We start from the raw sequence: 115343 nt of genomic DNA, 5'->3' as shown, positions 1-115343 counted from the left end.
TGACCAGTTCCGGGTGAAAAACGCTGAATAGTAAAAAAGGGATTACCCATGCATGATGAATTGTGACTCGTAAGATGAACCTTTGAAAAAGCGTTTCTTTTACGGGTCATTTGCGTTTTCAACAGATGAATACAAGATGTGTCTGGAGCGGATCAGTGGCAGATGATCTATGCGTGCGTGTCGACTAAGAGGCACTTCTTTTCTTTACATACTAAACATGCATCTGTGCTGATTGCCCATGATTGGCTATTTGCGGCTTCAGTTCATCCATGATGCATTCAGCCGCTTCCTCGCCAGCCTCGACGCATTCAGGCCATTTTGTAAAATCAAACGCCGCAATATGTCCGACTTCAGGGCGAATAACAACGTCTGCTAGCCGGAGACTATTATGCTTTCGTTCGGCGGTCATCAAGCTGTAAGAGCGGTATACAACTTCCACCATATTTCGCGGCGGCTTCTTTTCATGTCCCCGTGCCACATCAACAGCAATTACTAAACAATCTGCTTCCCGACTCATCTCTTCTACAGGCAAATTGTTTAATACCCCTCCGTCGACCAGCATCTTGCCTTCATGCATCACAGGAGCGAATAAGCCAGGAAACGCCATCGTAGCCCGCAGTGCTGTCACCAAATCACCTTGTTCAAAAATGAATTGCTTGCCTTCCAGTAAATCGACAGAAACAGCTTCAAAACGGATAAGAAGATCCTCAATCTTCTGCGTATGCTGTCCATACTGCTGCAGTAGCTCATTCACCACCGTATTCATGCTGTTACCGCCAATTAAACCACGATGGCGTATGCCGATATCCAACAGGCGGTATTTAGGTGTCTTTTTAATACAATCCAATAGAGCATCCGTAGGAACACCCGCCGCATAAAGTCCGCCAACAATGCCGCCCATACTCGTACCGATGATACAATCGACCTGAATCCCGTGTCTTTCGAACGCTCTCAGTACCCCCAAATGAGCAAGTCCTCTGACTGCTCCCCCACCCAAAACCAATCCTACCTTCGGCATATACGCAACCCCTTTACATGTATTTACTGCATGCGTCCAAACACACAAAAGACCCAAAAACTAAACGTAAGGAGGCCAGCTTCCTCTCCTCACAAATGACTCATTCCTGTTATATTCAAAAATGAAAAGCCTCGCTTAGAAAATCGGAAAGCAACCCTTTTTCCTCGTCAGAAAGATCCGAAATGGATTGCAGAAAACGGGAAACCAGCTCCGTAATTTCAAGGCCTAGTTCATCGTTCATCGTTTGTAAGGCCATACCCAACACAGTGCCAACAAACATGGTCATGCCCATTTCCTTGCTTGGCGCTGTAAGGACAATCCGCTGAATCCAGGGACCTCTTTTACCTCCCAGCTTCTTCAAGTACATCAAAAGCAGCCCTATAATATAGGCGCAAAAATTGATTCTGACACTGGCTTCAGGAATTTCAGCCCAAATTTTTCGGACCGCCTCATTGGGACCTGTATTGTTCAAATCCTTGAGCAATCCCGAGATATTCTCGACGGTTTTTTTCCAATCCACCAGATCCACTAATTCATTCCGGGACTGGTTGAACAAATCCGAAGCTTTATCTGTAGGTACAAATACAACCTGTGAACGTCCGGTTACCTTGGTATTCACCTCATAGCTGCGCGTAATAAACCCGAGCTTTTCAATTTCTTTCAGCATGTCATAGGCCGTCCACTTACTAACCCCTAATGATTTAGCCAAGGCCTCATAATGAATAGGTAGTTTTGTTTTTTGGTACAGTTCCACTAATGTATGCAAAAATTGCAGTCGGCGTTTAGTAAGTGACACGATAGCGTTGTAACCTCCCTGTGTAATTCTCTATGAATTCGTTTTTGGGTTTTTTGTGTCTAAATATTAGCACTGAATACCCATATAAGCAAGCCTCATAATGATTATTGATTCTCACACAGCGGGCTGCTCTTTTACATATTTCCTTTTTAATTGGCTTGTGTTATATTTTTATCCATATCGTTTTTTGGTTTTTTTGGTCTTTACGGTCTTTTGTGTGATTATTTTATTGGAGGGAAACGTTCATGCAATCAGCTCTCAAGCCCAACGGCATTACTATTACGGGTGCAGGGTTCTATGTACCGGCATCACTATTCACCAATTTGGAATTAGCCGCATCTCTGGATACATCCGATGAATGGATCACTCAGCGAACAGGTATCCGTCAGCGATATATCGCAGAAGCATCCGCAGAAACCTCTGATCTTGCCGTCCTGGCTGCAACTCATGCTTTACACCGTGCTCAATTATCATCGGAAGATGTGGATCTTATTGTAGTGGCAACGTCCACCCCTGACTATGCTTTCCCTTCCACGGCCATGTTGGTCAAGCAAAAGCTAGGAAGCCGCGCACCTGCATTCGACTTATCGGCAGCCTGCTCCGGTTTTGTATATGCCCTCTCGATCAGCAGTGACATGATGAAGGCAGGTGCATACCACAACGTCCTGGTGATTGGAGCAGACAAGTTCTCCAAAATCGTAGATTGGCAGGACCGTAATACCTCCGTTTTATTTGGAGATGGAGCAGGTGCTGTTGTCCTTCAATCTCATCCCGGTGCTTTCTCGTCTTTTTCCTTGCTTGGCTCGGAAGAACGTGGAGCAGACATGCTGATCTCCCCCGTCACAGGGCCTATTACAATGCATGGACGAGAGGTTTTCAAGTTTGGGGTGCGCATTCTGGAATCTATGCTGACTAAAGTTATGGAGGAATTAAGATTAAGCATAGATGATATTGCTTTGATCATTCCGCATCAGGCCAATATCCGAATCATTGAACATGCGGCAGTTAAGTTGAAAATTCCACTGGATAAGTTCTTTATAAATATCGAAAAATACGGAAATACGTCAGCTGCTTCTATTCCCATTGCGCTCGCGGAAGCTATGGAACAGCAGCGAATTCAAGCTGGTGATATTGTCGTCCTGGCTGGCTTCGGCGCAGGATTAGCCTGGGGTGTTCAAGTTATTCAGATCGCATAAATTCTTCAGTTCAACAGACAAAAAGGAGTAAACTAAAATGGAGCATTCGCAAACGTAGCGAGTGCTCCATTTTTATGTTTTGAAGCCAAGCAGAGTTCACCTTTATCCGAGTAGGTGCATACATATAACCTAGAAGTGTGTATTCAAGCACTCCAGACTCATACCTGTTCTTATGATGGAGGTAGCGCGGCTGTTTTCACCTGTTTCGTATAAGAAGGATAGCCTCCCGTATGCTGGAGCATTTCGATTTCACGCAAAATACGCGGCAAGTCAGCGACCGAGTTCATCACGATGTGGGCTCCTGCCCTTTTCAAACCATATACACTCTGTCTGCGCCGTTCCTCAGCCACTCTGTCATCCGCTTCATGGCTGGTCGTTTGAGCTGCGGTCGTCACGCTTTCGTTATGGTTCAACACACCAATCGTCCATACACCGGCGTTCCGTCCCTCTTGCATATCGGCTACTGTATCTCCTACTTTCACAATATCGCTAAGTGGGAATACCTGCAAGCGATGTGCAATTTCATAGATCATCCACGGATAAGGCCTCCCCTGCGAAACTTCACAAGGGGCTACCATACAATCCAACGTATAGGGTGACTGTGCAGGCGTAAACTTGTGACTGAGCATTTCCATCGGACAGGATGCAGTGGCGCCTGACTGAATGCGACGATCCTGCAACTCCTGCAGCGCCCTGTCTATACCGATAGCAGGCTCAGCCCCTTGGATCAAGGAGCGGAGAACAGGGACAAGCTCAAGATAAATATGCTCAATATCCGCTCTGCCAGGATGCGCACCAAAGCACTCCAGCCATTTTTTCCGAACCTCTGAAAGTCCCAGCACATTCGCAATATGATCCCGGATCGGCATTCCTCGCCCATGAGATACCTGTTCTTCAGTTACCTGTATACCTTTCCATCTGAAAATGTCACGCATTCCCTGGGTTAAGCCTCGTCCTCCGGGGTCTAACAATGTACTTTCGAGATTAAAAATAACCGCCTGTATCATGCAATCCCCGCCTTTCCGTACCGCGGCTATCCGCAATCTTTATTTTGCTTAGGAACATGATACACAGCTAACGTAAACTGAAGTGTCGTAAACGGTAAGCGGATTGTAATTGAAAATAAATTCCTTGATTGGTTATGAATACCGAGTGTGATAAGAGGAGGAGTCGCAACATGAGACAGCCTTGGAATGAATTTAATTCCAAAATGCCTTGGCGGATGGAGCTTGGTTGTTATGCGCTGAATAAACTGGCCTGTGGAGGATTGGTTTTTGGTCTCTTATGGGTCTACTGCTATCTGACAGAGGAAATAACAGGAATTCCTCTGACTATAGCAGGCAATAGTGGTGAACTGACCGCGCAGCTGTGGGCCTATGGTTTTGCCCTTCCTGCCGCTCTTGCCGCTGATGCGCTACGCGATCTTTTACCCTGGCTTCGTAAGCCCGAGCAACTCACCCTATACCTCGCTGCAGGATTCAGCGTCTTTCTCCTGCTAGGTTCTTTGATGTCGCCTGCCGGTACGGGCATTTCATGGAGCAACGGCATAGCAGGTGCAGGAATTACACTGCTGTATTATGGAGGAAGGTACTGGCTGAACCGTGAATATGGATTACAGATCATGCTGGCCTTCCTCCTGCCACTGCTGCTATGGCCTATAGGGCTTCAATAATGTCGCCAGCTATCACAGAGGCAGGATGCTGGCGATGACGTGCGGCTGTTTCTCCAGCCGCACCATGCAGATACACGCCAAAGGCTGCTGCCTGCGAAGCATTCAAGCCCTGGGCCAGCAAACCTGCGATGATGCCTGTCAGCACATCGCCCGCACCGCCTGTCGCCATCCCAGCATGGCCTGTGGTATTGACGTAGGCTGTTCCGTCAGGACAAGCGATGACGGTACGCGCTCCTTTGAGCGCCAGCGTGACCCCACGTGTTCGGGCGTACTCCCGGGCATGGGTGATGCGGTCACGCTGCACCTCTGCTGTCGGTATGCCCAGCAGACGAGCCATTTCACCGGGGTGCGGCGTTAGTACGACCGCCGCACTTCTCGGCTTCCAAGCCTCCAGCTCAGGCCCCGCCGAGGCGAGGATGTTCAAGGCGTCCGCATCAAGCACGAGCGGACCGCCGTATTCTTCCCACAGGCGGCGCAGCCAGCCGGTGTCCCCTGCAAAGCGGCCGAGTCCGGGGCCGACGGCCAGCACATCACGTGCCTGCGCGAGCTGTAGCAGCTCGTCTGCGGAGTCGGCATTCCATTCGCCGTCTCCGCCTACTGCTGCGGCAGCGAGCATCAGTTCCGGCGCGGCGCCAATGACGCGCGGCAACAACGCCTCGGGCACCGCCCACGTGACAAGGCCGCTGCCGATGCGCAGAGCGGCACGTGCGGCCAGCAAGCCCGCGCCGCTCATGCGCAGGCTTCCGGCCGCGACGAGAACATGGCCGTAGGTGCCCTTGTGCCCGTCCGGCACGCGGCTGCGGCTTACATCCACATCCAGTGCAGCGCGCAGCGTGTCACGGGTCAAGAGCCGCAGCTGCACGCCACACTCACGTGCAAGGCCGGGTGGAATACCGATGTAGCGTACCACCACATCGCCTGCAGTCCCGGCGCCCGGATATTGGACGAGCCCACGCTTCAAGTAGGCGAGGCATACGGTGACGCGCGCACGAATGCACGGCTCGTGCAGCGTACCTGTGTCGGCGTCGAGGCCGCTAGGCACGTCTACCGACACGAGCGGCACGCCGCTGGCATTGGCCTCGCGGATCAGCGAGGCGTAGGGTTCGCGCGGCGGGCCTTGCGTGCCCGTGCCCAGCAGGGCATCGACGATGCCGGAGGCGCCGCGCAGGTCGAGGGTATCCCGGCCATAGAGGATCACCGGGATACCCAGAGCCGCGATGATGTCGCGCTGCGCAGCCGCTTCACCACGCAGCGTTTCTGGCGGCTCGACGTACACAACGGTGACGCGCAGCCCTGCATCCGTTAGATGGCGGGCTACTACCAGTCCGTCACCACCGTTGTTGCCTTTACCTACGAGGATATACCAGTGTTCTCGTTCCCGTAAGTCATGTCCTCCTTGACTCCACGACTCTGTCCGTATAACACCGCCATGTCCCGGTATATCCCCCGGCCCTGTGTGTGTAACCTCTTCTGCCCACTGCGGCCCTAACACTTCAGCACGCTCAATCCCACGTGTTAGATCAGAAGTGCCTACTGAGAAGCCGCCATTGCTCTTCCCACTTCTCTCGGCACGTAGCTTCAATACCTCGTCAGCTACCGCGCACCCGGCATTTTCCATCAACGTAAGGGCCGGGATACCCAGCCTGTCAATTGTGTACGGATCCAATTGCCGCATTTCTTCGGCGGTCACCATATACATGCTTTTCGCCTCCCATATGGCTATCCCTGCTTATTAATACCCGACTGTAAAACGGGAATTGACAAATTCCCCTTCTACTAACTCATCAATCAGGGCTACCGCATAATCTTCGACCGAGATACGGCTATGGCCTAATTCGTCAACCACCAAATGATCCAAACCAATACGGAACTGTCCTGTACGTTTTCCCGATTCAATCATCCCGGCAGGACTACAATAGGTCCAATCTACATCCGCAGCGCGGTACAGCTCCAGTGCATCTGCATGGGCAGCCGCCAGCGGCTTCACTTCCTCCGGAAACTCGGCGGTATCCATGAGGCGTTCACCGTTTTCTGTTTTCAGACTTCCCGCTCCACCAACGACAAGTATGCGTTCCGCGCCGGAACGCCGGGTTCCTTCCAGCAAAGAACGAGTCGCTTCGAGCAGTTCTTCCTCTTCTCCAAACTTGGGACCGTACGCGCTAATGATAGCATCGTGCCCTTTGGCCACTTCCGTAACAGAATTCGGATTTAGAATATCTGCTTGAACCACCGTCAAGTATTCACTTCGCTCCGTCACACGTTGGGGGTCGCGGACCGCTGCTGTCACTTCATACTTGCGCTTGATTGCTTCCTTTACTAACGCTTGACCAATGGTTCCAGTTGCTCCAAAAATAATAACTTTCATATAAATATGCCTTCTTCCTGTCTATAATTTACTTACTGTTATTTATCCGTTTTATCTCCAGCTTAAACCCGTGCAAGATATCGATTCGATGTCTTATGATGTTCTGTTGCAATTTTTATATTTTTATCCATACCGAATCTACCCTCCTGCTTGTATCTTGTCTATTTTACCAAAAAATACTTCATATATCCTGGTCAAAGGTATACAAGCCCTTGAAATGCCTGTGTAGTCTGTGCAATAGTGTAGAAAGAACAATGGAAGGAGGGATTGCGGGTGTCCCCGACGGACTTCGCGGCGTTAGTCGCATATATCTCACCCGGTCTGATTGCCTTCCTGCTGGCGTTATCTTTGCTGGTATGGCTGTATGTTCACAGTGCAGCCCAGCTTCGAAATTCGCGTCAGCAGCGGCTGGAAGAATTACAGGAATCGCTGCGTATCTATGGACGATTAGCTGGTTGTCTCCAAACCGCTACCCAGAATGGGTTCAATAACAGCGAAAAGCAGTACCAGAACGGACTCATCCACGCTCTTCAGGAAACCAAAGCTGCTCCCTATTTGACCCCTCACCTTCAAGAGCAGGTTCAAGCATCCCTTCGGGAATGTGATACGTTCCGCAGAGAATTGCTTCTCAAATCACTGGAGCGTGAAATGAACAAACTCATCGAGGAACGGCGTCTGGTTCTGCTGGAATCTCATGCTCCAGGCTGGGGAACAGCATTGTGGAAGCTATTACGTCCAGCAGCTGGTCCGTTGGCGCTGGCAGGAATCGTCTGGTTGGTCTCAAGGCTGGTTGTGGAACTGATAGCCTCCAGCCATGTCGATGTTAGTCTGCCCGACACTGTACAATCTGCCTCATGGCTCATAGGGTGTGCATGGATGAGGTTCGTTTCCGGCTTGATCGCCCTACTGTATGTATACCGGCTGATGACCCTGCGCAGGCAAAATGATCTGGACGTGACGGCATCCCATTTTCCAACAAGCCTGTTGTGCATGGTGATCGCCGCTGTCGCTCTGTTTCAATGGATCGGACCGGAAGCGTCTCCCTACATACTGGCTGTGCAGCTTGTGCTGTTCTTGATTGGCTTCCGACTTACCCGAGGCCGCTCGCGCAGTGATCGTCCTTATGTTGGTCACCCCGGCTTGATCAAGGCAGATGCTTCTCAGCATCAGGATTTACACACAGCAGATAAAGATAAAACGGCTGACTCTTCTTTGGCAGAAGAACATATCCGGTCCTAACACCAATGGCACATGACTATATCCCGTATCCACCCTGCAAATCACATACCATCACAGGACATCCCAACAACAAAGAAAGAGTTCATGGGGTGTCCTGTTTTTTGAACAATTTCCGGCTTTTTGAGGGGTTAGGCTTGTGCCAGTGATCAAGGAAAGGGTATATTGTTTATATAAATGTAAATCATATCGTTTTTTATGTATGATTATTGAAAAAAATCCATATATGTTAAACTACCATCAATTTATGATGTGCGTTAGAATTGGAGGAACTATGCAACTGGACATTTCTGAAAAATCACTTCCCGTTTATGAAGCGCTGGCCAGTGAGGTTCGGCTAAACATGATTGTTCTGCTTGCGGAGAAGCCTATGAATATACGTGAGCTGGCGGAAGCGTTGGGGCTCAGCAGTGCGATTATGACGATGCATGTCAAGAAACTGGAGAGAGCGTCCATTATTTCGACCAAAATGCTGCCTGGACGAGGCGGGGTACAGAAAGTGTGCTCACTGGCTACAGACAAAATTGAAATCGCCATGCCACGCTACCAGCAGGATGTACGACAATTCCATCAGACGGAAATTTCTGTCGGACACTTTACAGATTTTGAAATACAGGCGACCTGCGGACTGGCTACCGTCGAAAAGATCATTGGTGAATTCGATGAGCCTCGTTCATTCTTGGACCCTGAGCGCTTCAATTCCAAAATTCTGTGGTTTAGCCAGGGATATATGGATTATAAGGTGCCAAATTTCCTACTGTCCAGCCAAAAAGCTGAGGAACTGGAAATTTCGATGGAACTATCATCCGAGGCCCCTTTTACCAATGATAATTGGCCTTCAGATATCACTTTTTTCCTAAATGATGTGAATTTGGGTACATGGACCAGTCCAGGGGATTTCGGGGATAACCGTGGTAAATACACACCTGCATGGTGGCCTGATTTTATCAATCAATATGGTCTCCTTAAAAGACTTCGCGTTACCTCCGAAGGTACCTTTATGGATGGCAAGCAGATATCCGACGTGACTTTAAGCCAAGTGCTAATTGATCAGAAGCAATGGAAATTCCGCATTGCCATATTGGATGATGCCCAGCATGTTGGAGGGGTTACCCTGTTCGGTACCGGATTCGGTAACTACAATCAGGATATCCTGTTCCGTTTGTACTACAAACATACAGAAAATCATGCCAAAACAGTAGCGGTAGAAGCTGGCGATAGCAGCAAATAGCTTTTAGACCACTTCAAGACCTGAACACGGCGTTTGGCCCATGCCTTTCATGGGAAACAAAGCGCCGTGTTTTATTTTTCATCCACTTATATCGTACTCTTTTGCCACGTGCTATCCGATTAGCGAACAGGTTCAATACATACAGGTGAAGGAACCTCCAGCACATATCCCGTTCGGGTCAGCCGTCCATCCTCACTATGGATGGCAAAGGATACGATGTTGTTTCCATCCTGATTCGCTACTACCAGATAACCGGACAGGATGTTGCAGTTACGGGGTGTGCTGCCGAAGGTTTCCACCCATTCAACCACCTTCAGCTTGCCGCTGTCCAGATCGACATGGTATAGCACGATGCTATCATGGCCGCGGTTTGACACATACAAAAAGCGTCCACAGGGCGTAATCCGAATATCGGCTGCTGTATTTTCTACATCTATAATGCCTTCTGGCAGTGTGGACAGGCTTTGCAGCAATGTAAGCTCACCATTACGTTCGTTATAACTAAACACAGCGACTGTATTGTTCAACTCATTGGCTACAAAAGCATATGGACGCGAAGGATGAAAAACCAGATGACGCGGTCCAGAACCGGGTGGCAAATCTGTCTCACGATGGGTCACCAGTTTTCCATCCTCTGTCAAACGGTATACCACAATCTGGTCCAGTCCCAGATCACATACCATGGCATACTGTCCTGAAGGATCTGGAATAATCGAATGCGGATGTGCCGCATCCTGGTGGTCCTGGCGAATACCTGAGCCGGTATGCTGAACTTGCCCCGACATGTCTCCTAATCCTCCTGCTTCCGTCGCAGGGAACACAACGGCATTGCCGCCTGAATAGTTAGAAGCCAGCACATATCGTCCATCGGTTGTTACGGAAACATAGCAAGTATGCGCTCCCTCCGTCCCTTTTCGATCCAAAGGATGTAATTCCCCCGTCTGGGTATTCACCTGATACGCATACAGCTCGCCTCCTTCTGTTTCACTGGCAGCATACAGCTTCGTCCCATCCGGGTGTAGAGCGAGAAAAGAAGGCCTCTCCATTCCTTCCACACCTCCAACAATGCGCAGATCACCATTGGTCACACGCAAAGCACATACATATATTCCTCTTTCCTGACGAGACGCATAAGTTCCTGTATAAAATAACTGCTCATTCCGCTCTTCCATCGGCTCTCATCTCCTTCTAGCTGTTTTTTTACATATTATCTGGCTTTTAGCTCTACTTTTTGTCTTGTTGTAAACTCATCATGCATTATTACCCAAGATTCTGTCGTTTCATTAACGTTTCGCGATGTATGCAAAAAAAATAGCCTCCTTCGGCGCCATCTGCGGTTCACAAGAACGTCACAGTTCACACCAAAAGAGACTAATTTCACGAAAAGAACAACATTAAACCGCTGTGGTTTGCGTATCTCTGCTTTTCCATTTTACAGCCAGACCCAAACTAAAAATGAGAATGGCTGCCCCAAAAATGTATGGCAAATTGATATGCACCTCGAACAATGTACCCGCAAGCGCAGGTCCTAGAATATTACCAATACTCATATAAGCATTGTTCATGCCAGCTGCAACTCCCTGCTCATCCCCCGCCATTTTGGATAAAGCAGTATTAATGGCTGGCCGAAGCAACGACGTAGCGGTAAAGAAGATGAGCGATACCCCGAGTACATAATAAAAGTTGCCAGAGAGCAGCATAAGCACAAGGGAAATCGCCGAAAACAGAAAGGAACCGATGATGACACCTTTTTCGCCAAAACGGTTTAACATCGGACTGATTACCACAGCTTGAATCACGGTTCCGACCAGTGCACCTACGGTAATAATGATAGCAATATCACGCTCATTATAATGAAACTTCCCCGTCACAAAGAAAGGAAACATCGTTTCAAAATGTGTCAGTCCAAAGGTTAAGGTGAATATCATAATCAGCAGCATAAAGTAAGGCTTGCGGAAAGAAAGGGCAAACTGTTTAATCACATTGTCCCGTTTGGCCTTGACATTCCGAAACTTCAACTGTTTTTCCAGTGATAAGGTTTCGGGTAGCATAATCAAGGAAATCAGTGCAGCTACGCCCGATACGGCCGCCGAAACATACAAGGGCGTACGAATCGAGATATCTGCCAGCAAACCGCCCACACCAGGACCGATCACAAAGCCAAGAGACATGGCGGCACCCAACAGCCCCATTCCTCTACCGCGATTGTGGACCGTTGTAATGTCAGCAATATAGGCCATCATCGGAGGAATCATAAAGGCTGCCCCTGCACCACCCAGTAAACGGGAGATATACAATGTGGTCAACGATTCCCCAATAGCAAACAATACAGAAGAAGCCGTCATGATTACCAAACCGATAATAATCATTTTTTTACGTCCGTATTTATCGGACCATTCTCCCGCTAGCGGCGAAAACAGGAATTGGGTTAAGCCAAACACAGCAACCAAATAACCACCCGTTTCACCACTGCCTCCCAAGGAGCTCATAAACTTAGGGAGGATCGGAATAATGAGGCCAATTCCCAGCATGGCAATAAACATATTAATCATCAAAATGACCAGCGGTCCCATTTTCAACTGTTGTGAATCTGACATGTTGCGTTTTGTCCTCCTCAGGTTCTTTATTTCGTATACGAAAATCTTATTTTGCAACCATTTCAGCAAAACTCTTCATTATATTAATAGAGCGAGAGACAAATAACAATCATAAAATACTTCCGATAACCCTGAATCTTTCCTTTGACAGGACAGCAAAAAGGAACAACCTGAAATGGCGATGTTGTCCCTCTCATACGAACGACCAGGGTGAATTTCTGGAACGGTCTGGCGGTCCCTACGATCCCTATTGTGGATCTTCGAATAGCTCCTGTATCATCTTTTCCTTGTTATTCAGAAATTGCTTGGTGATGATAAAATGATCGGTTTCCTCCAGTGTCCGGATGTCGATCCCTTCATGTGTCAGATGATACAAGATGGAATCTGGATACGCCATCAAAATGGGGGAATGAGTAGAAATGATAAACTGTGAGCCCTGCTGCACCAGCTCGTGAATCCGTGCAAGCATGGCCATCTGGCGCAAAGGCGATAACGCAGCCTCCGGTTCATCCAAAATATACAATCCTTGTCCTCCAAACCGATGCACAAAGGCAGCAAAAAAAGACTCGCCATGCGACTGCTCATGCAGCGATTTGCCTCCGTAGGAGTTTCGAATAGGTGGGCCTCCACCTTCGCGATCCAGCTCGTCGATATGAGTCGCCACATTATAGTAGCTTTCCGCCCGGAAAAAGAAGCCATCCCTCGGCTTTTCTATCCCTCTCACCAGCCGGATATGCTCATGCAGTGAGGAATGCGTGGCTTGTGTAGAAAAATTAAAATTTTTAGTACCGCCCTCTGGATTAAATCCCCACGCGACCGCGATTGCCTCCATAAGCGTCGATTTACCTACACCGTTTTCTCCAATAATATAGGTAACGGAAGGATGGAATTTAAGTTCATTCCACTGGTGTAAGGCTTTTAAGTTAAACGGATATTGGCTCTTGTCAGCATCTGGAGGCCATATCAGCTCCAGGCGACGTATAAAAAGATTACGATCCCATATACTCATGTCCAGTTCAGCTCCATTGCCAAGCAATTCACTAGGTTTTCCATTATTATATTGGAATTATTTACAGCAATCAAACTGAAATCCCATTTCGTAACCCTTCTGTTGTTATTCAAACGATTATTACAGGTATAATATATAGTAATGTTCATCGGGCATGAAATCTAAGCACTTCATTCCGTGTACATCTCATTCTTTTCCAAGCAGGTGAATCTATGAAATCTAATCACAAACCGATTCAATCCTTTAAAATCGTACAGTTCGTGATGACCGTCTACAGGCAACGATTGACACGTATTCTGCTACCACTGGCTGTACTGGCTTTTATTATATGGGAGGCCGGACGAGAACTAAAAGACTTTAATCTGGCGCGTATGCTTCATGAGCTGCGGCGAATGGATGCCACCTTTCTGATCGAGATTGGCTTGTTCTCACTAGCTGCCGTGGCGGCTATGAGCGCATACGATTACGTAATCAGGCATCATTTCAAGCTTCAGGTCAAGCCTGGAACGACATTTCGCTATGCCTGGATCTCCAATACCTTCAATAATGTCTTTGGTTTTGCAGGCTTTACAGGAGCGGGACTTCGCACAGTGCTGTATAAAAAAAGCGGGGTGCCGTTGGGTGTCATCACCTCTGCGGTCGTGTTTCTTTCGCCAGTCGTCATTACCGGACTATCTTTGCTGGCTTGGGGAGCCATTGTCCATCTGTATCCGGTACAGCCTGTACTGGATGCTCATCCGTGGCTTCATTGGGCGCTGTGGGGAATGGCATTGTACCTGCCGCTATTTCTGATCATGCAGCGCTCCAAACGGTACTCCACATGGTTCAACAAGGGAGAAGGACAGCTTTCCTGGTCCACCATCTCCGCTTCCATCAGTGCTTCCCTGCTGGAATGGCTGCTAGCTGGCCTTACCTTTGCATGGATCGGCTCGCACTTGCTCCATGAACTGCCGATGCATGCTGTGTTCGGCATTTATGTAATAGCCGCGATTGCCGGGTTGATCAGTCTTGCACCCGGAGGGGTCGGTGCATTCGACATCATTGCCCTGCTCGGGCTGCAAATGGCGGGAGCCAACTCAGATCGGGCACTGGCTGTGCTGCTGGTCTTTCGTGTCTTTTATTACATCATCCCGTGGCTCATCGGCTTGGTATTAGCCGCGCTGGAAATGATTCCGCGTAACGAGCGCCTGAATCAGCTAGCTGAGACGGGCTGGGACTACTCCCTTAATGCGTGGCAGAAGGTATGGGGCTGGCCTGGTCAATTCCGGTTTTTGGCAGATCTAGGAGTATGGGCGCTTGGTAAGCTGGTACTCATCTCCGGCGTGGTGCTTCTTTTGTCGGCAGCTACGCCAGGTCTGTTATATCGGCTCCGTTTTGCTGAGCATTTGCTCAGCCTGCCCGTCATGCGCTTGTCGCATGAAATCTCAGTCATCATCGGGATTATGCTTGTCGTCCTGTCCCACGGAATCTCTCTGCGTATTCGCAGAGCATTACGACTGACATTGATATTGCTGCTGGCCGGCGCCATTTTCACCTTCATTAAAGGTCTGGATTTTGAAGAAGCCTTATTCCTACTGTTCGTGGCGTTAATGCTATGGATCTCGCGCTCGCGGTTTTATCGGGTCAGTGCACCACTGAATCGGCACAATATTTTAATATGGGGCGGATTATCTCTACTCGTAACCGGGGCTTATTTTATCATTGGGGCAGGCTCCAATACTCCGTTTATGCGCCATTTGCACGCCAAGGTCCATCTGGACTTTTTTATGAACCGCAGCGATTACGGAGTTACTGCCGTGTTTAGTCTGATTTTGGCATGGGTTTTCCTGACGGTGTATTTCTTTCTTCGACCTCAGCGTGGTATCAGCAATCTACCCGACGCACAGGAGCTGGATAAGCTAAAAGAATTTTTGGAACGACAGGGTGGTAATCTCGTTTCCCACATGCTTTTTCTGGGCGATAAATATCTGTATTGGACCAAAAATGAACAGGTCGTCATTCCCTATGCCCGCAGTCGGGACAAACTGATTGTATTAGGTGACCCACTCGGTCCAAAAGAACGCGTGAGTGAAGCGATTCAGGAATTTCAGCGGTTCGCAGATCGGTATGCGTTAACGGCTGTATTTTATCAGGCATCACCGGAGTATTTGTCCATCTATCACGAGAACGGCTATCGCTTTTTCAAACTGGGCGAGGAAGCACTGGTGCCGCTGGAATCCTTTACACTGACGGGCAAAAGCAATCAAGCGCTACGCAGCGCCAAAAACCGCTTTGACCGCGATGGCTACTCATTCGAAATCATCCAACCGCCTCTAGAGGCGTCACTGATTGAGGAGATGCGACATGTTTCGAATATTTGGCTGGACGGGCGCAAGGAGAAGGGATATTCACTCGGTTGGTTCAAAGAGCCCTATCTTCAGTTGGCGCCGATTGCATTGCTAAAGGACTCTGAAGGAAAAGTTATCGCTTTCGCTACGATGGCCCCTGCCTATGATCATGGACGGACGGTCTCCATTGACCTGATGCGCCACTTGCCTGACACGCCAAATGGCACGATGGATTATTTATTCACACGGGTCATTGAGTGGGCCAAGGAGAGTGGATATACGACATTTAATCTGGGAATGGCACCGCTGTCCCAGGTAGGGCAAAGCGAAAAGGCATTGCGCGAGGAAAAGCTGGCTCGACTTGTTTTTCAATACGGGGGACATTTTTACGGCTTTCAGGGGCTTCGGCGCTTTAAGGATAAGTTCAAGCCGCAATGGGAGCCGCGTTATCTGGCCTATCCGGCTTCTGTCTTTCTACCGATCCTGACGCTGGAGCTGGTATATCTCGTGTCCAAACGCTCGGACTAAACAAAGGGCTAACCAAAAGGCTTTTGACAGCCTAACACGACGTAAAAAAGGGTGTTCCCCAACCACGAACGGTTGCAGGAACACCCTTTTACATTCACAAATCTTCTTAGAAGCTACCTTTTACAACAACTTCAGACAGTGGGAAACGTCCTGATGGACGTGCTGGTACTTGTGCCTTACCTACGCTAATAAGCAGGGTTGGCAGGTAACGTGCCGGAATATTGAATTGCTCGATCAATTGTGCTGGAATGAAACCGCCCATTGCGCAAGTGTCGTAGCCCAGAGATTTAGCAGCCAGCATAATGTTTTGTGCTGCAAAAGCAGAGTTCAGGATGGCGGCATCGCGAGCTACTTGCGGGTTTTGGTACGCGCCGTTGATTTGACCTACCAATGCGTCACGGATTTCCGCTGGCAGTGCGCCTGCTTCTACCGCTTGATCATAAATGACGGTGTTACGGTTTGCTTCCAAATCACCCAATACAGCAATCGTAACGGAACTTTCCACTACTTGACCCTGATTGTAGGCGATAGGTAGCAATTTTTGCTTGTCCGCTTCGCTTTCGATGACAAGGAATTTCCAATGTTGAAGGTTCCAAGCGGAAGGAGCTTCTATCGCGGCAGTCAAAATAGCCTCCAAATCTTCCTCTGGCAATTTAAAATCCTTAACATAGCTCTTTACCGCGTGTCTTTCACTAATAGTAGATAGAGTTTCATTTTTTGGACTGCTCGACATTCTAGGCACTCTCCTAATTTCTTAATATATATCTAACTTGAATCCTCATTAACTTCCCAAACTACTGCAATTATAAAAATGATAGTGAATGATGTCAATATGTTTAAGTATGACCCTGCACTCAAAATACAGTACAATACGGATAAAGACATGCATATCGGCATATGCCTGCCGATGGGACAAGACACGGGTGAGTTCATTTTGTTCTCATTTGAATTAAAAAAGGAGCGTTACTATGATTGGATCGTTTAAAAAAACGGATATTGCTTTGTTTGCCGCCTGGGTTGTAGCTTGTGTGGCAACTTTGGGCAGTCTGTATCTCAGCGAGATTTTGGGGTATGAGCCTTGTAAGCTGTGCTGGTTTCAGCGCATTCTGATGTATCCCCTGACCCTTCTGCTCGGAATTGCATATTTTCGAGGAGATTCGGGGATACGTCGTTACGTCATGCCGTTGGCTATCATTGGAGGCGCGATTTCGGCCTATCATTTTATCATTCAGCGCATCCATGCAGCCGCCAAAGCAGCTGCGCAAACTTCAACTTCCTGCGGCAGAGTATCCTGTGAACAGGATTACCTGAACTGGTTCGATTTTATCACCATTCCTTTTCTCGCACTGATCGCCTTTATCCTTATTATTGCAGCCATGGGTTATATCATGCGTCAGGAGAAAAAATCAGCTCAAGGAGAGGTACAAGCAAAGGAACTCGCATAAGTATGAAAGAGACCTAATTATAGGACCCGTTACCACCAAGAGGCGTATAATCCGCTTGCCCAAGGAAAGACTGTAACTAAATATATCCATTGCATATGTGCTATAATGTAAAAGGTTTGCAGTCTGTCCAATAACGCTTATATTCCTTATAGAGGGGGCCAGTCCATGTTTCATATTAGCACCCCATTGCTGCAATATGGCGCAACCTTCGGTATGATCTTAATCGCTATATCGGCTATTTTCATCCGTATGAAGACAGGTCATCGCCCGATTAATGCCAAAAAAATCATCATCCCACCGCTCGGCATGAGCACCGGTTTTATGATGTTTGTGGTGCCGGAAGTACGGGTTCCCTGGCTTTGGGCGCTAGGCGCTTTTCTGGTCGGCTGGTTTATTTTTTCTTACCCGTTGATCCGCAGCACCAAATTTGAATTGCAAGAAGGGCTGGTTTTCGTGCAACGCTCACGTACCTTCTTTTTTATCCTGATCAGCCTGCTGATCATCCGATTGCTGTTGCATGAATTTATTCAGCATTACATTACCATTCCGCAGACAGCAGGGCTATTTTTCATCCTAGCCTTCGGGACCTTGTTACACTGGCGGCTTCGTATGTATTTCCAATATCGTCAGTTCGTTCCGAACGAGGCGGAAGTTCGCATCTGACAAACAGGTTTTTAACATGCATGCTCGCATGTTGCTGTATAGACCAAAAAGACACGTTCTCCTAACAGGAGCCGTGTCTTTTTGGTCTTTTAGTCTATCAGGTCTACATTATGCATTCCGGGAAAAAGGAGCTACTCGATTGCGTCCCTCTGTCTTCGCAGTGTACAGCATTCGATCTGCCTGAACATGCCTGGGACTGGAACGGACATGCAGCGGATGCTTATAGAAAAAGAGACCGTCCTCTGGACAGCCCCTTTTTCTGTAACATGTCTAGCTCATTCAACCCGTTAGTCTGTATGCTACCGATGGATGCCTGCTTTATTGCTGGGTCAAAATAATCGGACCCTCTGCTGTAATGGCCAGCGTATGCTCGTATTGCGCAGACAAGCCGCCGTCCAACGTGCGTGCGGTCCAGCCGTCCGCGTCAATTTTACTGCGGTATGTGCCTGTGTTGAGCATCGGCTCAATTGTAATGACCATGCCCTCTTTTAAGCGTGGTCCACGGTGCGGCGGTCCGTAATGTGGAACCTGCGGTTGCTCATGCATCTCTTCCCCGATGCCGTGCCCAATAAATTCGCGTACGACCGAGAAGCCTTCCGCTTCCGCGTAGGTTTGTATCGCATGGGAAATATCTCCGATCCGGTTACCGATAACAGCTTGCTCAATCCCTTTATACAGTGATTCCTTGGTAACGTCCAGCAGCTTTTGCGCCTGCTCAGACACATTACCTACCGCATACGACCAAGCGGAATCTGCCAGCCAGCCATTCAGATTCACAACCATGTCGATCGTCACGATGTCCCCGTCCTTCAACGGTGTCTTATTCGGAAAGCCGTGGCAAATCACATCGTTAGGTGAGCCACATGTTGCAAACTGGTAGCCGTTATAGCCCTTTTGCTCCGGTGTTGCGCCATGCTTCTTCATAAAGGATTCTGCGAAAGCGTCGATTTCCAGTGTCGTAATGCCTGGCTTGATCATTTTGGCAATTTCCCGGTGGCAAGCAGCCAAAATGTCTCCAGCTTTTTTCATATTTTCAATTTGTTCTTTGGTTTTAATGATAATCATTAAACGGTCTCCTTCTTTTCCGTGTTCGTTCCACTTTTCACTGCTTCTTTTTTCTGCTTCTATTGTAACGCTAAAAGCAGCGAAATGGAACCGATGTCAACTGACACCGTTTACAAGGATCTTAAACGGGGTATATAATACTCCATAACTTGTATACCAGTATGCAAAATTATTTCCAAGATAGGAGTATCCTATGAAATATCCAACAACCTGGTTACAGGGCGCATCGCTTGGGGAAAGGATTGCTTGTGAACTCCGGCTTCAGATTATACGGGGCATTCAGACGCCAGGTACTGTGCTATCTGAGAATCAGATTGCTGCCGATTTTGGTACCAGTCGTTCTCCGGTGCGTGAAGCCTTGAAGGCACTCTCGGGCGAAGGACTGATCCGTTTGGAGCGCATGGGGGCGGTTGTCGTCGGCATGACACCCGGTGATATGGAGGAGCTATTCGATGTGCGAATGCTGATTGAGCATTTTGTTGTACAAAGGTATGTACATAGTGATAATGCCACATTGGTGACTGTTCTGAATCAGATGATTGACAAAATGGAAGTCGCTCTCAAGTACAGAGATGTTGTTGAATTTTCTCTTCAGGATTTTAATTTTCATGAGGCTCTGGTTCTGGAAGCAGGCCATACCCGTATTCTTCATACCTGGAACGGTATGAGACAGTTAATCCTGACGGTCATGTTAGCTGCGACAGAACAACGATTTGCGTCCAACATCGAAGAATCACAAGTCACGATTCACAAACATCGAACCTTTGCAAACGCTTTAAATCAAGGGAATGCTCAGGAGTTGTCGGGATTTATTGAGGATCATTACCGAGATACCCGCAACGCGGTTAACGACAGCGTCCTGTCTCCCTACAGAAAGACATCGTCCTAGCCGCAACATGCGTGACAAAGAGCCGATGTACCGCGCTTCATGCGTTTCTTGCTGGCGCGGTTCTCTTTTACATTAAAGTTGTCGACAAGTATACATTTAACTACACATATAAGAATAAGGAGGCATACCTTCATGAACACATTATTCGGCTTAAGCCATAACGCGTCCCTGCTCATATGGGCGCTAGTTACCGTCATTCTTTTGATTTTGCTGATTGCCAAATTCAAATGGAATCCCTTCGTTTCACTGCTGCTTTCGTCGGTATTTCTCGGACTGGTTAACGGGATGCCGGGACATGAAGTTATTGCCTCCATTACCAAGGGGCTCGGCAGTACACTCGGCTCCATCGCCATCGTGATCGGTTTAGGCACCATGCTCGGTAAAATGATGGCAGAATCCGGCGGTGCCGAACGCATCGCGACCACACTTATGGATCGTTTTGGTGAAAAACGCGTTCATTGGGCGATGATGATCGTAGGCTTTATCGTGGGTATTCCAGTATTTTTTGAGGTTGGTATTATTTTATTAATTCCCATCCTGTTCACGGTTGCCCGTAAAATGAATATGTCTCTGCTGAAAATCGGTATTCCAATGCTGGCAGGACTATCGACGGTACACGGCCTTTTACCGCCCCACCCGGCTCCGATGATCGCGATTGAAGCCTTTAACGCCAATATTGGACGCACGATAGGATATGCACTCATCGTGGGCATTCCATCCGCCATTATTGCAGGCCCGGTCTTCGGCGCTTGGATTGGCAAAAGAATCATGGTCAGACCTTCCGAGAGGCTGGACGAGCAGTTCAGAAATACGACGGGACGGTCGTTGCTCCTTTTTGGATTACTTTGTTCACCATTTTGTTGCCTGTTATTCTAATGCTTAGCGGATCAGTCGCTGAAATCGTAGACCCGGCCAATACACATCCACTCACTGTATTTTTCAAATTCATTGGTGATGAGGTTATGGCATTACTGATTGCGGCTGTGTTCTCTTTTTTCTCGCTAGGCTATGCACGTGGTCTAAAGAAAGAGGACTTGTCCCGTTTTACCAGTGAATGTCTGGCGCCAACAGCATCTATCATCTTAATTATCGGGAGCGGCGGTGCATTTAAAACGGTATTGATCGACAGCGGTGTAGGTCAGGCCATTGCAGCGGTCGCTACAGGAGCCCATATGAATGTGATTGTATTTGCTTTTCTGGTCGCTGCGCTCATTCGTGTAGCCACTGGATCAGCGACAGTCGCGATGACGACAGGCTCCGGTATTGTCGCACCTGTGCTGGCGCTTACTCCCGGCGCGAATGTCGAACTGGTCGTCCTTGCTACAGGGGCAGGGTCGCTGATCTTGTCTCATGTGAATGACGCCGGTTTTTGGATGATTAAAGAGTTTTTCAATATGACGGTTCCGCAGACTCTAAAATCATGGACCGTTATGGAAACCATCCTCTCCCTGGTCGCTTTCGGTTTGATTATGCTGCTGAGTGTGTTAATTTAACGATAATGAGCTAATAACGGTAAGTGAAGGGGAGATTGAATATGACAGACACCCGATATATGATCGGCGTCGATATCGGCACAACCAGTACCAAAGCGGTGCTTTTCGAAGAAAACGGCAATATTGCCGCCCAGCACCATGTGGGCTATCCGCTCCATACACCTGAGCCGGATGCGGCAGAACAGGACCCGGAAGATATTTTCAAAGCTGTCGTGACGACGGTGCAAGAGGTCATGAAACAAAGCGGAGTGTCAGCCGAGCATGTGCTGTTCGTCTCCTTTAGTTCGGCCATGCACAGTGTACTGGCGGTGGATAAGAACGGCAAACCGCTGACCGCCTCCATCACTTGGGCAGATAACCGTAGCGCCAAATGGGCCGAAGCGCTCAAACATGAATACAACGGACACGACATTTACTTACGTACCGGAACGCCCATCCATCCCATGTCACCGCTAACGAAACTGATGTGGATTACGCGGGATTTACCGGATGTTGCGGCCCAGACGTATAAATTCATTTCCATTAAGGAGTACGTCTTTGCCCGATTATTCCACCAATATGTCGTGGATCACTCGATCGCCTCCGCAACCGGACTTATGAATTTGCAGCAGCTGGACTGGGACGAGGAAGCACTGCACATTGCAGGTGTGACGAAGGAGCAGCTATCCGAGCTGGTGCCGACAACTCATGTGCTCAAAGGGCTGGATGAGACCTATGCGCATGACATGGGTCTACTGAAGACGACTCCTTTTGTGATCGGGGCCAGCGATGGTGTCTTGTCCAACCTCGGTGTGAATGCGATCAAACCTGGAGTTGTCGCGGTTACCATCGGCACCAGCGGAGCCATCCGTACCGTAGTTGATAAGCCGCTCACGGATGCCAAAGGGCGCTTTTTCTGTTACGCCTTAACCGAAAAGCTGTGGGTCATCGGCGGCCCGGTGAACAATGGAGGTATAGTCTTCCGCTGGATCCGGGATGAATTTGCAGCCTCCGAGGTGGAAACGGCCAAACGACTGGGACTTGATCCATATCATGTGCTGACCCAAATTGCGGAACAGGTACGTCCTGGCTCCGACGGTCTGCTCTTTCTTCCATACTTATCCGGTGAACGTGCGCCCCTGTGGGACCCAAATGCTCGCGGCTCCTTCTTCGGTCTGTCCCTGCGTCACAAAAAAGAGCATATGATTCGCGCCGCTCTGGAGGGTGTGCTGTTCAATTTGTATACCGTCATGCTCGCCATGGAAGAAGTCATCGACAGACCGTCAGTCATTCACGCCACTGGTGGATTTGCACGCTCGGAGCTATGGAGACAGCTCATGGCGGATATTTTCGATCAGGAAGTCATTATCCCCGAAAGTCTGGAAAGCTCATGTCTGGGCGCAGCTATTCTGGGCTTGTACGCGCTGGGACGGATTGATTCGCTGGATGCTGTGTCCGGTATGATCGGTACCACTCACCAGCACAAACCTGTAGCAGAACACGTGGAGATTTATCGCGATTTACTACCGATTTATATCCGCATTTCACGTAAATTCGAAGAAGAGTTCAAGGATATTGCGGAATTTCAGGCCAAGTCCCTACAATCTTAAATTAGTGGAACCTGTTCTAACGCTGCTGCGTATTACCTTTTTATAAAAACCTGTCTATGTCAGTTGGGCAGGGTAAGAAGGAGGATTAGACGATGCTTAAACAATTACTGCACCGCCTGCTACATTCCACCTCTCATTCTCATAAGCGGCGATACAGCAGCTCAGACCGTTATTACGAACGTGAACGTAAACACCATTCTTCTTCAGACGGTTACAAGAATAGCCACAATGGGCACCGATATTACAAAGATAAACGCCGTCATTACTCCAGTTCTTAGCCAAACAACAAGAAGTAGCGACGGAATAGAGCGTACCACAAGAAGCATGCCACAGGCTCCTTCAAACCCTATAAAGCGAAGACCCTTCTTATCTCAAGGGCCTTCGCTTTATTGTTGTGCGCCCTTCGTTATGCAGGGCAACATCTGTGCATTTTACAGGAAATCGGTTATGACCGAAATTACAGAAACAGGGTTTTAGAGATGATCACCAGCAAAATAAACAGAACAAGAATCGCTCCTACAGAGGTCCATGCTCCTACGCCGCAACCCATACCGCCTACTCCACACATATGACTCATTTACAACACTCCCTTCGCTCATTTACAGAATCATTGTATGTAGACCTGGTCAAATGCGTAAGGGGGGCATTCCCCCATTTTTGCGGCGAATGCCTGTTTATTTTTAGGGACTATCTATGGGTTAATCTCAAGCAGCAACAATGCTTCCTCCAGCTCTTGCATAAACTGTCGGCTATTCTCATAACGTGGCCGAATCTGAAAAAGACGCTCCAGCATATGACGCACAGGTGAACTCAGTTTCAATTCTTCCTGCCAGCTTGCTGGCGGTTGATCCGGCTGAGGCTCGTAACTGCTATACAGCATAAAAAGCATTAAATGTCCGACATCGTACAAATCGCTGTAGACGGCGACATCCTGTCGCTCGGGTGCGCGCTTTTCCAGCATGGATTCGGTAAATACATCCTCCTGTCGCTCTCCCACCGCCAGAGCAAGACCAAAGTCGATCAGGTAAGGCTTCCCCTCGCGGTGAATCACATTGGGAATGCGGATATCCCGATGGATATAGCCCCGTTCATGCACATACAGAACTCGCTCCATTAACTCCAAAATGTAGACAACGCATTCCTGTTCTGTAAAGGAACGCTCCTGTTCAAATATAAGCTCCTCTAGCGTCATGCCAGAGATGTATTCCATGACCACAACTATTCCGTTCGAATGCTCGACACTTTCGAGTAGCTTCGGAATATTGGGGTGTTCCATCTGCCGCATAATATGAGCCTCTCGCTGCAATAGCTGAACTGCCTTTGCCCGTTTGCTCGGTCTGGGCAATTTCACCGCCACCTCTTGTCCGCTGTGCCGATCCAAACAGAGATAGGTCAGACCATAGCTCCCCATGCCTAAAAGCGAACAAACATCATAACGTCCGCTCAGCAAGTCACCAGGCTGTTTCGGATAATCCATCCATGATTCAAATGCGTTCCGCAACCAAGCAAACATACTTATATCCTTTCCTCTACATGCCGCAGCAACGTTTCTTATGCGGCTTGTTCGTATTCTTGTATTCCGTTATTATACCATCCACGATAAAAGACCATCAGAACCGGGAAGGTCTGATGGTCTTTATCAGAAAAGATGCTGGTTATGCCTCTCTGCGTCTGCGCGGTGTCAGACCAAGCCAGGACAACAACGAACTGCGCGATTTTCGTTGCCTGCCCTGGTAGGTACGCAAATTCGTAATTAACTGCCGGTCCCGTTCTTCGTCGATCCTTTCTTTCATCCAGCGTTTTTGATCCTCCAGTTGGTTAGACAGATTGATATTCTTTTCCACCAAACGGCTGTGCTCTGCTTCCAGCTCCTCCAAACGGCTCCGCATTTCCAACAAAGCGTTTTGCACCATGTCCTGCATCTGCGCCAGTTCCTGTGGCTCTACGGACTCCTGCGTTTGTACGGACACAGGTGCTTGCTCCAATCTATACTCAATGGTAGATGCCAAAGTCTGGAACTCCTCCTGCGACTGTAGCTGCATCATGGGTTCCTCTGACAGTTCCTGAGCATTCATTTCATCCTGTAACTCTGTCAGTTCAACCGTAGCAGCAGCTTGCGCCTGCATGACCGTCTCTTCCCTGCCCTCAGCCGCCGCCATTATTTCTTCCCAGGTTGCGGTCAGTGACTCAGCATCCGAGATGGGTGGCAAGCGGAATTCCTCATCCTCCATTTGAAAGGGAGCGGTCACTCTCTCAAGCACCACCTGAACCGCCTGCTCCATCGTCATATGCTGTTCACGCAATGCCCACCGCATCACCTTCAAGCACTCAACATCCTCAGCACTGAACATTCTCGATTGATTCGCGGAACGCTGAAACACATACCCTTGCTCCTCCAGCGCCGCTGCATATTTACGAAGGGTACTCGCCCCGATTCCCAACTGCTTTGCTGCTTCCGTCGTCGATTTGCTTTCTTCCATTTAATCATTACCTCCCCGGATGGTATGGAAAGAAATTAGCTTGTATATGTAGAATTCGCGAAATCCATTGGAAACCCTTTGGCAAAAATGTTCTAATATTGCAGACTGCTAAGAACCTTTGTCATAACGGAATATTTGTAGAAATACAAGAAACGACATTGTAAGAGAATACTTTCGTTTTATGTACCCTTCAGACTCTTTAAAGAGCGTCACATAAATGTCACACTTTCATGATTTCTATGGCACCATTCCTTCCATCAACATGGTCCATGTTATAATTTATACAGCGGTCACCTTAAATATAAATTGAAACGTCCTCTCCTACCTTCCAGTAAAAGTATTGATAATTTACGTTCATTCTACAATTAATCCTAGAAAGACACCTCTATTTACAGTTCATTTTTAATTTTCCAGAATGGAGACAAAAAAATGGATATTTTCAAAAGATCAGCAATATGTTATGTTATGTAACGTAAAATGGATTTCAGGCATAATTTGTAGCATATTAACGTTCGCTGGAACGAGGAGGCAACATAGATGAAGGGGAAGGCAAGGAAAGTAGCTATTGTCGGCGCGGGAATGGTCGGTTCGAGCTGTGCCTACTCAATGGTTAATCAGTCCATTTGTGATGAGATCATGATGATTGACCGCACGTATGATCGGGCTTTGGCCCATGCACTGGATCTGTCCCATTGTATGGATTTTACGTCCACACGTACCAAGGTACGTGCAGGCACGTATGCAGACTGCACGGATATGGACGTTGTGATTATAACGGCTGGAGCCAACCCTAAACCGGGTCAAGACCGCCTATCTGTGCTGGATGACGCAGTGCTTATTACCAGAGAGATTGTAACAGCGATTATGGAGGGTGGTTTCGACGGTATATTCGTCATTGCCGCTAATCCTGTCGACATTGTAACGTATATGGTACAAAGTATATCCGGTCTGCCGCGCAACAAGGTGATCGGCACGGGCACCTCCATTGACTCATCCCGACTCAAGACGTTGCTTTCTGAGGTGTTTTCCATAGATCCGCGCAGCGTACAAGGATATGCGCTTGGCGAGCATGGCGAATCCCAATTCGTTGCCTGGTCACACGTCACGATTGGTGGTAAGCCACTCTTGCACATTTTGCGTCAGCATAAGGAACGATTCAGCCACGTCGATCTGGACGACATTGCCCGTAAAACTCGGGATGCAGGCTGGGAGATCTTCACCCGCAAAGGGGCCACTTATTTTGGTATTGCCAATGCGCTGGCGTACATTACTCGTTCCATTTTAAATGATGATGGTAAAATTATAGCGGTCTCTGCTGTATTGGACGGCGAGTACGGACACACCGATGTCTGCACGGGCGTTCCGGCGATTATCGGCAGCAGAGGAATTCAAGAGGTCATCGAGCTGGAGCTAAGTCCGGAGGAACAAGCGAAGTTCGACGCCTCTTGCCACCTTATCAGCAATAATATTCGTGCCATTTCAGGCCTAGTGTAAACCAATAGAGTAAGCATCTTATTCAGAACACGAACCTGTAGCACAGCAAAAAAAGCTCCTTACCCTAATTTAGGATAAGGAGCTTTTTGCAGTCCTCGTATTCCGCACTATATCTCTTTATAACGAAATACTGTCAGTCCCGCCAACGTAAATACGACAAAGCTACCCATTATAACCATCAACAGTGTGTCAGTTGGCACCATGAACGCCCCAAAGTTGTCTCTTCCACTCGGCATCATCGCCAATAAAGGCTGTGTCCATGGATAGTACGGACCGTAGGTTTGAGAATTGGCGACCAGAATATTTGGCACGGTGAAGACGAAATTCAACGCAAGCGGTGCAGCAAAGCTGGACCACAGGAAGGACACCATCAACTGCAACGCAGCCAGCGGCAGGCAGGCTACCCAGCCGGCGAGCAAACTTTGAGCGATCACGGCCCATGGAATCGGTCCGTTCATACCCTGCACAGCTCCAACACCCAGCAACGCTCCTCCGAACAGTAGCTGGGTCAATCCGACCATAGCCATAATGATGGTCAGCTTGGCCGCATACAGACTCGTGCGGGACAATGGCAATGACATCAGCTGCTTCCAACCGCCGCCCCCATGCTCGAATCGGCAGACCAGAGATGCAAATACGGCGGTCAGCATCGGCATGAACAGCAGCGCATGAACTGTAAGCATGGCAGACAACAACACCTGCCAATTCCCTCCCGGGTTTGCCAGCAAACCAATCAGGACGGCAATCGCCGGGCTGACGAGCGCAAGGAGCCAGACGGGCGATTTCGCCATTTTCATACGTTCAACAGAAAGCAGCCGTACATATCCTCCGAACATTACGCCACATCCTTTCGGCTAAAATGGGCCGCTGTCAGCAGGCTCAGAAGCACACCCGTTCCGCACCCGACGGACGCAAACATCCACGCTTGAGGTGCAACCCATGCGAATTGAGGCCAGGCCAACGGAAACCATTCGGACAGCTGTGAAGCAAACAAGCTGCCGATGCCTAACGTAATGCCCAGTGTTACAGGCAGAGCCTGATTATGGAACGTGACCGTTAACCACAACAATAATACGAGCATAGGCAGCGTGCCGCCTAAAGGCCAAAATCCAAGCCGCAGTAATTCTCCAATCGGCGCCGGCTCTCCTCCGAAGCCGAGTAGCATGCCCAACACCCACGTCCCTACCGTCAGGAGTACACAGGACACACACAGCATCCCGATCGCCAGCGTCAGCTTGGCCATATAGACGCTGAATTTGGAAATCGGCAAGGCCAGTAGCTGCTTCCAGGAATTAGACATATGCTCCACATTCGCCAACATGGAAGCGACCATAGTGGCTCCTAACACCAGCGCAAGGGGGACAAACATAGCGATGTTATCCATCAAGGATTCCCACAAATGGCCCTTGTATCGCGGAATCAGATAGTCATAGCGGAGTCCAAAGTTCAGCGCCTGCATCGCCACCAGCCCAAGGGGACCGAGAAACACCAGGAACCAGATTCCCTTTCTGCGTGCTTTGAGCAGATCCGCCGTGAGCGCCCGCAGCATCATAAGGAAGTTCCTCCTTTGCCCACCACTTGCATGAACATATCCTCCAGCGATTTGCGGCGTTCCTCCACACGGTATACGGCATGCGTATTTTCGACCAATCTTCTGACCAGCAGCGCAACAGCCGCATCATTCATGTTCTCGAAATCCAGCGCCGAGCCGTCCTTCACCGAATGATACCCCTGCTCACGCGCAATCAACTGGGCTGCTTCCGGTTCCGACACTACGATCCGAATTCCTCCCGCAGATTCCTGACGGAGATTATGAATCGTATTTTGAAAGACCAGCTCTCCTTCACGGATAATACCCACAGTATTCGCCATATGCTCTACCTCGCTCAACAGATGGCTGGATACCAGCACGGTGATCCCCCGTTGCTTGGGCATCGCCTGAATCAATGTGCGCATTTCCTGAATACCCTCCGGGTCCAAACCATTCGTAGGCTCATCCAAAATGAGCACTTCGGGATTCCCAAGCAGGGCTGCTGCAATACCCAGTCTCTGCTTCATGCCCAGGGAGTAGCCTTTGACTGGACGTTTGGCATGCTTGGTCAGTCGGACGACCTCCAACACTTCCGCAATGTTTTGCTTGGGTACATTCAAAATACGGCGAATGGCCTCCAGATTTTCAATTGCGTTCAAATGACCATAATACGAAGGATACTCCACCAACGAGCCGACTTTACGCAAGATATCAAGCTTATGTCTGCGAATATCTTTGCCGAATATACGGATCGTTCCTCGAGTTGGGCGAATAAGTCCAAGCAGCATGCGGATCGTTGTCGTTTTCCCCGCTCCATTGGGACCCAGAAATCCGTAAATATCTCCTCGAGCTATTTTCAGGTCCAGCTGATTAACCGCCGCGCGGCCTTTGTATATTTTGCTGAGACTGTTCGTTTCAATAATGTATTCGTTCAAGTTCCTCACCTCGACACCTATCGTAACGTGCCAAGTTTAAAGCCAAGGGAACTCTGAGTTTAAGTTTTGTTTAAAAAACGAATTCTTGTCCCGGCTGATGAACTGAAAATCTCCCTCTCCAAATTCATTTCGCGAGCCAGCAGTTCTGTAATCGCCAAACCAATCCCTGCCCCTTTTTCACTGGACTGTTGCTCCATACCGGGCCCTTTATCTGTGATAACCAATGCCTCTGTCCCATTATCTTTCTGTACTTGAACACCGATAAATCGGCCTGAGGCAGCATGGCGAACTACATTTTGAAAGAGATTGTCCAGCAGACGACGGAAGCCTTGCTCATCGACATTCCACACCATACTATGCTCGGGCAAGTCGATATCCACTTCAAAGCCCTCCTTTTCCCACACCGGATACCAGCTGGCTACACACTCCCGCACTAGCCGCAGGATATCACGTGGTGTGTTATTCATAGTGTATTTTCCACTAGCTAGCAGATTATAGGTGAGCAGATTGTCGATCAGACTCCCAAGGTCTTTTAGCTTGTTTTCCATCAGTGTAATCGACTGTTTCCCTCTGCTGCTCAGATTTTCACCATCTAGTGTATACAGATGGCTACGCACGACCGTAAGCGGCGTTCGAATATCGTGTGACAGATCCGCGACCAGTCTCTTCCGCAGCTCTTCCTCCTGACGCTCACGTCCCCGACTCTCGGCCAACTGCTCAACCATCTGATTAAATGCTTCCTCCAGCTTGCCGATTTCATCCGGGCGTCCAGTGGTAACAAGAATAGGCAAGCCATCCTCTCCTCGCTGCGACATGGCGGCCTGAAGCTGCAACAGTCTTCGCCGAATGCCTCCAAAAAACAGAAGAGATACGAATATAAAAGTGCCCAGAATCAATACGATAAAAAAGAGATAGTACATCAACATGCTACTATCTGTAGGTGGCTGTTCAAAGAACGAACGAGGCACTTTTAACACCATATAGCCCTGATTCACATCATTCTTGCCCCCGCCAATAAAGGCTACTACCGTAAACGGCCCCTCATAGCTTGCTTGCTTCATAAAAGCTATAGCCTGCGCAGCGTTCCATTGTTTTGGCATGTTAGGTTGTGTCGGTAACTCCAACCTTGTTCTACCTGCGGTATCCACCCAAAATATTTGTGATTTAGGGAACATATCTTGTTGTATTTTGCGCAGATGGGCTGAGATTTGCTCTGGTGTGGCTCCCTTCAAAGCTACAGCTTCGTGATGCCAGCTATTTTCGGTATGGGTAGTAGAGGGATAGTAAGCGTTTTTAGGCTTGAGCTCCGCCCCCCAATTCAATAACACGCTATATATCAAGGCTGTAGCAGGCAACACAATGGGCAACAGCATCATAGCAACCACAATAATGACCAGATAACGGAACAACAGTGAACTGCGAAACCGACCTCCCTGACCTGGCCTAGAGCTGGGGTACAGCCTCCTCCAATCCTTGCGCGTCCTGCTCATTATGCTTTCACCCGATATCCTACACCACGGATCGTCTCAATGATGCGGGGTGTCGCAGGATCAATCTCCAGCTTTTCGCGAAGGTGTCGGATGTGGACCATTAAAGTTTTGTCTCCGTCAATATATGGGTCCCCCCACACTGCTTCATACATTTGCTCTTTCGTCATAATCTGGCCCAAATGCCGCAGCAAATAAGCAAAAATGTGATATTGCTTACCTGTCAGAGTAATTTCCTCCCCGGTATCACGGTTCACAATACGGTTATCAGGAGAGAAGACAGAGAGATGCCCCAGTTGTAAGGATTCTTCGGGCACGGTTCCCGATCGGCGCAGCAAAATCTCCATACGTGCTATGAGCTCGTCCGGGTGAAAGGGCTTGGTTACATAATCGTCGGCGAAATCCAGTCCTTGCAGCTTATCGTCAATGGATGTACGGGCAGACAACATGAGAATGGGAAGCTCCGGGTACTCTTTCTTGAGCCGCTTCCCCATGGTGAATCCATCCAGACCGGGTAACATCACATCCAAAATCACGAGTTGGCACGTACGGGCTGCTTCCACAGCCCCCTCCCCGCTGCGAAGCCATACTACAGCGTAATTCCGCTCTTCCAAATACTGATGCGTCCAAGCACCAATATCCTGGTCATCTTCGATGTATAACACATTTGTTTTCATCATGGGCACCTACTTATCGTTTTTCTTTTATGTAATGGGCATTATAGCATTTATGGTACATGACCCACTTAAAAAGGTTAATAACTACCTTATACGACATACGCTTCACATTTTCAAATTTGAATGCTCTTGAAAAAAGGAGGCCTACCCGATGCTGCTGGAAGCGATATACCATCACCCGAAACGCAATTGGGCTTTTGGTTATAATGATGAAACGATATTTCTACGGCTACGTGCGAAGAAAAATGACCTGAATACCGTTCATGCTCTCACCGGAGATAAATACGATTGGGACCGCACTAGACAGCTTGTTCCGATGTCCAAATTCGCTACCGATGGCAGGTTTGATTACTATGAATGCAGCGTAAAACCTACTCACCGTCGGCTGAAATATGGATTTTTGCTAGAAGATGGTGAGGAACGTATTTGGATGAACGAGGACGACTTCACCACCCAGGAACCTCAGAACGCAGACAGTCTGTTCCAATATCCGTTTTTGAACCCGATTGATATTCTGAAGCCACCTGCATGGGTGAAGGATGCTGTATTTTATCAGATTTTCCCGGAACGTTTTGCGAACGGTGACCCCTCCATCAGCCCAGAAGGTGCAGAGACATGGGGCGGAACGCCACAAAGAGACAATTTTTTTGGTGGCGATCTACAGGGGATTCTGGATCACCTGGATCACTTGAACGAGCTAGGGATTAACGCCATATATATGACCCCTGTGTTCAAGGCAACGACCAATCATAAATATGATACCGAGGATTATATGGAGGTGGACCCGCACTTCGGGGACAAAAAGACATTAAAAAAACTGGTCGATGCCTGCCACGAACGAGGAATTCGTGTGCTGCTTGATGCGGTATTCAACCATTCAGGGCGTACGTTTAAACCGTTCGTTGACGTGCAGGAAAAAGGCGAAGCCTCGCCTTACAAGGACTGGTTCCATGTACATAGCTTTCCCTTGGAAGTGGTGGATGGCACACCGACGTACGATACATTCGGGCTGGAACCAATGATGCCCAAGCTGAACACCGAACATCCTGAGGTGAAAAAGTACCTGCTGGATGTAGCAAAACATTGGATCGAAGAAATCGGCATCGATGGTTGGCGGTTGGATGTGGCAGACGAGGTGGATCACGCCTTTTGGCGGGAATTCCGTACTACGGTCAAGCAGGCCAATCCAGATGCGTACATTTTGGGTGAAATGTGGAATGAATCGTCTGAATGGCTTCAGGGGGACCAATTCGATGCAACGATGAATTATCCGTTCACCTACGCGGTGAATGATTTTTTCGTCAAAAAAGTGACCGATGCCCAAAACTTTGCCTTCGCCATCGGACGACAGCTGGCCCGCTATCCGCAGCAAGCATCCGAGGTTGCCTTCAATCTGCTGGATAGCCACGACACACCACGCCTGCTGACACTGTGCGGGGATGACAAGCGGCTGATGCGACTGGCCGCCCTGTTCCAGTTCACGTACATGGGCGCACCCTGCATCTATTACGGCGATGAGATCGGTCTGGATGGAGATGCCGATCCAGGCTGCCGCAAGTGCATGGAGTGGGACACCGACAAGCAGGACCGCGAGCTGTTCGACTTTTACCGCGAACTGATTGCGCTTCGTAAGGGGCACCCGGTCCTCCGTGATCAGGGAAGCATCACCTTTCTGGAGGCACAGCCAGAGGGCACCTCACTTGCCTACGAGCGCCGCAGCGAGGAAGAGGTGCTGCTCGTGCTGCTCAACCGTTCCGATGAGGAGCACGTTTTTGAACTGGACATTCCTGAGCAGGAATGGCAATTAGCTTTTGGCGAAAGCCAGTGGTCCAAAGGAGCGAAGGGGTTGCACGCCAAGCTTCCACCCTACGGATACGCTGTACTGAAGGCAGCACCTGCTCGGTCAGTAAAACCTGCTTAAGAGGACGATGTCAAGACGGGAAGCAAGGCATCCGCCTATATAGGCGGATGCTGATGAAGGTACCTGCCGAATAACGGCAAAAAAAGCGAGACCACCGGGAACAAGATGTTTACTTGTTCCTGATGGTCTCTTTACGTCGAATAAGAACTTCTATCCAAGCCGTTTATTTATTTTTAACATCTGTTCTTACTACCCCAACATCCGAAGCATTGATCGAAATGGGGTTACCGCCTTGTCCTGTCTGAGCTGAAGAAGATTGTCTGACGACCACCGAAACTCTTTTATTCTTAAATCCAGTTCGTCTTGTTCTCCCCAATGCAATACCTCCTTAAATATATACGTGAGTTCCTTAAACCTCTCAATTACGACTCAACCGTGAAGAGATATGCTATATGAATATGCCACTGTAGAAAACAGGTAGCGGCGAATAGCGGATCATAGAGAAAAGAGGCTCGGTGATTCACACAAAAAAACGAAATTTCCATCCATGCAAAAAACCGCTCCAAGGAGATACCTTGAAGCGGTTTTTTAGCGCTACCTGAGCCAGTACAGCAGTTTACGCAGGTAGCGTCTGTGTTTTCAATTGCACGTACAACTGGTGCGTCACCTGCTGCGGCTCAATACCCAACTCATCTTCCAGTATTCTGACGAAGCTTTCATAATGCTTTTGAGCAGCGGTATAATCGCCCAGTTGGGCATAGGCGGTCAGCAGCAGACCGCAGATATCGTCTGAGTACGGCTCCCGTTGCTGGAGGCTGAGTAAGCGCTGAACAGACTGCCGGGTACGACCTGAGCGAAGCTCGTCTCTCGCCAGCTCAGAAGCACATGCCAGATACATACTGCGCAGCTTCTCCCTTTTTGCATACGCCCACGGGTAATCGTACTCCTCCAGATAGTTGCCACGGTATAGAGCCAACAGGCTCTCAATACGCGGCGTACCGCCGCTACCGGATGCAGCCCATTCGGATATTCCCCGCTCGAATAGCTCCACATCTGTAATCCAGCCATTGCGGTTCAAGCGGTAGCGATCCAGATTGTATTCCAGCTTCGTATCTTGCATCCGTTCTTTCAATGCCTTGCGGATTTGGTAAATGGACGTGTGCAGGTGAACAACAGCCTTGTCCAAATGATATTCAGGCCATAGCGCATCCAGCAATTGTTCTTTGCTCACCCATTCCCCTTCATGGTGTAGTAAAAAGGAAAATAGCTCCTGTGACTTTAATGTGCGCCATTTGAAGGGTTTCGCTCCTACGGCTTCCTGTCCATCCTCCAAAATTTCAAGCTTTTGAAAACAACGTACCTTGGGGGATTGCTCTGCTGTAACTCCCAAGCTGGAAGAACGGGGATCAGCCAGCGTGGCTGCAATCCGATCTAACGTTTTGGATAGCCGCCGGGCATGAACGGGCTTTAACAAGTAATCCAGTGCTTGCAGCTCGAACGCTTCAATAGCATATTCCGAGTACGCGGTCACAAAGACGATATGAATATGGGAATCCAGCTGTTGAATCCACTCGGCGGCCTCCAGACCGTTCATCTCTGGCATTCCGATATCTATAAAAACAATATCCGCACGTTCTGCCGCCAGATGATCCAGCCCCGCTTGTGCAGACGTATATTTGCCCATTACCGTTAACCGTCCGTCCGCCTCCAGCAACCGTTCCAAGTAGGTTAATGCCGACCGCTCATCATCAATCAAAATCGCCTTCATTTGTGTCTGTACTCCCTTCCTGCTGCAACCATCCATCATGATGCTCTATTTACATGCTATCTGCTTTATCCTTACAATTTTTAATTCCTTATATTTTATATATCGTATCATCGCGGACGCGACATTAGCTTTTCCGACAAATGTACTGTACTTTTTTTATTCATCGGTATTCCGGGGCGAGATCGTTTCCGGCACACGGAAGCTTACCGTCGTCCCTTGCATTGAATTACTTTCAATCCGCAATCCTTCTCCATACATATGGATAAGACGGCGATGGATATTCCGCAGTCCCACGCTGGAAGATACATGATCCTCCGACAACAGCTGTTCCAGTCGCTCGGACGGAATCCCTACGCCGTCATCGGTCACGCTGACTACAAAATCGGTTCCATCCTCCTGCACAACCACTCGCACGGTTCCACCTGTTGCCCGTTGCATCACACCATGTCGTATCGCATTTTCCACGATGGGCTGAATGCTTAATGGCGGGATAAGCGACCGGATGTTCCTTCCTACCTCTACGGTCACCTGCAAACGTTCTTCAAATCGTGCTTTTTCCAGTGCCACATACGATTCTACCAATTCCAGCTCCTTGGATAACGGTACCGTATTCTCCCTGTTCTGAAAATCAAAACTGCCCCGCAAATACTGACTCAGCTCCATGAGCAGCTCCGCTGCTTTATCCGGGTCTACGGCTACGGTCGATACAATAACATTCAATGCATTGTACAGAAAATGTGGCTTGATTTGTGCCTGTAAAAAGGCCATTTCCGAACGCACCGCTTCCTCCGCCGAATGACGCATGTTCAACAGCGTGCGCACACGCGCCTTTAATTCCTCAGCATCAACAGGCTTACGTAGAAAATCATTAGCTCCCGCCATAAAACCCGCGCGGATATCGCCGGGCAGGTCGCGTGCCGTCAGCAGCAACACTGGTAGCTCGGACAGGGAATACCGTTCCCGTATCCGTCGGCACAGCTCAATACCGGACATTTCCGGCATCATCCAATCCGTAATGACTAGGTCAAATCGGGTACGGCCATTCAGCATGTGAAGTGCCTCCTCGGCATGATCCACTGCCACCACGCTACAACCTGTGGTATATAATAGCTCCTCCAGCACCCGAAGATTAACCTCATCATCATCCACAGCCAGCACTTTGTAGGGAACAGTCTGAACTTGCTCTTGGGCATCCTCTTCATGCGGAATCACATTCTGACCCGACGTCACGCCAGGCTGCAATATAACCGCAGACGAAACATCTTTTTGAGCTTCATGTGCCAACGTTCCGGTCTGCGCCAAGGGTAGTGTAAAATAAAAGGTCGAACCCTTGCCCAATCTAGATTCTACCCGGATATGACCACCATGCAGCTCCACTAGACGACGGACTATGCCTAATCCAAGCCCTGTTCCACTGTATCCTTCATCCTCAGCATTCGCCCCTCGGTTAAAAGGTTCAAATATATGCGAAAGATGCTCCTGGGCAATACCGGACCCGGTATCCTTCACACTGATTTCCATTTCGCGGTTCCCCGCTTTGGCAGAGATTACGATTTCGCCTTCCTCCGTAAATTTCACCGCATTACCCAACAAATTGTACAAAATCTGAATCAGCCGATCCTCATCCGCATCCACCTTGGGTAACGAATTGGGCCATTCTTTGACGAATTGCAGCTTTTTCTTACCCACCGTATGACCCAATACCTCCAGCACGGAATTTACAGCTGCCTGTACATTAACAGGCCGGCGATTTAAGGCTAATCTTCCATTTTTCAAATTAGAAAAATCCAGAATATCGTTAATTAAATAAGAAAGTCTTCGTCCTACATTCGCAATCAAGGACAAGTTGTGCTTTTGCGGCTCATTGAATTGTGCCCCGTAACGGTCTAGCATGGATTGAGCGATATTAATAATTCCATGTAGAGGAGTGCGCAACTCATGTGACGTGTTCGCCAGGAATTCGTCCTTTAACCCATCCAGTGTTAGCAACCGTCGTGACAGGTTCTCAACCTCCATAAACGAATGTACAAAACGTTTGGCCAGCAGAAGCGTTTGAGCCAATACGAATATGAGCATTTCATAGGCTGTCACCCCGCGCACATCTCCCCAGCCCAAAATATACACAAAACTAGTCACTACAATCATAAGTATGCTCATAATACTAATGACTAGCAGTGCAGCGTCATCCGTCCGTTGAAGAAGTCCACGAATCAAGATCAGTAATACATATCCCACACTGACTACGCCAAAAAGAAGAATAAACGCTTCAAAGGATGAGAGTATCAGTGTAGGCAACATTAGCCCCATACCTAGCATCAGTGCGGTTGTAATATTATAGAGGCGCAGCACGATCCGATTCATAACAATCTGCGTCGAAAGATGAACATACCGGATCAAAAAATAGTAGAACAGCGTTGAAGAGAACGACTGTATTTTCAGTATCCATTCATAAGGTAAGTCCGGTATTCCCCAGACCAGCAGCTTTTCTCCATGTGTCAGAATGTAAAATAAAGCCGCGATGCAAAAGCATCCTAAGTAAAGCAATGCCTTCTCCTTTTTACGTAAAAGATACAGCATGATAAAAAATACGGTAGGCATAAAAAAACCCGCTATCAGTACGGTGTCCTCTGCCATTGCAACTTCCCGGCTATGCGTAATACTCTCGTAATCCCCAAATAACAATGGGTAAATGATCCCACCGGAGGAATAACTATAATTAGCCACATGCACGGTAATATCTACCGATTGTCCATCTACCGCTGCAAATCCAACATAAGGAGCATTGCCCTGCTTGCCTTTGTCGGCAGAAACAGAGGGAATACCACTCGCTCCTACCTCTGCTCCGTCAATCCATACTCGGCTGGAACTCCGAATGTTTTGCATATAGATGCCGTACAGATTTTCCGCTTTTTCAGGCAACAGGATACGAATATGATAGGTTCCATATCCGGTCGCCTGTCCCTCAGGCATCCACTGATTCCATCTACCAGGCACATCCACAATCTTGGTAGAATATCCCGTTTCCATCCCCAATTCTGAAGAACTCTGATGATTTACCCAATCCTTATCTTGCAATTCATGAAAGGCTGAAGGTTGCACAAGCTGGTTGGGGTAAAATTCCCACTCCCCTCCCAGCTGTACAGGGCCTTCCTTTTCGGGATGCCAATTACGCAAATTTATAACGCCGTTATGAGCTTTCCAATGACTGTTTCCAGATAATACACCCGACACCAACGGATACACCGGCAACGCAACCGCAAGCAGAAGTATAATAAAAAATAAAACACCCTGTTTTTTCATAAATCCCCCGCTCTTTTCAATATCGTCTATCTTTTAGTATCGGTTATTCTAACCAGCTGTATTAGAAGCGCCCCCCATGCAAAAAGGGACGCCCGCCGCAGACAAAAATCTGTGCGGAATCGTCCCCTTCTATACATCCTTTACTTCCTTTATTTCCCTTATTAAGGAATCATGCCTTCATCATTACCACCGCCAGGAATCGAGCCTGAATCGTCTCCGCTGTTATCGCTTGGTGGCGTTGCTCCACCACTACTGTCGCCGCTTCCTGTTCCGCTGCTATCGCTTGTTGGTGTTGCTCCACCACTACTGTCACTGCTTCCTGTTCCGCTACTATCGCTTGGCGGCGTTGCTCCACCACTACTGTCGCCGCTTCCTGTTCCGCTGCTATCGCTTGGCGGTGTTGCTCCACCACTACTGTCACTGCTTCCTGTTCCGCTGCTATCGCTTGGCGGTGTTGCTCCACCACTGCTGTCGCTGCTTCCTGTTCCGCTGTTTTGTTGCTGGCTGGCTACAAAATCTTTATACTCCTGAATCGCATCTTCCAGATTCATATAATTTTTCTTAATTTCCGGCATAGGATAATACTGGTCCAGACGATTGAATGCATCCACTACTCTGTGAAAGTAGACCGTCGTAGGATCTGTACCATTTGCTGTGAGCAGATTGTTCGCAATGGTCTTGAGCTCATTGATATCCTGATCAGTTACTATCCATTTGGATTGGTAGTTCGCAAACGCTGTAATCAAATCCGTGTTAGCCTGGTCTACCTGCAGCTGTGTGCTATCCGGATTATTAAGCACAAGGCTTGCCTGATTAATTGACCCTTGAAGTTCTTCGTTATCTTGTTCGGTATAATGACGGCCGAACGTCTGAACTTCATTATTAGCTAAATTTATGTTGTAATTCAACAACGTGGTATCCACCGCTATTGGTACGGCATACTGGCTCTGTACCTGTTGCAACTCCTCGTATACAGGAACAACGTCTTGTAATTCAAAGCTGGACAAACCCAAGAAGATGGAGGCATGCTCTGATGCAGAAGACAAGGCTTGCTGGGCTTCAGCGCTTAATGCGCCTGAATTTTGCACCAAAATTCCATTGATCGATGCCTGCATTTCAATGATTTCGGCTCTCAATTGTAGTCTTTTCTCGTTATATTTTTCAATATAGGTCCCTTTAGCCTGACTTAATTGATTATAAGAGATCACCAATTGCTCCTCAGGAGTAAACGGCATAATGAGTGCAAAGTTGGCTTGTGCTGTTTGTTGCTCTAAAGACAGCATTTCCGTATTCAAGTAATTACGAGCTACAGGGTTAGACAGCAGTTTTAGATGAATGTCTTGAACCAGCTGCTGCAGTTTTTCCCGAATTGTAGCAGGCACTGGAGCAGTGAATTCCGCAAGTCTTTGACTCAGCTCCATGTTCAAGGTCAATACGTCCTGCTGCGTCATAGCGGTGTGCATCTTCTCTGTATATTCCTGAATGAGGTTGCCCAGTTCAACATTTTGAGAGCCACTCTGATCGTAGATAACCTGCGCTTCTTGTAAAGTATTTTTAAGCACTGAAAAGTCTGCTGCTTGCAATGCCAGAAATGCTTCTGTCGTATCTTTTATTTTTCGTGTCCATTCGTCCAACTGCTCAGTTGTAGCTAATGGGTTCACATATACACTTAATCCTTCCCTCACTAAGGACTTGTAACGCGCTTTGTCAGTTTTCATATTCTCCACACGATCCGTTACATCGAGAAAATGCAGATAGGTATCTCTGAGTTTTACTGATGCATTGTAGACTTCAATTACTCGACGCAAGCTTACTACTTCCCGATCCACAATATTTTGAGGAGCATTCCCTTCCAACACATTGTTGCCAAATTGAATAGCTTGACTTAGTGATTCATCCCAAAGAGGCGGGAATTCGTCGCCAACCATTCGGTTTTGTTCAAGGGTAGTCGAAGCTACCTGAATCAGTCTAGTTAATTCCTGTGTCCCAATCACTGGTTTTGTGGCTGAGGCTGTGTACACAGAAACATCCTGCTTCAATGTGCTGAGCGCTTGATCTACCTCTGCCTGTGTAGCTGCTGTATTGTTCAGTACCAGCATAGCTTGATTGATTGCTATGGACAGGCTTTCCTTCGCTGCGGCCGTGTAAAGCGCCTGATCCGTTCCACCCTCACCTGCACGCTCCAGTAGTTCTTTGGCTGCATGGACTTCTGTCTCCAGCTGACTGCGGTCTACGCTGATAATGTCACTATCGTGTTTTTTCTTATCTTTGCTATCTGTGTCCGTGACAACCGATCCAGCAGAGGATGAGTTCTTCGTACCATTTACGAGACTAACAGCTTCTTTCATCGCATCATAGTTAATGATAACATCCTGCGGCTGTTTTTGTTCCGGCAGGTTAAGCTGGTTGATTGTAGCTCCCTTAGCCAGCGTAATAAAAGGAACGCCCACATATTGTGATGCATCCAGCAAACCAATACTACCGCTAACCAACAGCTTGCCCAGTCCCTGTTGCAAAGAAACGCGGCTAATCGCGGCATTTCCTTCGGTCACGATCGATGCATCATCTTTCAGCGTCAGGTTGTCAATCTTCGTTGTCCCGGTTGCTGTCAGCTTGGCATCCTTAGAGCCCAGCTCCACACCGGACCATGCCGTATTTTCTAAAATGGCCGATACAGGCTGATTCCCTGTACCTTTGATTTCCAATACCCCTGTGGAGGACATGTTCTTCAAGGTTACCGAGCCATTAACGATCAGGCGCCCCTCAAAAGACACACCCTTGCCATCAAAAACGCCACCGTCTGCGTTAATTTCCAGCTTATTCACACCTGTCAGCGTACGCAAGTTACGGTTAAGGTCGAATTTCGCCCCTTTTAATACAGCTTTGTTATTTTCACCGAACAAACCTTGCAAAGACCCTTCCAACTGGTAAGGGATATTTCCGATGCGAACGGTATTGCCCTCTGATTTCACTTCTCCTACCGGATGATCCAGCAGGCTGACGAATACTTCTGCACCACTCTCCCGGTTCAATGGATTTTTCAAATCCGTTGCAGAAGCATCCTCTGATAACAGACCGTAAGAGCGGGCAACCTGAACTGCATTTTGCTGTGCATTCGCTGTGCTGGCATCCTGTAAGTCCATTGCACGTACTAGCGATACGATCAGTTCTTCCTTGGTAATGGCATCCCCCGGACGGAACAGTTCCCCGTTGCCTGTCATATACCCGGCTGCACGTACAGCCTCAATATAGGGAGCGCCCCATGCATCGGACGATACATCCATAAAAGAAGTTTGCGGCTGATTGTTAACTTCCAACTGGAACAGACTGCACAAAATTTTAGCCGCCTCTGCGCGGGTCAAATTCTTTTGCGCCATAAAATCGCCCTGCTTACCGCCTGTCATCAAACCCAAGGTGCGAGCTTGTGCTACAAATCCAGTTTCGCTTTGCGTATCTGCTGTTGCTGCATAAGCAGTCTGGGCGCCGCCCATCCAAGGCAGAGATACGATTGAGCCTGAAGCAATACCTAATACCATCGCAGATGCAATCCATTTATTTCGTTTTACAAGTTTCAACATTTCCACTCCTAGACGCTATTTATTGGCATATATCCTGCTTTATCAAAGTCTTTAGTCATGTTTAGTTCTACGGATTATGCAACCAAGGAACTATGCTAAGAGAATTATACGAAGTCCCACTGAACCAATTCTGAACAATAAGACCTATATGATGGCATCACGCAACAAAATCGCTTGACTTGGAGTGAACTCCAAATGTAATAATATCCGGTGTAAGTAGCTGGAGTAGACTACATTTGAAGAAAACAATATCTAGGAAAGCGAGGTATAATTAAATGGACTATGTGAAACTTGGAAATACCGGTTTGGATGTATCCCGGCTTTGTCTTGGGTGTATGGGCTTTGGGGTTGCAGAACGGTGGATTCACCCATGGATACTAGATGAAGAGCGCAGTCGTCCAATTATAAAAAATGCCCTGGAGCTAGGTATTAATTTTTTTGATACCGCGAATGTATATTCAGATGGAACTAGCGAAGAAATTGTTGGACGGGCTTTAAAGGATTATGCGAATCGAGATGAAATTGTCCTCGCGACAAAGGTTCATTTCCGTATGCATCAAGGCCCGAATGGTGCGGGACTTTCCCGAAAGGCTATCATGAGTGAAATAGATAAGAGCCTTAAGCGACTGGGGACAGATTATGTGGATCTGTACCAAATCCATCGCTGGGATTACAATACCCCTATTGAAGAGACGATGGAAGCATTACATGATGTTGTGAAGGCTGGGAAGGCAAGATATATTGGTGCTTCTGCCATGTACGCATGGCAGTTTCTGAAGGCGTTACATGTTGCTGAAAAGAATGGATGGACCCGATTTGTATCAATGCAGAATCATTTAAATCTCTTATATCGTGAAGAGGAAAGAGAGATGCTGCCGCTTTGTAAAGAAGAAAAAATCGGTGTGATTCCATACAGCCCGCTTGCAGGTGGAAGATTGACGCGTGATGTGCAGGAAACAACACATCGTTCCGAAACCGATCAGGTTGCGAAATCTAAATACGATGCGACTGCCGATACCGATCGATTGATCGTGGAGCAGGTTGCGGCCATCGCAGAAAAACGTGGAGTTCCTCGCGTTCAAATCGCACTTGCCTGGTTGCTACAGAAAGAACCGGTAACAGCTCCCATTATCGGTGCTACGAAAACGTCTCATCTCGAAGATGCAGTAGCTGCTCTTTCGATTACGTTAACACCTGAAGAAATTGCATTGCTGGAAGAGCCATATGTTCCTCATCCGGTAGTTGGCGCTCAGTAAATATGGATGAAATGACAGTTTCGAAATAAGAAACGACAAGAACGCCCTATCCATTTACATAGGGCGTTTCTTGATCAGAAATCAGGAGGTGAAGTCAACATGTTGATCGCAGAAGTAAGCAAAAAATTCGAACTATCTCAGGATACACTCCGCTATTATGAACGCATCGGACTTATTCCGCGTGTGAACCGTAATAAAAGTGGAATCAGGGATTACACGGAAGAAGACTGCAGATGGGTTGAATATATCAAATGCATGCGAGGCGTAGGGCTTCCCATTGAAATTTTGATTGAGTACGTTAGGTTGTTCCAGCAGGGTGATGAAACGATAAATGCTAGAAAAGAACTCCTAATGGAGCAGCGTAAGCAGCTCATTGCAAAAATGGAAGATATGAACAACGTATTGGAACGCATGGATTATAAAATTACAAGCTATGAACAGACAATAGGTAAAAAAGAAAAACATCTAATTTAACCCCTACGTGCTTTGCGGGAGAGCAGGTTTCCCAAGGACTGAACACCTTGAACAAACAAGACTAGAATGATGACGGTAATCAGCATAACCAGCGTATCAAAACGTTGATAGCCATACGCGATCGCCAGATCGCCAATTCCGCCTCCACCGACCGCACCAGCCATAGCAGTAGCACCAATCAGACCAATAGATGCTGTCGTTAACGACAAAATCAGAGAACTGAATGCCTCAGGAAGCAAAAAGTATCGAATGACCTGGAATGGAGTCGCCCCCATCGCATCTGCTGCCTCCAGTATCCCCGGATTCACCTCCAACAGCGAGTTTTCGACCAGCCTGCCGATATATGGCGCAATATATACAATCAAGGGGACAATTGCCGCACTGGTCCCAATGGATGTATTCACAATCAGACGGGTTAACGGAATGATCGCAATCAGCAAGATAATAAACGGTAAGGAACGAACAATATTAATAATCGGATTCAAAATATTATGCAGCCATTTGTTCTCCAGAATTCCACCCGGACGAGTGATGACGAGTAAAATACCGATAGGGATACCGATCAGGGCACCAATGAATAATGATATGCTGACCATGAGCACGGATTCATACAAAGCTTCCCACAGTTGATCCCAGGTGATCGTAGTTCCTGTAATCATCATAGACTCTCTACCTCCTGAATATGGACTCCTTTGCTCTTGAGAAAATCAACAGCCTGCTGAACGGCATGCTGTCCGCCGCGCAGTTGGATCGTCATATAGCCAATTGTCGTTTCTTGAATCTCCGTCATGTTGGCAAACAAAATGTTCACGTGGATATCATGCTGCCGAATCAATTCATGAACCACCGGATCAGAAGCAACCTGCCCTATAAATTCCAGCTTGTATATTCGCTGCGATTCTTGCTGTTCGAACGTTTGCAGCACACTCTCGGGTACCGTATCGTGAATGACCGTGCGTACAAAGCTCTGTGTCGTTGGGTGCTGCGGCTGCCCGAATACCTCCAGGACATTGCCCTGCTCTATGATTTCCCCCTTTTCCATTACGGCTACCTTATTGCAAATTCGCTGAATCACCGACATCTCATGGGTAATGATCAAAATGGTGATCTTGTATTCCTTATTGATTTTGCGAAGCAAGTCGAGAATAGACTGTGTGGTCTGCGGATCAAGTGCCGAGGTTGCCTCATCACAGAGCAAAATGGACGGGTTGCTCGCAAGCGCCCGTGCAATCCCTACACGCTGCTTTTGTCCGCCGGAAAGCTCGTTGGGATAGCTATTCGCCTTGTCGGACAATCCTATGAACGCCAAGAGCTCTTTTACACGCCCCTCTATTTCCCGTTTGTTGCGCTTAAGCAGCACCAACGGAATTGCAATGTTGTCGAACACTGTTTTCGATTCCAGCAGATTAAAATGCTGAAAAATCATTCCGATCTTCTTCCTTACCTTCCGAAGCCCAGAGGTCGAGTAGGTATTTAACTGTTCCCCCTCAACAAGAACCTCTCCGCTGGTTACCTTCTCCAGACGATTGACCAAACGGATCAGCGTACTTTTCCCTGCGCCACTGAATCCGATAAACCCGAAGATATCTCCTTTATCCACTTTGATATTTATATTTTTTAACGCTTCAATACTTAGGCCTTTTCTCACGTAGGTTTTGGATACATTCCTAAGTTCAATCATGAGTCCTAACTCCTTCCGTTCTCACAAGTATGTAAGATGTTCTGAGCTGATTTCTTTTCTTTGGCATGAACGATCGAATTAAATCCGAGTATTCTAGTAAGTTTTATAAAGTATACTACTTCGATTTAATATTCATGTCAATATGTGTTTTGAGTCTGGTTAGTCCATGTCCTTGCATAAATCAGCATGGTATTGCAGATGGTATGGAATATGCCGAAGCATACACACCTTACCCGTACGGGACGGAAGCGGAGGAACATAGATGAAGCGAATATTTACCTTGTGGCTATGCGTTGCAGTTATAGGGATGTTGACAGTTACGGCGGAACCCGCATGGGCCAATCAGACTGTCGACGGACAGCCTTATCATTTTGGATTTAAAAAAAGTAAGGGAGGGGAGCTACCTTCTATCGCACAAGAAGGCTTTATGCACCTGATCGAAAGACAAGGTGGCATCTTTCTGGGGGATACGACTAAAAAAGAATTATTTCTCACTTTCGACAACGGCTATGAGAATGGGTATACTCCGAAAGTGCTGGATGTATTGAAGGCCAAAAAGGTCCCAGCCGCCTTCTTTGTGACAGGGCATTTTGTAAAAGACCAGCCTGCTTTGATGCGACGCATGGCAAGTGAGGGTCATATTATCGGAAACCATTCATGGAGCCATCCTGATATGAGCACCATTTCTTCGGCAGAGATCCGGTCTGAGCTGGATCGGGTACGAAATGCATCGGCAGAGCTAACCGGGCAAAAAGAAATGAAATATGTCCGGCCGCCTCGCGGCATTTTTAGTGAAAAAGCATTGGCTTCCTGTCGAGAAGCCGGATATACGAGCGTATTCTGGTCTGTAGCTTACAAGGACTGGGACACAAATATTCAGCAAGGAACGGACTATGCCTATCGTCAAGTCATGCGTCAGCTCCATCCTGGTGCGGTTATTCTGCTTCATTCCGTATCCAAGGACAATGCCGAGGCGCTTGCTTCTATCATCGACGAGGCTCGCAAGCAAGGGTATGAGTTTAAAAGTCTAGACGACCTTAAGGTGAAACATTATCACTAAATAGTAACTGAATTTAATGAGTCGATATCATAATGAGCCCGATCTACACCTGCCCATGGCAGCCAGTGTGAATCGGGCTTTTTAGTTTACGACCAAGGAAGGTAATGGATATAATGACTGTAAGAAATGAATTGGAAAGCACTATTTTTTGGAGGTATATCATGCATTTTGTATTTGATCTGGATGGAACGATTTGCTTTAAGGGTCAGTGTGTGTCGGATAAGATCGCAAGCTGTCTGGAACAATTGTCCCGATCGGGACATGAAGTCATTTTTGCCTCGGCACGGCCGATTCGCGACATGTTACCCGTACTTCCTAAACGCTTTCACACCTATGCTCTGATTGGTGGCAACGGCTCTATGATCTCCCAACAAGGCAGTATAACTCACGTGGAATCCTTTTTACCAGATGTGAAGAATGCCTTGCTCGCACTACTGGAGGAACACCAAACCACCTACCTGATTGACAGCGAGTGGGATTATGCATATACGGGTGCAGCTGATCATCCTATACTCAACAATGTGGATATCAGCAAGTTGGCGCAAAAGCTGCCTTTGGCTTCCCTGAAATCCATCGTAAAAATGCTCATTTTAACTGCTGACGATATGGATGAGCTGGCCGCCAAGCTTTCGCCGCTCGGCGTGGTCATCCATCAACACCGTAATGAACAAGTGCTGGACATCAGCCCGCAAAATATCCATAAATGGAACGCACTTCAGAAGCTTGGTGTGCAGCCCCGTCAATTTATCGCCTTCGGCAATGATGCGAATGATATACCGATGTTCAGGGAGGCACACCATGCTGTCATGATTCATCAACATGCTGAACTGGCTGCCTTCGCGACTGAATCGATCCCTAATGAGGGGGAAAATCAAGAAGACCTGATTATCGCCAAAATACGTGAGTTGGCTGAAACAGTTACCATTTAGCCAAACGCCAAGAAAGGGAAGGTCTCTCTATGAACCTTCCCTTCCTTTTACCATTCTACAGATAGCAACGCCTATTGCACGCTTAGCTTATACACTCGGGCTTCATATGGGCGCAGCTTCAAGGCGTGCAGTTGTTCCCCTTGTACCGGCTCGTAGTTGGACAGCAGCAACTTCGCTTTAGCAACAGGAAAGTCCTCCTCGGGCCAGTGGTACACCGGATCACGATCAAAGAAATTCAAAATGACCAGCAAACGCTCTTCTCCCAGCAAACGAGTGAATACATACAGCTCCGTATCTAGCGGCAACAGCAGCTTGTATTCGCCATAGACTATGACCTCATGTTGTTTGCGCAGAGCAATCAACTTGCGATAATAGTGGAAAATCGAGTCCGGATTATTTCTTTCTGCCTCTGCATTAATGTGCGTGTAGTTATCATTAATCTTCATCCACGGCTCTCCATCGGTAAATCCGGCTGAAGGGCCAGCATTCCATTGCATGGGAGTACGCGCATTATCCCGACTTTTCCGCCAGATCTCCGCCATAATCTGTTCCTCAGACTCACCGATCTTCCGTTGCTGCTCATAATAATTCAATGTTTCCACATCCCGGTAATCATCAATTGACGGGAATGCGATATTCGTCATGCCAATTTCCTCACCTTGATAAATATAAGGCGTACCCTCTAACATATGTGTGAAGGTTGCCAGCATTTTGGCTGACTCTACGCGATATTGTCCATCATTAGCAAATCGCGAGAGGGCCCGCGGCTGATCATGATTGTTCAGATAATTGGCATTCCATCCTTCCTCATGAAGCACTGTCTGCCAGCTGCTCATTATTTTTTTCAGCTCCACCAGTGTCCACGGCTTGGGTTTCCATTTTTCCGTCCCTAGCCCTTGTGCATCAATAAACATGTGTTCAAACTGGAAAACCATATTCAGCTCATGCCGCTGGTCCCCCACATAATCAAGCGCCTGTTCCGGTCCTAAACCAGACGTTTCGCCAACTGTCATTAAGGGATAACGCTCCAGTAATTTTTCATTCAGCATCCGTAGAAGCACATGTACCTGTTCCAGATTGGAAAAGAGCTGATAGGCACGTACCAAGGTTCGTTTGTCAGGATTATCGGCATCCGGCAGTCCCTCCGCTTTGACAATATGGGCAATGGCGTCAAAACGGAAGCCATCGACTCCCTTTTTCAGCCACCATTCCACCATGCGGTAGAGTTCGCTCACCATCTCTTCATTTTCCCAGTTCAGATCTGGCTGATGCTCGGAATATAGATGCATGTAATATTCGTCTGTAAGCTTGTCATATTTCCACACTGAACCGGAAAAATACGATTCCCAGTTGTTCGGATATCCGCCATTTTTGCCTGTTCGCCATATGTAGTAGTCCCGCTTCGGATTATCCTTGGACGAGCGTGACTCCGTAAACCACGGATGCTCATCCGATGTATGGTTTAATACCAAATCCATCATGATTTTGATGCCTCGTTCATGCGCCTGGTGAAGCAGTTCGTCAAAATCCTCCATTGTTCCAAACTCATCCATAATGGCATAATAATCGCTAATATCATATCCGTTATCGTGATTAGGCGATTTATATACCGGACAAATCCAGATTACATCAATACCCAGCTCACACAAATAATCCAGCCTGGACAAAATGCCTCGCAAGTCTCCTTTACCGTCTCCGTCAGAATCCTGAAAACTGATCGGGTAAATCTGATATACAACGGCTTCCTTCCACCATATTTTTCTAGGCATGTTTCCCTCCTGTAGCTTCTCTGTACATCCAATAGCTTATGCTCTTAACATACACGCAATACCTGTCTGCGAATCGTTGGTGTAGGGGAACAAGAGTCTTGTAAGCTTGCTTCGACGCATTAGCAGAGCCGCTATAACCTACGGAGATTTATTTTTAAAAAATATTTTGCAAAACAGGTTGTAAAAGTGGACCTGGCGTTACCTATATTTATGAACTACCCATATACATGTACTCAAAGCAGTGCCACTTTTAAATAAAAGGAGGAATTTACATGAACCATCGCCCCAAGGAGCCAAAGGATCTGATTGTGGAAACTGCTGTGATCCCGCCCAACATCCATGTGGACGTGGAGTCAGCCACTGAGGGGGGAACACGCCGCCTGATGCTTAGCGATAACCCGGAGACGCTTACCCACGTGACGGTACCTACCGAGCAAGCCACCCTGTGGCATGATGTGGTTCGCACGACAACCCGAACTGTCAAGCATCGCATTTTCGGCTGGCATTATAACAAAATCGGCAGCGCTGTTAAACTGGGCATCACCGTAGAGAACAGAAGCGCTGCTAAACTAGAAGTACGTCATATTGAACGTGCCCTTAAGATTGTGCCTGAGGATGGCAACTGGATTATAGATGTCGGGCAGTCTATTGCCAAAAGCTGTTTGGCGGGTACGATGGAACGTCTGAAGCCAGCAGACCGTCATAAATTCGGCAAAGGCACCGCCCTGCTGGAGGAATTTGAGCTGCCCGAAGGATCACTGGCCGGATTCATCTATGACCTCACAGTAGAATTTGCTGAAGGCCACGGTACGCTGGATTATGTGATTCGCACCGTGATCAGCAAGGATACGCAGACGGATCTGCGCCAGATTCATATGGATGCGCTTCCTCCCGTACCTCCACCACAGGCGCATCCACGAGGGGTGTGGTCCTTTTCCGAAACGAATTCGCGGATGCCAGAGTACGTGGTCGGGCAAAGCGCCAACTACCGGGCGTGTGCCACCAAAAAGCTGAACGGCGAGACTCCTGCCGATCTGCTGTTTACCGGGGCACGCAGCGAGCTGGGGCCTGCGCTAGATAATCGCGGACAATTCGGAACCATATACAACGCGACGATTCCCATCGTTAATGACAGTGACGAGGTACGTATCGTACGAATTCATGCCAATCCACGTGGGGGCGCGTTCGCCGGGTCTGTGCGTGTGGATGATCGTGTATATGGTATCCCTCTGCTACGAGATAATACCAAGGTATGCCGATTGGCTGATATCAGCGTCCCTCCCGGCAGATCTAGCTATGATCTCAGCTTCATGGTTGCAGGGAGCGCAACCACACCCTTGGGGCTATACGTCATTACACTATAGCTGTGCTCACGATGACTGAATGAGCGAACGTGGAGCCAAAATTTTCACAGAATATGGTCTGCTCTATAGTAAATGGAGCTGTCCCAAAGCTGGTTTTAAACTTTATTGGACAGTCACGCTTCGTCATTAGTATAAAAAAAGTGCGAGTGCAAGGGTTATTATCCCCCTGTAGCTCGCGCTTTTTGGTTCATGCTCACCCATTTGAGCAGGTTATGGTCAAACGAAGGCACGTAGTCCTCTTCGCCGCCATACCCGGCATCGGCGATGACCATACCCGGTTACCCGGTTTGTGTCAGAATAAATATCGCTCTATTTGAACCGCTGGACCTGCCTCGAAGGCATAATGGTCAACTCTGGAATATTGACATGCTCCGGCTGCTCTAGTGCATAAAGGGCAGCTTCTGCAACATCATCGGGATGCAGCGGCAAAACGCTCGAAGCAAACGCCCGAATTTCCTGCTCGGGATATCCGGCCACCTGCGAAAATTCCGTCGCCACCGCCCCGGGGTGAATCGCAGTTACACGAATTCCTTGCGTACTGGTCTCCAAACGCAATGCAGAGGCTATGGCACTAACGCCGTACTTGGTAGCGCTGTATAGTCCTCCTCCGGCAACCACTTCCTTCGCTGCAATAGAGGAGATAATGACAACATCCCCCTTGGCCTGTTCCCTCATTGGCTGAAGTCCGTACTTCAGTGTCAGGACAAGACCGTGCACATTCGTCTTGTAAAGCTCCTCCCATCTTTCCAGTTCCACTTCTGCCAGCGGGCTTCGATACCCGAAGCCGGCATTGGCAACGATAATGTCAAGCCGCCCCCAGCGTTCAAGAATGGCGTGGACCGCCTGCTGTACGTCTTCAGCTTTTTGGATATCGGCAGGTATTGCCATGACCTCGTACAACTCCTCTTGGTTCAAGTCGCGAACCAATTCATCCAATCGCTCCTGACGGCGTGCCAATACAGCTACATACGCGCCTCGCTTTGCCAGTTTTTTTGCAATTGATGCCCCAATGCCGCTGCTTGCGCCTGTTACCAAAGCTACTTTCCCGGCCAGGCTTTCCTTCGCTTTCCAGGATAATCTCAATTCATCCAATATCATATTATACCCTCCCCAAGCTTATTTGGTTAAAAGCACACGATGAACACCCTGGCTGCCTCCAGGAGCTGTACCTATATATAAATATCCGTCATGGTTTACAGCCGTGGTTACCCCATAAAGCGAGCCTTCAGGATCATGCCAGCTTCCGATGAGTTTACCCTGCGGATTAAGCTCTATAGCAAGCCCATGCTTCACAGGTGCGCTTGCACCGCTGAGCAGCGATTGAGGCAATTTGGCCATCATTCCAGCCAGCCACGGGCTTCCATGCATCTGATCTACAAAGGGAATACGTGTTGTGAAGAGACCGACCCAGAAATGGCCTTGATCATCACGCGTAATGTTATCCGGAAAACCGGCGAGATTATCCGCAAAAATATCCGAAGTTCCCTTCTTCGGCCCTTTGAGCCAATATCGGGTCAATTGGTAGTGATACGACTCTGCCACAAGCACAAAATCTTCGTCCGCAGACAAGGCAACCCCGTTCGCAAAATAAAGGCCTTCCAACAGAACTGTCGTCTGCTTGGTCGCCGGATCATATTTCAGCAAACGTCCATGTGGCTTGTTCTCGGCGATTTCTTTGAAGACTACACTGCCATAATTGGAGGTGTCAGAAAAATAAATGGTACCATCTTTGGCAATATCCAGCTCGTTGGCCAAATAGATCGGTGTGCCGTCGACTTGATTGGCCAACACCGTCACGTTTCCGGAAGGATCTACCGACAGCAGCCCCTTCTTAACATCCGTAACGATCAGATTTCCACTTGCGTCAAACATAAGTCCATTGGGCGTTCCTTTGGTATCTGCATATAGCTGGGCCTTTTGCGGATTGCCCTTTGTATCAAAGGCAACCTTATAAATTTTCCCGTCGGAGTCTCCCGTATATAAATTTCCTTCCTTGTCAAAGGTGATAAATTCCGGAAACTTAGGGGCAATTGTAACAAGCTCTGCGGAGCTGAGTTTGTTGTTTTGTTGCCATGGACCCGCTTGTTCAAAAGAGGGGGGCGAAGATGCAAGCCATTTTGCAGGCTGGACAGGGGAAGGGATGAGCATAAAAATAACCATTCCCAGAAGGATTACCGCCAACAGCGATAATCCGGTTCTGCGTACCCATTTACGCGGTTTCTTAGTCTTTCTTCCTTGAGAATCTTTGACAGATAAATCGGGTTTACTGGGCATTAGAGTGCCTCCTATGTGATGTGAATAATATTTCAGCATTTTGCATAATTCGATTCCCAACGCTCGAAAGTACACTATATAGACGAACTAAACCGTTTCGATCTATATATTGCTGATTTGAAATCGCTCTTGGGATTTATGCAAAATGCTCATTTATATTTGAACGACGATTTTACCGAAATACTGTTTTCCTTCAGCCAAAAGTGCGAAGGCTTCGCCGATTCGGCTGAGCGGGAATACCCGGTCAATGACAGGATGTAAACGATGGCGGGAAATGGCACGATTCATGTTTTCGAAATGTTCCCGGTTACCGACTTGGCTGCCGCGAATCGTCGCAGCCTTCTGCAAAATGCTGGTGACATCAAACTCAGGAATAGTCAAGCCCGATAAGAAGCCGACCATGTTCACAGTCCCTCCGGTACGAAGTGCATTGATGGATTGCGCCATTGTTGCCGCTCCCCCTACATCCAGGACATGGTCGACTCCGCCGTCTGTCAGCTCCAGAACCACCTTATCCCACTCGGGAACTTCCGAATAGTTGATTGTCTGCCATGCGCCGAGATCCTTTGCCCGTTCCAGCTTGTCATTGCTGCTCGATGTGATAATTACCCTTGCTCCCGCCATCAGAGAGAATTGAAGCCCAAAGATGGAAACACCGCCTGTTCCTTGCAAGAGCACCGTATCCCCCGCTCGCAGCCCACCGGATTCCATCAGCATGCTCCATGCGGTTAATGCTGCAATCGGCAAGGTGGAAGCCTCCTCCCAAGAAAGGTGATCCGGAATGGCGACGACCCCATCTTCATGCAGAACGATATATTCAGACGCCACTCCACTGAGCGGGCCTCCCAGACTGTCCTTTAAGACCTCCGCTCTCGTGCTCCCGCCAATGAATTTCTGTTGTAAATTTGCCGCTACCCTTTGTCCAATCTGAAATTTTGTCACCCCTTCGCCCACAGCTACAATTTCACCCGCTCCATCGGATAACGGAATGAAGGGAAATTGAATGCCGATCGGCATTAGCCCGTTGATAATCACCAAATCCCGGTAATTCAGGGACGCTGCCCTTATGCGGATCAGAACTTCCAGCCGTCCCGGCACCGGTATGTCAAGTTCCGTCAAGGTTAACTCTTCAAAGCCAAAACCGTCTTTCAGTTGCACTGCTTTCATTTTGGTTGTCCTCCCTGTAATGTTAAACTTTTTACCTAGTATGGATACGGTGTATTACGAAAGAAACACTGTTTCTTATACAATACACTGTATCCAATTGTCTTCAAGACGTCAATCTTTACTTTAAAAATAAAAACGGTCGTAAACTGCCTCCGGGCTTTTAACGTTCCTTACCAAGTAAAATTGGAGACTAAGTGGCTTCGCTTGTCCAGAACTTACTCAGGTGGGCAAGCAGACCAAAAAACGCGAGTTGCAGGGGTGAAATAACCTCTGCAACTCGCGTTTTTTACATTAATGGTGATAAAGCGCTGTCCAATAGAATTGGAATTTGCTTATGCCACAGCCTTATTTAAGCTCCAATTTTTATAAACTACGTCTACTTAAATTTGTTCCTGACTATATTACGCTACTAAGCATAAAATTGGAGGGCGGACCAGGCTCCGGCTTGCCAAACAAATAACCCTGAGCCAGTGACACACCTGCTTCACGACAAAATTCAAAATCCTCCATCTGCTCTACGCCTTCAGCCAACACTTGGCCTCCAAAACGAAAAGCCGATTCTACAATCCCTGTAATTTGCCGCTTCTGATCACTGTTACTATGACAGCCGTCAATTATACTGCGGTCAATTTTAACATAATCCGGCTGAAGGCAATTCATAAGCTCTGTCGTAGAATAACCTGCCCCCACATCGTCCAGGGCTACCGAAACTCCTCGATTGCGATATTGATCAAAGATATGATGCAAAAAATTAAGGTCGTCTATCTCTTCCGTTTCTACGACCTCAAATACAAAATCCTTCGTACTCATGGATAACCGATCAATCGTCTCAAAGGTGTGATTCAAGCAATAAGCCGGATTATAAATGGTGGAAGGGAGAAAGTTAATAAAACGTTTAATTCCCGCCGGAAGGCATGTTGCACTTTTTTCAATAGCGGAAATACGAGCCGAGCGATCCAGATGAGCATGCAAGCCAGCTTCACGGGCGATTTCAAACAGCCGGAAAGGCTGAAAAGGTCTCTCTGCATGTGACGGACGCAGCAAAAACTCAAACCCGATAATATCCAGCTTGTGGTCAACAATAGGCTGCATATGGCTGGAAAAACTTTGATCCTTAATAATACTCACGATATCTGGATGTTGCAGTCTGGCTTGCAATTGACTAAATAGAAGCCAGTCCTCATATCCTTCGATATAATGCAAGCCCGTTACCACAACTTGCATATGGTTCAGGTATTCCTGCGGCAGACGAGCCAGTCCGTTAACCAGCTGTTCCAGCTCTGAACGGCTGTCAAAGCGAAACTCTATGCTGCCCTCACGCCCATGTTCCTGCTTCAGTTGTTCCGATAGCATACCCAAACCATCTAATGCTGGAGTAAGCGACACCCTGGAATGCCTAATTCTGAGCAATCCTTGATCCTTAATAGGTAATATGATGCTGCAATTGCTGCATGTCATAATGGTCCTCCTCGGAACAATTTTCCGGTTTTTTCACCATTATATCACAAATAACTAGAACAAAAGCACTATATAATTACGTGTTTTTACAAAAAAGTAGCTTATTCTTAACGACAACTTAGGACTTAAGTACATATTCGACAAAAATCAGAAAACTTTTTGCAATCATGATAAATTCGGGGCTGTTGTTTTTGGCATCAAAAAAAGCAGCAAATCTCTTGGTTAAAGAGACTTGCTGCTTCATTCTGATATTGAGTGGAAACTAAAATCCGAAGTTATTTGGACGCCTTCGGCTTCGTTGTTTTAGCTGGTTTAACAGCTGCAGGTTTGGTCGTTTTAACAGCTGGTTTTGCTGTTGCTTTCGCGGGAGCCACAGCTTCCTTTACAGGAGTGGTTGCTGCACTAGGCTTAGCGCCAGCTTTTAAGCTGTATTTGGCAAAGCCGTCTGCCGCGCTGCTCAAGTATGAAATTTGTTGATTTCCTGCCAGCACGTCTTTGGCATCAGGAGAGGACTCGAAAGTAACCTTTGCCTGACCAAAAGGAGCAATAGACCAATTGCCGTCCGCCGATGGATTAATCGTTCCGTTCGTACGGATATAGTCAATAATGACCTGGCGACTTTCATCCGGTGCTGCCATCACAATTCGTTTGCCATCTGGGTTAGCCAGTTTGGATGAGGAAGCACGATAGTTATTGGTAGCTACGATAAATTTCTGCGCAGGATCAATAGCCTTCCCATTGTATTGCAGATCCTTGATACGATGAGCTGAAGAATCAATAATAGTTCCCTTGGCATCATATCGTGCAGGCTGAGTTACATCAATCTGGTAATTCACACCGTCAATGACATCAAAATTGTAGGTTGGGAAATCTTTGTTGATCAGCGATTGCTCCTCAGTTTGCTTTGGATCAATGCGGTTGAACTGACCTGCAGACCACTCCAGCCATTCCTGAATTTCAGCACCGGTCACTTCTACAGCATGAACCGTGTTCGGATACACATACAGGTCGGACACGTTTTTAATCGCTATCGTACCTTCAGGAATGTTGGTGTAATACTCGGCTCCGTTTCGACCACCGGCCTTGAATGGAGCGCCTGCCGACAATACGGGAAGATTTTCGTATTCGGTCCCTTTAAGATGGTTTTGAACATACCATTTCTGTGCATTCGTCACAATTTGAATGGAAGGGTCATCCTGCACTAATGCAAAATAACTGTTAATCGGTGCAGTCGTTGTTCCAACAGGTTGGCGAACATAATCCAGCGTTCCTTGATGCTCTTCCTTGATCGAATCTGTCAGTTTGTAGTCAGGAGTAAACTGCACAGCCTGGTTAGTGGTACTCACAACCGGACGTACTTCAGACTGAGAGTTAGTTACGTTCCACTCGCGGTTTCTCTTTTCCAGGCTCAGGTCAATAATACCCAGATCCTTGCCCCATGAGGAAGCTTCCACAGCCGGTACGCCGTTAATGGTTCCTTTATCTAGATCTACACCCTTCATTTCTTTAAAATCAGGGCCGGGGAAAGATTTATGAGCATGCCCAAACAGAATAGCGTTAATTCCGTCCACCTGGCTTAAATATTTAACGGCATTCTCCATCATTGGCGTTTGCGGCACATCCTCATAACCTGTGTGCGCAAGCACGACAATAATGTCAGCACCTTCCGTCTTCATTTGAGGAATAAACTTTTTCGCCGTTTCCACAATATCCTTCGTAACGACTTTATCCTTCAAATTGGCTTCATCCCACTGCATAATTTGTGGTGTGACCAAACCGATGACGCCCACTCTAAGGATGTGCTCTTGGCCCTTCTCGTCCGTTACCGTTTTATCAAGAATTCGATAAGGGGTAAAATAATTTTTAGTAGCTTGCCCCCCCTTGTCAACATAAACATTCGCATTTACGTAAGGAAAATCGGCTCCCTTGAGCGATTTCTCCAGAAAATCGAGACCGTAGTTGAATTCGTGGTTACCCACTGTCGCCGCATCATAGCCCATCAAGTTCATCATCTTGTAGACTGGATGGACACCGCCTTCTTTTTCATAGGTTTTGTTTCTGGCCATATAATCGCCTAATGGATTGCCCTGTAACAAATCACCGTTATCGAACAGCATGCTGTTTCTTGTTTCACTACGCGCCTGTTGGATCAAACCAGCTGTGCTAATCAAGCCATATTCGTTGGTTTCTTTGTCTGAATAGTAATCATAGTTCATCAGCGACGCATGAATATCCGTTGTTTCCATGATCCGCAAATTCACCGTAGCGCTATCGCGAGAATCGCTAGCTGCCCAGGATGGAGCGGCCGAAAACACCAGCATGCTACAAGCCACAACTGCTGCTGTAAACCCTTTAAACCAATTTTTACGAAATAACAAAATATACCCCTCCTCATTAAGGTGTATGCCTCATATACATACTTTTGCACATATATGTAAGCCATGAACCCACCATTTCTATTTTAATCCAACGCCAGATAAAAGAGTAGTCATTTACTTAAATTATTTATGAAAAAATAATTAATTTTCTCAAAAAATAAAAAGCCAGCAAACCTCCTAAAAAACTCGGAGATTCACCGGCTTATCCATTTATATTCGTATTACTTCTTCCAAACCTGGCGCTCAGATTGCTGACCCACATACTCAATGCGTGTCGGATTCACGTCCAGAATGACATAATCGGGATCATCCGGTCCGGAAAACCATTCCTTCAAGGAATCGTTCCACACTTGTTTGCGCAGCCCCTCATCAGCTGTGATCTGGACGGTAGCCTCCACTTCTACGACTTCCTTCGTACCGCCAACTTCATAACCCAGCAGCAGATAAGCATTCGGATTGTCCTTTAGCTCCTCTACTTTATGCGTTTTGCGATCTGTCGCCAGATGAATGTTCATTCCATCGTTAAAAAGGGCCATATAGCGTACTTTCGGTTTGCCACCCTCTACCGTACCTAACGAGCAAAATTTGTTGTTATCCAAAGCCTTCACAATGGCTTGTTCCAGTTGGTTGCGATCCAATGTTTCCGTTTTACCCACAGTACAACAACTCCTTTTCACGAATTAGAATTCTCTACGGCCACGCCATTGGGCACCAGCCCATCTGAACCTACTTGCGTAGCTGTTCTGAAAATAACATGACCGGATCGAATCGAATTGATTCATGCTCATTTTCAGATCAAAGCTCACAGTAAAAGTGTACCCTGTCGTTCGGCAAATGAACCGTCACCTCTCCCTTCATGCTGGACAGACCCGCATTCAAGGCATATAATCGTCGTAGTAAACCCGAATAAATGAACCCATTAAACCATACAATGCCAGGGGTGCTGGAATCGGCCGGCTGAGAGTGTGTCCCAAGACACTGACCCTTACAACCTGATCTGGGTAATGCCAGCGTAGGAATGCTTAAGCAAGATGTGCCTTTTTTACATAGGACCATCCCTTACTTTGGTATATACAAGCGCAAGCGTCCCGGAAACTCGGGGCGCTTTTTTTGTTGAAGATTAAGTTGTTGGAAAGATCGCATCCGGCAGATGTTATTTTTAGAAAATGGGTAACTTAAGCTGTCTGATTGGACGGATAACGGGTAATTAAAGGAGAGAACACAACGATGAAGCGCATGAAAATATTAAGCCTGGGACTGATCAGTCTGTGGCTCATGGCCCTGACCCTGACCGCTTGCGGTGGAAGTCCCCCCACATCCCAAGAAGCGGCTCCCGCTACCGACACTCAAACGTCTACTCCGGCAAAGGGGCTCAAAGATGTTAAAGTCGTGCTCGACTGGACACCCAATACGAATCATACGGGACTCTATGTCGCTAAGGACAAAGGATTTTACGAAAAAGCGGGTTTGAATGTCCAAATTGTTCAACCTGGTTCAGGCGGAGCTGATCAAATGGTTGCTTCTAATGCTGCACCTTTTGGTATCAGCTACCAAGAAGGCGTCACACAGGCTCGTACGCAAGGCGTGCCGCTTGTATCCATCGCTGCGGTGATTCAGCATAATACCTCAGGCTTCGCAGCCCCGGTAGATCGTGGAATTAAGAGCCCGAAAGATTTTGAAGGTAAAAAATACGGCGGTTGGGGCTCTCCCGTAGAAGAAGCGGTCATGAAATCCATCATGGATTCAGACAAAGGCGATGTGAGCAAAGTGAAGATCATCAACATGGGCAATGCAGACTATTTTACAGCCGTGAAGCGGGATATCGACTTTGCCTGGATTTTCTACGCATGGACCGGAATCGAGGCCCAGCTTCGAGGTGAGCCATTGGATATGCTGTATGTAAAAGATTATTCCAAAAGCCTCGATTACTATACACCTGTAATTGTGAGCAACGAACAGACAATAAAAAATGATCCCGAGCTGGTCAAAGCGTTCATGGACGCTACCGCACAAGGCTATGAATACACTATCGCTCATCCGGAAGAAGCCGCAGACATCTTAAGCAAAGCTGTACCGGAGCTGGATAAAAAACTGGTACTTGCCAGCCAAAAATGGCTAAGCCCGCGTTATCAGGACGATGCCGCGCAATGGGGTGTGCAAAAAGCGGAGGTATGGCAAAACTATTCGGACTGGATGTACGAACGCAAGCTGCTCAGCAAGCCTTTGGAAGTCGATAAAGCCTTCACAAACGGTTTCCTGCCCAAGCGTTGATCATTTGTTAAAACGCTAAATAAGACTGATCTAGAGAAGTGAACAAAGCGCCACTACGCAGTCGGATGGTGCTTCCCATCGCTGCTGTACCCAGATTTCTTTTATGAATATCCAGAGGTTGAAATCTGGGTACAAAGGCGAACGCTAACGCTTGTACAGCACCATTCCGCCCACTTCGTTCTCGTTCTACTTGGTTTATTCTTTAGCTTTTCATATTATCTAAGCGCTAAGTAGGTGCGCTTGTGTGTTAAAAATGCCACACAAACCAGCTTTAAAAATAGGGTGCTTTTAAGGCGGTTGGCAGCGTAGTGGTTCATTTGAATCTGGAGAAGCGAAGCGATCGTAAGATCAAATGAACCGCGAAGCGGTCTCCCCGCCTTAAACCACCATATTTTTTTAATAACACTCCAAATAAAGGACAGGTGAATTTGCATGGCTAACACACTGCTCAGTATTCAAGTAATCCCTAAAACTCCTAATAACGAGGACTCTTACCCGTATGTAGATAAGGCGATTGAGGTCATTCAGCGCTCCGGTGTCAAACATCAGGTGAATCCATTGGATACGACCATGGAGGGCGAGCTCGACGAGTTGCTGAAAGTGGTTAAAGAAATGCACGAAGCTTTGACGGAAGCGGGCAGTCCCAGCGTCATTTCACAGATCAAAATCGCACATAACCCACAAGGCATCAGCATGAACAAGCTGACCGAGAAATATCGCCCATGAATCCGAAAGGCAAGAACGCATCCTGGTGGAAAAGCGTATGGCCGCCCTTTGTGGCGGTCCTCTTCTTTTTAGCGGCCTGGCAGGGGGCGGTTTCCTATTTGCATGTTGAATCCTGGCTGCTGCCTGCTCCATCCCTCATCGTACAAGAGGGCATAGCCCAGACAGCGCTGCTTGGTGCCCATACATGGGCTACGATTCGTCTGACACTTGCGGGATTCGCGATAGGGACAGCAACGGGACTGTTGATCGCCATCGTTCTTCATACGATTCCTTTTCTCAAATCCGCCCTGTATCCGCTGCTTATCCTGAGCCAAAACATTCCAATCATCGCCCTGGGACCGCTGCTCATGGTGTGGTTTGGTTTTGGGGTGCTGCCCAAGCTGATGGTCATTACCCTAGTATGCTTTTTTCCTGTGGCTGTAGCTGCCATGGACGGGCTGACTCGAACAGACCGTACGATGATGAACTATATGCGGATGTCGGGTGCAAGCCGCATGGCTATTTTTATGAAGCTGGAGCTGCCACATTCCCTGCCGCAAGTCTTTTCTGGCGTTAAAATTGCTGCTACCTATAGTGTGATGGGTGCGATCATTGCGGAATGGATCGGAGCTAGTGAAGGAATTGGATATTATATGCTGCTGCAAAAATCGGCCTATCGCACGGACCTCATTTTTGCCGCCATCGGCATTATTGTTGCACTCAGCTTACTCATGTTTGTGGTTATTTTACTACTGGAGAAATGGCTGGTTCGCTGGAAACCCGATCGAGAGTAGCTTCCTCCTTGAATTACATACAGCAAAGAAAGGACGTGGCGCGTATGAGTCTGCATCCGACTGACTTATCATCATACAACGTGGCTAATGAACAACGAACCGGGGAACAGCAGAGTCCTTCAACCGCTCCTCCTGCTTTGGAATTGGACGGGATCAGCCTCGCCTTCCGCGAAAAGCGAAGCCTACTGCCCGTACTGCAGGATGTATCCCTCACAGTCAAGCCAGGAGAATTCGTTTCCCTCATTGGTCCGTCAGGCAGCGGCAAAAGCACGCTGTTTCACATCATCGGCGGGCTACTCAAACCACAGCAGGGACGTATCCGTATGCACGGACGGGACATGACTGGTGAACGTGGGCATATCAGCTATATGCCGCAGCAGCCCGCCCTTTTCCCGTGGCGTACCACGCTGGACAACGTACTGCTTGGGCAGGAAAATGCTCCACGTAAAAATACAGCAGTACCCCCTCAGTACGCCAGTGAACGCGAGCGTCGCAAAGAAGCCTTGCAATGGCTCGAACAGGTTGGACTTGGTAAATTCGCCAAGGCGTATCCACATACGCTGTCTGGTGGAATGCAACAGCGCGCAGCCTTTCTTCGCGCACTGCTCAGCCCACAGGAATTAATGCTGCTGGATGAGCCGTTCAGCGCACTCGATGCGCTGACACGTGCAGACATGCAGCAATGGTTATTACGGATGTGGGAAAAGAACCGCCGTTCTGTGCTGTTTATTACCCACAGCATTGAAGAAGCGTTGCTGCTCTCCGACCGCATCTATGTGCTGTCGGCGCGACCTGCTTCAGTGGTGCATGTCGTAGATGTCCCTTTTCCCCGCCCGCGTAGGGAAGAAATCACCCTCGATCCGCTCTTTATTGAATGGAAGCGGACCATGACCAGCTGGATGCGCGAGGAAAAACATAAACTGGACGGCGACATGGACAATGCTCAGAGCGTCCACAAGAATATCCCGGAAGATGGATTGAATCGACATGAGTGACGTAAAAGTTCGATGTGCATTGAAATGGAACAGCCAAACAAAGCCAGGCTTGGATTTGACCGCAATTGGACCCGCTCCATTGATCGACGCGCATATTCATGTAGACAGCTACCCGCCCGAACAACAGGAATTATTGCTCGCTTCACTTGCCAATAGCAGCGTCCAAGCCGTGATAGCCGTGTCGATGCATCTGGGCTCCAGCCGAGCCAATCTGCAGTTAGCCAAGCGTTACCCCGGGCTGGTACGACCAGCCTTTGGCTTTCATCCCGAACAGGCTCTTCCACCGCAAGCTGAGCTTGAACTCTTGTTCAACTGGATGGACGAACATGTACAGCAGATGGTCGCCGTGGGTGAAGTCGGCTTGCCCTATTACAATCGGCTGGAAGCCTCACAGAGCGGTTCACCTTTTGACCTCGCTCCCTACATAGTGCTATTGGAGCGCTTTATCCAGTTTGCAAGCAAGCATAACAAGCCCATTGTCCTGCACGCCGTTTATGAGGACGCAGACATCGCCTGTGACCTTTTGGAACGTCATGGCGTCACACAGGCGCATTTTCACTGGTTCAAGGGCTCTGCCGCCACGACCGAACGTATGGCCCGGAACGGCTATTATGTCTCCTTCACACCGGATCTCCTGTACGAAGAAGAGATCCGCAGTTTGGCAAGACAGTATCCGTCTGATCAGATCATGGCAGAGACAGATGGTCCTTGGCCGTTCGAGGGACCTTTTACTGGACAAGAGACACATCCCCGGATGACTGCCGACGTCATTCGTGCGTACAGCAAGCTGACCCATCAAGATGAATCTGCCGTCCGTCAATTATTTTATGAAAATACGAGACGCTTTTACTCACTATCTGATTGATAAAGGCATACCAGCTATTTACTGACTGGAAGGTTTACAACCACAACATGCAGCCAAAGCAAAGAACCTCCTTATTTACGCGGGACTTCATCATGCGTAAATAAGGAGGTTCTTGTATTTTCAAACGTATATAGCTCAAATACTACTTGTATTTTGCAGAGTTTTTTGTCGCCACTCAGCTTTTATTGCTTCAAGAAACCCTTCTGTTCCAAAAATGGCTTCAACTGCAAGCGCGCTGGCTCGGTCAGTCTCGCAGCCATTTGCTCAGACCATGGCGTAGAGCGTTGACCGCCTGTACGTTCCTTCAAATATTCCGCTGATTTGTGATCGTATACCTCTACAGCTTTCATCGTCTGATTTTTGTCGTAACCGTTCATATGCAAAACACCGGACAGTGGAAGACGTGGACGCAAGCCCGTTTCCTGATCCGGTACACCAATACACATACCGAACACTGGATACACCAGCTCTGGCAACCCTAACAACTCAGATACCTCTGCTATTTTAGTACGAATGCCGCCGATGTAGACGATGCCCAGGCCCAGTGATTCAGCGGCTACCGCTGCATTTTGTGCGGCTAACGCGGCATCAATGGTCGCAACCGTATAATTTTCAACGGAACCTTCATAGGAAGGCTGACCTGGCTGATGGTGTAGTGTGACCTGCTTCAGACGGTACAGATCTGCGCACCATACCAGAAACGCGGGGCATTGCTCAACGTAAGCCTGTCCTCCTGCCAACTCGGCCAGTTTTGTTTTTAAAGAAGGCTCGGTAACGGCAATAACGGTATATGCCTGCACATTACTGGACGAGGAAGCCATTTGGCCAGCTGCCACAATAGCTGCGAGCTGCTCGTCGGTAATGGGGTCTGACTTGAATTTTCGCACAGACCGGTGGTTCATCAACAAGGAAATCGTATCATTCATGACTGCTTCACTCCTAATCCATAATATAAGCTCTTTATCTACTTCAAGCTGTGAGTATACGAAGAAGTTCTTGCATGCTTGCTTGGCACTCCTACAAATATTATGGAACTTTCGCGAATGATAAGCAACCTGACGTGATGAAAGTTGAATGGTTTAAAAAAACAAACGCAACAAAAAGCAAGCACGCAGAAAACCAATTGTGCGTACTTGCTCTATACTCTGATAATAACTTTATCTCGCAACAGATGTCCGACAGTACGCTATCCTGCTAATACATCCATACATTTACAGCTTCACCCGTTGGAGACGCAGTGCATTCAGCACGACCGAAACAGAGCTAAATGCCATGGCTGCTCCCGCCAACCATGGGGCAAGGAAGCCCAAAGCGGCAATCGGAATACCGATCACGTTATAACCGAGCGCCCAAAACAGATTTTGCCGTATGTTTGTCATGGTCCGGCGGCTCATTTCGATCGCATCAGGAATGCTGTTCAGGTTGCCACGCATGAGGGTAATATCCGCCGCCTCCATGGCCACATCCGTTCCCGTGCCCATCGCCATCCCAATATTAGCAGTAGCCAGCGCAGGCGCATCGTTAATACCATCCCCAACCATAGCTACGATCATGCCCTGCTCCTGAAGCCGTTTCACTTCTTCAGCCTTTCCTTCAGGCAGCACCTCCGCCAGCACTCGTTCAATTCCAGCCTCGGCGGCAACAGCCCGCGCAGTCCGTTCATTGTCACCCGTAATCATGATCACTTCAATGTTCATCGCGCGCAGACGGGTAACTGCCTCCCGTGACGTTTCTTTAATCGTATCCGCCACGGCCACCAATCCAGCATAGGCACCATCCACAGCAACAAGCATCGCGGTTTTCCCTGCGCTTTCCAGCTCATTCATATGCTGCTCAGCTGAGTCATCTATCGCGATGCCTTCCCTGCTCATCAATCGGCGTGTACCCGCCAATACCTGCTTACCTTCCACATGCGCCTTCACACCATAACCCGGAATATTTTCAAAATCTGTCGGTCCTACTAGCTCAATGCCTCGATCTGCAATCCCCTTTACAATGGCTTCCGCCAGCGGATGCTCCGAGCTTTTTTCTGCCGCACCGAGCAAACGCAGCAAATCCTTTTCAGCCAAGCCGCTTGCTCCAACCATAACATCCGTCAGCTCTGGCTTGCCATTCGTAACTGTACCTGTCTTATCCAATACCACTGCGTTGACTGAACGGGTCATCTCCAAATGCTCGCCGCCCTTGAACAGAATACCGTATTCAGCGGCACGTCCCGATCCTGCCATAATGGACGTTGGAGTAGCCAATCCGAGCGCACAAGGGCAAGCAATGACGAGAACTGCAATCATTTTCTCCAGTGAGCCTGCAAAATCAGTCGGCGTCACAAGGAAAAACCAGACGATAAAGGCCAACACAGCGATAACAACAACAATGGGGACAAAAATACCGGAAATCTGATCCGCAATCCGCTGAATCGGAGCCTTGGAGTTTTGCGCATCTTCCACGACCTTAATAATACGGGCCAACGCCGTATCACCACCCACACGCTCAGCCTGGATACGTAGTACCCCGTTTTTATTGAGCGTCGCCCCTGTAACTGCGGAACCTGCTTCTTTTTCAACCGGAAGACTCTCACCACTTAACATAGATTCGTCCACTGCCGAACGTCCGTCCACGACCACACCATCGACAGGAATTTTCTCGCCAGGTCGTACAATAAAGATATCCTTCACACGTACCTGTTCGATTGGTATATCAAGCTCTTGTTCATCACGTACTACACGTGCCGTCGTTGCCTGTAGACTCATCAGGCTCTTGATCGCCTCGGACGAACGCCCTTTGGCTACCGCTTCGAACCATTTACCAACCAAAATAAGCGTAATTAGCACCGCGCTTGTCTCGTAATACAGCTCTGGCATGGTCATGACAGGCATTCCCGCCATTCCCTCCATGACATCAGACGGACGCAGAGTAAGGTACAAGCTGTAAAAATAAGCCGCAGATGTACCCAGTGCAACTAACACATCCATATTCGAACTGCCGTTACGAAGCGCTTTGTACGCGCCCACATAAAACTGCCAACCAATGACGAACTGAATCGGCGTTGTCAGCACTAGTTGGAACCATGGATTCAAGAACAGTTCTGGCACATAAATCCATGATGTAAAGGAAAAATGAGCCACCATTGCCCACAACAACGGAAATGACAGCACTGCAGACACAATCCACTTCCATTTTTTACGATGGATATCCTTACTGCGCACATCCGCAATATTGTCCTCAGCGCTCTGCGGAATCGCTCCGTAGCCTAGCTGTTCAATCTTGCTCACCAGATCACCAACCGCAATACTCCCCGCTGCATATTCCACATGAGCTGTTTCCATCGCCAAATTTACCGTGGCACCTGTTACACCAGGCATCCGATTCAATCCCTTTTCAATCCGGGTTGCACAGGCCGCGCAAGTCATGCCCGTCACATTCAGATTGGCTTCTTCACTTACAGTTCCAAACCCAAGAGAAGCAATTTTATCGCGAAACTCAGGGATCTCCACCTGCTTGGGATCATAGGATATCGACGCCTGCTCCAAAGCCAAATTCACATTAGCCTGTGCCACACCATCTATTCGATTTAAACCTTTCTCAATACGGCTTGCGCAAGCGGCACAGGACATCCCCGTAATATGAAGCGTTGTCTGCTTGTCACCGTCGGTCGCACGGTTTTCCATGATAACCCTCCTCCTATACCCCAGTGGGGTATATCATATCCAAAAAGAAAAAGCTTCTAATATGGAAGCTTCTCCTTCGAAACAAGTCTGTCACACATAAAGCATCTTCAGCTTAAACAACGTCATAGCCTTGGTCTTCAATGGCTGTTTTCAGAGCTTCAACGTTCAGCTTGGACTCGTCATACTCTACATTCACTTGTTTCGTTTCGAGGCTGACCTTGCCGGTAGCGCCAACTTTCTCCAAAGCCCCTTCTACTGCTTTCACGCAATGATTGCAGCTCATGCCTTCTACGTTCAATGTAACTTGTGCCATTTTCTTTTCCTCCTCAGGGGGTACTTTATGCACCCGATTATGTGTATGGGTATTACTTTTAGCGGATTAGCTTCTTGACCGTAACCAGCAGCTCGTCAATCACTTCCTGCTCTCCTGCCTGCATGCGCTCAATGACACAGCTTTTCATATGCCCTTCCAGCAGCAGCTTGCCGACACCATTCAGCGCGGACTGGACAGCCGCAATCTGGTTCAGTACATCGTCACAGTAGGTATCCTTCTCAATCAAACCCTTAATTCCGCGAACCTGACCTTCAATACGGTTCAACCGGGATACGAGGCTGTTCTTGAACTCTGCCGAATGATGACTTTTTCTAACTGTCTTTTCCCCGTCTGTTCCACAGTGATTCTCATGGACTTCAGTGTGGGAAACAGGTTGCTCCTCAGCCATACATCAGCCTCCTGTGTGGTGTATATATGCATTTATGCATTTGTTATATCCTTATCATAATATACCCCCATGGGGTATGTCAACATTCTAGAAAAATGTCACTTTTTCGCCCTATTTTAAGCCTTCGCGCGTGCTTCCTTAGCAAGTACGACAAAGCTTAATAGCGCTCCAACCTCGGCTATAGCTATAACGACCGCCATCGGTACGGGGGTTGTTCCACTCCCCAAGCCTACTAGCGGTGAAGCGATGGAGCCAAGTAATAGAGGCAACAAACCAAGCATGGCGGACGCACTGCCTGCGGAGCGCTGCTGACTCTGCATTGCCAATGAAGTCGTCGTTGTACTCACAATCCCTACGCAGGAAACGACAAAAAACAGAGGAACTAAAACAGCAAACAATTGGCCTCCGGTAAAGGCTACAGTAAGCAAGCTAATTCCGGCTACAGCCGCAATTACCAGACCCGACAAGAGTAACTGTCGTTCGCTGAAGCGACCCACGAGTCTACCCGTCAACTGCGAAAACAGTACAATCCCCAAACCATTCACTGCAAAAATGATGCTATACGTCTGAGGAGAAACCCCGAAAATATCCTGAAGCACGAATGGTGAGCCAGCGATATACGCGAACATCGCTCCTGTAATCAGCGCCTGTGAGAAGGCATAGCCCATAAAGCGTCGATCGGCAAACAAGTGACCGAGTGTTCCTAGCGTCTGCTTCAAGCCACCGGATGAGCGGCGGTTAGTTGGCAACGTTTCTGGCAAACCCAATACGACGGCAATCAGCATAGCCACGCCGACTACACAAAGCACCATGAATACACCACGCCAGGAAACAAAGTTCAAAATGACACCGCCCAGTACTGGTGCAGCGATGGGTGCCACGCCGTTCACCAGCATAAGTAGTGAGAAAAAACGTGTCAACTCTTTGCCCGAATATAGATCACGGGCTACAGCTCTGGAAATCACGATCCCCGCCGACCCCGTAAGCCCTTGAATAAAGCGAAGCACAATGAGCATACCGATATTCGGCGCAAACACACAGAACAGCGAAGCAGCAGCGTACAGAATGAGCGAGATCACCAGCGGTCCTCTGCGACCCCTTACGTCGCTAAGCGGACCAGCAACGATCTGGCCAACGGCCAGTCCCAACAGACAGGCGGTTAAACTAAGCTGCGCCAGCGAAGTGGTCGTATGCAAATTGTCGGCTAATGTAGGCAGCGACGGCAAATACATATCTATGGACAACGGCCCGAAAGCACTCAATGCACCCAGGACAAAGGCGATCCATAATATTCGCGATTTGGTCATATCTGCGGCAACCATAACAGTATTGGATAACCGGTTCATAATAATAATCATCCTTTTCAAAAAAATATAAATAATTACTTCAATGTATCATGATATCACTCATTTCGTCTGGCTTCGAATAATTACACGCTAATCCGCAATTTTTTTTCAAAACTGCTATATATCAGGCAGGAATTTACCAATTTCAGGTCGAATTATACGGTAACCAAAACAAAAAATTTGTGGAATCTGGAGAATGATAATGGTCTATGATGGAGTGCTACTAGGTCTCATTGTAGGTCTGTTCAGAGGAGGCTGGCGGCAAGGTCTGATCCGTTTCAGTCAAATTCGCCTTATAGCCGGCTGGATGTTCCCCGTGCTGCTGCTGGTACAATTCATTATTTTTTATTTCCAGGAAAAGTGGGCTTGGCTGGCAGCCATTAACGGGTATCTATTTATGGGAGTCTACGTGGTTGGATTGATATTTCTCTGGTTGAACAGACATCATAAGGGATTCAAGCTTATTATAATCGGCGTATTGATGAATTTTATCGTTATGGCGGTGAATGGCGGCAGGATGCCGGTCTCGTTGAGCGCTTCGGAGGTGCTGGGTCCCTATTATACAGATATGCTTAAATCCGGAAGTGTCATCTCGAAACATTACATGATGGATGCGAGCACGCGTCTATCATTGCTTGGTGACATTATTCCTCTCTCCAAGCCCTATCCCCGCACGCAGGTAATTAGTATTGGAGATGTTGTCATGAATTTCGGGATGTTCCTGTTTATCCAAAGCATTATGGTCGTGAAGAGAACTAAGGATAAGCAGCAAGAAACCAATCCCCGCCACGCCTAGTGCACACCTTATTCCAAGGAAGGGAGGGAACCCTATGAAAAACTTGAAATACTCCCGTGTGATTATCAATGCTATTATCGTAGCTTCTGTCATAATTGCTTTGACTTCCGGTTACAAAATCGGGGGCTAGTCACCGATAAGAAAAAAAGGAAGCACAGGCTCAACAAAACAGGCTGGATTCCGGCCTGTTTTTTCATGTGAAATTTTCGATTACAAAATTGTAAATTATCCCATTCACCCCTGGTAGCTTTGACATCAAGATACGACAAGGCAGGAGAAGAAATGATGAGTATAATAAAAAAGCTGCAAGAACGGGTTACCGCGACGGGAATATATGTGTTTTTCATATGTTTGGCAGGCGTGATCGTCCTCCTGTATACGAACCAATGGTCCTTTTTGCACTATACGACAACAGAGTGGGTCACGATCTATTCCCTATTGGGAGCAGTTCTGATTCTGGAGCATTTTACATTCCAGCTACCACCGGCCAGTAACAAGCAGTCCATGGATTCCTCCGTGTATCTGGCTTGTATTTTTGTGCATGGCACCGAAATTGCTATTCTGATTTTGTTGTTAAATGTAATCATTGCCATGTTCCGGCACACAGAGCTGTCCTGGTGGAAGCATACCGTCAATTTTTCCATTTACGCCCTTTCCATTTTCCTGTCTTCAACAGTATTTGAACTAAGCGGCGGAACGCAGGGAGCTTTAAACCAAGATCATTTCGCTTCCTACCTGCTGGCGTTGATTTGCTACTTTGCGGTGAACACCATCACACTGGGCATCTACTTTTATATCGCATACAAAGGGTCCTTCAATGAGCTTAAACAGGCTTTTTTGGCTGAATCCCTGCTCGTATACTTATGTACACTCATTCTGTCTTTGGTATTGACTACACTGATTTATAACAACGGCATTTTAGGACTTTTGCTGTTCCTTGGGCTAAGCATGCTCCTGTCTCACGCATTCAAGCAAATGTTCACGCTGTATCGGGAAATCGAAGAAAAAGCGAACATGGATCGCAGAACAGGGCTATACAATCACAGCTACTTTGAAAATACACTTGAAGCTGAATTGAATATATCCCGATCCGAGAATACTCCTCTCAGTCTGGCGCTGATTGATATTGATGATTTCAAAAAATACAATGATCATTTCGGTCATCTTAAAGGCGATCAGCTACTGGGATTTCTCGGTGAGTTTCTTAAGAAGGAAACCTCCGGCACCCACATCACCGTATCCCGCTACGGTGGAGAAGAATTTACTCTGCTTATGCCCGAGCATACCGCTGAACAAGCATATGAAACAGTCAATGCTATTCGAAAAAGATTAAATGATTCTCGTTATGAGGGTGTTGAAATTTTTCCGCATGGCTGTCTGTCCTTCTCCGCAGGTATTGCACAAAGTCGCATTGACATCTACGACAAGTCACAGCTGGTCGATCTGGCGGATAAAGCCCTGTACTACGCCAAGAAACAGGGCAAAAACATCGTTCATACGCACGGAAGTTTAAATGAAGTGGAGCGCGAGGTCGATCTGGGGCAGGATATTCGCGATCTTGAGCAGCAGCTTAATTTGTTCTTGTACAAGGATATTAACACTTTCAAGCATTCCAAGCGGGTTTTCAGATATGCAGCAGACATGAGCGATGTACTTCAGCTCGGACCGGAGGATAAGCGGCGTTTCATACTAGGTGCCCTCATTCATGACATTGGTAAACTGGAGATTCCCTGGAATATCCTCAATAAAAAAGAGAAACTGTCCGGTGAGGAATGGCAGATGGTGCAAGCGCATGTCATGTGGGGCAAACGTATTGTCGAAGCCAACGAACGATTCATAGATTTGGTTCCTTTTGTGGAGCTGCATCATGAACGTTATGACGGAGGAGGCTATCCGTTTGGCTTTAAGGGCGAGCAAATTCCACGTTTATGTCGGATGCTGACGATCATCGACTCTTTTGACGCGATGACAACCGAGCGCCCCTATCAACCCACCAAAACGTTCGAGGAGGCCATTGAAGAACTACGTGCCTGCTCGGGTAGCCAATTCGATCCCAAACTAACGGCTATTTTTATCCATTATATTCAACATAAGCAATCTGCTTTCACGGATCTCATGGAAACAGGGCTCTAGTTCCTTCATAGGCTCTTCCTCTTTGCCCCTAGCGTGGTTGAAATCGTCCTGAATTCAACCACGCTAGGGGTTTTCATATGATTGGCATTTTGTATAATGCTTATTATTTCAAATTTCATATAAATGTCATAATTCGCTCCATCTATTCACGCTATATGCACTATGATTAAGATAGGAAGGGGTTTGTCCGTATAAAATGTTACAAATGGGGATATCCTCGCTTCAAGTAATCGAGAGAAGGTGACTTCACAGGCATGTTGTACCTGTCCAGACCAGCCCGTGTGGCTTGTCTTTTATTGCTGTGTCTCCCCCTTCTGATCCTGTTTCCTCACTCTTCGTGGGCTCATGCATTTGTCATTGAATCCAGTCCGACCGAAAATCAGGTTTTGGACAAGTCGCCTTCTCAGGTGACCATCACCTTCAATGAAGATTTGCAATCTGCCTTCATGTCGATCAAAGTGACCGACGAAACAGGCAAGCGGGTCGACACAGGAAAAGCACAGCTTGACCCGAATCACAAAGCCACCATGGAAATTCAATTGATTCCAGGGATGAAAAATGGAATTTACTCCGTCAATTGGAGAGCTTTATCCGCAGACGGACATCCGGTTAATGGAGTTATTCCATTCCAAGTGGGCAGTGGTTCCAATGCGCCTACCCATCAAGCTACCGCATCTGAAGGCTCAGGGACATCACGAATCGACTTAATCGCTGTCCGTTGGTTTCTTTACATAGGACTATCGCTGCTTTTTGGAGCGATTTGTTTCCGGCTGTTCATCTTACCGAGCATAAGCCAAGACAAGAATCGAAGTGAACAGCATAAGCAAAATCAGCGGCCCTTTGAAACATTGCCCCGCTGGACTAAGCTGCTATGGAGCGGCTACGGCATAACGTCTGCCGCCATTCTGATCAGCCTGCCACTTCAGGCTTCATGGGATGCCGGGGTTTCCATCAGGGAGGGCTTCTCATTCCCGATTCTGGGAGAAGCTCTCCAGTTTACTGGAGCCGGACAAATTTGGTTTATCCAGATGATTCTCGTGCTACTCCTAAGCGTAACGCTGATTTACGCGCTGGATCACAGCATTTCGAATCGCCAGCGCCGTCTTTGGGGATACAGCTCGGCTCTCCTAACGCTATGCCTCATGCTGTCCAAGGCCTTTGTCGGCCATCCGGCAGCGGCTACGCATCCAGCTCCAGCCATTGCGGCGGACTTCGTCCATCTCGCGGCAGCAGCCTTTTGGATCGGCTCACTTGCCGTCATGGTCGTGTGCCTGCCGGTTGCCGGAGCAGAGTTGCCCGTATCCGAACGGGCAACTCTGCGACAAGCCGCCTTGCGCCGCTTCGCCGGCTGGGGCATTGCGATGGTGGCAGCGTTACTCGCCACCGGTATATATGGAGCCGTGCTGTACATTCCGGCTCCCTCCATGCTGCTGAACACGTCCTATGGACTCGTTCTGCTCGGCAAAGCAGCGCTGCTGCTAGTCATGCTGGTCTTCGCGGCCAGCCAGTTCCGCAGCGCACGGCAAGCGGCGGCGAGTAAGCGAGCCGCTGGGGGATTGCGTGCCGAGTTGTCCGTCGGCCTGCTCGTGATGCTGTTGACCGCGGTGCTCACTCACCTGTCACCCGGCCAGGCACCTGCTGTACCGTTTGAGGAGACTCGCACTACGGGCGAATATAACGTTACACTGGCAGTCAGCCCCAATGCTGTGGGCAGCAATGAATTTAAGGTATCCGTTCAGGATAGCAAGGGTGCTGCCGTTTCGGGAATCCAGCAGGTCACGTTAACGCTCACTCCAGCAGACCCTGACCAAGATCAACAGGAATTTGTTCTGCCCGTAAAGCAACAACAACCATTCCGCAGTCAGGAATTGATGACCTCCGAAGGAACATGGGCGGTAAAAGTACATGCTCTGACGGCATCACTCGATGCGGTTGATGCTGAATTTACCCTGCATGTAGGCGGTAAAAAATAATTATTTTATACTTAAAAGGAGCGAAATGAATATGAATACAACGATTCAAACAGCAAAATCCAGATTTTCCAGGTTTGCAACCTCTGTGGGTCTAATTGCGGCGGGTGCCTTACTTTTTGCAGGCATGGCCAGTGCACATGTGACAGTTAATCCTTCTATTTCACAACCTAATGCATGGGAAACGTACACATTGAAAGTACCCGTGGAAAAAAACATTCCAACCACCAAAGTCGCCTTGAAAATTCCGAAAGAGGTCGTTTTCAAACAATACGAGCCTGTACCGGACTGGAAGGTAGCCACCGAAAAAGACAGCTCTGGCAAAGTAACCACTGTGACCTGGACGACTGAAAAAGACGGCATTCAAGCGGGTCAGTATCAACGTTTCAGCTTTGTAGCGCAAAATGCAGACCAGAATACCGCAGCAGCCTGGGACGCCTTCCAATATTATAGTGACGGAAGTATTGTGGAATGGACAGGCGACGAAGGAAGTAACAACCCTCATTCCATTACCGAAATCACGGCGGAAGCCACGTCCGCAACCCCTGCCGCAGACAGCGGACACGATTCAGCGGGTACGGCAGCAGGCCACGCGAGCACAGATACGACTAAAGATAGCAGCAGTCCCGCACCTGCTTCGAACAATGCTGTAGAAGCTGCCCCTGCTGCTTCTGCTCCTGCCAGCTCTACTGCACAAACGACAGCACTCGTCCTCTCGATCATTGCAGTCGTTCTTGGTGCCGCAGCTGTCGGCATTACACTCAAGCGCCGCAAGTAATCTGGGTTACGAATGAAGTTAAGATCGTTTTAAAAAGAAAAAGCTGACACCTAGTTAAAGGGGTCAGCTTTTTTTGTATGAAAGAAAACGATTAATATTCAGCTTTAATACATACTCAGATTCATCTCATCCTATTATTTCACATTCACCTTTCTATCATTTTTTTGGTAAAATGGTAGATACCTCACGATTCTAACATGATAGCATTGCAATCTATTGAGCATAGGAGATCATAGGATGAAAATCGTAAATAAGGCTCTGTTATCTAGCGCTATTTTCCTGAGTACCGCAGCGGGCATCTATAGCCCCTTGGCACAAGCCGAGACCGGCAAGATCAGCATTATGCTGGACGGATATCCATTACCGTTCCCCGTACAACCTGCCATGATGAACGGCACGACCATGGTTCCCTTTCGCGCTATTTCTGAGGCTCTCGGCATTACAGTGAAATGGGATCAAGCCAGCCAAAGCATCACTGCTACCAAAGCGCAAGGCTCTGCTACCAAACAGGTGGTTCTAAAGATGGGTAGCCGCAATGCCACAGTGGACGGACAAACGGTTCAACTAACAGCCGCTCCGCAAACCGTGCACGGCAGCACCATGATTCCGCTGGGCTTTTTCGGGCAGCAGTTTGGAGCCACGGTGAACTGGAACCAGGGAACACGGACGGTCTCCATTACATCGCCACGTGAAGCTATGTATACAGTAGGCTTCTATGCGCTGTCTTCCTTTGACCAAAAATCCAAAATACCGGATTTTAACGCAGTTGCCTTCGGCTGGAGTCGAATTGATACGAACGGACAATTTACGACAAACGGCAAGGAATACAAATGGCCCCAAGCCGCTGGAACCGTAACGCCGGAGTCCATTGTGCAGGAGGCAGACAGCCAGGGGACTTCCCCTTACCTGATGGTCTATTCCGGAGATGGCAATCACGAACTGACCAAGGTTTTGGAAAATGCGCAGCTTCAAGAACAAACCATTTCCCAAATCGTCAGTACCGCCACCGACAAACAATTTAAAGGCATTACGCTAGATCTGGAAGGATTGGGCTGGAGCGGCGATAAAGCCAAAGCGCGTTCAGACTACAACGCCTTTATTCAAAAGTTATCGGCCAAAGCGCATCAGGCTGGACTCAAGCTCACCGTCGTTCTACATCCGCTGAACAGCTCTTACTCTGGCTATGACTACAAAACGCTGGGCAATCTGGCGGACGATCTGATCATCATGGCCTATGATTACGGACAAAAGGCTACGCCTGAGCCTTTGGATAAAGTGGACGAAGCCATACAACTGGCCTTGAAGGAAACCTCGCGGGACAAGCTCATTTTGGGGATTTCGATGGGTAGTGAAAAAGATAGCACCGTTAACGCCAAGATCGGTTTAGCCAAACGTTATGACCTCAAAGGAATCGCTATCTGGCGCTTGGGCATCATTGGAGAAACGGCCTGGACGCAGATGAACGAAGCCATCGAGTTTAAATAAGTGTACATTTTATCTAAATAACCCAGACCTTATTCCGCCCGCTAATGATTTCTTATGCGTCTTCTATGAAATCATTTGGCGGGCTTTCTTCATGCCCTTTAACAAAAGTGCTTGCCTGATTTGGAAGTTGTCGTCACAGGCTCGCAACCCTGTTCTCCATAGAAGATCCCCCAGTCTCTCATAAAATCCAGCAACGGCCTTAACGTATCTCCCAACGGGGTAAGCGAGTATTCCACACGCGGTGGGTTCTCATTATAAATTTCACGGTGCACAATGCCATCTCTCTCCAGTTCACGCAACTGCAAGGTTAGCATCCGTTGTGTAATATTAGGCAAGGTCCGCCGAATTTCGTTATAGCGCCGCGGTCCTGTCGTCAAATGATACAAGATGACTCCCTTCCATTTTCCGCCTATAACCCCGACGGTTTTCGCTACCGGACATCCAAAATTAACGCTAACTGCATGTTCCATCTCCTGTGCCATGTATACCCCTTCTTTCTGTAGAATGTGTAAACCAATAGCCCCAGACGTATGACAAGGAACAAATATGTGCGTACTTGTTCCCTGCAAAAACTTTCTATATGATAACTATATATTCGATATCAGCTCTCATTATAGTAGCAGAAAACCCATAGAGTACCAACTAAACCCATATCAAAAGGAGTACATTTTATGTCTAATACATCAGCTAAAAAACAGGAAATTCTGGACGCCTTTCTGTTCAGGCACGCCACGAAAGAATTCGATCCCAATCGCATCATACCAGAAGAGGATTTTCAGTTCATTCTCGAAACCGGGCGACTTTCTCCAAGCTCCGTTGGTTTTGAACCATGGCAGTTTGTAGTTGTACAAAATCAGGCATTGAGAGAAAAGCTGGCTGCAGTTTCCAGCGGCGGTCAAAAGCAGATTCCTGCGGCTAGCCACGTCGTCCTGATTTTGGCGCGCAAGGATGTTCGTTATGATTCTCCTTACGTGGAGTATATGTATAAAGAGGTTAAAGGTATGTCTGAGGAGGACTTTGCCTCACTGCCAGGCCGCTATAAGATTTTCCAGGGTGAAAATCAACGCTTACTGGAAAACGAACGTACGTTATTTGACTGGGCTTCCAAGCAAACCTACATTGCCTTAGGCAATATGATGACAGCGGCGGCTCAGATCGGTATTGATTCCTGTCCAATTGAGGGCTTTAACTACGATCAGGTGCATGCCATTTTGGAGGAAGAAGGACTGCTAGAAAACGGGCTGCTCGATATTTCAGTCATTGCTGCCTTCGGTTATCGCGCTCATGAACCCAAGCGGGAAAAATCCAGACAACCACTGGAAAAGGTCACCCGCTGGATTCTGTAATCTAATATCCCGAGTCTCTCCCCCAAGCACTGAACACTGAAGCATCAAAAAAGCGGGCTTGCGGCACTTCATCTGAATGATGAACATACCGCAGCCCGTCTTTTTTAGGTCACTTCAATCTCTATTAAAATACCCTTGGAAGCCAGGTTATCCAGGCACTCCTTCATATACTCATCGTCATGCTCCACATATGCACCCGCGCCTGCCAGTTCCTCACCCAGCTCCGCCTCCCAAGGCTCACACTGCTTACCGCGATACAACGGCTGTTCCCATAGTGGATCAACATTGTACCCTCTGCTTTTCATTTCGTCCATAATGAGCCTATGATAGCGCACCAGCAGCATTGGGTGATAATCGAACACATAATTCACGGTGGCGTGTGGCTTGCCCCACCCATTCCCGCGCAGGGCACAGCACTCACGATGTTGCCCCAACAGTTGCGGACGGGGTAACCTGTCGATTAAATGTTCATGCCAAAGCCTCATGCTTCCACAACCCTATCTGTAGCTTTTTCTGGTCTATTGGATTAGCATACGGATACCTGTCAGCACAATGCCGATCAGGAAGCCTGTAACTGCGCCGTTAATACGTATCCACTGCAAATCCTGTCCCAGTTTGTCCTCCATCAGTGCAATCAGGGATTTGTTATCCATTTTGTCTACATTTTCGCGTACCAAGTTACCAATTCGACTATGGTTGGCTTCCACCAGTCCAGTAATACCTTCCACAATTCGCACATTGATCTTGTCCAGCAGCTCGGTATTCCCTCTTAAATCAGTCAGCATCCGATCCAATAGCGGTAAAATATAGGTCTGCACATAGCTTCCGTCTTCCATGTAGTCCAATAAGCGTATACGCAGTTCTTCCATTTTGCCCAGCACTGACGCATCGCCTTCCCAGGCTTCAACAAGGCTATCCTTCCAGCCGTTCAACCCTTCCTGAACCGTATCTTTCGTCGCCAATCGGGTCACCTGTGTTCTCAGACCATCCAGCACGGCCTGGCGGCGCGGGTGCTCTTCCCTTTGCAGTTCTGCTACCTGATCCAGCAGGAAATGACGAATCATTTCACCCATACGCTCTTCGTTCAGATAGCCTAGGAATGCGTTCAAGGCAAACTGCATCAGCCCGCTCACCTGCAAACCACTAACAGCCTGCATCCCTAAGGTGCCCAGCGTATAACCCGTTTCGGGTCGCAAAAGCCAGGACTCTGCTTGCTCCAGCGTATAATCCAGTGCGCGGCGATCATAGCCCTTCTCGCTGGTCTGACGAGCAAGCGCCTCTAGCAGCGGTCCGGTGTCAAAGTCAGTCACCTGCCGCTTGAGCTCTGCCACGATGACCGGAGCCAATTCCGCGAGCGGGAGCGACTGGACGAGACGCTTGGCAAGAACATCTATGGATGCCGCCGCCTCCGGCGTGCGCATTCCTTTTTCCACACCGCCCAGTACCAAATCGGCCAAACGAATATCTGCAATTTTAGACGCAATGCTGTCTTTGTTTAGCAGGTTATTTTCCACGGTACTCACCAATGCATTCGTGAGCTTGTCCCTATTTTTAGGAAGCAGCGCCGTATGTGGTATCGGAATGCCTAGCGGATGACGGAACAAAGCAGTGACAGCGAACCAGTCTGCCAGTCCCCCTACAAGTCCTGCCTCAAAAGCTCCGGCTAATAAACGAGCCCAGCCATATTGCTGGAAGGGCAATGTGGCTGCAAAGCCTGCCCCTAGAATAACGAGCGACCAAGCCGCTGCGGTTTTCGTACTTTTTGGTTTTCCCATCCTGTAATCCTCCAAACTGACTGTCGAGTAAGTAAAGCACTATACCTGTATTACCCATCATATCATTGCCCGTGTCATTTCCAAAGTTGAAAGCACTTTTGATGAAACGCGCAAGGGCACTTTTTGCGTAATTTTTTATGCATATATCTCTCTTTTTTACATTCATGTTTGTGAACAAAATCACAGTACTGGGCCCAAACTCTTATTTTCAATAATAAGCCTTACGAACCATTTTAACAAAACCAAGTCCCAATTTTTTTAAACCGAAAGGAGAAGTGAACAAGAAAGTTGAATGGGCATAAGATACCTTTTTTCAGTACCATTTTGGTATTTGACCTCAGAAAGGATTTGAATCCATGATAACCCCAGATTCTTTCAACAGCATTCGACTTTTTCATATGGATTATCAGATTAAATATCCATAAAAAGCGAGACTCCCATAAAGCTCACACACATAATTTGATATATAGACATATTTGTTGTGATAAAATAAACTTTTATAAATAGGAAATCATGTTTAATCAGCCATTATATATTGGTAAATCAAACCAAGATATGCTAGATAAAATTGCTTTTTTGTAAAGGAATTGAATATGACAACAGACCAAAAAAACAACGTGGGCCTCTGGAATGGCGATCCGGTCGTAATTGTACGCACTCCCTCCGCTTTTGCCAAGCAATCCCTTTTATATATCCAGGAATTAGGCTACTTTCAAAAAACTTCTGCTTTTACGATGGAAAGGAAAGAACTTGCCTCTTTTTTGCTTGTCTTTACGTTGTCTGGTAAGGGAGAATTACTGTACCGGGACAAGAAATATATCATAAAACCTCAAGATTTGTTCTTTATTAATTGCGAGGAATATGTTCAATACAGCACCTCCGGTCATGAATCCTGGGAGTATATCAGCCTGTACCTGTATGGCAACCTGATCGAAAATTTTTACGAACAATTTGCCAAGCATAATAAACCGGTCATTTCCATGCATAATCCGCATATTATATTGGATAAGCTCCATGCTCTGATTTGCGGGCAGTCTGACAGAAGTCTTTCCGCTGAGCTGCTAACGTCCAGGCTCATTGGTGAAATACTAATGTGCATTTTGCAACATCCCTATGATCATCCGCATGTGAATGCTGAAACCCTCAGCGAAGTACGCCGGGTACAGCAATATTTGGATCAGTCCTACTGTGAGCGAATAACACTGGACTCGCTGGCAGACATGTTTGAATTAAACAAGTTTAATCTGGCTAAAAATTTCAAAAAGCAGATCGGTTTCTCTCCGATTGATTATCTCATTAATGTCCGTATCACAGCCGCTCAAAGCTGGCTTAAAACCAGTGACATGTCCATTGTGGATATCGCAAGGTACGTAGGGATTCCCAATACGAGCCATTTTATTAACCTATTCAAGGAGCATGTAGGAGAAACACCTCATTCCTTCCGCAAAAAATGGGGGAACCGTTCCAAGTTGTAAATGAGAGGTTACATGAAATCAGTTTGATAGATGATAGACGCACAAGCTATTCAAGTTAATGGCAAAACTGTCGAAAGGCAGTGACGCAAAACTATAGGGCCTTCCTATCCGGATGGCAGCCAGCTACCAGATGAACGAGCTTTTTATTATGTCTTTTTTACATAGATCCATCACAAATTGCTATGCCTCTCTCGAAGAAAGCCCTGATCGCTATGATCAGGGCTTTTTTTCTATTGGGATAGTCATGTCAGCCTAGCATGCTGAATATACTAATTTCGAACGAAGCATTGCCATATTACGATGAATAGGAGAATCACTTGGAGCATGAGAACAAAAATAAATGTAATGATCATTGCCTTATTGCTCATTGTCCAAAGCTTTTTCAGCGCAACGCTGGCTTACGCAGATGCTCCAGCCCCAGAACTGCCGCAGAGTGCTGTATCTGATCCTACACATACCGTTACAGATGCTGTATACGTTGTCCCAAACCTTGAACCTCCTGGGGAGATTCCTTCAAACACGGTCCCCTTCGTTCAAGGAGCAGTCAGTTCAAAGTCTCAACATGATGCAGCTCCGCAGAGCATATTAACGAAGTTGAGCCTGACCGACGAAGCAGGGCGTGTCATTGATGCGGTATATAGTCCCGGCAGCCAATTCGACATCGGATCAGCCATCCAACTAGGCTATGAATGGGAGCTTCCTGACAATACCTATAAGTCAGGGGACACCTTCACCTTTCATTTACCAGAACAGTTTGTCATCTACACTGATATCTCATCTCCGTTAGTCACTACCGATGGAACCGTGGGATACTTCACAGTAGATCGTCAGGGCAAGGTTATCATGACCTTTAACCAATATGTAGAGAATCACTCCAATGTCAGCGGCAAACTACAAGTTAAAACCGAGTTTACGAAAGAAACGGTGAAAGGCAGTACAGAGATCATCATTGCGATTCCGATCAAAGGCGGGGTGCAAACGGTCATCGTGAATGTAAAACCCCAGTCAGGGCCAACCCTAAGCAAACAAGGGAAAATAGCTGGCACAAACCAGATCGACTGGACCATTGATGTGAACAAACAGCTAAACACCGTAAAGCATGCCCTCATCACCGATCCCATTCCTTCAGGGCTGGAACTCAGAAGAGACTCTATCCGGCTCTATCATCTACAAGTCAATATCGACGGCTCGACCGTTGTTCGAGACCTAGTGAATGCAAGTGAATATGCCATTGAAGCAGATCAAGCCGGGACAGGGTTTGTGATTCGTTTTCAAGACGATAGCATTAACACGGCCTATCAGATTCAATATTCCACGCGTATTATTGGCGATAAAACTCGTTTCTCCAACACAGCAACGCTTTCAGGAGATGCGATAGAGAACGTTGTTGCTACCGCTACTGTTCAGGTGGAACGTGGTGAATTTTTGTCCAAAAAGGTTGAAAAATATGATCATGCCACACAAACACTCTCGTGGGCCATAAGATATAACTTCAGCGAGACAAAAATCCCCGAAGCCAAAGCTCTTTTAATTGATCATTTCAATAAAACTCAAGAATTGCTGCCCGGTTCTTTGAAAGTATTTAAGGGAAACACACTGGAGGAGCTCCCATCGTGGGCGTATACTGTCATCCCAGTTGATTATCCGGACCGCAACGGCTTCAAACTTCAATTCAACTTCGACGTAGATTCAGCCTATACCATCCGATACCAGACTCAAGCCAGAGGCCGTGTCTATGATAATGGAAAAGTTATAAACATCATAACCTCGGATGGAACGCAGAAGATTGTATCGACGGAAATCATAAGCGGAGTTATGACTAAAATGTATGACACACCCAATTACAACACCAAAATCATACCTTGGGTGATTACCATCAATACAGACTTGTACATCATGAAAAATATTGTCATTCAGGATGTGTTTCCAAACGGGGGCTTGGCTTTGTTACCGGACACCCTGAAAATTCAAAGTGTTGACGGAACAACGGAGCTACGTGCGCCCACGGATTATGAGCTGGTTCCGCTATCACAGGACTATAAACAAGGATTTACGCTCATTTTTCATAAAGCCATTCAGAAGGCTTATACAATCAAGTATTCAACCACCTATAATAATGACTGGAAAACGGATACGACGAAGCCCGAGTTTCGTAATAAATCCCATATAGAATACCAGTTTGAAGACGGAGAAAGATCATCGCAAGGAGTGGAGTGCCCGATCTGGCCGGACTTTATGACACAACGAAACGGTGCCAAGCAAGGAAGCTATAATGCAACCTCCAAGCTCATTACCTGGGACATTAAAGCTAACTACAATCGCAAGATTCTGAATCACGCGGAAGTGAGAGACCCCTTGTTGCAAGGTCAGAAGTTACTGCCCGCCTCCGTAAAAGTATACGATATGACCTTGCTGGGATGGTGGGATGGCGTACAAAAAGGGGCTGAAATCCCAGCAGATCAATACACCATTATTCCTCCCTCCGAGCAAAATGGTAATGAATTGCGTATCCAGTTCAAGGAGCAAATACAGACTCCCTACTGGATTACCTTTCAAACTTCATTGGAAGGAGAACTGATTGAAAAAGAAATCCACAATCAAGCCCTTCTACTGGATGGACAAAAAACAGTCTCTGAATGGGCAGCGCAAGTCGCGGTACCTCATGGCGGAGAATATGTATCTAAAGTCGGTACACAAAATGGAAATAAGATCGATTGGAGCATCCGCATCAATGAAGGACAGTCCCATGTATCCAACGCTAAAATTATAGATCAGCCTAGCAACAATCAAATCCTAATTGAGGATTCCTTTCATTTGTACTCTACAATAATCGCTGCCAACGGAAATACCACCAAAAGCACCGAGTTGATTAGAAACCAAGATTACAAGCTGTATATCAAGACAGACGCTCAAGGCCAGCAAACTTTTGAAGTTACTTTTGCCAAGGATATTTCCACTGCTTTTATACTTGAATACCAATCGTTCATTCATGCTGAAGACAAAGCCAAGGTGAGTAATAAGGTTGCCTTTGAGGGGGATCGCTTGACGACAGAGATGCGGGAAACCAGCCAGGAAATCATCGTACGAACGTCTTCCGGCTCCGGTTCTGGCGGGGGTGTGACCGAAAGTCTTGAGCTGACCAAGGTAGATCAGGATATGCCTGACAAGGTACTGCCTGGCGCACAGTTTGCGCTCTATGATAAAGGTCAAAAAAGAGCCCCGCTCATTCAGACCACCAATGCGGAAGGCAAAATCATCTTTTCCTCCTTGCTTCATGACGATTATATCTTGGAAGAATTGGCAGCACCGGAGGGCTATAAAGTCACCGAGGGCAAGCTCGAGATCAAAATAGACGCAACACTGCGACAAAGCTCTGGTGTAAAGAGGGTTGTGATCACCAATCGTAAAGAAAAGAAAAACGAACCAGGAACGCCTACTCATCCAGACCCTTCACCCCCGTCCGGAGGCTCAGGTAAAAAACATGACAAAGATCCGGAAATACCCGATACTCCGTCTATAACCGTTCCTCCGTCATTGCCAAAGTCTCCGGAGGACATAGTCCCTCCACAGGAGGAACCTGCGCCTATACCGCCGGAGCCGGAGCCGCCAGCCGTCATGCCTCATCAAGATCCTCCTCCTCCGGTGGATTCGAAAGACGATCCCGAACCTAAGATCCGTCTCAAGGTTCCGGGAAAAGAACCTGAAGATCCGGAGGATACACCTGCGGTACACCAATTGCCCCAAACAGGTGAAGGCAGCCCCGTTCCGTTCTATTTGACAGGCATAGCGATGGTTATATGGGGCGTATTTTTGAAATTCACACGAACAAACAAAAAATAAAACCGATCACCTGCCCTGATCTCCCGACTCATTCCCGATTGGAATGAGTCGGGAATGGGGCATTTTTCAAAAAATATGTATAATCCGTACTTTGCTTAGGGGAGGCGAGATTGCTGAGTCTGCGTAAACTTTCCTACGTATTTATTGTGTTAGGCTTACTTTTTATTTTGTTTCCTAAAGCGACAGAATGGAATGAGGATCAGGAACAAAGCAAGCTATTAAAAGCAGCAGAGCTACCATCTGGAAAAAGCGACGCGCTATGGCCCCCCAGTCTTACGGACAGCTATGCTCGCTTGTCCACTCGTCTTACAGAAGTTCCGGTTAGTGAAGCACGACAAAATACTTCCCCATCCCCTGCTCCCATGGTAAGCGCTAATGAACAAACTCCCATAGCCACTATTAGTATAAGTCGTATTGCTTTAAAGCTCCCTGTATTGGAAGGCGCAACGAGGATAAATATGAGACACGCGGCTGTACATATGCCGGAAACGGGGACGCTGGGACAAGCAGGGAATGCCGCCATTGCTGCTCATCGAGCCCGTACCTCTGGACGTTTATTTAATCGTCTAAATGAATTGAAGATCGGGGATAAGATTGTTGTTAACGCTCGGGGTAACCAATATGTATATAGCGTTTATAGCCTGAAGGTGGTCGATCCTACGGACGTGTCTGTTCTGAAAAGCTTCAAAAAACAAAAGCTGCTTACACTGATTACATGTGACCCTCTCGTAAACCCCACCCATCGTCTCATTGTTCAGGCGAAACTAAGCACCTAAAGCTATTTTAAAGCCCTATTTCTATGAGTAAACATAAATCAGGCGGGCCATTCCTGTTCATTACAGAAATACACCCGCCAATGCTCACATCATGATTCAGTTGGATTCTTGGCAATCAGCTTGAAATCATCAAAGTGGAATCCTGGTGCAACCACACAGGTTACCAGCACGGGCTCATCCCCAAGCGGACGTGCCGTTTGCCATACTGCTCCTGGAACGAGTGCTTGGGGATGCTGTCCTGCCTCCACATCCGCACCGACGATAATCACAGTTTCTTCACCAGGCTCTTCTCCGCTTCCACCCAATTTCAACTCTACAGGGCTTCCGCTATGATATAACCACAGCTCATCAGAATGGACCACATGCCACTCGGAGAACTCACCCGGATGCAGCAAGAAATACGTAGACGAAGCTGCAAAGCGCGGACCGGAATACACATCCGGCAGTACAGGCTTCGGAATTTGGAAATGGGCCTTCCACATCTCTTTGTACCAGCCGCCTTCTGGATGGGGCTCCATGCCCAATGCCGTTACTAGCGGTGAAATAGCTTTCGTCATTGTCTAACCTTCCTTTACCCTAAATTCCTTCTTCCCTACTGTAAAACATAGCGTTGCTTTTGTCACGTTTCTCCCTTGGCATGTCGAGGATCAATAGTTTATGTCAAATTTAATAACATAAAATTACGGATATTTATTCGTTTTCAACATATAAATAACAGTTTACTAGCAAAAAACACACCAAAATACATTACACGTAAAGTTTAGTGACATAAAATCTTGTTTTTTATTGTAAGCTTATAGTATCATGAGAGAAATTTTTAAATTCTAATAGAGCTTGATCATGTCAATCCGTCTACTAAGTTATGTATCCAAGCCTAAAAAGGGGTGAGCTCTCTGATCCAGTTTCGCAACGTCAACAAGCATTACGGTCACTTCCATGTACTCAAAGACATTAATCTTCAGATTAAGGAGGGCGAGGTCGTCGTAATCATCGGTCCCTCCGGCTCGGGTAAAAGCACCCTGCTTCGCTGCATCAATCGTCTGGAAACGATATCGGATGGGGAGCTGATCGTTAACGAGATCCCTGTACATGACAAAAAGATTGATATCAATGCCTTCCGCCGCAATATCGGGATGGTGTTCCAACATTTCAATCTGTATCCCCACAAAAAGGTGATTGAAAACATTGTACTGGCACCTATGAAGGTACTGGGCATCTCGAAAGAAGAAGCTACTCAAACAGCCATCACCTATCTAAAGCGCGTCGGAATCGAAGAAAAGGCACAGAGCTACCCCGCCCAATTGTCCGGTGGACAGCAGCAGCGGGTCGCGATCGCCCGCGGACTCGCGATGAATCCAAAAATTATGTTGTTTGACGAGCCTACTTCAGCACTTGATCCCGAAACGATCGGAGAGGTACTGGATGTTATGCGCTCGCTCGCCCATCAGGGCATCACAATGGTCATTGTCACTCATGAAATGGGCTTTGCACGTGAAGTGGCGGACCGCGTGATTTTTATGGACAAAGGACAAATTTTGGAAGACAGCCAACCTGTCGAATTTTTTCAGAATCCGGGTGAAGAACGGGCTCGCCTGTTCCTGAGCCGTCTGATTCATCATTAATAGACTACCAATGTAGCGTAAATCGAAAGGGGAATGTTCTGATGAGAAAAAGATTTCAATGGAGTACTTTGGTGCTGGTAGCTTTATCTTGTCTGCTCGTCTTGGCAGGCTGTGGAGGCAAAGAAGGAGCGGCAACGTCGGGGAATGAGCCGGCAGCAGCCAACGGGCTGGAAGCGATCAAACAGCGTGGCAAACTGGTCGTTGGTGTGAAATACGATACCAAGCTGTTCGGACTGAAAGACCCGGCTAGCGGAAAAGTAGAGGGCTTTGATATCGACATCGCTAAGGCTGTAGCCAAACATATTTTTGGCGATGAAACCAAACTTGAACTAAAAGAAGTCACGTCCAAAACACGAATCACCTTATTGCAAAACGGGGACATTGACGCCATTATCGCGACGATGACCATTTCGGATGAACGTAAAAAGCAGGTTGATTTCAGCGACGTCTATTTTAACGCCGGGCAATCTCTGCTTGTGAAAAAAGGGAGCCCCATCACCGGGCTGGAGTCTCTGACCCCGAAGACCAAGGTGCTCGCCGTGAAGGGCTCTACTTCCGCCAAAAATATCCGTGAAAAAGCACCTGAAGCAACGATATTGGAATTCGAAAACTATCAGGATGCTTTCAACGCCCTCAAAGCAGGTAAAGGAGAAGCCTTGACTACGGATAACTCTATTCTGCTCGGCATGCAGCAGCAAGACCCGAATTATACTCTTGTAGGCGGGAACTTCACAGAGGAACCTTACGGCATTGCAGTGAAGAAGGGGCAAACCGAACTGCTACAAGCTATTAATGATACGCTCAAGGAACTGAAAAGCAACGGTGAATACAATAAGCTCCACGAGCAATGGCTTGGGGTTAAACCCGAATAGTATTCTTGTGAAGGAGCCGCGATTGCGAGCTCCTTCCTTTCTTAAGTCTGGATAAGGAGGTAAATTCGCAGATGCTTACTTTTGATATCAACGTACTTTTCGATCATAGCGACCGTTTCAGAGAAGGCTTGCTTCATACCGTTCAAGCTAGTGTCATTGCCTTGATCGGAAGCTTTATTCTGGGGGCTATTATTGCCATCCTCCGAATTGCGCCTTTTAAATGGCTGAACTGGATTGGTACCGTCTATGTAGAGGTCATCCGCAATATCCCATTGCTGATCGTCGTACTGTTTTTTTATCTCGGGCTTCCTACTTTGGGCATCCCTTTGGACGGATTCGTATCTGGAACGCTCGGATTGACTGTATACACAGCCTCCTTTATTGCTGAAGCCATACGTGCCGGCATTCAATCTGTGCCCAAGGGGCAATTTGAAGCGGCAAGGTCCTCCGGGTTGAGTTACAACCAGACGATGATCAGCATTATTTTACCGCAAGCCATCAAAATTGTACTGCCTGCGATCGGCAACCAATTCATTAATCTGGTCAAAAACTCTTCCGTGCTGGCTATTGTGGCTGGACTGGACCTAATGTATTACTCGGACCTCATTAACTCGGATACCTTCCTGCCCATCACAGTCTACGCCATCACGGCGCTGTTGTATCTTATCTTGACGGTTCCGCTTAGCTTTCTTGTACTTTATATGGAACGGCGTCTGTCCAAAACATCCTAAGGAGGGAAGCCCGTATGGATTTCGGTGGATTGTTTGTGTGGCCTAATGTGCGTTTTATACTGGAGGGCTTCCTGCTCACACTGGAGGTTGCTATTTACTCTATCGTGTTCAGCTTCGTTCTTGGTATCTTATTCGGCATTCTGCGCTATACCCGCTTACCTGTTATTTCACAGGTTGCAGCCTTTATCATTGATCTCATTCGCAATCTTCCATTATTGCTCATTATTTTCTTCATCGGCATGGTTTTACCATCCATCGGAATTTCGATTTCCCTCAAGTGGGCAGCCATTACAGGCCTGTCGATCTTCGAGGGAGCCATGATTGCCGAGATTGTGCGCAGCGGTCTGAATTCGGTCCATAAAGGACAGGTGGAAGCCGCACGTTCCTCCGGTTTAAGCTATTCTCAAACCTTATGGCATATCATTCTGCCCCAAGCGCTTCGTCGCATGGTGCCCCCGATTGTCAGCCAGTTCATTTCCCTATTCAAGGATACCTCACTGGCTGTCATTATCAGTTTGCCGGAGCTGACGCATAACATTCAGATTGTCGGTGGGCAAAATCAATCTTTTGTCATTCCAGCCCTGCTGTTCGCAGCTTTCCTGTACTTTGCTGTCAATTACAGTATGTCACTGATTGCACGCAGGCTGGAAGTTCGTACACATTAAAGCTCCTGATACTCATCAGGGTTGCCACTAGTTGGAACGCACTGTTAGTACAGCTTGTATCTTTTCAATCAATCGCTTCAACGCTTCTCCCTGATAACGGCCAGACTGATAAATCAACTCTAGCTGACCCTGGAGCACGCCGCACAAAATAGGTACAGTGCAAAATTGTGAGCGATCCAATTCTGCCGCAAGGGACTCCGTCTGTAGGGTTACGGCAAGTCCCTCCTGTACCCAGCGCAGGATTGAAGGTATGGAATTTGTCTCCAAGACGGTTGCAAAGGGATACCCACGATCACGGAAGCACTTCTCAATCAGTTTCCTGCCGGGATGACACTCTGGCTGCATCGCCCAGGGTACATGCCTCAATTCGTCCAGCGTAATGGAAGTACGGTTGGAAAACACATGCTCTACCGGAACAACAAGACAGTAGTTCTCCGTACGAAGAGGAAGCTGGACAAGCCTTTCATCCGTACCCGAATGCAGCGTAATGCCAACATCCACTCGGTTATCCAACAGCTGTTCTGTTACATCAAATGATGGATGGATGTGCAGGCTGACTTTAGGAAATGACTGATGAAAATGGATAAGCATTTCTTGCAATGGTTCCTCCAGCTCCGGTAATGCGATACCAATCCGCAAACTACCGCGTTGCTCGGTGCGCAACTCCTCAATGGAAGCCTTTGCTTGCTGTAAATCCTTGAGCGCATGTGCACTGTGTTGCAGCAACAATTTCCCGGCATCTGTCATTTTTATTTTCTTGCCTGCACGGTCAAAAAGCGTCATGCCCAATTCCTCTTCCAACGCCTTAATTTGCAAGCTAAGCGTGGGTTGGGAGATTCCGATCTTTTCCGAAGCTTTCGTAAAATGCAGTTCCTCGCATACGGCAATGAAGTATTGAAGCTGACGTATTTCCGTCTTCCTTCTCTCCCTTCGAGAATCCCCAGAATGATCGCACTAAAAGGTCAAAAGAAGCGCAAAATCGGATCCATCCGGTTCGCGCTTCTTCTTCAGGTTATTGCGCTTTTTTGAGATTATTGGGCTACTTCTGCTTTTTCCGCAGTCAACGTAATATTCGCAAACGTGTCTGCATCATACTCCTTGCCACGGGTAATATCGTAATTGGCTACCCGATTATTCACTGCCTCCAGCGAATAACGGAATAACGTCGGTACAATGGGCGCCTCCTCGCTCATATACGCCTGCCACTGATTGTATATATCTTTACGATAATTGTCGTCAAAGGCTTTCACAGACACCCCTTCCTGCAACAGCTTATCATTCTCTTCACTGGTAAAGCGCGAGTAGTTAAAGCTGGCTCCGCGTCCATACAGCCCACTAGGGTTTACATCTGTACCTGTACTCCATGCGCCGCCAAAAATATCAATGCCGGGGTCATCCTTCTGCACACGATCATAGAAAGAATTGAACTCAAGCAGACGACCGTCCACCAGCTCGACATGAAGTCCGACATCCTTCCAGTTTTGCAAATAAAACTTTGCCAGCGATTCAGCTGTCGCATCTCCGCTCATTGCCGCATAATGGAGAACCAGTTCCTTGCCCTTAGGGTCCTCACGGTATCCATCTCCATTGGTGTCCACATAGCCTGCCTCGTCCAGCAGCTTTTTCGCCTTGTCCGGGTCATACGCGATGCCCTTTGCATTTATATCATGATATCCCTTAAAGGCAGGCGGAATCAGGGATGTTGCTGGAATCCGAAGTCCATGATAGAGCTGCTTGCCGACCTGCTCATTATTCAGCGCATAGCCGAGGGCCTGACGCAATGACTTGTTCGCCAGCTTGGCGTTCGGGTCCATGATATTTAGATTCTTGGCCTGATCGAATTTGCCCATCTTAAAGCCCACATAGCTATAAGATAATTCCTCCTGACCGAGAAACTGTACATTTTTCGGATTGCTGGCCTCATTGTAACGGGTGGTTGGATAGCTGGCCCAATCGACTTCTCCACTTTTCAGCGCCTCGGTAATGACATTCGGGTTCACCACCTTCAGATGAAGACCATCCAACTTGGGCTCACCGTGGAAATAATCTTCATTTTTGACGAATTCCACAGATTCACCTGTGACCATTGATTTAATTTTGAACGGTCCATAGCCAATCGGATTTTTACGGACAGGATCAGATCCGGCCATATCTTTCACGGGGATATTCTGAAATACCTTTTTCTCCAGTGGTGTAGACCAAAGTCCCGATTTCACCGAAGGATTAGGTTCCTTGAAGTGAATGGTAACCTCTTTCTCATTCAGCACCTTGATGCCAGAAATGGTTTTGGCCTTACCCGCGTGATAATCCTCCATGCCCACAATGTTGGTCATAAAGCTATCATAACGCGGACCTTCGTAGTCTTTATGACCGATCACTTCATAGGAAAAAGCATAGTCCTCTGCCGTTACGGGATTACCATCCGTCCAGTTCAGTTTGGGATCAATTTTTACAGTCACCGCCTTATTGTCTGGGGAAAAGGAAATCGTCGCCGCTCCTTTATTGTCAATATTTAGATTGGAGTCAATCGAAAACATAGAAGGGTAGAAAAACTGGAAGACTTCAAAATCAGGATTGCCTTCATAAAATACAGGATTCAGAATACCTTCAAAAGGGGTATCAGACACGAGTGCATAATTGATGATGCCACCCTTAATCGGGGCCTTATCGTTCTTGATCGCCTTCTCCAGCGCTGTGGCATTCACCTGCTTGCTGTCGGACCCTGTGCCGCCTGTACCGTCAGACGATTTCCCTCCATTCGAAGCGGAAGGCGAACCGCTGCATGCGGCCAGAGAAAGCACCAAAATTGCAGATAGAACAGGCAGAATTCCTTTTTTCCAGTGTTTAACCATTGTAAATCCCTCCTTGTCATTGTCCTTATCCTTGAACTTCGGTTAACCCAATCGTTGTCTGGCATCCGTGGCGCGTTTGAGCGCCTGGCCAATAAAGTTAATCGCCAACATTAGCACCAAAATAAGCAGTGAGGCAGGCAACCACATCCACCAACTATTCTGCAAAACATCCGGGTCATTCGCATAACTCACCAGTGTACCCAAGCTTGGCGTAGATTCCGGTAAGCCAAAACCGAGATAAGAAAGCCCCGTCTCAATCCCGATATTTCCCGCTAAGCTGAGGGTCAGATTGACGATCACGACCGAGCTAAGATTAGGCAGCACGCCAAACCAGATGATTTTCCAATTGGGTGTGCCAAGGGTTTTGGAAGCCTGCACATAATCCAGTTCGCGCTCCGACAACACCTTGGCCCGGATCAGACGTGCTTTTCCAATCCATAAAAAGGCGGTCATGATAAAAATAAAGGACCCTATGCCGCTTTTGGGTACAATGCTGACAAATACGATGACCAACATCAAAAACGGAAGCACCAGAATAAAATCAATGATCCGCATGATGATGTTATCGACCAGCCCCCCATAAAAACCAGCCAGCAAACCTAACGTTAAGCCAATAGCGGCAGATAACAATGTAATCGTAAAGCCGATCGTGAAGGAATTGCGGGCTCCAATGACCAGCTGGCCGAAAATATCCCTACCCGCTCGATCTGTGCCCAGCCAATGCACTGAGCCTGGAGCTTCACGGATCGCGCCCAAATCCACCGTCGTGACAACATCCTGATTTACAAACAGGACAGAGGCATATATAAAGATCAAAAACAGAATTACAAAGCCAATGGAAACCAAGGCCATTTTGTCACGCACCAGCTCACGACGCAGTACAGACCAACTGGATGGTGATTTACGAATGATTTCCGGCGTGAAGACCTCCTCCACCTGAATAGACACCATAATCCCTCCTTTTCTCTAGACTTGTTCGCTATTCGATTCGAATGCGGGGATCAACTTTGCTTAGGATGACATCAGATAAAAGGGTTCCTAATAGCGCCAAGAAGCCGGAGACCATGACCAGTGCGTTCACGACTGAAAAATCCCGTTGAGTGATGGACTGGAGAAATAATTGGCCCAACCCCGGATAACCGAAAATAGATTCAAGGAAAATGTTGCCTGCAATTACTCCCGTCAGGTCATAGCCCAAAAAGGCAGCAATCGGCAATAGAGAGTTTTTGAAAATATGGCGGGAATAAATTTTACCTTCGGGCACCCCTTTGGAACGCGCTGTTTTCACAAAATCCTTCAGTCGTGTGTCAATGACCTCATTGCGCAAATACTGAATCGTAGCCGTTGTACTGAGCAATGCGCCTGTAACCGCCGGTAAAATGAGATGATACGACTTGTTCACGTAATATGACCATGTCCCCGGCTCCACGCCTACATCCACACTGCCGCTGGTTGGAAACCAGCCGAGCCTGAATCCGAATACGTACAGCAGCAACAACGCGAATATAAATAGAGGTGTCGCAAAGCTGAGATAGGTATAGCCCACTACGGTTTTGTCCAGCAGACTATGCTGATAACGACCGCTGAGTACGCCGAGCGGAATGGCGATCAGATACGTCAGAACCAGAATTACTACGCCCAGAAAGAACGTGTTTCCCAGACGACTGCCAATCAGATCGGTAACGCTAATTTTATGTACATAAGATTTGCCCAGATCCCCGTGAGCAAGCTGGACGAGCCAGTTCCCATACTGCACCCACACCGGGTCATTCAGTCCCAGTCTTTGTCGCTGTTCTTCCAGTGCGGCCGGATTCAGATTGGGTGTCGAAGTAATAAGTCCTGTCAGTGCATCCCCCGGCATAGCCTTAGCCAGGAAAAATATAAGCACGCTCAGTGCAAAAAGTTGAGGGATCATAACCAGCAGCCGACGCAGTGTAAATTTCCACATTTCTGTACCCCCCTTATGGTAGCGCGACTTGATGGGATGGACTTACTGATTTTAGTGCAAACGGCTTTCCACTCACGTCTAGATATTTGGGTAGCTCTGTTTTGTAGGAGGATAAGAGCATTCGCCTTTTTTGGGCATTTTCCAGCCGTTTTGTAGGATCAATATTGGGAATGGTTGCAATGAGGCGCTGGGTATACAGATGCTGTGGACGCTCATAAATGTCTTGCTCGCTCCCCTGCTCCACTAGACGGCCTCGATACATAATACCGATTTGGTCGCACATATGGCGGATAATACCCAAATCATGACTGATGAACAAATACGTCAAATTAAATTCCCGTTGCACATCCTTCATAAAATTCAGCACCTGTGCCTGCACGGAAACGTCCAGTGCCGACACCGGCTCATCAGCAATGATCAGCTTGGGGTTTAATGTCAGCGCACGCGCGATCCCGATCCGTTGCCGTTGCCCCCCGGAAAATTCATGCGGATATTTGTAGGCTGCATCGGCGTTCAAGCCGACCTTTTCCAGCAACGTCTGTACTTTCCTCCGTTCCTCCTCACTGCTCAGCCTTTCAAAATTTCGCAGCGGTTCAGCAATGACATCCAATACGCGCTTGCGCGGGTTGAGCGAAGAGTAGGGGTCCTGAAAAATCATCTGAATGTCTCTACGCAGCGGATGACGGTTGTTACGGCTCAGAGCCGCAAGGTCCTTTCCCTTAAAAAGAATCCGTCCGCTCGTCAGCTTATTTAGACCGATGATCGTCCTGCCTGTCGTCGTTTTTCCACAGCCGGATTCTCCCACCAGCCCGTATGTCTGGCCTGCCTCAATGCTGATCGACACGCCATCCACTGCTTTCACCTGATCGATAACACGCTGGAAGAAACCACCGCGCACCGGATAGTGGACCCTCAAATCATTTAACTCCAGTAGTGCCATGAGCAGCTTCCCCCTTTGCCTCGTCTTTAAAATGAAAATGCTGGTAACATGTACAACGGACCCAATGTCCAGGGGAAATTTCATTTAGTTGGGGATGGTCTTCATGCACTCCCTGCTGAATCCAGGGAATACGCGGGGCAAAGCGACAGCTATTGCGGGGGATATCTTGTAATGAGGGAACAATGCCGCCGATGACATGCAGTGATTCCCCCTTGATATGCGATCCCGGCATGGAAGCAAGCAAAGAACGCGTGTACGGATGCTGTGGATGCCTGAATAATTCAAAAACATCAGCGCTCTCCACGATTTCTCCGGCATACATGACCACCACGCGGTCGGCTACTTCTGCCACAACACCAAGATCATGCGTAATCAAGATAATTCCGCTCCCACTCTCCTGTTGAAGCTGTTTGAGCAAGTCGAGAATTTGCAATTGGATCGTTACATCGAGCGCAGTAGTTGGTTCATCTGCGATAATAAGAGAAGGTCGGCAAGCTATGGCAATCGCGATCATCACACGCTGACGCATCCCTCCTGACAGTTCATGCGGATACTGCTCATACACACGCACAGGATTCGGTATATCTACGCTTTCCAGCAGCTCCAGCACACGTTCCCTTTTTTGCTTCGTAGATAGTGACGTATGATAATCAAGATTTTCCTCAATCTGCTTACCAATGCTCATTAACGGGTTGAGTGCTGTCAGCGGGTCCTGAAAGATCATGCCCATGCCCGCTCCGCGGATTTTATTCATTTGCCCTGAAGAAAGACGGTTCAGGTCCGTGCCTTTAAAAAGGACCTCTCCCTCTACACGCGTGCGTTCCATGTCATGCAGTTGTGCGATCGAAAGCGCCAGCGCGCTTTTGCCACAGCCGGATTCTCCGACTACAGCCAGCACTCCATTGGGGTTGACCGTCAGATCCAGATGGTCGACTGCGGGGTGATATTGATCATTGATGCGAAAAGATACGGATAATCCTTTAATTTCCAACACGGGTCCGGTATTCAATGCGCGCTTCCTCCATTCTCCATGGTCTTGTCCCGCTTATTCTCACCATGTTTGATGTTTAAAACCTCTCATGAACATTACATACCGTTTTTGTCGGAATAATTTGAATACATCCTATCACCAGTATATGGATATATCAATTAAGATTATGCTATCAACATCATTTAAAAAATCAATGATCCAGCAGTAGCGCGGCCTTTCTGGCACAAAATGTAATGAAATAACCAACCACAGGTTAATTTTCATCACAAAAAAAGTCGCCTGATCCCTCTGCAGGGATCAAACGACTAACTAATACCAGCTCACATTGAGCTTCTGGCGATAATTATGAAGCCGCTCCATAGGAGCCAGACTTGAACGTTCTAGGATCGTACCATTTGTAGCCTGCTGCTGGAGCAGACCAAGGCTCAGGCTGCGGTTCTGTGGAAGCCGCAGGCTCCTCAAATGGTAGAAGCTTCGTTGGCTGATCCAGAGTCAAACCTGCCACATCAGACAATTTCGTGTAGTCCTGCTTCCATGCAAGCCATTGAACCGTTTGCACCAGGAAGGTGGAATCATCCACTTCTTTAAAACCATCATATGTCTTCTTCGACTGTCCGTTTTCCTCACGCACATATTTCGGTGTAGCATCTTCTACAGGGGAAGAATCACCGATGAACGCTGCCTTGCCTTGACCTACCTTGGAGATAGCGGCATAAGGTCCTTCCGCACGGCCCCCGCCGTTATAAACTCCCTGGTCTACCGCATTACCCCATTTTTTCGTGCCTGAAGGGATATAAGCAATGCCTTTAGCCTTGGTAGGATCAATAATAGCCAGCGTAGATCCTGCATGCATTGCAATCGAGCGCACACCCTTGGTAATGCCGAAAGATTGATCTGCGGCTACAATGTCGGTAGCATTCACATCACCCAGCGCATTGTAACGGAAACGAACGCCAAAGTTGGCCGCCAGCCAATCGGAGCTTGTTAATCCTTGCATCGCCGGTGATGCAGCTTCTTCTGCAGTCATGCCCTTGGCCGGATTAGTATAGGCTCCACGACGGTAACCATTCATAACCTCGGAGGAATCCCAACGGTTTTTGTTACGGTCCGCATTATAATGATCGGAGATGAAGAAGACGCTCCCCCCGCTATTCACGTATTGCAGCAGGGCAGCCTGCTCGGATGCCTTAAAGGCAACATTCGCTTCACCAATAATGAACACATCATATTGGCGCAGCTTGTCATATGTTATGGCCTGCTCTCCATAAGTAAAAGGAATAGGACGATTCAATTGGTCTACCGTAAAGCCTACATTACGCAGTCCATTGGCAAAGTCGGAGAAGGCGCCTTCAATGACCCAATCTGCTGCACCAGCGGTCTGTGCGTGCGTATTATCGAACAGCACCTTTTTGCCTTTTCCATCCGGCAGTGTAGTACCGGGTTGACCCGGGTTGCCAGGTTCGCCTGGTTCCCCCGGCTCGCTTCCGCTCACCAGTTCAACAGCGCTTGGACTTTTCACTCCACCAAAATTATTGTAGGCGCCGAGTGTACCCGTCACACGAATTTTGCTGCCGATCAGCTCAGGATGGCCTGATAGCCCATATTGCCCTCTGTACGCTGAAGTCAGCTGTACATCCAACAGATTAGACGTATTACGTTCATTTGCCTGATCGGCAATCAGTACGTTAAAATCATTCGCGAACGGGGAAGAAAAGTTAGCCGTTTTCGATCCGGTAGCATGTCCGACGATGTAACCTTCCACCGTCACCGTACCTCCACTGCTTTGGCGCTGAAGTGCTTCGGCTACTGTCAATGCTCCCTCCGCCTTGACCTGACCGAATGGAACGAAGATCCCAATCAGCAGTGATACGATAGCTGCTAGATGCAACATCCCTTTTAAGCGTGAACCTGTGAATCGCAAGCCTTTTACCATACGTCAATATCCCTCCTATGATTTCCATAAATATACTTGTCCTTTATCAGATTAGCCGCCAATCTTCTAATTCCTTCCTGGTTTCATCCATAATTATGTAAATTTTAATCTTTTTTATTGGAAACGCACCTGTTTATGTAAAAATTAAACCTGTGATTGACACTGAGCACGGCATACATTACGCTAAGGAAGACATGTAGAACGGTATACGCGAATGAAGATGACGGGAGAGTCTGTCCAGGGAGCCTACACTCTGGCGGCACCGAAGGAGCAAGACGTCAGCACCCGGCTGACGGATAATCTCTCAGGTCCATGTATCGTCATCTGACGCAACTCTGGAGAGAGCGCAAGCCACCCAAGGGGTAAGGCGGTAAGAACACCGCACGAAACTCTCAGGTAACGAGGACAGAGATAAGGGAAACTTCCTTATCCTGTCCTTTTTTGTGCTCACATTGTGCGTCAGCATTAAGAACCGTCATAACCGCGCAAAGACGCGGAAATACCATATAGTATGGTATTAGAACATACAGGGGGCCACACCATGCGTTTCAAAGATGTATTTTCTATTATCGGTCCGGCCATGACCGGACCTTCCAGTTCACACACCGCAGGCGCGGTGCGGCTCGCACGCGTTGCCCGGCACTGGCTCGGGACGCAGCCTGACCGTGCCCGCATGACGCTGTACGGCTCCTTTGCCGACACGTATAAAGGACACGGTACAGACCTGGCGCTCATCGCAGGGCTGCTTAATTACGATACGGACGATCACCGGATTCCGGATGCCGAGCAATGGGCAGAGCAAGCCGGGATGGCCGTGGAATTCGCCGTCAGCGGACTCCCCGCGCCTCATCCGAACACTGTCCGTTTCGAGCTGTGGAAGGGCGAGGATCAGCGCACACTGTTGGGCTCCTCCATCGGCGGCGGCAGCATCCATGTCCAGCAGCTTAACGAATTCCGGGTCAATCTGACCGGGGAGCTGCCTACGCTGGTGCTTCTCCACTCGGATAAGCCCGGTACATTGGGCGCGATAACTTCAGCGCTGGGCGCGGCCCACATTAACATTGCCTATATGCACGTAGATCGCAAAGGCCGGGATGGTGAAGCACTCACCGCCATTGAAACGGACAGTTCTGCTCCAGCTGAACTGATTGCGGAACTGCGTTCTTTACCTCATATGTATGAAATTAAGATGATTAATTTGAAAAAAGGAGCTGAATCCGATGCGGTTTAGCCATCTGCATGAAATCAGCGCTTTATGCGCTGAAGAATCCACCACAATTGGCCGTTTGATGATTCAAGAGCAGGTACAAGAGACGAATACAACGGAGGAAGAAATCTTTCGCCAAATGTCTGATTATTATGAAGTCATGAAGGAAGCCGTTCATCGCGGTCAGACACAAGACACCGTATCCCGCAGTGGATTGACGGGCGGTGACGGCAAGCGCCTAGCCGAGTATCTGCGGTCAGGGGAAACCTGCTCCGGTGATGCCTCCGCGCTTGCCATGGCTTATGCCCTCTCCGTGTCGGAGGTTAATGCATCCATGGGTCGCATTGTGGCCACGCCTACCGCAGGCTCATGTGGGGTTATCCCTGGTGTGTTCATCAGTGCGCAGGAGCGGTTCGGCTGGGATGATGAGCATATGGTGAACGGCCTGTTCGCCGCTGGAGCCATTGGCTACGTGATCGCCAACAACTCCTTCATTTCTGGCGCGGAGGGAGGCTGTCAGGCTGAGATTGGTTCAGCTATCGGGATGGCTGCTGGCGCTATGGTCGAGCTGCGTGGTGGTACGCCTGAACAGGCTGTTCACGCCGTGGGCCTCGCTCTTAAGAACACGCTCGGCCTGATTTGCGACCCCGTCGCTGGACTCGTGGAGATTCCGTGCATCGTGCGCAACGGGCTGGGAGCCGTGACTGCGCTTGCCGCAGCGGATATGGCTTTGGCGGGTGTGCGCAGCGCTATTCCGTCTGACGAAGTCATTGACGTGATGCTTGAAGTCGGCAGTGCGATGCCGTCGAAGCACCGCGAGACCGCCAAAGGCGGCTTGGCCCAGACGCCGACTGGCAAGCGTTTGACCGAATCACTTACACGCAACACACCGACCAAGAAGGATAAGTCATAATTTATAAGCGGTAGCCTCCTTAAAAAAAGAGCAAGCATGTCGTCCTTGGACGTATGCTTGCTCTCTTTTTTACTGAACGGTTACCTGTATCTTCGTCATTTTACCTGCATATTTCACAGTAATTACTGCTTTGCCCTTGCCCTGTGCCTTAATGTTACCGTCTTTGACGGTCGCAACAACAATTCTGGACGAGGACCAGACAGCCGGTTTGGAAACATCCTTCTCCGACTCATCCTTATACGTGGCTGTAGCCGTAACCTTGGCCAGCTGTCCTGCCTTCAAATTCAAAGCAACTTCGTCTGTTTGCAGGTATTTAAGCGTATCAACATCCACGGGTACGCTGATTACCTTCCCGCCAAACTTCGCCTGAATGTTAGCTTTACCGTAGCTAACCGCAGTAACCTGACCCTTTTTAACAGTGGCTACCTTATAATTAGACGTTTTCCATTCAGCTTGGGTCGTAACGTCCTTTTCTTTACCATCACTCGATTTAACCACAATCGCAATGGTTTTTTGATCTCCAGATTTGAGCGATAGCGCGATTGCATCCGCTTCAATTTTTTGCGCTACGTCCACTTCTACCGTAAACGTAATGTTTTGCTTGCCATATGAAGCAGTCACCGTTGCCTTACCGCTACCATTCGCTTTGATCAAACCTTCGCTAACTTCAACCACTTTTACATTGCTAGTTGTCCAGGTGGCGTCCTTGGTTACGTCTGTTTTTGTACCGCCACTCTTAACTCCTGTTACTTTCAGCTGCTTCGTTTCCTGAGCACCAAGCGCAATTACACGCGAGTCTGTTTCCAGACGGTCTACAAGGCCTACTTGTACGTTAATCGTCAGTTTTTTGCCATTATAGGTCGCTGTAATAACCGCTTTACCAGCGGATTTACCCGTAATCGTTCCTTTGGACACAGAAGCAATATCTTCCGCGCTTGAAGCCCATTCTGCATCCTGTGTTACATCTTCCTTACGCCCATCCGCATAAGTAGCCGTCAAAGTTGCAGTATAGTCCTCATCAATATCAATCGTTGCCGTTTTGGAGGACAGAGACAGATCACCGGGTACATTTACGGATACCGTAGCTGTAACTGTTTTGCCACCATAAGAAGCGGTGATCGTAGCCTCACCTGTTTTATAACCCGTGACTTCTCCCGCACTGACAAAAGCGATATCTTCATTGCTGGACTTCCACTCTGCCTTACTTGTGATATCTTCTTCCGTACCTGTTACATACGTTGCGGTCAGCTTGAGCTTTTTGGATTCCTTGGCATTCAGGCTCAGCTTGTCCTCACTCAAATCCAAATATCTGGAGGTTTCGACATCTGTCTTGATCGAAACAGTCTTATCTCCATACTTAGCGGTCACCGTAGCCGAACCCGCTCCAATGGCCATAATCGTTCCCTTATTCACAGTCGCAATTTTTTCATCGCTTGATGTCCAAGTAGCTTTATCTGTGATATCCGTTACCGTCCCATCCGGATAAACGGCAGAAACTTGTATTTTTTTAGATTCATCCAGACGGAGAAAAATATTGGATTCGCTGGCTTTCAGCTTATTCGTTTGATCGACATCTACCGAAATCGTAGCGGACATCGTGCCATATTTACCTGTAATTGTCGCCTTTCCCGCGCTGTAGCCGGTAATGGTGCCTTTCAGTACATCCGCCACAGCTGCATTGCTGGAGCTCCATTCAGCGGACTCTGTTACGTCCTGTACCGATCCATCCGGGAACGTCGCCGTAAGTTTAACCTTCTCAGTATCCTTCAGCAAAAGAGAAACCTCTGATGAACTGACATCGAGACGTTTAACCTGCTCCACCTGCACAGCAATGGTTACGGTCTGTTGACCATATACGGCCTTAATATTGGCTGTACCTGCTCCCTGAGCGGTAACCAATCCGTTAACTACTGTGGCTACCTTTTGATTATCGGAGGTCCAAGTAGCATCACCCGAAACCTGAGCTGTTGTATTATCACTGTATGTCGCTGTCAAATCAACCTGTCCTGTACCGCTTGAACGCAAGTTCAGGCTTTGTACACTGGATGTCAGCGCCTTAACCTTTTTCGTTACATGTACCTGAACCGATTGCACCTTCTCTTTATAGGTCGCAACCACGGTGGCTTCCCCTTCAGCCTTGGCCGAAACTGTACCGTTATACACGGTAGCAATAGCTGTATTATCACTTTTCCAATCCGTGCTTACGGTTACATTCGAGGTTGTCCCATCGCTAAAAACAGCAGTAGCCGTCAACGCAGCCGTATCTCCCTGCTGCAAAGTTACCTCGTTAGAGGAAAGGACAATCTTGGAAAGCACCGCATCCGCAGCAGATGCAAACCCTGCATATGATGTAAAACTTGAAATCAGGATGACCAACGCCAGAAAACCGGACCATCTATTCTTCAAAATCTAATTCCCTCCCATTCCAAAACTTAAATTAAGGATTTCGCAAAATCCTTACACCTACGTTTTATGTCGTCATATGGAAAAGAATAGTTTAGGCTTCGAAGGAAATTTGGTCCTTATTAACTAGATCATTTCTGATAAAGATTAGACATTACAATTTGTGTAGCTTCAGAGCCATAGTGAAGAGTTTACCCAACAGACCCACAACCTCGCATTTACAAACAGCTATAAGCTGCTGCGCGAACTCTCAAATGATGGTATTCTTCCATATTAGGAGCCAGTTGGTGCATATAAACGACGGAGAATTGTTCGCTTGGATCTATAGAAACCCAAGTGCCTGCTACTCCCGTCCAGCCAAATTCTCCAATAGAACTATTTGCATGCCCAGCCGCTTTATCAATTAACGTGCGCACGCCCAGTCCGTAACCATAACCTGTATGATAAGAATTAGTAAAATCCAATAATTGATCTGTATTCAGATGATTGGTGCGCATTAAATCAATAGTTTTTCTCCCTAATAGCCTCACACCATCTACCATACCTCCATTCGACAGCATTTGTGAAAATATAAGGTACTCCTTAACTGTCGAATACAGACCTGCGCCCCCACTTTCATATATAGCATCGGGCTGATGATATTCATCCAAGAAACCCTCTATTTTTTCTAGCTCTCCGGCGTCTGTTCGTTGGTAAAAGGAGGCCATTCGCAATTCAATATCTCCACGATATCGGTAACCTGTATTGTTCATTCCAAGCGGATCAAATATTTCATCCTTTAGGAATTGCCCTAATGATTTACCTGAAATCACTTCAATAAGACCTGCAACCAGGTCATGTCCATATCCGTATAACCAGCGTGTTCCCGGCTCAAATGAAAGTGGAATCTCAGAAAGCGCTTTAATTTCTGTGCGCAGATCATATTTCCCCTGCTTTTCCTTTAACGTTCTAAGGACCTTTTGCATGGCCCGTCCTGTCTCTGAAGACTCGGAAGCATAGGGAAGACCCACACTCATATTGAATATATGCTTAATTAAAATGGGTTTCTCCGCCTTATCCACATAGGTGTATCCGTTAGGAGCGGTTTTGAATACATGCGCATTACGATATTCGGGAAAATATTCATACAAGGGCTCATTCAACAAAAATTGCCCGCGTTCGTACAGCATAAGTGCAGCCGTACAGACAACAACCTTTGTCATGGAAAACAAGCGATACACTGTATCCTCAGTGATTGGCTTTCGGGCTTCCAGATCAGCATATCCATGATATCCTTCATACAACACTTGACCATTCTGGGCAATGGCACAACCGCAACCTGCTGGCCCATTTGCTACGAAATGTTTCAATAGCTGATCTACCTTGTCAAAACGAGACATATTCATCCCTCCTATTTTTCCTTCAAAAGAAACAGGCTTCCCCTCGCGCTCTAATTTCCTGTTCCAACAAGCTCAGCGCGATCCCTTGTAAGCGCTTATTCCCCGCATTTATTTTAACGGTAAACTTGGTAAATACATAGATTATTTGTCATAATCAGATGGCTTTACATTAACAGCTCGGCCACCGTTTCCTTCCAGCGATGGATCACCAATTCCGGTTCCTTGAGACGGACCGTGACACCTGTCAAGATATCCGCATATTGGGCCGAATCTTCTCTGGCTGCAAAAACATGAGCCGCAAATCGCTCACGTACATGCTTGGCTTCGGGCAAAGCAGGCAGATGTTCCAGCGACAACCGCACATAATGCGCCTTCCCCCCGGTAAACACCGCAAGCGTCGCCTTCCCGGTACGAATCATGTTGCCCGTCGTGGTCGTGCCTGGCCATAGTGCCAGACGCAAATTCCCCTCGTCCAGCGCTACAACTTCGCCCACACTAATCATCGCTATGTGCGGCCACTGATCTTCCGTGACCGTCAGCAGCATCATTGCTTCATGCTGCTTGTCCTCCAATACCTTACCGTCCAGTAGCGTGAACAGTTCCTTACCGATCCTTGGTGTCTGCATGAAGTATAATCCCCTTTACATTTGGCCTATAACTTCAAAGTACCATAATTTACGGCTACTTACGAACGACCCTATATCCGCTCTGGAATAGGAGGAACATGAGCAGCATTCGGAATATCTTTGGGGTTTACCTTGAACGCCGATTTATACTTTGCTGGATCAGTAATGATATCCGGTTCTGAGGTCCGCCATGTGAACAGGCATACTGGGCACAACAAAACCTCCCAGGCGCCTTTAACTGGCGAGCGGGTAACAACCTCCGAACGATTAGATTCACAACGGGGACAAATATGCATCTGTCAGCACTCCTTTAATCTTTTTTTGTTTTTAAAAATATTCAACGAAGCATTTGGCTCAACTTTTTCTCCCATTCTGCTACACCCAACGGGGAATCGAGCGACTGCGAGTAATGTCCTCTAATATCCGGTGCTACAGGTGTCGTCGCATCCAATATCATTTTGTGCGTCATACCTGCCGGATCAGAGCCTGGGTCAAGCGGTAAAATAGACAAGCCAGGAACAATGACAGCATCATGCTTTGGATGAAGCTTGGTGGATAAAGCCCACATGACCTGCGGCAGATTGAACGGATCGACATCCTCATCCACCACAATGACCAGCTTGCAATACCCTAATCCATGCGGAGTCGTTAACGCACGCATTCCCACAGCCTTTGCAAAGCCGCCATACCGGGTTTTCGTGGAAATAATAGCGACCAGCCCATGCGTATACATGGCATTAACGGCTACGATTTCATTAGGAAAAGCATCCTTAAGCTGCTGAAACAACGGTACACTTGTATTCACACCGATCATATAATCCGTTTCCGTCCAAGGCATCCCGATGTACAGATGCTCAAAGATAGGCTGTTTGCGGTGATATACACGATTAATCTGAATGACTGGCATCGCGCGACCGCCGGAATAGTGACCTGTGAATTCACCGAATGGACCTTCATACTCACGTTCACCTGCTAACACTTCGCCTTCCAAAATGACCTCGGCTCCCCAAGGCAGATCCAGATCTGCATTCTTCGCTTTGACCACACGATAAGGCTCACCCTGAATGGCGCCCGCCATCTCATATTCGGATTGATCGTACAGCAGCGGCGTAGAAGCAGCCGTTGTAATCACAGGCTCACATCCGAGGGCAATAGCCACCTTCAGATTTTCGCCGCGCTCCTCAGCCTGACGGATATGGATCGCAATATCATGCTGTGGTACAGGCTGGATGCCCAAACGGTTCTTGCCTTTTACCTGCATCCGGTACAAACCGACATTTTGCTTACCGTAGGTGTCCGGGTCATCCAGATCGCGTGAAACTAGAATTGCTTTATCCAGATAAAACCCTCCGTCCCCCTGATTCAAACGAAACAACGGCAAAATATCAAACAAATTAATATCCTCTGTAATCTCGACTTCATGAAAAGGAGCGGTTTCTTCCCGCTTCACGGGCACCGGAAATTGTTCATAGCGTCTGGCAAATTCAAAAAACTGCTCCTTGAGCGGCGTGTTTTTGGGCATTCCCATCATGAGGGCATGATTGGGCCAGGAGCCCATCACATTCATTGCAATACGAGCATCCGTATATCCATAGATGTTGTTGAAAAAGAGAGCAGGCGTCTTATCTCCAAGATTGTTTAATGCTCTGTTAGCTGCTGCGAGGTCCGGCTCCGGCTTTACCTCATCGCTGATCGTGAGTAATTGTCCCTCCTTTTCCAAGGTGTGTAGAAAATCGCGAAAGTCTTTATAAGCCATCCTTCATTCTCCTTCGTCTTTCGATTTCTCAATTCTGGTGCAGACTGGAGTCAGTCTGCTTCATTCCATCCCAACGTTTGGCTGCAGTTGTGACAATACCGAACTGATCCAATGCGCGAAAAACAATATGATCCACCAATTCCTCGATACTTGCAGGATGATTATAAAAGGCAGGCATCGGCGGCAGGATCATCACGCCCATACGTGACAGCTCCAGCATATTTTCCAGATGGATACTGCTTAATGGTGTTTCCCTGGTCATGAGCAGCAGCTTCTTTCGCTCCTTCAGCATCACATCCGCTGATCGGGTAAGCAGGTTGTCCGCCATACCTATACGAATAGAGGCAAGGGTCTTCATGCTGCAAGGAGCGACGACCATGCCGTCTACTCGAAAGGAGCCGCTGGAAATACGCGCAGCCTGATCCTTATACGAGTAGACTGCATCCGCCATTGCCTCCACTTCCTTCACCGTGTAGCCTGTCTCATAGGGAATGTTCGCAATAGCCCACGGGGATAGCACCAGATGGCTTTGGACTCCAGCCTCTCGTAATTGTTGTAATATACGGATACCAAAGATCGACCCTGTCGCTCCCGATATTCCTACAATGATTTTCTTCATATGTCCCCTCCTTCCATCCCATCGTTTTATGTTCACCCATGCATTACTGTCAAAAATTATACGCCCGTTCCTTGCACACGAAAAATATATATAATATATGGAATACATACTTTAAAAGTATTCAAATTGAAGCGTTGTTTAGAAATAAGGAGGAATCCCAATGGACATGAAGCATCTGCATTACTTTTGCGTCATCGTGGAGGAAGGGCAAATCACCAAGGCCGCCAAAACGCTCAACATGGCCCAGCCTCCGCTGAGTCAACAACTCAAAAATATGGAGGACGAGCTTGGCGTAAAGCTGATTTACCGTGAAGGAAAGAAGTGGGAGGTAACCGAGGCCGGATATACACTGTATACACGCGCCAAGCGATTATTGGCTGAAATGGAGGACACCTGTAGAGAAATTGGGGAGTTTGAAAACAAAGTAACCGGCACACTTGCTATAGGCACGTCATCCGCCTGTATGTCTCTGATTACTGAACAACTCAGCCGCTTTCATCAGGATTTTCCAGAGGTATACGTTAAAATAGGACACGGAGACACACATCATCTGGAAGAACTGCTGCACCAAAATAAAGTGGATCTGGCCCTGCTGCTGCTTCCGGTAGATGACAAATCGTACCATACGATTGAACTGGAGGGCGTTTCTTTTGTTGCGGTTCTTCCGTGTGAATGGGCAGATCGCCATCCCAGTGGGGAAATTACATTACAGGAAGCTGCCAGCTATGACCTCTTGTTGGGACGCCGAACAGAAGGACACGGACTATACGAAACCGTCATCCGCAAATTTCAGGAACACCATCTTATTCCGCGCGTCGTACTGGACTGTCCTGAAATATCGACCATTCTCTCACTCGTTTCCACAGGCATGGGAATTACTATCATTCCAGACGCTGGCTTGGGACAAGAATACGGGGACAGATTTCGCACACTCTCCATTAAGGAGCCATTCCCCTTCACACGGCCTGCCGTCGTATGGCGCAAGGATCGTTATTTATCCAATGCAGCTCGCAAATTTGTTGAACTGCTACAAGCTGGAGACACGAAAAAGACTGCTCCCGAGTAGATGCTCTACCGCTCTACTCCTGAAACAGTCTGATGCTTGAAGAACTTCCTTCATTCGGTCGTTGATACCGCCTTATTTGACTCCCTGATGTCTATACTCGGTTGGAGTCATTCCACATTTGCGCCGGAATACCTGTGTAAAATGCCTCATATCCTGATAGCCGATCCGCTCTGAAATATCAGCCAGCCGCAGATGAGGATCACTGAGCAGCCGCTTCGCCTCCTCCATACGCAAGCAAATGACGTAATCCTTGTAGCCTTGTCCCGTCTTTTGCTTGAATAACTGGCTGAAATACACCGGATTCAAAAATACGATTGAAGCCACCTTCTCCAGCGACAGCTCCTCTGTAAAGTGAGCCCGAATGTATTGCAATGCCACATCTACCGTATGCATGCCTTTGCGGAGACATTCTCCTGTATCCGCTGCTGCGGCTGCAATCTCCTCTGGCGTACGTCTTAGTCGCGCCACCTCTTCAGGTATGGAGGCAAAATTGTGATGAACACCCGAACGTGTAATTTGTAGGGGCACCTTCACATAACGCTTCAAATGGGATTCGAGCAACGTCTCTAGCCGTGCGGCCTCTGCCTCATCTCTTACCCTTGCAATGCCCAGCAGACTATGGCGGTCTAGACTGACGACAAAGCCGCTGCCTCCTGCCTCAATGAGCTCGGACAGTACATTTTCAATCATAAAATGCTCCAGATGTGTCTGCTTGTGATCAGGTTCCATGCGAACCATGAAGAGATGGAATTCCGGATAATTTTCGACAAAAGGCTGTATATCCAGCTTGCCCGTATCCAGTCCAAGGGCATAGCGTTGGAAAACGGCTTCACGCAAATAAACCATATTGGATTTGAGAAGCCTACCCTCGTTCGCCTGCTGCGAGGCCACAAGCGCTTCGGCTGCCAGTATTTCAATGCACTCCAGCAGCTTTTTTTTACCAATCGGCTTTAACAGGTAGTCTTTGGCACCCAGCTTTACTGCTCTTTGTGCATAATGGAAGTCGGAATGGGCCGAAATGACAACCCACTGCAGATGAGGATGCTTTCGCTTAGAAATACGCATGAATTCCAGACCATCCATACCGGGCATCAGGATATCAGTTAATACAATATCTACAGGATGCTCCGCCAGAATGCCTGCTGCCTCCTCGGTGGAAGCAGCGAGATGAATGCCGCAGGTTGGTAGAGCTTGGCCAATGGTACGCCGAATCCCCTGCCGAATCATATTTTCATCGTCAGCTATCAGAATATTCATGTTTCTCCTCCTTCTGTGGCAGAGGCACACTTACAGTGGCTGTTGTTCCGGCCCCAGGTGCGCTAGAGATCCGTAGGCCGTACTCTTCTCCGAACATGTGCCGTAGCCGTAAATTTAGGTTTTGCAGGCCGATGCCTCCCGCCTGCCCGCTGCCCGCCTGTTTGCCGGGTTCTGCCAAAGCGACCTGGACCACCTCCCATCGTTCGTACTCCATCCCTGCACCGTTGTCGATGATGTGCAGGCTCAATACACCGTCATATTCCTCCGCTCTGACGAGCAGCTTGCCACCTGTATCCGCATGAAGAGGCTCCAGTCCGTGCTTCACTGCATTTTCAATCAATGGCTGTAAGGTCATTTTCGGCAGGCGGATATCCATCCATCGTTCATCAATGCTAATGTCTACAGATACCCTACCCTCCAGCCGAGTTTGAATAATGGTGAGATAGTGCCCAACCTGCTCCACTTCTTCACGAAGGCTTACATCGGCCCCCTCTTCCCAATGGCTGCTGTAACGGAACATATGGGATAAGGAGAGAACCACCTCTCCGAGCTGATCTTGTCCCTTTTCATCCAGCATCCAATAGATCATATCCAGCGTATTATACAGAAAATGTGGATTGACCTGCGTCTGTAGCGCGTGCAGCTCCGCATTTTTTTCACTGACCGATGATATACGCACCAGCTCGATTAGCTCTGCAATCCGTCTTACCATATGGTTAAAAGAGGTAGCTAGTTGGTTGATTTCTTCATAGGATTTGGTGTTTACCGTATGACGGAAATTTCCTGTCTCTACCCGCTTCATTTCCCGAATGACTCGCTTGAGTGGAAGGGAAATGCCTCTGGAGACGATAGATGCAATTAACGCCGACACAATAATAAGTATAGGTGCCACGATAAATAAGTACCTTTGATTTTGCACCAACTCCACGTTCAGATCCTCACTAGGTGTCACACTAATCACAGACCAGTCGGCAAACGGCAACTTGGAAGCGATTACAACTCTTTCATTACTTCGATTTACAATAACATCCTCCTCCGGTACCTGCTGCTCTAGATTTTGCAAATCCGGTGGCGGATCAGAGGAAGTGGCCGACACAATTCGATTTTCATGACCCAACAAATATACCTGACTATTGGTGCCTAACCGCAAATTGTGGAGAGCGGACAAAACAGAACGCGGCTCAGCCTCAAACAGGACAATACCAATCGGCTTGTGTTCATCCAGATCATAGAGCTGCCGTCCAAACGCAAACACGGGTCTGGTTTCCACCTGATCAATGACAGAGTGAGGATACACGCCCAGCCATGCAATTTTGCCCGCCGACTTTCGAATTTCCTTATACCATTCCGTATGTTCGTAATGAGTATCAATGACATTCATATAATTGCCATAGTTATATACCTTGCCTGTGTCTGTGATGACATGGATGCCAATCAGATCCTCACGCGAATAATAGATAGCGCCCAGAATATTCGTAATCGTACGTTCGTTGATGTAATTGACAGCAGGTAAATCACTACTATCCGTCGTCAACAGACGAACCAAATCCATATTGTTGCTGATCGATTTGGAGAGACTGTTATAGCTGCCGAGTAGCAATTCGAACAGGCCTGCCGTCTGGGATACATTTTTACGCGCCAGCTCGCTGACCTTATCATGGAACTGCACCGTAGTACGGTTGTAAAATAATAGACTGACCGCCAGCACAATGCCGGACATGCTCAACAGGAACAGAACAAACAAGCGGTATTGAATGGATTGAAAACGGCGCAGCATACCTCCGTGCGCTCCTTTCGCATCGGCCGCCTATCCTTTAACCGCTCCCGCAACCATGCCCTTGGTGATATTTTCGGACAGAACAAAATAAATAATAATGACCGGTAAGGCACCCATGACTAGAAAAGCACCAATATTACCGTAGTTCACAGAATACTGGCTGACGAACGTATATACGCCGAAAGGGAGAGTTTTGAGCTTCTCGGACGAGATAAAGGTGGCAGCCATAATGTATTCATTCCAGATGTTAATGAAAGTTAAAATACATACCGTCATGATAGGCGGAATCGAGATGGGTAAGATTACACTGCGGAAAATACGATAAATGCTTGCTCCGTCAATGTAAGCGGATTCTTCAATTTCGTGGGGAATGGACCGCATAAAGCCGGATAGGATGAAGACCGCAATCGGTGTCTGAAAAGCAATGTAGGGTAAAATCAGTGAGAAATACGTATTCAGAATATGGACGTTTTTAAACATCACCATCAGCGGCAGCAGCGTAGCTTGCATCGGGATCATCATCCCGATCAGAAACAAAGTCAGCACAACAGCCCCGAAGCGCCAACGAAAACGTGTAATCGCATAAGCAGCCATTGAGCTTAACAAAATGACGAAAATCATCGTAACCCCAGTCACCAGTACACTGTTTCCTAAATAACGCAAGTAGCTCCCTGATTCATAGGCTTCCTGATAGTTGTGCCACTGGGGCACTTGAGGGAGTGCAAAGAAGCTTGAGCTCAATATCTCTTCATTCGTCTTCAACGAATAGGTCAGCAGCCAAAAGAGTGGATACAGCTGCGTGACAATTAAGATTGCCAATAAGGAAAAGACTCCCGTTTTTTTTAAGGCATTCAACAGTTCCATCTCCTTTAGCTTACCTTATTTTCGATTCGTTTGAAAACAAAATTTATCACAATTGTAAATGACAAGCAAATCACTACGAGAATTGAAGCTAATGCGCTGCCATATCCGTATTTCATCGATAAAAAGGACATATTGTACATATACGTAGATACTGTATCCGTTGCATGAGCTGGTCCTCCACCCGTCATCACCCAGATCAAATCAAACGATTGCAGGGAGCCGATAAATGCTAATACAATTGATATCTTGAAAATAGGTACAATGAGCGGCAGCGTAATATAGCGGTCTGCTTTGAATCCTTCAGCTCCATCAATTTTGGCTGCTTCGTACAGCTCATTCGGTATATTTTGTACACCGGTAAACTGGATAAGTAAATGATAGCCAAAATACTGCCACAACGATACAAAATAGAGGGCGTACATCGCTATCTGCGGTTCCGTCAGCCATGAGCGCGTCCAGCTTTCCAGCCCAATCGCCAGCAAAATACCGTTCAGCATTCCACCCATCGAGGCTGGATTATAGATCGTCTTCCACAGCTGCCCGATAATAACCACCGACAGAATAACCGGCAGAAAATACATCGTTACCAGCGTATTGGCCTTACGCACATAGCGATTAAGCAAGATCGCCAGCAGCAGACAGAACGGAATTTCCAGCATGGAAAACACAGCGAACATCATAGTCCGTTTCACGGACGGCCAGAACACTGAATCTGCTGTAAAAATCCGTTCAAAATTAGCCAGCCCCACGAACTTTGCCTCGGCGATTCCGTTCCAATCCAGCAATCCGCAATACACCGACACCAGAATCGGAACAAATACCATACAGGTATACAACAACAGGCAGGGTAGCACGAAAACGGCAATGGTACGTGCTGGCACCTTCAGTACATTCATGCTCTAATCTCCTTTGTGTTGATTCTGAACATCTTCTGAGGATGCACAACCTACATGATTTCCAATCAGGGAAAGAGCACTCTGCCCCCTCCCTAGTGTCAGCTACTTCAGGATTTTGCAAAATTCGATTCCAGTCGCTCCAAAGTTCAATATCTAGACGAACTAGGCCATTTCGATCTATATATTGTTCATTGGGAGTCGCTTATTGGATTTTTGCAAAATCCTCACTTATTTATTCGCTTCAAAAGTGTTCTGATGTTCCTTGGCAACTTGTGCAGAGTCTTCTTTTTGCACGAACAGGTTTTGAATGCTACTCAGATGCGCCTGCGCAATAGCCGGATTCATCGTATTATCAAAAGCGAGATCGCCCCCTTTTACATTCTTGAACAGCTCATTAAGACTAATCGCTAACTCGGAGTAGCCCGCTTCCTTCAGATCACCTTTCATTTTCTGACCACTGCCAATCGCATTTTTCAGATCAAACTGAATTTTGGGCATCTCCGTAATAAAATAGTGCAGAAAATCCTTCGTCTCCTGTAAATGTTCACTGTTCGCAGATACCGCAAATGCGCTGCCCGGCGCAATTACATACTCATTCACATCACCCTTGCCATTCACCGTAGGGAATTGAAACGCTCCTACCTTACCCGCTACCGAAGAAGCATCAATAGACCCCGTTTCCCATGTACCCATGATATACATCGCGGCTTTTCCTGTTTTAAAAATATTACCACCTGCATTGTAGTCAATAGATGTAGCTCCATCCGGGAAAGCTCCTGCCTGCACCAATTCCTGAAATGCATCCACCGCTTCCACAAAAGCTGGGTCGTTAAACGTCTTTTTACCGTCCAGTACATCATTGAGAAAATTCGGCCCTTCATTTGTACGCAACAAAATATTCATAAAAAGGAGGGAACCCGTCCATGAATCCTTTTCCCCAATGGCAATCGGAGTAATTCCCTTCGCCTTCAACGTCTTGACCGTCGTAATCAGCTCGTCAAAGGTGGTCGGCAACTTCTGGATTCCCGCCTGCTTGAACAGTTCTTTATTGTAAAACACCACTTCTATATTGTTACCGTCCGGAAAAGCATAGAGCTTATCGTCGAAGCTATAGTAATTAAGAAGTCCATTCTGAAACGTATCTTTTAACCCCTCTTTATCAGCCACATCGTTTAATGGAGCCAGCAGCCCGGCATCTACGAATGGCTTCATCTGTGCAGCTGGGTTTACAATCGTGATATCAGGTACTTCCTTCGCCGCTGCCTGTGTTTTCAGCTTAAGCTTTTGTTGATCTGTATTTAGCGAATCCAATTCAATTTTGACATGAGGATGATCCTGCTCGTATTGACCTACAATTTGCTTAATCATTTTGTACGAAGGGGTGCTCGGATCAGGATTAATGTTCTGAAAGGTAATCGTAACATCTTTCGTTGCGGTGCCTCTGCTCGGTTCTCCTGAATTTCCCGGACTTGCGCTTTGTCCGTTATTACAAGCTGCCAGCGTCAATGCCAAGGCGCTCGCCATCACAATGGCAAACGCTTTCATTTTTGTTCTGCTCATGGTCTTTTTCCTCCTCTTGTTGAAGCATTGCGCAATTTGCCCTCCTTATTGGTGGACACTCAATGCCCGCTTGTTCTTTTCATTATGTTCCATAGAAAAGACGTGAACAATGCGTGAACTTAAGGAGAAGGGTTTGTTTTTTCAAGCCCTCATTTGCGTGCTTCAAAATTCATTCATATCATAACTTGCAATTTATCTAGAACACAGGCATAATATGAATAAGATCATAGTTTGATAATGATTATCATTATTAAATGATAAATACACATAGACTTTAAAGGAGGCAGGACCGCAGTGAAAGAAACTTTTAATAAAACCTCCCTGCATATTGATGATTATTTGGATCTTCTCAATCTTGCCGTACAAGTCGGAGATACAAAGTGGCAAAAAGAAATTACCCGTAAACTTCAAACCTTGAGTGTCCTTCAGACAGAACAGGTTGAAATAGATTAACTTCCCCAGTTAATACTGTCCTCAGTTAAAAATGCTGACTAAGCACCACTATACAAAGGACAACCAGGATACCATACAACTTTTGACCGAATCCACGATAATGATCTTTCATGTGAATGATAAATGAATCGGTTATAGGAAAAAGAGCACAGCCCGTTAAGGCTGTGCTCTTTTATCTTGCTTGGCGACGTCCTACTCTCCCAGGACCCTGCGGTCCAAGTACCATCGGCGCT

99 protein-coding genes, 2 pseudogenes and 3 riboswitches (1 of these 104 running past the window's edge) are annotated in these 115343 nt (G+C 47.7%); of the genes and pseudogenes, 42 read left to right on the top strand and 59 right to left on the bottom strand.

Annotated elements, in window-relative coordinates; translation table 11 throughout:
• A protein-coding gene (locus tag NSS66_RS16610) for a methyl-accepting chemotaxis protein (protein WP_023986749.1) crosses the window boundary here: on the top strand, positions 1-31 show its end. The gene continues 1721 nt to the left of window position 1, outside the view; 31 of the gene's 1752 nt are visible here — the last part of the coding sequence; its start codon lies off the left edge, out of view; its stop codon occupies positions 29-31.
• A 180-nt stretch (positions 32-211) separates the two neighbouring features.
• On the opposite strand, the gene NSS66_RS16605 is transcribed toward NSS66_RS16610, so the two are convergent.
• On the bottom strand, positions 212-1018 hold the full coding sequence (locus NSS66_RS16605) for a patatin-like phospholipase family protein (protein WP_075153623.1): 807 nt from the start codon (positions 1016-1018) through the stop codon (positions 212-214).
• Between the two features lie 115 nt (positions 1019-1133).
• A complete protein-coding gene (locus NSS66_RS16600) occupies positions 1134-1814 on the bottom strand; it encodes a DNA-binding protein (protein WP_025723692.1) in 681 nt (226 codons plus the stop codon).
• Between the two features lie 245 nt (positions 1815-2059).
• Between NSS66_RS16600 and NSS66_RS16595 the strand changes: the two genes are divergently transcribed.
• Positions 2060-3010, top strand: a complete 951-nt coding sequence (locus tag NSS66_RS16595; RefSeq protein ID WP_071559402.1) for a beta-ketoacyl-ACP synthase III — start codon at positions 2060-2062, stop codon at positions 3008-3010.
• Between the two features lie 170 nt (positions 3011-3180).
• Here NSS66_RS16595 and NSS66_RS16590 read toward each other — a convergent pair whose 3' ends face one another.
• Positions 3181-4017 (bottom strand): HAD hydrolase-like protein, encoded by an 837-nt coding sequence (locus NSS66_RS16590; RefSeq protein WP_023986748.1) that lies wholly within the window; start codon positions 4015-4017, stop codon positions 3181-3183.
• 170 nt (positions 4018-4187) lie between these two features.
• On the opposite strand from NSS66_RS16590, the gene NSS66_RS16585 reads away from it, so the two are divergent.
• The gene (locus tag NSS66_RS16585; RefSeq protein WP_023986747.1) at positions 4188-4682 is read left to right on the top strand and encodes a hypothetical protein; all 495 of its coding nucleotides are present in this window, start codon (positions 4188-4190) and stop codon (positions 4680-4682) included.
• Here the strand turns inward: NSS66_RS16585 and NSS66_RS16580 are convergent.
• A complete protein-coding gene (locus NSS66_RS16580) occupies positions 4666-6381 on the bottom strand; it encodes an NAD(P)H-hydrate dehydratase (protein ID WP_340959403.1) in 1716 nt (571 codons plus the stop codon). The genes NSS66_RS16585 and NSS66_RS16580 overlap by 17 nt on opposite strands.
• Positions 6382-6414: 33 nt before the next feature.
• The gene (locus NSS66_RS16575; protein ID WP_023986745.1) at positions 6415-7047 is read right to left on the bottom strand and encodes an NAD(P)-dependent oxidoreductase; all 633 of its coding nucleotides are present in this window, start codon (positions 7045-7047) and stop codon (positions 6415-6417) included.
• Between the two features lie 273 nt (positions 7048-7320).
• On the opposite strand from NSS66_RS16575, the gene NSS66_RS16570 reads away from it, so the two are divergent.
• Positions 7321-8286 carry a hypothetical protein gene (locus NSS66_RS16570; RefSeq protein WP_340959401.1) on the top strand — a complete coding sequence of 322 codons (966 nt, stop codon included), beginning with the start codon at positions 7321-7323 and terminating at the stop codon, positions 8284-8286.
• Between the two features lie 271 nt (positions 8287-8557).
• Positions 8558-9514: an ArsR/SmtB family transcription factor gene (locus NSS66_RS16565; RefSeq protein WP_023986743.1), complete on the top strand. Its 957-nt coding sequence runs from the start codon at positions 8558-8560 to the stop codon at positions 9512-9514.
• Positions 9515-9633: 119 nt separating this feature from the next.
• Here NSS66_RS16565 and NSS66_RS16560 read toward each other — a convergent pair whose 3' ends face one another.
• The 3 genes from NSS66_RS16560 to NSS66_RS16550 form a co-directional block, all read right to left on the bottom strand.
• Positions 9634-10686, bottom strand: a complete 1053-nt coding sequence (locus NSS66_RS16560) for a lactonase family protein (RefSeq protein WP_340959400.1) — start codon at positions 10684-10686, stop codon at positions 9634-9636.
• Positions 10687-10908: 222 nt separating this feature from the next.
• Positions 10909-12111 (bottom strand): MFS transporter, encoded by a 1203-nt coding sequence (locus NSS66_RS16555; RefSeq protein WP_023986741.1) that lies wholly within the window; start codon positions 12109-12111, stop codon positions 10909-10911.
• Between the two features lie 247 nt (positions 12112-12358).
• Complete coding sequence (locus NSS66_RS16550) at positions 12359-13120, bottom strand: AAA family ATPase (protein WP_023986740.1); 762 nt, start codon at positions 13118-13120, stop codon at positions 12359-12361.
• 212 nt (positions 13121-13332) lie between these two features.
• Here NSS66_RS16550 and mprF point away from each other — a divergent pair, with 212 nt between their 5' ends.
• A complete protein-coding gene (mprF, locus tag NSS66_RS16545; protein WP_023986739.1) occupies positions 13333-15975 on the top strand; it encodes a bifunctional lysylphosphatidylglycerol flippase/synthetase MprF in 2643 nt (880 codons plus the stop codon).
• Positions 15976-16081: 106 nt separating this feature from the next.
• On the opposite strand, the gene NSS66_RS16540 is transcribed toward mprF, so the two are convergent.
• A complete protein-coding gene (locus tag NSS66_RS16540) occupies positions 16082-16708 on the bottom strand; it encodes a nitroreductase family protein (protein ID WP_023986738.1) in 627 nt (208 codons plus the stop codon).
• Positions 16709-16807: 99 nt separating this feature from the next.
• Here NSS66_RS16540 and NSS66_RS16535 point away from each other — a divergent pair, with 99 nt between their 5' ends.
• From NSS66_RS16535 to NSS66_RS16525, 3 genes are all read left to right on the top strand, one after another.
• Positions 16808-16960 carry a hypothetical protein gene (locus tag NSS66_RS16535; protein WP_023986737.1) on the top strand — a complete coding sequence of 51 codons (153 nt, stop codon included), beginning with the start codon at positions 16808-16810 and terminating at the stop codon, positions 16958-16960.
• Positions 16944-17420, top strand: a complete 477-nt coding sequence (locus tag NSS66_RS16530) for a disulfide oxidoreductase (RefSeq protein ID WP_053324504.1) — start codon at positions 16944-16946, stop codon at positions 17418-17420. Before NSS66_RS16535 ends, NSS66_RS16530 begins: the two co-directional genes overlap by 17 nt.
• Before the next feature lie 165 nt (positions 17421-17585).
• Positions 17586-18083 carry a CcdC family protein gene (locus NSS66_RS16525; protein WP_023986735.1) on the top strand — a complete coding sequence of 166 codons (498 nt, stop codon included), beginning with the start codon at positions 17586-17588 and terminating at the stop codon, positions 18081-18083.
• A 318-nt stretch (positions 18084-18401) separates the two neighbouring features.
• Here NSS66_RS16525 and map read toward each other — a convergent pair whose 3' ends face one another.
• Complete coding sequence (gene map / locus NSS66_RS16520) at positions 18402-19148, bottom strand: type I methionyl aminopeptidase (RefSeq protein WP_013308498.1); 747 nt, start codon at positions 19146-19148, stop codon at positions 18402-18404.
• A 193-nt stretch (positions 19149-19341) separates the two neighbouring features.
• Here map and NSS66_RS16515 point away from each other — a divergent pair, with 193 nt between their 5' ends.
• The 4 genes and pseudogenes from NSS66_RS16515 to NSS66_RS16500 all read left to right on the top strand — a co-directional run bounded on the left by NSS66_RS16515 (position 19342) and on the right by NSS66_RS16500 (position 23397).
• The gene (locus NSS66_RS16515; protein ID WP_071559407.1) at positions 19342-20037 is read left to right on the top strand and encodes a GntR family transcriptional regulator; all 696 of its coding nucleotides are present in this window, start codon (positions 19342-19344) and stop codon (positions 20035-20037) included.
• Between the two features lie 132 nt (positions 20038-20169).
• A pseudogene (locus NSS66_RS16510) lies at positions 20170-21530 on the top strand (GntP family permease).
• A gap of 41 nt (positions 21531-21571) precedes the next feature.
• The gene (gntK, locus tag NSS66_RS16505; RefSeq protein WP_160789405.1) at positions 21572-23119 is read left to right on the top strand and encodes a gluconokinase; all 1548 of its coding nucleotides are present in this window, start codon (positions 21572-21574) and stop codon (positions 23117-23119) included.
• A 92-nt stretch (positions 23120-23211) separates the two neighbouring features.
• Complete coding sequence (locus tag NSS66_RS16500; protein WP_071559410.1) at positions 23212-23397, top strand: hypothetical protein; 186 nt, start codon at positions 23212-23214, stop codon at positions 23395-23397.
• Positions 23398-23576: 179 nt separating this feature from the next.
• Here NSS66_RS16500 and NSS66_RS16495 read toward each other — a convergent pair whose 3' ends face one another.
• From NSS66_RS16495 to NSS66_RS16485, 3 genes are all read right to left on the bottom strand, one after another.
• Positions 23577-23696 carry a hypothetical protein gene (locus NSS66_RS16495; RefSeq protein WP_013369112.1) on the bottom strand — a complete coding sequence of 40 codons (120 nt, stop codon included), beginning with the start codon at positions 23694-23696 and terminating at the stop codon, positions 23577-23579.
• Positions 23697-23810: 114 nt separating this feature from the next.
• On the bottom strand, positions 23811-24632 hold the full coding sequence (locus tag NSS66_RS16490) for a serine/threonine protein kinase (protein WP_340959398.1): 822 nt from the start codon (positions 24630-24632) through the stop codon (positions 23811-23813).
• Between the two features lie 142 nt (positions 24633-24774).
• The gene (locus NSS66_RS16485) at positions 24775-25599 is read right to left on the bottom strand and encodes a MerR family transcriptional regulator (protein WP_071559412.1); all 825 of its coding nucleotides are present in this window, start codon (positions 25597-25599) and stop codon (positions 24775-24777) included.
• Between the two features lie 537 nt (positions 25600-26136).
• On the opposite strand from NSS66_RS16485, the gene NSS66_RS16480 reads away from it, so the two are divergent.
• Entirely contained in the window at positions 26137-27093 is a 957-nt protein-coding gene (locus NSS66_RS16480; protein WP_023986728.1) for an L-lactate dehydrogenase, read from the top strand.
• A gap of 107 nt (positions 27094-27200) precedes the next feature.
• Here NSS66_RS16480 and NSS66_RS16475 read toward each other — a convergent pair whose 3' ends face one another.
• Genes NSS66_RS16475 through NSS66_RS16455 form a run of 5 tightly spaced genes read right to left on the bottom strand, consistent with a single transcriptional unit; the run spans position 27201 to position 31723 of the window.
• Complete coding sequence (locus NSS66_RS16475) at positions 27201-27929, bottom strand: ABC transporter permease (RefSeq protein ID WP_069080457.1); 729 nt, start codon at positions 27927-27929, stop codon at positions 27201-27203.
• Entirely contained in the window at positions 27929-28645 is a 717-nt protein-coding gene (locus NSS66_RS16470; protein ID WP_023986726.1) for an ABC transporter permease, read from the bottom strand. Before NSS66_RS16470 ends, NSS66_RS16475 begins: the two co-directional genes overlap by 1 nt.
• Positions 28642-29559 (bottom strand): ABC transporter ATP-binding protein, encoded by a 918-nt coding sequence (locus NSS66_RS16465; RefSeq protein WP_023986725.1) that lies wholly within the window; start codon positions 29557-29559, stop codon positions 28642-28644. The genes NSS66_RS16470 and NSS66_RS16465 overlap by 4 nt, the downstream gene beginning before the upstream one ends.
• A 59-nt stretch (positions 29560-29618) precedes the next feature.
• Positions 29619-31049 carry a sensor histidine kinase gene (locus NSS66_RS16460; protein ID WP_053324498.1) on the bottom strand — a complete coding sequence of 477 codons (1431 nt, stop codon included), beginning with the start codon at positions 31047-31049 and terminating at the stop codon, positions 29619-29621.
• Positions 31049-31723: a response regulator transcription factor gene (locus NSS66_RS16455; protein WP_023986723.1), complete on the bottom strand. Its 675-nt coding sequence runs from the start codon at positions 31721-31723 to the stop codon at positions 31049-31051. The genes NSS66_RS16460 and NSS66_RS16455 overlap by 1 nt, the downstream gene beginning before the upstream one ends.
• Before the next feature lie 151 nt (positions 31724-31874).
• Between NSS66_RS16455 and NSS66_RS16450 the strand changes: the two genes are divergently transcribed.
• Positions 31875-33644 carry an alpha-glycosidase gene (locus tag NSS66_RS16450; protein ID WP_071559414.1) on the top strand — a complete coding sequence of 590 codons (1770 nt, stop codon included), beginning with the start codon at positions 31875-31877 and terminating at the stop codon, positions 33642-33644.
• Positions 33645-33807: 163 nt separating this feature from the next.
• Here NSS66_RS16450 and NSS66_RS16445 read toward each other — a convergent pair whose 3' ends face one another.
• From NSS66_RS16445 to NSS66_RS16430, 4 genes are all read right to left on the bottom strand, one after another.
• Entirely contained in the window at positions 33808-33960 is a 153-nt protein-coding gene (locus NSS66_RS16445; protein WP_167348614.1) for a hypothetical protein, read from the bottom strand.
• A 240-nt stretch (positions 33961-34200) separates the two neighbouring features.
• Positions 34201-35352 (bottom strand): response regulator, encoded by a 1152-nt coding sequence (locus tag NSS66_RS16440; protein WP_069080461.1) that lies wholly within the window; start codon positions 35350-35352, stop codon positions 34201-34203.
• 156 nt (positions 35353-35508) lie between these two features.
• Positions 35509-38652, bottom strand: a complete 3144-nt coding sequence (locus NSS66_RS16435) for an ATP-binding protein (RefSeq protein WP_076265152.1) — start codon at positions 38650-38652, stop codon at positions 35509-35511.
• Positions 38653-38813: 161 nt separating this feature from the next.
• Positions 38814-42230, bottom strand: a complete 3417-nt coding sequence (locus NSS66_RS16430) for an S-layer homology domain-containing protein (RefSeq protein WP_340959395.1) — start codon at positions 42228-42230, stop codon at positions 38814-38816.
• A 275-nt stretch (positions 42231-42505) separates the two neighbouring features.
• Between NSS66_RS16430 and NSS66_RS16425 the strand changes: the two genes are divergently transcribed.
• Complete coding sequence (locus NSS66_RS16425; RefSeq protein WP_028541203.1) at positions 42506-43486, top strand: aldo/keto reductase; 981 nt, start codon at positions 42506-42508, stop codon at positions 43484-43486.
• A gap of 99 nt (positions 43487-43585) precedes the next feature.
• Positions 43586-43960 carry a MerR family transcriptional regulator gene (locus tag NSS66_RS16420; protein ID WP_279835079.1) on the top strand — a complete coding sequence of 125 codons (375 nt, stop codon included), beginning with the start codon at positions 43586-43588 and terminating at the stop codon, positions 43958-43960.
• Here the strand turns inward: NSS66_RS16420 and NSS66_RS16415 are convergent.
• Positions 43957-44622, bottom strand: a complete 666-nt coding sequence (locus NSS66_RS16415; RefSeq protein ID WP_023986716.1) for a methionine ABC transporter permease — start codon at positions 44620-44622, stop codon at positions 43957-43959. The two genes, NSS66_RS16420 and NSS66_RS16415, sit on opposite strands and share 4 nt — an antisense overlap.
• Complete coding sequence (locus NSS66_RS16410; RefSeq protein WP_023986715.1) at positions 44619-45641, bottom strand: methionine ABC transporter ATP-binding protein; 1023 nt, start codon at positions 45639-45641, stop codon at positions 44619-44621. Before NSS66_RS16410 ends, NSS66_RS16415 begins: the two co-directional genes overlap by 4 nt.
• A gap of 262 nt (positions 45642-45903) precedes the next feature.
• Here NSS66_RS16410 and pdaA point away from each other — a divergent pair, with 262 nt between their 5' ends.
• A complete protein-coding gene (pdaA, locus tag NSS66_RS16405) occupies positions 45904-46701 on the top strand; it encodes a delta-lactam-biosynthetic de-N-acetylase (RefSeq protein WP_053324494.1) in 798 nt (265 codons plus the stop codon).
• Between the two features lie 161 nt (positions 46702-46862).
• Complete coding sequence (locus NSS66_RS16400; RefSeq protein ID WP_053324493.1) at positions 46863-47630, top strand: HAD-IIB family hydrolase; 768 nt, start codon at positions 46863-46865, stop codon at positions 47628-47630.
• Between the two features lie 71 nt (positions 47631-47701).
• On the opposite strand, the gene NSS66_RS16395 is transcribed toward NSS66_RS16400, so the two are convergent.
• Entirely contained in the window at positions 47702-49399 is a 1698-nt protein-coding gene (locus tag NSS66_RS16395) for a glycoside hydrolase family 13 protein (RefSeq protein ID WP_340959392.1), read from the bottom strand.
• A 272-nt stretch (positions 49400-49671) separates the two neighbouring features.
• Here NSS66_RS16395 and NSS66_RS16390 point away from each other — a divergent pair, with 272 nt between their 5' ends.
• Positions 49672-50763, top strand: a complete 1092-nt coding sequence (locus tag NSS66_RS16390; RefSeq protein WP_340959390.1) for a hypothetical protein — start codon at positions 49672-49674, stop codon at positions 50761-50763.
• 309 nt (positions 50764-51072) lie between these two features.
• Here NSS66_RS16390 and NSS66_RS16385 read toward each other — a convergent pair whose 3' ends face one another.
• From NSS66_RS16385 to NSS66_RS16360, 6 genes are all read right to left on the bottom strand, one after another.
• Complete coding sequence (locus NSS66_RS16385) at positions 51073-51861, bottom strand: SDR family oxidoreductase (protein ID WP_071559420.1); 789 nt, start codon at positions 51859-51861, stop codon at positions 51073-51075.
• A gap of 18 nt (positions 51862-51879) precedes the next feature.
• Positions 51880-53037: an SMP-30/gluconolactonase/LRE family protein gene (locus NSS66_RS16380; RefSeq protein ID WP_340959388.1), complete on the bottom strand. Its 1158-nt coding sequence runs from the start codon at positions 53035-53037 to the stop codon at positions 51880-51882.
• A gap of 153 nt (positions 53038-53190) precedes the next feature.
• Complete coding sequence (locus NSS66_RS16375; RefSeq protein WP_071559422.1) at positions 53191-54204, bottom strand: zinc-dependent alcohol dehydrogenase family protein; 1014 nt, start codon at positions 54202-54204, stop codon at positions 53191-53193.
• A gap of 396 nt (positions 54205-54600) precedes the next feature.
• Positions 54601-55662: an EAL domain-containing protein gene (locus NSS66_RS16370; protein WP_071559423.1), complete on the bottom strand. Its 1062-nt coding sequence runs from the start codon at positions 55660-55662 to the stop codon at positions 54601-54603.
• 275 nt (positions 55663-55937) lie between these two features.
• The gene (locus NSS66_RS16365) at positions 55938-58040 is read right to left on the bottom strand and encodes a bifunctional 2',3'-cyclic-nucleotide 2'-phosphodiesterase/3'-nucleotidase (protein WP_071559424.1); all 2103 of its coding nucleotides are present in this window, start codon (positions 58038-58040) and stop codon (positions 55938-55940) included.
• Between the two features lie 221 nt (positions 58041-58261).
• Entirely contained in the window at positions 58262-58696 is a 435-nt protein-coding gene (locus tag NSS66_RS16360; protein WP_071559425.1) for a pyridoxamine 5'-phosphate oxidase family protein, read from the bottom strand.
• A gap of 270 nt (positions 58697-58966) precedes the next feature.
• Positions 58967-59076, top strand: a riboswitch (TPP riboswitch).
• Positions 59077-59267: 191 nt separating this feature from the next.
• Here NSS66_RS16360 and NSS66_RS16355 point away from each other — a divergent pair.
• From NSS66_RS16355 to NSS66_RS16335, 5 genes are all read left to right on the top strand, one after another.
• The gene (locus NSS66_RS16355; protein WP_071559426.1) at positions 59268-60311 is read left to right on the top strand and encodes an ABC transporter substrate-binding protein; all 1044 of its coding nucleotides are present in this window, start codon (positions 59268-59270) and stop codon (positions 60309-60311) included.
• 432 nt (positions 60312-60743) lie between these two features.
• Entirely contained in the window at positions 60744-61037 is a 294-nt protein-coding gene (locus NSS66_RS16350; RefSeq protein WP_016818835.1) for an MTH1187 family thiamine-binding protein, read from the top strand.
• Positions 61034-61810 (top strand): ABC transporter permease, encoded by a 777-nt coding sequence (locus NSS66_RS16345; protein WP_023986702.1) that lies wholly within the window; start codon positions 61034-61036, stop codon positions 61808-61810. The genes NSS66_RS16350 and NSS66_RS16345 overlap by 4 nt, the downstream gene beginning before the upstream one ends.
• A 44-nt stretch (positions 61811-61854) precedes the next feature.
• Positions 61855-62805 carry an ABC transporter ATP-binding protein gene (locus NSS66_RS16340; protein ID WP_053326524.1) on the top strand — a complete coding sequence of 317 codons (951 nt, stop codon included), beginning with the start codon at positions 61855-61857 and terminating at the stop codon, positions 62803-62805.
• Positions 62798-63670, top strand: coding sequence for a TatD family hydrolase (locus NSS66_RS16335; protein WP_071559428.1), 873 nt, complete (start codon positions 62798-62800; stop codon positions 63668-63670). Before NSS66_RS16340 ends, NSS66_RS16335 begins: the two co-directional genes overlap by 8 nt.
• Before the next feature lie 182 nt (positions 63671-63852).
• On the opposite strand, the gene nfsA is transcribed toward NSS66_RS16335, so the two are convergent.
• From nfsA to NSS66_RS16310, 5 genes are all read right to left on the bottom strand, one after another.
• Complete coding sequence (nfsA, locus tag NSS66_RS16330; RefSeq protein ID WP_279835085.1) at positions 63853-64596, bottom strand: oxygen-insensitive NADPH nitroreductase; 744 nt, start codon at positions 64594-64596, stop codon at positions 63853-63855.
• Between the two features lie 285 nt (positions 64597-64881).
• Positions 64882-67338, bottom strand: coding sequence for a heavy metal translocating P-type ATPase (locus NSS66_RS16325; protein ID WP_340959384.1), 2457 nt, complete (start codon positions 67336-67338; stop codon positions 64882-64884).
• Positions 67339-67450: 112 nt separating this feature from the next.
• The gene (locus NSS66_RS16320) at positions 67451-67651 is read right to left on the bottom strand and encodes a copper ion binding protein (RefSeq protein WP_013308457.1); all 201 of its coding nucleotides are present in this window, start codon (positions 67649-67651) and stop codon (positions 67451-67453) included.
• 58 nt (positions 67652-67709) lie between these two features.
• The gene (locus tag NSS66_RS16315; RefSeq protein WP_013308456.1) at positions 67710-68060 is read right to left on the bottom strand and encodes a metal-sensitive transcriptional regulator; all 351 of its coding nucleotides are present in this window, start codon (positions 68058-68060) and stop codon (positions 67710-67712) included.
• Positions 68061-68176: 116 nt separating this feature from the next.
• Positions 68177-69406, bottom strand: a complete 1230-nt coding sequence (locus NSS66_RS16310; protein ID WP_338533151.1) for a multidrug effflux MFS transporter — start codon at positions 69404-69406, stop codon at positions 68177-68179.
• Between the two features lie 202 nt (positions 69407-69608).
• Here NSS66_RS16310 and NSS66_RS16305 point away from each other — a divergent pair, with 202 nt between their 5' ends.
• From NSS66_RS16305 to NSS66_RS16285, 5 genes are all read left to right on the top strand, one after another.
• Positions 69609-70202 carry a DUF5317 domain-containing protein gene (locus NSS66_RS16305; protein WP_025723384.1) on the top strand — a complete coding sequence of 198 codons (594 nt, stop codon included), beginning with the start codon at positions 69609-69611 and terminating at the stop codon, positions 70200-70202.
• Between the two features lie 282 nt (positions 70203-70484).
• On the top strand, positions 70485-72335 hold the full coding sequence (locus tag NSS66_RS16300) for a bifunctional diguanylate cyclase/phosphohydrolase (protein ID WP_081365925.1): 1851 nt from the start codon (positions 70485-70487) through the stop codon (positions 72333-72335).
• A gap of 254 nt (positions 72336-72589) precedes the next feature.
• Positions 72590-74308, top strand: coding sequence for a copper resistance CopC/CopD family protein (locus NSS66_RS16295; RefSeq protein WP_340959381.1), 1719 nt, complete (start codon positions 72590-72592; stop codon positions 74306-74308).
• A gap of 31 nt (positions 74309-74339) precedes the next feature.
• Complete coding sequence (locus NSS66_RS16290; protein ID WP_340959379.1) at positions 74340-75083, top strand: YcnI family copper-binding membrane protein; 744 nt, start codon at positions 74340-74342, stop codon at positions 75081-75083.
• 237 nt (positions 75084-75320) lie between these two features.
• Positions 75321-76568 (top strand): stalk domain-containing protein, encoded by a 1248-nt coding sequence (locus NSS66_RS16285; protein ID WP_053324480.1) that lies wholly within the window; start codon positions 75321-75323, stop codon positions 76566-76568.
• A gap of 98 nt (positions 76569-76666) precedes the next feature.
• Here NSS66_RS16285 and NSS66_RS16280 read toward each other — a convergent pair whose 3' ends face one another.
• Positions 76667-77050 carry a winged helix-turn-helix transcriptional regulator gene (locus tag NSS66_RS16280; RefSeq protein ID WP_023986690.1) on the bottom strand — a complete coding sequence of 128 codons (384 nt, stop codon included), beginning with the start codon at positions 77048-77050 and terminating at the stop codon, positions 76667-76669.
• Positions 77051-77239: 189 nt separating this feature from the next.
• Here NSS66_RS16280 and NSS66_RS16275 point away from each other — a divergent pair, with 189 nt between their 5' ends.
• Positions 77240-77914, top strand: a complete 675-nt coding sequence (locus NSS66_RS16275) for an NAD(P)H-dependent oxidoreductase (RefSeq protein ID WP_028541224.1) — start codon at positions 77240-77242, stop codon at positions 77912-77914.
• Between the two features lie 104 nt (positions 77915-78018).
• Here NSS66_RS16275 and NSS66_RS16270 read toward each other — a convergent pair whose 3' ends face one another.
• Entirely contained in the window at positions 78019-78399 is a 381-nt protein-coding gene (locus NSS66_RS16270) for a TIGR02328 family protein (protein ID WP_023986688.1), read from the bottom strand.
• A 33-nt stretch (positions 78400-78432) separates the two neighbouring features.
• Complete coding sequence (locus NSS66_RS16265; RefSeq protein WP_068941032.1) at positions 78433-79689, bottom strand: DUF445 domain-containing protein; 1257 nt, start codon at positions 79687-79689, stop codon at positions 78433-78435.
• Between the two features lie 593 nt (positions 79690-80282).
• On the opposite strand from NSS66_RS16265, the gene NSS66_RS16260 reads away from it, so the two are divergent.
• The 3 genes from NSS66_RS16260 (at position 80283) to NSS66_RS16250 (ending at position 85780) form a co-directional block, all read left to right on the top strand.
• Positions 80283-81164 carry an AraC family transcriptional regulator gene (locus NSS66_RS16260; RefSeq protein WP_023986686.1) on the top strand — a complete coding sequence of 294 codons (882 nt, stop codon included), beginning with the start codon at positions 80283-80285 and terminating at the stop codon, positions 81162-81164.
• A gap of 50 nt (positions 81165-81214) precedes the next feature.
• A riboswitch (cyclic di-GMP riboswitch) is annotated at positions 81215-81295 on the top strand.
• Between the two features lie 193 nt (positions 81296-81488).
• Positions 81489-85004 carry a collagen binding domain-containing protein gene (locus NSS66_RS16255; RefSeq protein WP_340959377.1) on the top strand — a complete coding sequence of 1172 codons (3516 nt, stop codon included), beginning with the start codon at positions 81489-81491 and terminating at the stop codon, positions 85002-85004.
• A gap of 110 nt (positions 85005-85114) precedes the next feature.
• Positions 85115-85780, top strand: coding sequence for a class D sortase (locus tag NSS66_RS16250; RefSeq protein ID WP_023986684.1), 666 nt, complete (start codon positions 85115-85117; stop codon positions 85778-85780).
• An 89-nt stretch (positions 85781-85869) separates the two neighbouring features.
• On the opposite strand, the gene NSS66_RS16245 is transcribed toward NSS66_RS16250, so the two are convergent.
• Positions 85870-86337 carry a cupin domain-containing protein gene (locus NSS66_RS16245; protein ID WP_013308442.1) on the bottom strand — a complete coding sequence of 156 codons (468 nt, stop codon included), beginning with the start codon at positions 86335-86337 and terminating at the stop codon, positions 85870-85872.
• A gap of 327 nt (positions 86338-86664) precedes the next feature.
• On the opposite strand from NSS66_RS16245, the gene NSS66_RS16240 reads away from it, so the two are divergent.
• The 4 genes from NSS66_RS16240 (at position 86665) to NSS66_RS16225 (ending at position 89670) form a co-directional block, all read left to right on the top strand.
• On the top strand, positions 86665-87402 hold the full coding sequence (locus NSS66_RS16240; protein WP_028541228.1) for an amino acid ABC transporter ATP-binding protein: 738 nt from the start codon (positions 86665-86667) through the stop codon (positions 87400-87402).
• Between the two features lie 41 nt (positions 87403-87443).
• Complete coding sequence (locus tag NSS66_RS16235) at positions 87444-88274, top strand: transporter substrate-binding domain-containing protein (protein ID WP_023986682.1); 831 nt, start codon at positions 87444-87446, stop codon at positions 88272-88274.
• A 71-nt stretch (positions 88275-88345) separates the two neighbouring features.
• The gene (locus NSS66_RS16230) at positions 88346-89005 is read left to right on the top strand and encodes an amino acid ABC transporter permease (protein ID WP_023986681.1); all 660 of its coding nucleotides are present in this window, start codon (positions 88346-88348) and stop codon (positions 89003-89005) included.
• Positions 89006-89019: 14 nt separating this feature from the next.
• Entirely contained in the window at positions 89020-89670 is a 651-nt protein-coding gene (locus NSS66_RS16225) for an amino acid ABC transporter permease (protein ID WP_028541230.1), read from the top strand.
• Between the two features lie 27 nt (positions 89671-89697).
• On the opposite strand, the gene NSS66_RS16220 is transcribed toward NSS66_RS16225, so the two are convergent.
• From NSS66_RS16220 to NSS66_RS16185, 8 genes and pseudogenes are all read right to left on the bottom strand, one after another.
• The gene (locus tag NSS66_RS16220) at positions 89698-90453 is read right to left on the bottom strand and encodes a LysR family transcriptional regulator substrate-binding protein (protein WP_256704500.1); all 756 of its coding nucleotides are present in this window, start codon (positions 90451-90453) and stop codon (positions 89698-89700) included.
• A 6-nt stretch (positions 90454-90459) separates the two neighbouring features.
• Positions 90460-90540: pseudogene (locus NSS66_RS16215) on the bottom strand (LysR family transcriptional regulator); the annotation flags it as partial.
• A 161-nt stretch (positions 90541-90701) separates the two neighbouring features.
• Positions 90702-92522: an oligopeptide ABC transporter substrate-binding protein gene (gene opp4A, locus NSS66_RS16210; protein WP_028541232.1), complete on the bottom strand. Its 1821-nt coding sequence runs from the start codon at positions 92520-92522 to the stop codon at positions 90702-90704.
• Positions 92523-92564: 42 nt separating this feature from the next.
• Complete coding sequence (locus tag NSS66_RS16205) at positions 92565-93473, bottom strand: ABC transporter permease (RefSeq protein ID WP_023986676.1); 909 nt, start codon at positions 93471-93473, stop codon at positions 92565-92567.
• A gap of 28 nt (positions 93474-93501) precedes the next feature.
• Positions 93502-94470, bottom strand: coding sequence for an oligopeptide ABC transporter permease (opp4B, locus tag NSS66_RS16200; protein ID WP_340959374.1), 969 nt, complete (start codon positions 94468-94470; stop codon positions 93502-93504).
• A gap of 13 nt (positions 94471-94483) precedes the next feature.
• Positions 94484-95410, bottom strand: coding sequence for an ABC transporter ATP-binding protein (locus NSS66_RS16195; RefSeq protein ID WP_340959373.1), 927 nt, complete (start codon positions 95408-95410; stop codon positions 94484-94486).
• Positions 95388-96419 (bottom strand): ABC transporter ATP-binding protein, encoded by a 1032-nt coding sequence (locus NSS66_RS16190; protein ID WP_340959372.1) that lies wholly within the window; start codon positions 96417-96419, stop codon positions 95388-95390. The genes NSS66_RS16195 and NSS66_RS16190 overlap by 23 nt, the downstream gene beginning before the upstream one ends.
• Before the next feature lie 325 nt (positions 96420-96744).
• The gene (locus tag NSS66_RS16185; RefSeq protein WP_053324470.1) at positions 96745-98334 is read right to left on the bottom strand and encodes a DUF6359 domain-containing protein; all 1590 of its coding nucleotides are present in this window, start codon (positions 98332-98334) and stop codon (positions 96745-96747) included.
• A 214-nt stretch (positions 98335-98548) separates the two neighbouring features.
• Positions 98549-98664: riboswitch (glycine riboswitch) on the top strand.
• 211 nt (positions 98665-98875) lie between these two features.
• On the opposite strand from NSS66_RS16185, the gene sdaAB reads away from it, so the two are divergent.
• Both sdaAB and sdaAA read left to right on the top strand, forming a co-directional pair.
• Positions 98876-99565 carry an L-serine ammonia-lyase, iron-sulfur-dependent subunit beta gene (sdaAB, locus tag NSS66_RS16180; RefSeq protein WP_013308430.1) on the top strand — a complete coding sequence of 230 codons (690 nt, stop codon included), beginning with the start codon at positions 98876-98878 and terminating at the stop codon, positions 99563-99565.
• Positions 99555-100454: an L-serine ammonia-lyase, iron-sulfur-dependent, subunit alpha gene (gene sdaAA / locus NSS66_RS16175; RefSeq protein WP_013308429.1), complete on the top strand. Its 900-nt coding sequence runs from the start codon at positions 99555-99557 to the stop codon at positions 100452-100454. Before sdaAB ends, sdaAA begins: the two co-directional genes overlap by 11 nt.
• 69 nt (positions 100455-100523) lie before the next feature.
• Here sdaAA and NSS66_RS16170 read toward each other — a convergent pair whose 3' ends face one another.
• The 6 genes from NSS66_RS16170 to NSS66_RS16145 all read right to left on the bottom strand — a co-directional run bounded on the left by NSS66_RS16170 (position 100524) and on the right by NSS66_RS16145 (position 107237).
• The gene (locus NSS66_RS16170) at positions 100524-102860 is read right to left on the bottom strand and encodes an Ig-like domain-containing protein (protein WP_023986671.1); all 2337 of its coding nucleotides are present in this window, start codon (positions 102858-102860) and stop codon (positions 100524-100526) included.
• A 215-nt stretch (positions 102861-103075) separates the two neighbouring features.
• Positions 103076-104236 (bottom strand): serine hydrolase domain-containing protein, encoded by a 1161-nt coding sequence (locus NSS66_RS16165; protein WP_339201322.1) that lies wholly within the window; start codon positions 104234-104236, stop codon positions 103076-103078.
• Positions 104237-104400: 164 nt separating this feature from the next.
• Complete coding sequence (locus tag NSS66_RS16160) at positions 104401-104862, bottom strand: pyridoxamine 5'-phosphate oxidase family protein (RefSeq protein WP_075153601.1); 462 nt, start codon at positions 104860-104862, stop codon at positions 104401-104403.
• A gap of 71 nt (positions 104863-104933) precedes the next feature.
• Entirely contained in the window at positions 104934-105158 is a 225-nt protein-coding gene (locus tag NSS66_RS16155) for a non-oxidative hydroxyarylic acid decarboxylases subunit D (RefSeq protein WP_339201319.1), read from the bottom strand.
• A 41-nt stretch (positions 105159-105199) separates the two neighbouring features.
• On the bottom strand, positions 105200-106618 hold the full coding sequence (locus tag NSS66_RS16150) for a non-oxidative hydroxyarylic acid decarboxylases subunit C (protein WP_028541240.1): 1419 nt from the start codon (positions 106616-106618) through the stop codon (positions 105200-105202).
• Positions 106619-106646: 28 nt separating this feature from the next.
• Positions 106647-107237 carry a flavin prenyltransferase UbiX gene (locus NSS66_RS16145; protein ID WP_339201318.1) on the bottom strand — a complete coding sequence of 197 codons (591 nt, stop codon included), beginning with the start codon at positions 107235-107237 and terminating at the stop codon, positions 106647-106649.
• 160 nt (positions 107238-107397) lie between these two features.
• Between NSS66_RS16145 and NSS66_RS16140 the strand changes: the two genes are divergently transcribed.
• The gene (locus NSS66_RS16140) at positions 107398-108303 is read left to right on the top strand and encodes a LysR family transcriptional regulator (protein WP_028541241.1); all 906 of its coding nucleotides are present in this window, start codon (positions 107398-107400) and stop codon (positions 108301-108303) included.
• A 72-nt stretch (positions 108304-108375) separates the two neighbouring features.
• Here the strand turns inward: NSS66_RS16140 and NSS66_RS16135 are convergent, their stop codons facing one another.
• The 5 genes from NSS66_RS16135 to NSS66_RS16115 all read right to left on the bottom strand — a co-directional run bounded on the left by NSS66_RS16135 (position 108376) and on the right by NSS66_RS16115 (position 114657).
• Positions 108376-109560 carry a response regulator gene (locus NSS66_RS16135; RefSeq protein WP_023986665.1) on the bottom strand — a complete coding sequence of 395 codons (1185 nt, stop codon included), beginning with the start codon at positions 109558-109560 and terminating at the stop codon, positions 108376-108378.
• The gene (locus tag NSS66_RS16130; protein ID WP_023986664.1) at positions 109541-111337 is read right to left on the bottom strand and encodes a sensor histidine kinase; all 1797 of its coding nucleotides are present in this window, start codon (positions 111335-111337) and stop codon (positions 109541-109543) included. Before NSS66_RS16130 ends, NSS66_RS16135 begins: the two co-directional genes overlap by 20 nt.
• 30 nt (positions 111338-111367) lie before the next feature.
• Positions 111368-112201 carry a carbohydrate ABC transporter permease gene (locus tag NSS66_RS16125; protein WP_370671150.1) on the bottom strand — a complete coding sequence of 278 codons (834 nt, stop codon included), beginning with the start codon at positions 112199-112201 and terminating at the stop codon, positions 111368-111370.
• Between the two features lie 5 nt (positions 112202-112206).
• A complete protein-coding gene (locus NSS66_RS16120; RefSeq protein ID WP_023986662.1) occupies positions 112207-113097 on the bottom strand; it encodes a carbohydrate ABC transporter permease in 891 nt (296 codons plus the stop codon).
• 228 nt (positions 113098-113325) lie between these two features.
• Complete coding sequence (locus tag NSS66_RS16115) at positions 113326-114657, bottom strand: extracellular solute-binding protein (RefSeq protein WP_023986661.1); 1332 nt, start codon at positions 114655-114657, stop codon at positions 113326-113328.
• Between the two features lie 294 nt (positions 114658-114951).
• On the opposite strand from NSS66_RS16115, the gene NSS66_RS16110 reads away from it, so the two are divergent.
• On the top strand, positions 114952-115110 hold the full coding sequence (locus NSS66_RS16110) for a hypothetical protein (RefSeq protein ID WP_023986660.1): 159 nt from the start codon (positions 114952-114954) through the stop codon (positions 115108-115110).
• The last annotated feature ends 233 nt before the right edge of the window (positions 115111-115343 follow it).

It is taken from the genome of Paenibacillus sp. FSL R10-2748, assembly GCF_038005565.1.
GTDB lineage: Bacteria > Bacillota > Bacilli > Paenibacillales > Paenibacillaceae > Paenibacillus > Paenibacillus polymyxa_B.
This window is presented reverse-complemented; position numbering and strand designations above follow the sequence as displayed.

What these genes read in the sequence shown, in the direction of transcription:
- NSS66_RS16410 (WP_023986715.1), bottom strand. Translation starts at nt 45,641, where the DNA reads ATGATTGAACTTAGGAATGTATCCAAAACCTACGTGAGAAAAGGCCTA.
- NSS66_RS16185 (WP_053324470.1), bottom strand. Translation starts at nt 98,334, where the DNA reads ATGGTAAAAGGCTTGCGATTCACAGGTTCACGCTTAAAAGGGATGTTG.
- NSS66_RS16145 (WP_339201318.1), bottom strand. Translation starts at nt 107,237, where the DNA reads ATGAAGAAAATCATTGTAGGAATATCGGGAGCGACAGGGTCGATCTTT.
- NSS66_RS16400 (WP_053324493.1), top strand. Translation starts at nt 46,863, where the DNA reads ATGCATTTTGTATTTGATCTGGATGGAACGATTTGCTTTAAGGGTCAG.
- NSS66_RS16430 (WP_340959395.1), bottom strand. Translation starts at nt 42,230, where the DNA reads ATGTTGAAACTTGTAAAACGAAATAAATGGATTGCATCTGCGATGGTA.
- NSS66_RS16165 (WP_339201322.1), bottom strand. Translation starts at nt 104,236, where the DNA reads ATGTCTCGTTTTGACAAGGTAGATCAGCTATTGAAACATTTCGTAGCA.
- NSS66_RS16195 (WP_340959373.1), bottom strand. Translation starts at nt 95,410, where the DNA reads ATGGCACTACTGGAGTTAAATGATTTGAGGGTCCACTATCCGGTGCGC.
- sdaAB (WP_013308430.1), top strand. Translation starts at nt 98,876, where the DNA reads ATGCGTTTCAAAGATGTATTTTCTATTATCGGTCCGGCCATGACCGGA.
- NSS66_RS16125 (WP_370671150.1), bottom strand. Translation starts at nt 112,201, where the DNA reads ATGGAACTGTTGAATGCCTTAAAAAAAACGGGAGTCTTTTCCTTATTG.
- NSS66_RS16265 (WP_068941032.1), bottom strand. Translation starts at nt 79,689, where the DNA reads ATGGGAAAACCAAAAAGTACGAAAACCGCAGCGGCTTGGTCGCTCGTT.
- NSS66_RS16500 (WP_071559410.1), top strand. Translation starts at nt 23,212, where the DNA reads ATGCTTAAACAATTACTGCACCGCCTGCTACATTCCACCTCTCATTCT.
- NSS66_RS16460 (WP_053324498.1), bottom strand. Translation starts at nt 31,049, where the DNA reads ATGAGCAGGACGCGCAAGGATTGGAGGAGGCTGTACCCCAGCTCTAGG.
- NSS66_RS16605 (WP_075153623.1), bottom strand. Translation starts at nt 1,018, where the DNA reads ATGCCGAAGGTAGGATTGGTTTTGGGTGGGGGAGCAGTCAGAGGACTT.
- NSS66_RS16285 (WP_053324480.1), top strand. Translation starts at nt 75,321, where the DNA reads ATGAAAATCGTAAATAAGGCTCTGTTATCTAGCGCTATTTTCCTGAGT.
- NSS66_RS16355 (WP_071559426.1), top strand. Translation starts at nt 59,268, where the DNA reads ATGAAGCGCATGAAAATATTAAGCCTGGGACTGATCAGTCTGTGGCTC.
- NSS66_RS16550 (WP_023986740.1), bottom strand. Translation starts at nt 13,120, where the DNA reads ATGAGTATATGGGATCGTAATCTTTTTATACGTCGCCTGGAGCTGATA.
- NSS66_RS16535 (WP_023986737.1), top strand. Translation starts at nt 16,808, where the DNA reads ATGTTTAAGTATGACCCTGCACTCAAAATACAGTACAATACGGATAAA.
- NSS66_RS16325 (WP_340959384.1), bottom strand. Translation starts at nt 67,338, where the DNA reads ATGGAAAACCGTGCGACCGACGGTGACAAGCAGACAACGCTTCATATT.
- nfsA (WP_279835085.1), bottom strand. Translation starts at nt 64,596, where the DNA reads ATGAATGATACGATTTCCTTGTTGATGAACCACCGGTCTGTGCGAAAA.
- NSS66_RS16140 (WP_028541241.1), top strand. Translation starts at nt 107,398, where the DNA reads ATGGACATGAAGCATCTGCATTACTTTTGCGTCATCGTGGAGGAAGGG.
- NSS66_RS16150 (WP_028541240.1), bottom strand. Translation starts at nt 106,618, where the DNA reads ATGGCTTATAAAGACTTTCGCGATTTTCTACACACCTTGGAAAAGGAG.
- pdaA (WP_053324494.1), top strand. Translation starts at nt 45,904, where the DNA reads ATGAAGCGAATATTTACCTTGTGGCTATGCGTTGCAGTTATAGGGATG.
- map (WP_013308498.1), bottom strand. Translation starts at nt 19,148, where the DNA reads ATGATTATCATTAAAACCAAAGAACAAATTGAAAATATGAAAAAAGCT.
- NSS66_RS16565 (WP_023986743.1), top strand. Translation starts at nt 8,558, where the DNA reads ATGCAACTGGACATTTCTGAAAAATCACTTCCCGTTTATGAAGCGCTG.
- NSS66_RS16385 (WP_071559420.1), bottom strand. Translation starts at nt 51,861, where the DNA reads ATGATATTGGATGAATTGAGATTATCCTGGAAAGCGAAGGAAAGCCTG.
- NSS66_RS16485 (WP_071559412.1), bottom strand. Translation starts at nt 25,599, where the DNA reads ATGGAAGAAAGCAAATCGACGACGGAAGCAGCAAAGCAGTTGGGAATC.
- sdaAA (WP_013308429.1), top strand. Translation starts at nt 99,555, where the DNA reads ATGCGGTTTAGCCATCTGCATGAAATCAGCGCTTTATGCGCTGAAGAA.
- NSS66_RS16135 (WP_023986665.1), bottom strand. Translation starts at nt 109,560, where the DNA reads ATGAATATTCTGATAGCTGACGATGAAAATATGATTCGGCAGGGGATT.
- NSS66_RS16225 (WP_028541230.1), top strand. Translation starts at nt 89,020, where the DNA reads ATGGATTTCGGTGGATTGTTTGTGTGGCCTAATGTGCGTTTTATACTG.
- NSS66_RS16115 (WP_023986661.1), bottom strand. Translation starts at nt 114,657, where the DNA reads ATGAGCAGAACAAAAATGAAAGCGTTTGCCATTGTGATGGCGAGCGCC.
- NSS66_RS16595 (WP_071559402.1), top strand. Translation starts at nt 2,060, where the DNA reads ATGCAATCAGCTCTCAAGCCCAACGGCATTACTATTACGGGTGCAGGG.
- NSS66_RS16305 (WP_025723384.1), top strand. Translation starts at nt 69,609, where the DNA reads ATGGTCTATGATGGAGTGCTACTAGGTCTCATTGTAGGTCTGTTCAGA.
- NSS66_RS16420 (WP_279835079.1), top strand. Translation starts at nt 43,586, where the DNA reads ATGTTGATCGCAGAAGTAAGCAAAAAATTCGAACTATCTCAGGATACA.
- NSS66_RS16575 (WP_023986745.1), bottom strand. Translation starts at nt 7,047, where the DNA reads ATGAAAGTTATTATTTTTGGAGCAACTGGAACCATTGGTCAAGCGTTA.
- NSS66_RS16155 (WP_339201319.1), bottom strand. Translation starts at nt 105,158, where the DNA reads ATGCATATTTGTCCCCGTTGTGAATCTAATCGTTCGGAGGTTGTTACC.
- NSS66_RS16530 (WP_053324504.1), top strand. Translation starts at nt 16,944, where the DNA reads ATGATTGGATCGTTTAAAAAAACGGATATTGCTTTGTTTGCCGCCTGG.
- NSS66_RS16260 (WP_023986686.1), top strand. Translation starts at nt 80,283, where the DNA reads ATGACAACAGACCAAAAAAACAACGTGGGCCTCTGGAATGGCGATCCG.
- NSS66_RS16160 (WP_075153601.1), bottom strand. Translation starts at nt 104,862, where the DNA reads ATGCAGACACCAAGGATCGGTAAGGAACTGTTCACGCTACTGGACGGT.
- NSS66_RS16560 (WP_340959400.1), bottom strand. Translation starts at nt 10,686, where the DNA reads ATGGAAGAGCGGAATGAGCAGTTATTTTATACAGGAACTTATGCGTCT.
- NSS66_RS16255 (WP_340959377.1), top strand. Translation starts at nt 81,489, where the DNA reads ATGAGAACAAAAATAAATGTAATGATCATTGCCTTATTGCTCATTGTC.
- NSS66_RS16340 (WP_053326524.1), top strand. Translation starts at nt 61,855, where the DNA reads ATGAGTCTGCATCCGACTGACTTATCATCATACAACGTGGCTAATGAA.
- NSS66_RS16440 (WP_069080461.1), bottom strand. Translation starts at nt 35,352, where the DNA reads ATGAAGGCGATTTTGATTGATGATGAGCGGTCGGCATTAACCTACTTG.
- NSS66_RS16480 (WP_023986728.1), top strand. Translation starts at nt 26,137, where the DNA reads ATGAAGGGGAAGGCAAGGAAAGTAGCTATTGTCGGCGCGGGAATGGTC.
- opp4A (WP_028541232.1), bottom strand. Translation starts at nt 92,522, where the DNA reads ATGGTTAAACACTGGAAAAAAGGAATTCTGCCTGTTCTATCTGCAATT.
- gntK (WP_160789405.1), top strand. Translation starts at nt 21,572, where the DNA reads ATGACAGACACCCGATATATGATCGGCGTCGATATCGGCACAACCAGT.
- NSS66_RS16475 (WP_069080457.1), bottom strand. Translation starts at nt 27,929, where the DNA reads ATGTTCGGAGGATATGTACGGCTGCTTTCTGTTGAACGTATGAAAATG.
- NSS66_RS16345 (WP_023986702.1), top strand. Translation starts at nt 61,034, where the DNA reads ATGAATCCGAAAGGCAAGAACGCATCCTGGTGGAAAAGCGTATGGCCG.
- NSS66_RS16450 (WP_071559414.1), top strand. Translation starts at nt 31,875, where the DNA reads ATGCTGCTGGAAGCGATATACCATCACCCGAAACGCAATTGGGCTTTT.
- NSS66_RS16515 (WP_071559407.1), top strand. Translation starts at nt 19,342, where the DNA reads ATGAAATATCCAACAACCTGGTTACAGGGCGCATCGCTTGGGGAAAGG.
- NSS66_RS16580 (WP_340959403.1), bottom strand. Translation starts at nt 6,381, where the DNA reads ATGTATATGGTGACCGCCGAAGAAATGCGGCAATTGGATCCGTACACA.
- NSS66_RS16245 (WP_013308442.1), bottom strand. Translation starts at nt 86,337, where the DNA reads ATGACGAAAGCTATTTCACCGCTAGTAACGGCATTGGGCATGGAGCCC.
- NSS66_RS16525 (WP_023986735.1), top strand. Translation starts at nt 17,586, where the DNA reads ATGTTTCATATTAGCACCCCATTGCTGCAATATGGCGCAACCTTCGGT.
- NSS66_RS16370 (WP_071559423.1), bottom strand. Translation starts at nt 55,662, where the DNA reads ATGACATGCAGCAATTGCAGCATCATATTACCTATTAAGGATCAAGGA.
- NSS66_RS16490 (WP_340959398.1), bottom strand. Translation starts at nt 24,632, where the DNA reads ATGTTTGCTTGGTTGCGGAACGCATTTGAATCATGGATGGATTATCCG.
- NSS66_RS16425 (WP_028541203.1), top strand. Translation starts at nt 42,506, where the DNA reads ATGGACTATGTGAAACTTGGAAATACCGGTTTGGATGTATCCCGGCTT.
- NSS66_RS16270 (WP_023986688.1), bottom strand. Translation starts at nt 78,399, where the DNA reads ATGAGGCTTTGGCATGAACATTTAATCGACAGGTTACCCCGTCCGCAA.
- NSS66_RS16235 (WP_023986682.1), top strand. Translation starts at nt 87,444, where the DNA reads ATGAGAAAAAGATTTCAATGGAGTACTTTGGTGCTGGTAGCTTTATCT.
- NSS66_RS16395 (WP_340959392.1), bottom strand. Translation starts at nt 49,399, where the DNA reads ATGCCTAGAAAAATATGGTGGAAGGAAGCCGTTGTATATCAGATTTAC.
- NSS66_RS16375 (WP_071559422.1), bottom strand. Translation starts at nt 54,204, where the DNA reads ATGAAAGCAGTGCAACTGAAAGACGGTTTTGGCTTTGAAGAGTTAACC.
- NSS66_RS16275 (WP_028541224.1), top strand. Translation starts at nt 77,240, where the DNA reads ATGTCTAATACATCAGCTAAAAAACAGGAAATTCTGGACGCCTTTCTG.
- NSS66_RS16130 (WP_023986664.1), bottom strand. Translation starts at nt 111,337, where the DNA reads ATGCTGCGCCGTTTTCAATCCATTCAATACCGCTTGTTTGTTCTGTTC.
- NSS66_RS16555 (WP_023986741.1), bottom strand. Translation starts at nt 12,111, where the DNA reads ATGTCAGATTCACAACAGTTGAAAATGGGACCGCTGGTCATTTTGATG.
- mprF (WP_023986739.1), top strand. Translation starts at nt 13,333, where the DNA reads ATGAAATCTAATCACAAACCGATTCAATCCTTTAAAATCGTACAGTTC.
- NSS66_RS16320 (WP_013308457.1), bottom strand. Translation starts at nt 67,651, where the DNA reads ATGGCACAAGTTACATTGAACGTAGAAGGCATGAGCTGCAATCATTGC.
- NSS66_RS16455 (WP_023986723.1), bottom strand. Translation starts at nt 31,723, where the DNA reads ATGAAAACAAATGTGTTATACATCGAAGATGACCAGGATATTGGTGCT.
- NSS66_RS16495 (WP_013369112.1), bottom strand. Translation starts at nt 23,696, where the DNA reads ATGAGTCATATGTGTGGAGTAGGCGGTATGGGTTGCGGCGTAGGAGCA.
- NSS66_RS16585 (WP_023986747.1), top strand. Translation starts at nt 4,188, where the DNA reads ATGAGACAGCCTTGGAATGAATTTAATTCCAAAATGCCTTGGCGGATG.
- NSS66_RS16220 (WP_256704500.1), bottom strand. Translation starts at nt 90,453, where the DNA reads ATGACGCTTTTTGACCGTGCAGGCAAGAAAATAAAAATGACAGATGCC.
- NSS66_RS16470 (WP_023986726.1), bottom strand. Translation starts at nt 28,645, where the DNA reads ATGATGCTGCGGGCGCTCACGGCGGATCTGCTCAAAGCACGCAGAAAG.
- NSS66_RS16315 (WP_013308456.1), bottom strand. Translation starts at nt 68,060, where the DNA reads ATGGCTGAGGAGCAACCTGTTTCCCACACTGAAGTCCATGAGAATCAC.
- NSS66_RS16590 (WP_023986748.1), bottom strand. Translation starts at nt 4,017, where the DNA reads ATGATACAGGCGGTTATTTTTAATCTCGAAAGTACATTGTTAGACCCC.
- NSS66_RS16415 (WP_023986716.1), bottom strand. Translation starts at nt 44,622, where the DNA reads ATGATGATTACAGGAACTACGATCACCTGGGATCAACTGTGGGAAGCT.
- NSS66_RS16230 (WP_023986681.1), top strand. Translation starts at nt 88,346, where the DNA reads ATGCTTACTTTTGATATCAACGTACTTTTCGATCATAGCGACCGTTTC.
- NSS66_RS16310 (WP_338533151.1), bottom strand. Translation starts at nt 69,406, where the DNA reads ATGAACCGGTTATCCAATACTGTTATGGTTGCCGCAGATATGACCAAA.
- NSS66_RS16280 (WP_023986690.1), bottom strand. Translation starts at nt 77,050, where the DNA reads ATGGCACAGGAGATGGAACATGCAGTTAGCGTTAATTTTGGATGTCCG.
- NSS66_RS16380 (WP_340959388.1), bottom strand. Translation starts at nt 53,037, where the DNA reads ATGCCCAGTAAACCCGATTTATCTGTCAAAGATTCTCAAGGAAGAAAG.
- NSS66_RS16540 (WP_023986738.1), bottom strand. Translation starts at nt 16,708, where the DNA reads ATGTCGAGCAGTCCAAAAAATGAAACTCTATCTACTATTAGTGAAAGA.
- NSS66_RS16295 (WP_340959381.1), top strand. Translation starts at nt 72,590, where the DNA reads ATGTTGTACCTGTCCAGACCAGCCCGTGTGGCTTGTCTTTTATTGCTG.
- NSS66_RS16205 (WP_023986676.1), bottom strand. Translation starts at nt 93,473, where the DNA reads ATGGTGTCTATTCAGGTGGAGGAGGTCTTCACGCCGGAAATCATTCGT.
- NSS66_RS16335 (WP_071559428.1), top strand. Translation starts at nt 62,798, where the DNA reads ATGAGTGACGTAAAAGTTCGATGTGCATTGAAATGGAACAGCCAAACA.
- NSS66_RS16290 (WP_340959379.1), top strand. Translation starts at nt 74,340, where the DNA reads ATGAATACAACGATTCAAACAGCAAAATCCAGATTTTCCAGGTTTGCA.
- NSS66_RS16435 (WP_076265152.1), bottom strand. Translation starts at nt 38,652, where the DNA reads ATGAAAAAACAGGGTGTTTTATTTTTTATTATACTTCTGCTTGCGGTT.
- NSS66_RS16390 (WP_340959390.1), top strand. Translation starts at nt 49,672, where the DNA reads ATGAACCATCGCCCCAAGGAGCCAAAGGATCTGATTGTGGAAACTGCT.
- NSS66_RS16120 (WP_023986662.1), bottom strand. Translation starts at nt 113,097, where the DNA reads ATGAATGTACTGAAGGTGCCAGCACGTACCATTGCCGTTTTCGTGCTA.
- opp4B (WP_340959374.1), bottom strand. Translation starts at nt 94,470, where the DNA reads ATGTGGAAATTTACACTGCGTCGGCTGCTGGTTATGATCCCTCAACTT.
- NSS66_RS16350 (WP_016818835.1), top strand. Translation starts at nt 60,744, where the DNA reads ATGGCTAACACACTGCTCAGTATTCAAGTAATCCCTAAAACTCCTAAT.
- NSS66_RS16300 (WP_081365925.1), top strand. Translation starts at nt 70,485, where the DNA reads ATGATGAGTATAATAAAAAAGCTGCAAGAACGGGTTACCGCGACGGGA.